Origin of the sequence: Zoogloea ramigera (genome assembly GCF_006539865.1) — a bacterium.
Taxonomy (GTDB): domain Bacteria; phylum Pseudomonadota; class Gammaproteobacteria; order Burkholderiales; family Rhodocyclaceae; genus Zoogloea; species Zoogloea ramigera.
On the sequence record NZ_BJNV01000006.1, the window covers coordinates 56,861 to 172,203 of the forward strand.

Annotated in this window: 90 protein-coding genes and 1 pseudogene; 56 read left to right on the forward strand and 35 right to left on the reverse strand. The window is 68.3% G+C overall.

Annotated elements, in window-relative coordinates:
* Positions 1-28: 28 nt before the first annotated feature.
* The 4 genes from crcB (at position 29) to ZRA01_RS02185 (ending at position 5,903) form a co-directional block, all read left to right on the forward strand.
* Positions 29-433, forward strand: coding sequence for a fluoride efflux transporter CrcB (crcB, locus tag ZRA01_RS02170; RefSeq protein ID WP_141349113.1), 405 nt, complete (start codon positions 29-31; stop codon positions 431-433).
* 19 nt (positions 434-452) lie between these two features.
* Positions 453-4,547 carry an ATP-dependent RNA helicase HrpA gene (gene hrpA, locus ZRA01_RS02175; protein ID WP_141349114.1) on the forward strand — a complete coding sequence of 1,365 codons (4,095 nt, stop codon included), beginning with the start codon at positions 453-455 and terminating at the stop codon, positions 4,545-4,547.
* 141 nt (positions 4,548-4,688) lie between these two features.
* Positions 4,689-5,297: a hemerythrin domain-containing protein gene (locus tag ZRA01_RS02180; RefSeq protein WP_141349115.1), complete on the forward strand. Its 609-nt coding sequence runs from the start codon at positions 4,689-4,691 to the stop codon at positions 5,295-5,297.
* A gap of 192 nt (positions 5,298-5,489) precedes the next feature.
* The gene (locus ZRA01_RS02185) at positions 5,490-5,903 is read left to right on the forward strand and encodes a DUF4870 family protein (protein WP_141349116.1); all 414 of its coding nucleotides are present in this window, start codon (positions 5,490-5,492) and stop codon (positions 5,901-5,903) included.
* Positions 5,904-6,250: 347 nt separating this feature from the next.
* Here ZRA01_RS02185 and ZRA01_RS02190 read toward each other — a convergent pair whose 3' ends face one another.
* Positions 6,251-8,119, reverse strand: coding sequence for a hybrid sensor histidine kinase/response regulator (locus ZRA01_RS02190; RefSeq protein WP_141349117.1), 1,869 nt, complete (start codon positions 8,117-8,119; stop codon positions 6,251-6,253).
* A gap of 397 nt (positions 8,120-8,516) precedes the next feature.
* Here ZRA01_RS02190 and ZRA01_RS02195 point away from each other — a divergent pair, with 397 nt between their 5' ends.
* Positions 8,517-9,353, forward strand: coding sequence for a tetratricopeptide repeat protein (locus ZRA01_RS02195; RefSeq protein WP_141349118.1), 837 nt, complete (start codon positions 8,517-8,519; stop codon positions 9,351-9,353).
* Between the two features lie 224 nt (positions 9,354-9,577).
* Here the strand turns inward: ZRA01_RS02195 and fusA are convergent, their stop codons facing one another.
* Both fusA and ZRA01_RS02205 read right to left on the reverse strand, forming a co-directional pair.
* Positions 9,578-11,629, reverse strand: coding sequence for an elongation factor G (gene fusA / locus ZRA01_RS02200; RefSeq protein ID WP_141349119.1), 2,052 nt, complete (start codon positions 11,627-11,629; stop codon positions 9,578-9,580).
* 102 nt (positions 11,630-11,731) lie between these two features.
* Complete coding sequence (locus ZRA01_RS02205) at positions 11,732-13,471, reverse strand: SulP family inorganic anion transporter (protein ID WP_141349120.1); 1,740 nt, start codon at positions 13,469-13,471, stop codon at positions 11,732-11,734.
* A 298-nt stretch (positions 13,472-13,769) separates the two neighbouring features.
* Between ZRA01_RS02205 and ZRA01_RS02210 the strand changes: the two genes are divergently transcribed.
* From ZRA01_RS02210 to ZRA01_RS02225, 4 genes are all read left to right on the forward strand, one after another.
* Positions 13,770-13,982, forward strand: coding sequence for a hypothetical protein (locus ZRA01_RS02210; protein ID WP_141349121.1), 213 nt, complete (start codon positions 13,770-13,772; stop codon positions 13,980-13,982).
* A gap of 24 nt (positions 13,983-14,006) precedes the next feature.
* Positions 14,007-15,200, forward strand: a complete 1,194-nt coding sequence (locus ZRA01_RS02215; RefSeq protein WP_141349122.1) for a PAS domain-containing protein — start codon at positions 14,007-14,009, stop codon at positions 15,198-15,200.
* A gap of 15 nt (positions 15,201-15,215) precedes the next feature.
* Positions 15,216-18,443, forward strand: coding sequence for a PAS domain S-box protein (locus ZRA01_RS02220; protein WP_141349123.1), 3,228 nt, complete (start codon positions 15,216-15,218; stop codon positions 18,441-18,443).
* A gap of 68 nt (positions 18,444-18,511) precedes the next feature.
* Complete coding sequence (locus ZRA01_RS02225; RefSeq protein ID WP_141349124.1) at positions 18,512-19,756, forward strand: MFS transporter; 1,245 nt, start codon at positions 18,512-18,514, stop codon at positions 19,754-19,756.
* Positions 19,757-19,841: 85 nt separating this feature from the next.
* On the opposite strand, the gene ZRA01_RS02230 is transcribed toward ZRA01_RS02225, so the two are convergent.
* The 6 genes from ZRA01_RS02230 to ZRA01_RS02255 are packed head-to-tail and all read right to left on the reverse strand — an operon-like array spanning position 19,842 to position 29,425.
* Positions 19,842-21,170, reverse strand: a complete 1,329-nt coding sequence (locus ZRA01_RS02230; RefSeq protein WP_141349125.1) for a ferredoxin reductase family protein — start codon at positions 21,168-21,170, stop codon at positions 19,842-19,844.
* Positions 21,171-21,194: 24 nt separating this feature from the next.
* Positions 21,195-23,048, reverse strand: a complete 1,854-nt coding sequence (locus ZRA01_RS02235) for a PHA/PHB synthase family protein (protein WP_141349126.1) — start codon at positions 23,046-23,048, stop codon at positions 21,195-21,197.
* Between the two features lie 20 nt (positions 23,049-23,068).
* Positions 23,069-24,208, reverse strand: coding sequence for an ABC transporter permease (locus ZRA01_RS02240; RefSeq protein WP_141349127.1), 1,140 nt, complete (start codon positions 24,206-24,208; stop codon positions 23,069-23,071).
* An 11-nt stretch (positions 24,209-24,219) separates the two neighbouring features.
* Positions 24,220-26,940 (reverse strand): ribosome-associated ATPase/putative transporter RbbA, encoded by a 2,721-nt coding sequence (rbbA, locus tag ZRA01_RS02245; RefSeq protein ID WP_141349128.1) that lies wholly within the window; start codon positions 26,938-26,940, stop codon positions 24,220-24,222.
* Entirely contained in the window at positions 26,937-28,007 is a 1,071-nt protein-coding gene (locus ZRA01_RS02250; RefSeq protein WP_141349129.1) for an HlyD family secretion protein, read from the reverse strand. Before ZRA01_RS02250 ends, rbbA begins: the two co-directional genes overlap by 4 nt.
* Before the next feature lie 17 nt (positions 28,008-28,024).
* Positions 28,025-29,425, reverse strand: coding sequence for an efflux transporter outer membrane subunit (locus ZRA01_RS02255; protein WP_170182877.1), 1,401 nt, complete (start codon positions 29,423-29,425; stop codon positions 28,025-28,027).
* Between the two features lie 233 nt (positions 29,426-29,658).
* Between ZRA01_RS02255 and ZRA01_RS02260 the strand changes: the two genes are divergently transcribed.
* Positions 29,659-30,318: a TetR/AcrR family transcriptional regulator gene (locus ZRA01_RS02260; protein ID WP_141349131.1), complete on the forward strand. Its 660-nt coding sequence runs from the start codon at positions 29,659-29,661 to the stop codon at positions 30,316-30,318.
* Here ZRA01_RS02260 and ZRA01_RS02265 read toward each other — a convergent pair.
* Positions 30,294-31,430 carry a GNAT family N-acetyltransferase gene (locus tag ZRA01_RS02265; protein ID WP_218028636.1) on the reverse strand — a complete coding sequence of 379 codons (1,137 nt, stop codon included), beginning with the start codon at positions 31,428-31,430 and terminating at the stop codon, positions 30,294-30,296. The genes ZRA01_RS02260 and ZRA01_RS02265 overlap by 25 nt on opposite strands.
* A 65-nt stretch (positions 31,431-31,495) precedes the next feature.
* On the opposite strand from ZRA01_RS02265, the gene ZRA01_RS02270 reads away from it, so the two are divergent.
* The 22 genes and pseudogenes from ZRA01_RS02270 to ZRA01_RS02370 all read left to right on the forward strand — a co-directional run bounded on the left by ZRA01_RS02270 (position 31,496) and on the right by ZRA01_RS02370 (position 60,604).
* The gene (locus tag ZRA01_RS02270; RefSeq protein WP_141349133.1) at positions 31,496-33,115 is read left to right on the forward strand and encodes an NAD+ synthase; all 1,620 of its coding nucleotides are present in this window, start codon (positions 31,496-31,498) and stop codon (positions 33,113-33,115) included.
* Positions 33,116-33,198: 83 nt separating this feature from the next.
* Positions 33,199-33,537 carry a P-II family nitrogen regulator gene (locus ZRA01_RS02275; RefSeq protein WP_141349134.1) on the forward strand — a complete coding sequence of 113 codons (339 nt, stop codon included), beginning with the start codon at positions 33,199-33,201 and terminating at the stop codon, positions 33,535-33,537.
* A gap of 101 nt (positions 33,538-33,638) precedes the next feature.
* Complete coding sequence (gene gltX / locus ZRA01_RS02280; RefSeq protein WP_141349135.1) at positions 33,639-35,033, forward strand: glutamate--tRNA ligase; 1,395 nt, start codon at positions 33,639-33,641, stop codon at positions 35,031-35,033.
* A 124-nt stretch (positions 35,034-35,157) separates the two neighbouring features.
* Positions 35,158-36,236: pseudogene (locus tag ZRA01_RS02285) on the forward strand (IS3 family transposase); the annotation flags it as partial.
* Positions 36,237-36,415: 179 nt separating this feature from the next.
* A complete protein-coding gene (locus ZRA01_RS02290) occupies positions 36,416-37,927 on the forward strand; it encodes an aryl-sulfate sulfotransferase (protein ID WP_141349136.1) in 1,512 nt (503 codons plus the stop codon).
* A gap of 455 nt (positions 37,928-38,382) precedes the next feature.
* Positions 38,383-39,201: an ABC transporter permease gene (locus tag ZRA01_RS02295; protein WP_141349137.1), complete on the forward strand. Its 819-nt coding sequence runs from the start codon at positions 38,383-38,385 to the stop codon at positions 39,199-39,201.
* Positions 39,191-40,588, forward strand: a complete 1,398-nt coding sequence (locus ZRA01_RS02300; RefSeq protein ID WP_141349138.1) for an ABC transporter ATP-binding protein — start codon at positions 39,191-39,193, stop codon at positions 40,586-40,588. Before ZRA01_RS02295 ends, ZRA01_RS02300 begins: the two co-directional genes overlap by 11 nt.
* 9 nt (positions 40,589-40,597) lie before the next feature.
* Positions 40,598-41,245 (forward strand): acetyltransferase, encoded by a 648-nt coding sequence (locus ZRA01_RS02305; RefSeq protein ID WP_141349139.1) that lies wholly within the window; start codon positions 40,598-40,600, stop codon positions 41,243-41,245.
* A 12-nt stretch (positions 41,246-41,257) separates the two neighbouring features.
* Entirely contained in the window at positions 41,258-42,406 is a 1,149-nt protein-coding gene (locus ZRA01_RS02310; protein WP_218028637.1) for a DegT/DnrJ/EryC1/StrS family aminotransferase, read from the forward strand.
* A 17-nt stretch (positions 42,407-42,423) separates the two neighbouring features.
* A complete protein-coding gene (locus ZRA01_RS02315; protein ID WP_170182878.1) occupies positions 42,424-44,103 on the forward strand; it encodes a glycosyltransferase in 1,680 nt (559 codons plus the stop codon).
* Positions 44,103-45,638 (forward strand): glycosyltransferase family 2 protein, encoded by a 1,536-nt coding sequence (locus tag ZRA01_RS02320; protein WP_141349141.1) that lies wholly within the window; start codon positions 44,103-44,105, stop codon positions 45,636-45,638. The genes ZRA01_RS02315 and ZRA01_RS02320 overlap by 1 nt, the downstream gene beginning before the upstream one ends.
* Before the next feature lie 121 nt (positions 45,639-45,759).
* On the forward strand, positions 45,760-47,346 hold the full coding sequence (locus ZRA01_RS02325) for a glycosyltransferase family 4 protein (protein WP_170182879.1): 1,587 nt from the start codon (positions 45,760-45,762) through the stop codon (positions 47,344-47,346).
* Positions 47,347-47,466: 120 nt separating this feature from the next.
* Positions 47,467-50,811 (forward strand): glycosyltransferase, encoded by a 3,345-nt coding sequence (locus ZRA01_RS02330; protein WP_141349143.1) that lies wholly within the window; start codon positions 47,467-47,469, stop codon positions 50,809-50,811.
* Between the two features lie 327 nt (positions 50,812-51,138).
* A complete protein-coding gene (locus tag ZRA01_RS21225; protein WP_281279823.1) occupies positions 51,139-51,261 on the forward strand; it encodes a hypothetical protein in 123 nt (40 codons plus the stop codon).
* A 37-nt stretch (positions 51,262-51,298) separates the two neighbouring features.
* Positions 51,299-53,983 (forward strand): aminopeptidase N, encoded by a 2,685-nt coding sequence (gene pepN, locus ZRA01_RS02335; RefSeq protein ID WP_141349144.1) that lies wholly within the window; start codon positions 51,299-51,301, stop codon positions 53,981-53,983.
* 129 nt (positions 53,984-54,112) lie between these two features.
* The gene (locus ZRA01_RS02340) at positions 54,113-54,760 is read left to right on the forward strand and encodes a DedA family protein (RefSeq protein ID WP_141349145.1); all 648 of its coding nucleotides are present in this window, start codon (positions 54,113-54,115) and stop codon (positions 54,758-54,760) included.
* 10 nt (positions 54,761-54,770) lie between these two features.
* Positions 54,771-55,412, forward strand: a complete 642-nt coding sequence (gene purN, locus ZRA01_RS02345) for a phosphoribosylglycinamide formyltransferase (protein WP_141349146.1) — start codon at positions 54,771-54,773, stop codon at positions 55,410-55,412.
* 12 nt (positions 55,413-55,424) lie between these two features.
* Positions 55,425-56,531, forward strand: a complete 1,107-nt coding sequence (locus tag ZRA01_RS02350) for a DUF3108 domain-containing protein (RefSeq protein ID WP_141349147.1) — start codon at positions 55,425-55,427, stop codon at positions 56,529-56,531.
* A gap of 171 nt (positions 56,532-56,702) precedes the next feature.
* Positions 56,703-57,962, forward strand: coding sequence for an RsmB/NOP family class I SAM-dependent RNA methyltransferase (locus ZRA01_RS02355; RefSeq protein ID WP_141349148.1), 1,260 nt, complete (start codon positions 56,703-56,705; stop codon positions 57,960-57,962).
* Positions 57,962-58,615, forward strand: coding sequence for a phospholipase D family nuclease (locus ZRA01_RS02360; RefSeq protein WP_141349149.1), 654 nt, complete (start codon positions 57,962-57,964; stop codon positions 58,613-58,615). Before ZRA01_RS02355 ends, ZRA01_RS02360 begins: the two co-directional genes overlap by 1 nt.
* Complete coding sequence (locus tag ZRA01_RS02365; protein ID WP_141349150.1) at positions 58,581-59,861, forward strand: mechanosensitive ion channel family protein; 1,281 nt, start codon at positions 58,581-58,583, stop codon at positions 59,859-59,861. Before ZRA01_RS02360 ends, ZRA01_RS02365 begins: the two co-directional genes overlap by 35 nt.
* 113 nt (positions 59,862-59,974) lie before the next feature.
* Positions 59,975-60,604: a pseudouridine synthase gene (locus tag ZRA01_RS02370; RefSeq protein WP_141349151.1), complete on the forward strand. Its 630-nt coding sequence runs from the start codon at positions 59,975-59,977 to the stop codon at positions 60,602-60,604.
* Between the two features lie 259 nt (positions 60,605-60,863).
* Here ZRA01_RS02370 and ZRA01_RS02375 read toward each other — a convergent pair whose 3' ends face one another.
* The gene (locus ZRA01_RS02375) at positions 60,864-61,679 is read right to left on the reverse strand and encodes a DNA-binding transcriptional regulator (RefSeq protein ID WP_141349152.1); all 816 of its coding nucleotides are present in this window, start codon (positions 61,677-61,679) and stop codon (positions 60,864-60,866) included.
* 242 nt (positions 61,680-61,921) lie between these two features.
* Here ZRA01_RS02375 and ZRA01_RS02380 point away from each other — a divergent pair, with 242 nt between their 5' ends.
* The 9 genes from ZRA01_RS02380 to ZRA01_RS02420 all read left to right on the forward strand — a co-directional run bounded on the left by ZRA01_RS02380 (position 61,922) and on the right by ZRA01_RS02420 (position 71,786).
* Positions 61,922-63,562, forward strand: a complete 1,641-nt coding sequence (locus ZRA01_RS02380) for a bifunctional 3-(3-hydroxy-phenyl)propionate/3-hydroxycinnamic acid hydroxylase (protein ID WP_141349153.1) — start codon at positions 61,922-61,924, stop codon at positions 63,560-63,562.
* A complete protein-coding gene (locus ZRA01_RS02385; protein ID WP_141349154.1) occupies positions 63,559-64,512 on the forward strand; it encodes a 3-carboxyethylcatechol 2,3-dioxygenase in 954 nt (317 codons plus the stop codon). The genes ZRA01_RS02380 and ZRA01_RS02385 overlap by 4 nt, the downstream gene beginning before the upstream one ends.
* 37 nt (positions 64,513-64,549) lie before the next feature.
* Positions 64,550-65,683, forward strand: a complete 1,134-nt coding sequence (locus ZRA01_RS02390) for an ABC transporter substrate-binding protein (protein WP_141349155.1) — start codon at positions 64,550-64,552, stop codon at positions 65,681-65,683.
* 102 nt (positions 65,684-65,785) lie between these two features.
* Entirely contained in the window at positions 65,786-66,814 is a 1,029-nt protein-coding gene (locus ZRA01_RS02395) for a branched-chain amino acid ABC transporter permease (protein ID WP_141349156.1), read from the forward strand.
* On the forward strand, positions 66,811-68,646 hold the full coding sequence (locus ZRA01_RS02400) for a branched-chain amino acid ABC transporter ATP-binding protein/permease (RefSeq protein WP_141349157.1): 1,836 nt from the start codon (positions 66,811-66,813) through the stop codon (positions 68,644-68,646). The genes ZRA01_RS02395 and ZRA01_RS02400 overlap by 4 nt, the downstream gene beginning before the upstream one ends.
* Before the next feature lie 150 nt (positions 68,647-68,796).
* Complete coding sequence (locus ZRA01_RS02405) at positions 68,797-69,549, forward strand: ABC transporter ATP-binding protein (RefSeq protein WP_141349158.1); 753 nt, start codon at positions 68,797-68,799, stop codon at positions 69,547-69,549.
* A 20-nt stretch (positions 69,550-69,569) separates the two neighbouring features.
* The gene (locus ZRA01_RS02410) at positions 69,570-70,148 is read left to right on the forward strand and encodes a hemerythrin domain-containing protein (RefSeq protein WP_141349159.1); all 579 of its coding nucleotides are present in this window, start codon (positions 69,570-69,572) and stop codon (positions 70,146-70,148) included.
* Positions 70,149-70,195: 47 nt separating this feature from the next.
* Positions 70,196-71,065: an alpha/beta fold hydrolase gene (locus tag ZRA01_RS02415; protein WP_141349160.1), complete on the forward strand. Its 870-nt coding sequence runs from the start codon at positions 70,196-70,198 to the stop codon at positions 71,063-71,065.
* A 256-nt stretch (positions 71,066-71,321) separates the two neighbouring features.
* Positions 71,322-71,786 (forward strand): DUF192 domain-containing protein, encoded by a 465-nt coding sequence (locus ZRA01_RS02420; protein WP_218028638.1) that lies wholly within the window; start codon positions 71,322-71,324, stop codon positions 71,784-71,786.
* Positions 71,787-71,846: 60 nt separating this feature from the next.
* On the opposite strand, the gene ZRA01_RS02425 is transcribed toward ZRA01_RS02420, so the two are convergent.
* The 17 genes from ZRA01_RS02425 to ZRA01_RS02505 all read right to left on the reverse strand — a co-directional run bounded on the left by ZRA01_RS02425 (position 71,847) and on the right by ZRA01_RS02505 (position 87,219).
* On the reverse strand, positions 71,847-72,245 hold the full coding sequence (locus tag ZRA01_RS02425) for a RidA family protein (RefSeq protein ID WP_141349162.1): 399 nt from the start codon (positions 72,243-72,245) through the stop codon (positions 71,847-71,849).
* Between the two features lie 137 nt (positions 72,246-72,382).
* A complete protein-coding gene (gene tal / locus ZRA01_RS02430; protein ID WP_141349163.1) occupies positions 72,383-73,459 on the reverse strand; it encodes a transaldolase in 1,077 nt (358 codons plus the stop codon).
* 79 nt (positions 73,460-73,538) lie between these two features.
* A complete protein-coding gene (gene gspN, locus ZRA01_RS02435) occupies positions 73,539-74,291 on the reverse strand; it encodes a type II secretion system protein N (protein WP_141349164.1) in 753 nt (250 codons plus the stop codon).
* Positions 74,292-74,303: 12 nt separating this feature from the next.
* Positions 74,304-74,819: a type II secretion system protein M gene (locus tag ZRA01_RS02440; RefSeq protein ID WP_141349165.1), complete on the reverse strand. Its 516-nt coding sequence runs from the start codon at positions 74,817-74,819 to the stop codon at positions 74,304-74,306.
* Complete coding sequence (gene gspL / locus ZRA01_RS02445) at positions 74,816-76,036, reverse strand: type II secretion system protein GspL (RefSeq protein WP_141349166.1); 1,221 nt, start codon at positions 76,034-76,036, stop codon at positions 74,816-74,818. Before gspL ends, ZRA01_RS02440 begins: the two co-directional genes overlap by 4 nt.
* Positions 76,033-76,992 (reverse strand): type II secretion system minor pseudopilin GspK, encoded by a 960-nt coding sequence (gene gspK / locus ZRA01_RS02450; RefSeq protein WP_141349167.1) that lies wholly within the window; start codon positions 76,990-76,992, stop codon positions 76,033-76,035. The genes gspL and gspK overlap by 4 nt, the downstream gene beginning before the upstream one ends.
* Complete coding sequence (gspJ, locus tag ZRA01_RS02455; protein WP_141349168.1) at positions 76,992-77,582, reverse strand: type II secretion system minor pseudopilin GspJ; 591 nt, start codon at positions 77,580-77,582, stop codon at positions 76,992-76,994. Before gspJ ends, gspK begins: the two co-directional genes overlap by 1 nt.
* The gene (gene gspI, locus ZRA01_RS02460; RefSeq protein WP_141349169.1) at positions 77,579-77,956 is read right to left on the reverse strand and encodes a type II secretion system minor pseudopilin GspI; all 378 of its coding nucleotides are present in this window, start codon (positions 77,954-77,956) and stop codon (positions 77,579-77,581) included. The genes gspJ and gspI overlap by 4 nt, the downstream gene beginning before the upstream one ends.
* Positions 77,953-78,564, reverse strand: coding sequence for a prepilin-type N-terminal cleavage/methylation domain-containing protein (locus ZRA01_RS02465; protein ID WP_281279825.1), 612 nt, complete (start codon positions 78,562-78,564; stop codon positions 77,953-77,955). Before ZRA01_RS02465 ends, gspI begins: the two co-directional genes overlap by 4 nt.
* Complete coding sequence (gene gspG, locus ZRA01_RS02470; protein WP_141349171.1) at positions 78,561-78,992, reverse strand: type II secretion system major pseudopilin GspG; 432 nt, start codon at positions 78,990-78,992, stop codon at positions 78,561-78,563. The genes ZRA01_RS02465 and gspG overlap by 4 nt, the downstream gene beginning before the upstream one ends.
* Before the next feature lie 82 nt (positions 78,993-79,074).
* Positions 79,075-80,280 (reverse strand): type II secretion system inner membrane protein GspF, encoded by a 1,206-nt coding sequence (gspF, locus tag ZRA01_RS02475; protein ID WP_141349172.1) that lies wholly within the window; start codon positions 80,278-80,280, stop codon positions 79,075-79,077.
* Between the two features lie 4 nt (positions 80,281-80,284).
* The gene (gene gspE / locus ZRA01_RS02480; protein ID WP_141349173.1) at positions 80,285-81,751 is read right to left on the reverse strand and encodes a type II secretion system ATPase GspE; all 1,467 of its coding nucleotides are present in this window, start codon (positions 81,749-81,751) and stop codon (positions 80,285-80,287) included.
* Positions 81,748-83,940 carry a type II secretion system secretin GspD gene (gene gspD, locus ZRA01_RS02485; protein WP_141349174.1) on the reverse strand — a complete coding sequence of 731 codons (2,193 nt, stop codon included), beginning with the start codon at positions 83,938-83,940 and terminating at the stop codon, positions 81,748-81,750. The genes gspE and gspD overlap by 4 nt, the downstream gene beginning before the upstream one ends.
* Positions 83,937-84,596 (reverse strand): type II secretion system protein N, encoded by a 660-nt coding sequence (locus tag ZRA01_RS02490; RefSeq protein WP_141349175.1) that lies wholly within the window; start codon positions 84,594-84,596, stop codon positions 83,937-83,939. The genes gspD and ZRA01_RS02490 overlap by 4 nt, the downstream gene beginning before the upstream one ends.
* A 207-nt stretch (positions 84,597-84,803) precedes the next feature.
* A complete protein-coding gene (locus ZRA01_RS02495) occupies positions 84,804-85,538 on the reverse strand; it encodes a tRNA pseudouridine(65) synthase TruC (RefSeq protein ID WP_141349176.1) in 735 nt (244 codons plus the stop codon).
* 47 nt (positions 85,539-85,585) lie between these two features.
* Positions 85,586-86,296 (reverse strand): class I SAM-dependent methyltransferase, encoded by a 711-nt coding sequence (locus ZRA01_RS02500; RefSeq protein WP_141349177.1) that lies wholly within the window; start codon positions 86,294-86,296, stop codon positions 85,586-85,588.
* 59 nt (positions 86,297-86,355) lie between these two features.
* A complete protein-coding gene (locus ZRA01_RS02505; protein WP_141349178.1) occupies positions 86,356-87,219 on the reverse strand; it encodes an AAC(3) family N-acetyltransferase in 864 nt (287 codons plus the stop codon).
* Positions 87,220-87,479: 260 nt separating this feature from the next.
* Between ZRA01_RS02505 and ZRA01_RS02510 the strand changes: the two genes are divergently transcribed.
* The 4 genes from ZRA01_RS02510 to ZRA01_RS02525 all read left to right on the forward strand — a co-directional run bounded on the left by ZRA01_RS02510 (position 87,480) and on the right by ZRA01_RS02525 (position 91,556).
* Positions 87,480-89,567, forward strand: a complete 2,088-nt coding sequence (locus ZRA01_RS02510; RefSeq protein WP_141349179.1) for a transporter-like protein — start codon at positions 87,480-87,482, stop codon at positions 89,565-89,567.
* 155 nt (positions 89,568-89,722) lie between these two features.
* The gene (locus ZRA01_RS02515; protein WP_141349180.1) at positions 89,723-90,343 is read left to right on the forward strand and encodes a methyl-accepting chemotaxis protein; all 621 of its coding nucleotides are present in this window, start codon (positions 89,723-89,725) and stop codon (positions 90,341-90,343) included.
* 5 nt (positions 90,344-90,348) lie between these two features.
* On the forward strand, positions 90,349-91,089 hold the full coding sequence (locus tag ZRA01_RS02520; RefSeq protein ID WP_141349181.1) for an oxygen-binding di-iron domain-containing protein: 741 nt from the start codon (positions 90,349-90,351) through the stop codon (positions 91,087-91,089).
* An 80-nt stretch (positions 91,090-91,169) separates the two neighbouring features.
* On the forward strand, positions 91,170-91,556 hold the full coding sequence (locus tag ZRA01_RS02525) for a SirB2 family protein (RefSeq protein WP_141349182.1): 387 nt from the start codon (positions 91,170-91,172) through the stop codon (positions 91,554-91,556).
* 28 nt (positions 91,557-91,584) lie between these two features.
* Here ZRA01_RS02525 and fnr read toward each other — a convergent pair whose 3' ends face one another.
* Positions 91,585-92,319, reverse strand: a complete 735-nt coding sequence (gene fnr, locus ZRA01_RS02530; protein ID WP_141349183.1) for a fumarate/nitrate reduction transcriptional regulator Fnr — start codon at positions 92,317-92,319, stop codon at positions 91,585-91,587.
* Positions 92,320-92,449: 130 nt separating this feature from the next.
* Between fnr and hemN the strand changes: the two genes are divergently transcribed.
* The 5 genes from hemN (at position 92,450) to ppa (ending at position 98,212) form a co-directional block, all read left to right on the forward strand.
* Entirely contained in the window at positions 92,450-93,844 is a 1,395-nt protein-coding gene (gene hemN, locus ZRA01_RS02535; protein WP_141349184.1) for an oxygen-independent coproporphyrinogen III oxidase, read from the forward strand.
* A gap of 352 nt (positions 93,845-94,196) precedes the next feature.
* A complete protein-coding gene (locus ZRA01_RS02540) occupies positions 94,197-94,919 on the forward strand; it encodes a sulfite exporter TauE/SafE family protein (protein WP_141349185.1) in 723 nt (240 codons plus the stop codon).
* 19 nt (positions 94,920-94,938) lie between these two features.
* Complete coding sequence (locus tag ZRA01_RS02545; protein ID WP_246093257.1) at positions 94,939-97,344, forward strand: heavy metal translocating P-type ATPase; 2,406 nt, start codon at positions 94,939-94,941, stop codon at positions 97,342-97,344.
* Positions 97,345-97,355: 11 nt separating this feature from the next.
* Entirely contained in the window at positions 97,356-97,562 is a 207-nt protein-coding gene (locus tag ZRA01_RS02550) for a heavy-metal-associated domain-containing protein (RefSeq protein ID WP_141349186.1), read from the forward strand.
* A gap of 122 nt (positions 97,563-97,684) precedes the next feature.
* Positions 97,685-98,212 carry an inorganic diphosphatase gene (gene ppa, locus ZRA01_RS02555; protein WP_141349187.1) on the forward strand — a complete coding sequence of 176 codons (528 nt, stop codon included), beginning with the start codon at positions 97,685-97,687 and terminating at the stop codon, positions 98,210-98,212.
* Between the two features lie 67 nt (positions 98,213-98,279).
* Here ppa and ZRA01_RS02560 read toward each other — a convergent pair whose 3' ends face one another.
* The 4 genes from ZRA01_RS02560 to ZRA01_RS02575 all read right to left on the reverse strand — a co-directional run bounded on the left by ZRA01_RS02560 (position 98,280) and on the right by ZRA01_RS02575 (position 104,800).
* Entirely contained in the window at positions 98,280-99,464 is a 1,185-nt protein-coding gene (locus ZRA01_RS02560; protein ID WP_170182882.1) for an MBL fold metallo-hydrolase, read from the reverse strand.
* Entirely contained in the window at positions 99,464-102,376 is a 2,913-nt protein-coding gene (locus tag ZRA01_RS02565) for a hypothetical protein (RefSeq protein WP_141349189.1), read from the reverse strand. The genes ZRA01_RS02560 and ZRA01_RS02565 overlap by 1 nt, the downstream gene beginning before the upstream one ends.
* A 497-nt stretch (positions 102,377-102,873) precedes the next feature.
* Positions 102,874-103,521, reverse strand: coding sequence for a response regulator (locus ZRA01_RS02570; RefSeq protein WP_141349190.1), 648 nt, complete (start codon positions 103,519-103,521; stop codon positions 102,874-102,876).
* A 13-nt stretch (positions 103,522-103,534) separates the two neighbouring features.
* Entirely contained in the window at positions 103,535-104,800 is a 1,266-nt protein-coding gene (locus ZRA01_RS02575) for a sensor histidine kinase (RefSeq protein ID WP_170182883.1), read from the reverse strand.
* Positions 104,801-104,995: 195 nt separating this feature from the next.
* On the opposite strand from ZRA01_RS02575, the gene ZRA01_RS02580 reads away from it, so the two are divergent.
* The 3 genes from ZRA01_RS02580 (at position 104,996) to ZRA01_RS02590 (ending at position 108,059) form a co-directional block, all read left to right on the forward strand.
* Positions 104,996-106,864 (forward strand): methanol/ethanol family PQQ-dependent dehydrogenase, encoded by a 1,869-nt coding sequence (locus ZRA01_RS02580; protein WP_174851581.1) that lies wholly within the window; start codon positions 104,996-104,998, stop codon positions 106,862-106,864.
* 126 nt (positions 106,865-106,990) lie between these two features.
* Positions 106,991-107,584 (forward strand): pentapeptide repeat-containing protein, encoded by a 594-nt coding sequence (locus ZRA01_RS02585; protein ID WP_141349192.1) that lies wholly within the window; start codon positions 106,991-106,993, stop codon positions 107,582-107,584.
* Between the two features lie 7 nt (positions 107,585-107,591).
* Complete coding sequence (locus tag ZRA01_RS02590) at positions 107,592-108,059, forward strand: c-type cytochrome (RefSeq protein ID WP_141349193.1); 468 nt, start codon at positions 107,592-107,594, stop codon at positions 108,057-108,059.
* Positions 108,060-108,074: 15 nt separating this feature from the next.
* On the opposite strand, the gene ZRA01_RS02595 is transcribed toward ZRA01_RS02590, so the two are convergent.
* The gene (locus ZRA01_RS02595) at positions 108,075-109,307 is read right to left on the reverse strand and encodes a BaiN/RdsA family NAD(P)/FAD-dependent oxidoreductase (RefSeq protein WP_141349194.1); all 1,233 of its coding nucleotides are present in this window, start codon (positions 109,305-109,307) and stop codon (positions 108,075-108,077) included.
* Between the two features lie 378 nt (positions 109,308-109,685).
* On the opposite strand from ZRA01_RS02595, the gene ZRA01_RS02600 reads away from it, so the two are divergent.
* From ZRA01_RS02600 to ZRA01_RS02610, 3 genes are all read left to right on the forward strand, one after another.
* Complete coding sequence (locus tag ZRA01_RS02600) at positions 109,686-113,372, forward strand: DUF748 domain-containing protein (RefSeq protein ID WP_170182884.1); 3,687 nt, start codon at positions 109,686-109,688, stop codon at positions 113,370-113,372.
* A gap of 14 nt (positions 113,373-113,386) precedes the next feature.
* Entirely contained in the window at positions 113,387-113,680 is a 294-nt protein-coding gene (locus tag ZRA01_RS02605) for a 4a-hydroxytetrahydrobiopterin dehydratase (protein WP_218028639.1), read from the forward strand.
* A 161-nt stretch (positions 113,681-113,841) separates the two neighbouring features.
* Complete coding sequence (locus tag ZRA01_RS02610; protein ID WP_218028640.1) at positions 113,842-114,789, forward strand: tetratricopeptide repeat protein; 948 nt, start codon at positions 113,842-113,844, stop codon at positions 114,787-114,789.
* A gap of 89 nt (positions 114,790-114,878) precedes the next feature.
* Here ZRA01_RS02610 and smpB read toward each other — a convergent pair whose 3' ends face one another.
* A complete protein-coding gene (gene smpB / locus ZRA01_RS02615; protein ID WP_141349197.1) occupies positions 114,879-115,325 on the reverse strand; it encodes an SsrA-binding protein SmpB in 447 nt (148 codons plus the stop codon).
* Positions 115,326-115,343 lie beyond the last annotated feature (18 nt).

Genomic DNA, 115,343 nt, shown 5'->3' on the forward strand with positions numbered 1-115,343 from the left:
GGCCGGCGGGCGGGGTAAAATCCGCGCCATGTCGGATCACGCCCACCACTTTCCTGTACTCGCCCTCGTCGCCATTGGCGTCGGCGCGGCCCTGGGCGCCTGGCTGCGCTGGTGGCTGGGCCTGCGTCTCAACCCCCTGCTGGCGCACCTGCCCCTCGGCACCCTGGCGGCCAACCTCGTGGGCGGCTATCTGATCGGGGTGGCGGTGGCCTTCTTCGCCTTCCGCCCCGGGCTGCCGCCCGAGCTGCGGCTGTTCATCGTCACGGGCTTTCTCGGTGGGCTGACGACCTTCTCGTCCTTCTCGGCCGAGGTCGTGCAACTCATCGACACCGCCCGCTACGCCTGGGCGGCCGGGGCCGCGGCCCTGCACGTGCTGGGCTCCCTCACGATGACGGCCCTCGGCATGTGGTCCGTGCACGTCCTTCGCAACTGAATCACTACGGCATCTCCGAATGGCTTCCCCGCAACACCGTCAAACCCCGCGAGACCCGCAAGACCCCTATTCGCTGCTCGAACACTGCCTGTCGGCCGACCGCCCGCGCCTGCGCCGTGACCTGCGCCGGCTGCCGAAGCGGCCGCGCAGCCTCGACGAGCTGCCGGAAACCCTGCGTCTGGCGATTGCCGACTCGGCCGCGAAGCTGATCGCCCGCCGCGAAGCCCTGCCCAAGCCCGACTTCCCGCCCGAGCTGCCCGTTAACCAGCGCAAGGGCGAGATCGCCGCGGCGATCCGCGACCACCAGGTGGTGATCGTCTGCGGTGAGACCGGCTCGGGCAAGACCACCCAGCTGCCCAAGATCTGCCTCGAGCTTGGCCGCGGCGTGGCCGGCCTGATCGGCCACACCCAGCCCCGCCGGATCGCCGCCCGCGCCACCGCCAGCCGCATCGCCCACGAGCTGAAGAGCGAGCTCGGCGCCACCGTCGGCTACAAGATCCGCTTCACCGACCGCATCGGCCCGCAGAGCTACATCAAGCTGATGACCGACGGCATCCTGCTCGCCGAAACCCAGGGCGACCCGCTGCTGTCGGCCTACGACACCCTGATCATCGACGAGGCCCACGAGCGCAGTCTCAACATCGACTTCCTGCTCGGCTACCTGCGCCAGCTGCTCGCCAAGCGGCCCGATCTCAAGCTGATCGTCACCTCGGCCACCCTCGACGCCGAGCGCTTCGCGCGCCACTTCGGCAGCGCCGACAAGCCCGCGCCGGTGATCGAAGTCTCCGGCCGGCTGTTCCCCATCGAGATGCGCTACCGCCCCGTCGAGCGCGACGAGCCCAAGCCGGCCCGCCCCGGCGAGCCCACGCCGCGCCCCGACAGCCGCGGGCCCGACCGCGACCTCTACGACGCCCTGGTCGACGCCGTCGACGAAGCCCAGCGCAGCGGCCCCGGCGATGTGCTGGTGTTCTTGCCCGGCGAGCGTGAGATCCGCGAGGCCGCCGAGGCCCTGCGCAAGGCCCACCACGCCGCCGGCACCGAGGTGCTGCCGCTCTTCGCTCGCCAGTCGGCCCAGGACCAGGCGCGGGTGTTTGCGCCCTCCAAGGGTCGCCGGGTGGTGCTGGCCACCAACGTGGCTGAAACCTCGCTCACCGTGCCGGGCATCCGCTATGTGGTGGATACCGGCCTCGCCCGGGTAAAGCGCTACAGCCACCGCAACAAGGTCGAGCAGCTGCAGATCGAAAAGATCGCCCAGTCGGCGGCCCGCCAGCGCGCCGGCCGCTGCGGCCGGGTGGCCGACGGCATCTGCTTCCGCCTCTACGACGAGGACGACTTCAACAAGCGCCCGGCCCACACCGACCCGGAGATCCTGCGCTCGTCGCTGGCCGGCGTCATCCTGCGCATGAAGTCGCTCAAGCTCGGCGAGGTGGCCGACTTCCCCTTCATCGACGCGCCCTTGCCGCGCATGGTGGCCGACGGCTACCAGCTGCTGGCCGAGCTTGGCGCCGTCGAAGAGGCCGAGGGCGGGGCGGTGATGAACCTCACCCCCATCGGCCGCGAGCTGGCCAAACTGCCCCTCGACCCCAAGATCGGCCGCATGATCCTCGCCGCCCGCGACCGGGGCAGCCTGGCCGAGGTGATGGTGATCGCCGCCGCGCTGTCCACGCAGGACCCGCGCGAGCGCCCGCCCGAGCGCCAGGCCGCCGCCGACCAGGCCCACGCGCGCTTTCGCGGCCCCGAGCACGAGCAGAAATCCGAGTTTTTGTGGTTCTGGAACCTCTGGAAAGCCTGGGAGGAAGTCCAGCGCCACGAAACATCCAGCAAGCAGAAGGCCTGGTGCAAGGCCAACTTCATGTCGTGGCTGCGCCTGCGCGAGTGGCGCGACGTGTTCACCCAGCTCCACACCCTGTGCGCCGAGCACGGCTGGAAGGAGAGCGACAAGCCGGCCAGCTTCGAGGCCATCCACAAGGCGCTGCTGGCCGGCCTGCTCGGCCACGTGGGCTGCAAGATCGAGGACGCCACGGGGCCGGCGGCGGGCAGCTACCTGGGTGCCCGCGGCATCAAGTTCTGGCCTCACCCGGGCTCCGCCCTCGCCAAAAAAGCCGGCAAGTGGATCATGGTGGCCGAGCTGGTGGACACCTCGCGCCTGTTCGGCCGCTGCCTCGCCCGCATCGAGCCCGAGTGGCTGGAGGAGGTGGGCGGCCACCTGCTCAAGCGGCAGGTCTCCGAGCCCCACTGGTCGAAGGCCAGCGGCGCGGTGCGCGCCTGGGAGCGCGGCACGCTGTACGGCCTCACCGTGTATCCCCGCCGCGGGGTGAGCTACCGCGAGGTCGACCCGGCCTTGTGCCGTGAGCTGTTCATCCGCGAGGGCCTGGTGCAGGGCGAGATCGCCGAGGGCCCGGCCCGCGGCATGGCCTTCCTGGCCCACAACCGGCGCCTGGTGGCCGAGATCGAGCGGCTCGAACACAAGTCGCGCCGCCCCGACGTGCTGGTGGACGAAGAGCTGATCCACGCCTTCTACGACGCCAAGCTGCCGCCCGACGTGCTCGACATCGCCAGCTTCGATGCCTGGCGCAAGGGCGCCGAGAAGCAGTCGCCCAAGCTGCTGCAGCTCAGTCGCGACCAGCTGATGCGCCACGACGCCGAGGGCATCACCACCGACCGCTTCCCGGCAAACCTGGAAGTGCTCGGCCAGAAGCTCAGGCTCACTTATCTGCACGCTCCCGGCGAGGCCGACGACGGGGTGACGCTCACCGTGCCGCTGGCGATGCTCAACCAGATCCCCGCCAACCGCTGCGAGTGGCTGGTGCCGGGCCTGCTCGAAGAAAAGGTCCATGCGCTCTTGCGCACCGTGCCGCAGAAGCACCGTCACCGCCTGCAGCCGATGGTCGACAGCGCCGCCGACTTCATGGCTCGTTTTGATGCCGGCGAGTTCGACCAGGACGAGCCGCTAATCAAGATGCTCCAGCGCTTCGTCGAGGAGCGGGTGTCGCTCAAGCTGCCGATGGAGAGCTTCCGCGCCGAGAACCTCAACCCGCACTGTTTCATGAACTTCCGGGTGCAGGACGAGCACGGCCGTATCGTCGGCCAGTCGCGCAACCTGGCCGAGCTGCGCACCAAGTACCGCGACCAGGTGGCGGCGCGCTTCCAGTCGGCCCGCATCGTGCCGGCCGACGCCCCGGCGCCGAAGAAGGGCACCCCCGAGGCGAAGAAGGCGGAGCAGCCCAAGGCGCCCGGCACGTCCAACGCCGCCGAGCCCCGGCTCGCCGGCTTCACCGGCTGGAGCTTCGGCCCGCTGCCGGAGCTGCTCGAGGTGAAGGTTGCCGGCCGCGAGATCGTCGGCTTCCCGGCCCTGCATGACGACGGCAGCAGCGTCTCGCTGCGCCCCTTCGACACGCCTGAAGAGGCGGCCAAAGTCCATCGCGGCGGCCTGGCGCGTCTCTTCGCGCTGGAGCTCTCGGCCCAGGTGAAGGCCATCGAGAAGCTGCCGGGCATCCGCGAACTGGCGCTGCAGTTCATCAGCTACGGCAACGAGGCCGAGCTGAAGGCCCAGCTGGTCACTGCGACGCTGGAGCGCTGCTGCCTGCTCGAACCGCTGCCCGTTGACGCCGACAGTTTTGCCAAGCGCTGCCAGGAGGCCAAGCCGCGGATCACCCTGGTGGCCCAGGAGCTGATGCGCCTCACTGGCCAGCTGATCGCCGAGCACGCCACCCTCGTCAAGCGTGTCGCCGGCCTCAAGACCTTCCCCGAGGTGGTCGCCGACATCAACGCCCAGGTGGCCCGGCTGATGCCGAAGAACTTCCTGGTGGCGCTGCCCTACGAGCGCATCGCCCAGATCCCGCGCTACCTCAAGGCGGCCACCGTGCGCATCGACAAGCTGCGCACCAACCCCGCCCGCGACGGCGAGCTGATGGCCGACTGGAAGCGCCTCGCCCAGCCCTTCGAGCGCGAGTGGCTCGCCAAGGCCAAGGCCGGCGTCACCGATCCGCAGCTCGAGGAGTTCCGCTGGCTGCTCGAGGAGCTGCGCGTCGGCTTGTTCGCCCAGGAACTCAAGACGCCGATGCCGGTGTCGGTGAAGCGCCTGCAGAAGATCTGGGACAGCCGCCCGCGCTAAGCCCGTCGGCCCGGCTGCACGCCCCGATCCGGGGGCGCCCGCTGCGTTGATGGGCGTCAATTTAATGGCCAACCAAGGTGCATACGATGTCGTCCCTGGAGGTCGGCATCTGCTCCTCCCAATCACCCGGGAGGGAGCGCCATGTCATTCCTAGATCGCCTGTTCGGGCGACGCGAGCCCGAGGCCGCGTCGCCCCCCAAAAAGTCGGCTCCGCCCTCGAAGTCGGCCCAGCCCGCCAGGCCGGCGCAGCGCCAAAAGCCGGCCCAGCTGCCCAAGCCGGCGCCAGCTGCCGCCCCGGAGCGGCCGGCGATGGCGCCGGGCACCCGCATCGCCCACCACTTCGAGCTGATCGCCCAGCTCGAACAGGATCACCGCGACCTCCTGCGCATCTACTCCGGGCTGCGCCGGGCCAGCGACGCAGGCAGGATGCAGGAAGCCGGCGAGCAGCTGGAGACCTTCCGCCACGCCCTGCAGGGCCACCTGCTCAAGGAGAACGTGAAGCTCTACGTCTATCTCGAGCACACGCTGGCGGCGGATGCCACCAGCCATGAGCTGATGCACGGCTTCCGCCACGAGATGGACCGCATCGGCAAGGCGGTGATGGTTTTCCTCGACCGCTACCGGGACCTGGCCGGCCATCCGGAATGGAAGGACGACTTCGCCCGGGAGCTCGACGGTATCGGCAAGGTGCTGGTGGAGCGGATGCGCAACGAGGAGAGCAATCTCTACCCCCTCTACGGCCCGCCCTGAGCGTCCCCAGGCCTCGCCCAGCCCGCCGCCCGTGGGGGGCACGGAGGCTCGGGGCGGCCCTGCGGGCCTTGAGCGCAGCAGGTGGGCCGCGGAACACCCCGGCGGTGTGATTTCCCCGGGTGCTCCGCAGCGCTGGTGAATTGCCCGGCCCGGGGCGATACTGGGGGACGCAATCTTGAGCCGGGAACCCCCATGAGCGATCTTCAAGAACTTCCCCGGGTGCAGCCGGTGGACCCTTCCCTGGTCCGCTGGACTCACGTGATCTATGGCCTGCACGCCGTCGCGGTGCTGGTCGGCGTCGCCTCGGCGGCGGCCACGGTGGCGGGCGGCTTCGTGTTCGGTCTGCCCTCGCTGGCGGCGGTAGTGCTCAATTACCTGAAGCGCGGCGAGGTGGCCGGCACGTGGCTGGAGAGCCACTTCCGCTGGCAGATCCGCACGTTCTGGTTCACGCTGCTGTGGCTGGTGCTGTCCTTCCTGGTGATGCTCACCATCATCGGCATCCCGATCGCGGCCTGGGTGATGATCCCGGTGCTCGGGCTGTGGGTCGGCTACCGGGTGCTGCGGGGCTGGCTGGCGCTCTCCGGGGAGCGGCAAGTCGGCGTCTGACGGCCCCCCGCTGCGGGGCTGTGGCTTATCCCCGTCCGGGGTGATCAAGCTTGTGGATAAGCTGTGAGGGGTGTTGCGAGTGGGCTGATCTGCAAGGATTTTTTGGGTTTGCTCAATTTTTGTGCAGATGCCGCCAGTGGCTGCAGTGGCGGAGGTTTGTGCGTGTGCGGCCTCGGCACAGGGGCCGTGGGGCTTCCGTGCCCCAGCTGTCGACAAAGTCGGTGCGGGGTTTATCCCCGCCCGGCGTGGTCAAGCCTGTGGATAAGCTGTGAGGGGTGTTGCGAGCCGGCTGATCTGCAAGGGTTTTTTAGGTTTGCTCAATTTTTGTGCAGGTACCGCCGGCGGCCTCAGTTGCACAGGGCCTGCAGGGCTTCCACGTCCCAGCGGTCGGCGAGGGCGAGTACCTTTCGGGCGAAGGCGTCATGCTCGGGGGTTTGGGCCGCCAGCGCTTCGGCCCACTCGACGAGGTCGGTGAGGGCGCCCAGCTCGATGAGGGCGCGCATCCGGGCCAGGGTTGCGGCGTCCGGGCGGGGGGCCGGCGCGGCTGGCGGCTCGGCGGGGGCGGGCGCCAGCAGGCCGGCCAGGGCCGCCCGGAGTCTGGCCGGGGTCACGGGTTTGTGCAGGCGGGCGTCGAAGGCGCTGTCGGTACCCCCGGCGTCCGGCGCCTGGGCGCTCAGCAGCACCACCGGCACGCCGGGCCAGCGCGCCCTGACCGCGGCGCACACCGCGTGGCCGTCGGCGCCGGGCATCATCAGGTCGGTCAGCACGAGGCAGGGGGCGGCGGCATCGGCCGCGCCGATACGCTCGATGAAGGCCTGGCCGTCTTCGGCGCAGGCCACCACGAAGCCGGCGTTTTCAAGGATGTCGACCAGCTGGCCACGGGTCTCCGCCGCGTCTTCCACCACCCACAGGCGCCGCCCGCCGCCGAAGGGCGCCGGCAGCGCTTCTTCGTGCGGCTGGCGGGCCTCGATGTCGCCCTCGCTGCCGAGCTTGAGCGGAATGGCGAGCCGGATCCGGGTGCCGACGCCCAGGGCGCTGTCGAGCTGCAGGCTGCCGCCCAGCCGCTTGATCCACAGGTCGACGATGGGCAGGCCGAGCCCGGTGCCTTCGATGCGGCGGCTGTCGCCACAGCGGAAGAAGGGCTCGAACACCCGCGGCAGGTCGTCGGCGGAGATCCCGCAGCCGGTGTCGCGCACCTCGATCTGCAGCATCACGCCGCCGGCCGGGGCGCCATCGGTGCTGTGGCCGACGGTCAGCTCGATGCTGCCCTGGCGGGTGACCTTGGCGGCGTTCTCGATGAGGTTGCCGACGATCTGCTGCACGCGCCGGGCATCCATCCAGACCACGCCGGGCAGCCCGTCGCGCCGCTGCAGCACGAAGCGGTTGTGGTTGCGCCTGGCCAGCATGGTGGCCTCATGGGCGAGACGCTCGATGAACTCGGGGAGGCGTTGGGGGCGGGCGTCGATCTCGTCCCGCAGCGAGCCGCTGGCATATTCGACGAGGTCGTTGATGAGGGTGAGCATGTGGTCGGCGCTGTGCCGGATGATCTGTCCATGCTGCCCGGCCGTACCGCCGCAGCCCTGCAGCAGTTGGGCGTAGCCGATGATGGAGGTGAGCGGCGCCCGCAGGTCGTGGCTGGCGCGGGCCAGGAAATCGGTTTTGGCCCGGTCGGCGGCGTTGGCGCGCAGCACGGCGTCGCGCAGGTGCTGCTTGCTCTGGCGGAGGGCGGCGATGGTCTGGCGGTGCCGGGCGGTTTCGTGGATCAGCGAGAGGTTGCTCTCGATGATCCGGCGGGCCAGCCCGAGCTGCTTGTCGATGGCTTCCGAGTAGTGGTTTTCGGCTCGGTCGAGGATGCACAGGGTGCCGAAGGGCACGCCGTCCGGCCACAGCAGTGGGTAGCCCAGGTAGGAGATCATGCCCAGGCGGAGGTCCGGGTTGTGGTCCCAGTTCGGGTCGGTGAGCGCATTGGCGACGTGCAGCCGGTCGCGGGTGGCGATCACGTGTTCGCAGTAGAGGCCGGTGCACAGGTTTTCCCGCTCGCCGGGGTGGTAGGGCGAGTCGCTGCCGTCGGAGACCAGCACCTCGATCTGGCTCGGGTGCACCCGCATGATGAGCGCGGCGGGCACCCCGCAGTCGACGCTCACGAGGCTCATCAGCTCCTGCCACTGGGCAAGCAGGAAATCGGGTACTTCGGGGTAGGCGGCAGGTGGGGACATTGCTTGTGGGGAGGAGGGCGCGGGGCCTGAATTTAGCAGATCGCCCCCGGGGGCGAGGGTTCAAGTCCGACTTGAACCCCCAGGGCTCCGACTTGAACTTTCAAAGCGCTGACTTGAACCATTGCAGCTTCGACTTGAACTTTCGGCGCCCGGACTTGAACGATTTCAAGTTTGACTTGAACCATCGAAGCCAGCACTTGAACTGTTTCAAGTCAGACTTGAACTCTCAGAGCCTAGACTTGAAGTATTGCTGCCTGGACTTGAACCGCTTCAAGTCCGACTTGAACCCGCCCGCCTCGAGGCCTTGAAGAGGTGTCAGGAACGCGCCGCGGCGGCGTTGTCCGATCGGCTCGCTTGCCGGGATAATCGCGACTTCATCACCCGCTGCGAGCCTCCGATGCCCCACGCTTACGACATCACCGAAGCCGATTTCGACACCGCCGTGCTGGCCCGCTCCCGTGAGGTGCCGGTGCTGGTGGATTTCTGGGCCCCCTGGTGCGGGCCGTGCCGCAGCCTCAAGCCCCTGCTCGAGAAGCTCGCCGGCGAGTATGGCGGGCGCTTCGAGCTGGCCAAGCTCAACTCGGACGAGGCGCCGTCGGTGTCGGCCCGCTACGCGGTGCGCAGCATCCCGGCGGTCAAGCTGTTCGTCGATGGCGAGGTGGTGGATGAGTTCACCGGCGCGCTGCCGGAGGGCCAGTTGCGGGCCTTCCTGGACGCCCGCCTGCCCGACGAGGCCGAAAAATTGCGCCGGCAGGCGGCCACCCTGGCCGACCCGCTGGCCCGGGCCGAGCTGCTCAACCAGGCGGCGGATCTCTCCGGCGGTCGGCCGGAGATCGTGCTCGACCTCGTCGCCGCGCTCCTCGACGCGGGCCTCGCCGACTACGCCGCGGCCGGCCTGGATTCCATCGAGCCCCGGGAACGGGATGAGGCTTGGCTGAAATTGAAGGCCCGGCTGGATCTCGCCCGCGGCCCGGGCGACGTGGACGAAGCCGCGCTGGACGCCCGCATCACCGCCGACCCGAAGGACTTCGAGGCCCGCTTTGCACTGGCCACGCTGCACGCCCAACGCCAAGCCTGGAGCGCCGCCTTCGCCCAGCTGCTGGAGATCGTGCTGCGCGACAAGGCCGACGCCCGCAAGCAGGCGCGGGACAAGCTGGTGGAGTGGTTCCCGCTATGCCCCGACCCGAAGGCGGTGATGAACGCCCGGCGGGAACTGTCGATGTATTTGAATTAGGGAGTGGGTAATGGGTAATGGGTAATGGGTAATGGGAAGTGGGAAGTGGGAAGTGGGGGGGCGGGGATCGACGGGCCTTGCTTTTTCTGCACCCGGGTTCTGGCCCGGTGAGGAAAGGGCAGGGGGGCTGCCCAGCCCGTCTCCCGTCTTAATGCCCGGCCGGTAGTGGGGAGTGTCCGCGGGATCAAACCCCCACTTCCTACTCCCCATTTCCCACTATCCAATCACTGTTCGCCGCCGCGCTTGCCCACGTGTTCCTTGGCCAGGCGTTGCTGGACCTCGAAGGGCGCGGGTTCGTAGTGGCTGAAGGCGATGCTGCAGCTGCCGTCGCCGCCGCTGATGGACTTGAGGCGGGACTCGAAGCCGTCCATCTCGGCCATCGGCACCTGGCTGGTGATCTCGGTCCAGCCGGGTTGCGGGCTGTCGGTGCCGGTGACGCGGCCGCGGCGGCCGGAGAGTTCGGCGCTGATGCCGCCGAAGTGCTCGTCGGCGACCCGCACCGAGAGGGTGATCAGCGGCTCCAGCACGATCGGCTTGGCGGCCTGGGCGGCCTCCTGCACCGCGTGGCGGGCAGCGGTGACGAAGGAGATCTCGTTGGAGTCGACCGCGTGGTGCTTGCCGTCGAAGACCACCACCCGCACATCCTGCAGCGGGAAGCCCGCCAGCACGCCCTCTTCGAGCGCCTGCATGACGCCCTTCTCGACCGCCGGCATGTAGTTGCCGGGGATCGTGCCACCCTTCACCTCGTCGGCAAACTGCACGCCGGCGCCGCGCTCGAGGGCCTCGACCCGCAGCGCCACTTCACCAAACTGACCGGCGCCGCCGCTCTGCTTTTTATGGCGATAGCGGGACTCAGCGGTGCCGGCGATGGTCTCGCGGTAGGGGATGGCCGGCGGGCGGGTGCCGAGGCTGAGGTTCCAGCGGCTCTTTAGGATTTCCAGCACCGACTTGAGGTGCACCTCGCCGAGGCCGCGGATGACGGTTTCCTTGGCCTGCATGTCGCGCTCGACGCTGAGGCAGGGGTCTTCGTCGAGGAGGCGGTGGAGGGCCTCCGAGAGGCGCTGCTCGTCGCCGTGCTTTTCGGGCAAGAGCGCGAGGCCGAACACGGCCTGCGGGTAGCGCGGCCGGGCCACGTGGAAGTGGTCTTCGTCGTGGGAATCATGGAGCACCGCGTCGCGGTGGATTTCGTCGATGCGCGCTACCGCGCAGATGTCGCCGGGGATGCCGACGTCGATCTCGGTCTGATTTTTACCCTGCACGCGCAGCAGGTGGCCGACCTTGAAGGGCTTGCGGGCGTCGCCGATGAAGAGCTGGGTGTTGGGCGTGACGGTACCCTGGTGGATGCGGAACAGGCCCAGCTTGCCGCGGAAGGGGTCGTTGCTGACCTGGAAGACGTGGGCGATGACGTGCTGGTCGGCGTCGGTGGTGGCGCTGACCGCCTGGGCGGCCGGGCCCTCGCCCTTCAGGAACTGGGGCGGGTTGCCTTCGGTGGGGTCGGGCAGCAGGCGGCCCATGATGTCGAGCAGCTCGGTGATGCCGGCGCCCGTGCGGGCCGAGGTGAAGCACACCGGGATCAGGTGGCCTTCGCGCAGGGATTGCTCGAAGGGGTCGTGGAGCTGCTCGGGCTGCAGCGATTCGCCCTGCTCGAGGTAGAGGGCCATCAGGTCTTCGTCCACCTCGACCACCTGGTCGACGATCTGGTCGTGGGCTTCGCGCACGCTGGAGAAGGCCGGCACGGCGTCGTAGTCGGGCGTGAAGAAGCAGTCGATGACCCGCTCGCCGCCGGCGGTGGGCAGGTTGATCGGCAGGCATTCCTTGCCGAAGGCGGCGCGAAGGCGCTCCAGCAGCGCGGCGAAGTCGACGCCCGGCGCGTCGATGCGGTTGACGACGATCATCCGGCATTTCTCGGCGGCGGCGTCCATTGCCTTGCGGGTGACGGTCTCGACGCCGGCGGCGGCATTGACCACCACCACCGCGGTTTCGACCGCCGGCAGCGTGGCCAGCGCGCGGCCGAGGAAGTCGGGCATGCCCGGGGTGTCGAGCACGTTTACCCAATGGCCGGCCCATTCGAGGTGGGCGAGGCTGGGGTTGAGGGAGTGGCCGGAGGTTTTTTCCTGGGGGTCGTAATCGCTGACGGTGTCGCCCTTCTCGACCGAGCCGGCGGCGTCGATGGCGCCGGCGGCAAGCAGCAGGCGCTCGAGGAGCGTGGTCTTGCCGCTGCCGGACTGGCCGAGGAGGGTTAGGTTACGGATGTCGCGGACCGAGGTCGGTGTCATGCTTGCTCCCTTGCAGTAGTTATTCTGAAAGCTGAAAGCCTGAAACAGAAGTATCTGCCTCGAAAACCGCCGGAACAACGATCCAGGTCAACAAAGACGCGCCTACCACTCCAGCCCGCGGCGGACCGGAGGCGGTGGCGGCGCGGCGCCTAGCAGGGGCAGCAGGTGGGGCAGGGCGTCGTCCTCGTGGCGGTAGGCGGCGTGGGGGCCGAGCTCGGCCCACAGGCCGGTGCGCTCGAGCACGTCGATGACCTGCTTCTTGAGCCCGCAGCAGGCCAGCCGCCGCCCGCCCGCTGCCAGCTGGCGGCGCAGCCGGCGCAGGGTGTCGATGCCGCTGGCGTCGATATCGTTGATGCCCGCCGACGAGATCAGCAGCACCTTGAGCTGAGGGTGGTCGCGCTCGACGGCCAGCACCGCGTCCTCGAAGGTGGCGGCGTTCACAAAATGCAGCGGGCCGTCGAAGCGCAGGATGGCGAGGCCCGGGTGGGCCGCCGGCAGGCCGAAGCGGCGGGCGTCGCGCCAGGTGCCGTCCGGGTGGCGGCCCAGCACCGCGACCCGGGGCCTCATGCTGCGGTAGATGAGCAGCGCGAGGGACAGCAGCAGGCCCGACAGGATGCCGATCTCGATGTGCGGCGCGAAGGCCAGGGTGGCGACGAAGCTCACGGTGCCGGCCAGGCCGTCGTCCCGGCTGCTGCGCCAGGCCTCGCGCAGCGGCGCGATGCTGAGCAGCTTCGCCACGGTGACCAGGATCACCGCGGCCAGCAGCGGGCGCGGGATGTGGGCGATCAGCCCGGGGATCGCCAGCAGCGCGGCGAGCACCATCAGCGCGCCGATCACCGAGGCCAGGCCAGTGCGCGCGCCGGCACCCAGCAGGAAGGCCGAGCGCCCGAAGGAGCCGCTCACCGGGTAGGCCTGGCACACCGCGGCGGTGAGCTTGGCGAGGCCCTGGCCGATGAGCTCCTGGTTGCCGTCCCAGCGCTTGCCGGTGCGGGCCGCGGCGATCTTGCAGCTCGACATCGCCTCGAGAAAGCTCACCAGCGCCAGCACGAAGGCGGCCGGCAGCAGGTCGGTGATCTGGCGCCAGTCGGTGGCCGGCAGCGCGAGGGCGATGACCTGCTCCGGCAGCGCACCGACCACCTTGCCGCCGGATGCCTCGAAGCCGCCGAACCAGGCCGCCGTGCCGAGCCCGGCGATGACCAGCAGCATGCCCGGCCAGCGGGGCGCAAGGCGGTTGAGGAGCATCAGCAGCACGATGGCCGCCGTGCCGAGGGCGAGGGACGGCAGATGGGTGCCCGGCAGGCTGCCGGCGAGGTGGGCCAGGCCTTCGGCAAAGGGCAGCTGGCCGGCGCCGTTGATGCCCAGCAGGGCCGGCAGCTGGGCCAGGCAGATCAGCACCGAGCAGGCGTTGATGAAGCCGTGGAGCACCGGGTGCGACAGCAGATCGGCAAAGTGGGCCAGCCGCAGTACGCCAAACGCCAGCTGGAGCAGGCCGGAGAGCAGCGCCAGCTGCACCGCCAGCACCAGCCAGGTGTCGGAGCCGGGCAGGGCCAGGGGCGCCAGCGCGGCGGCGGTGAGCAGGCTGGTGAGGGCCACCGGCCCGGTGTTGAGCTGGGGCGACGAGCCGAACAGGGCCGCCACGATGCTCGGCAGCAGCGAGGCGTACAGGCCCACGTAGGCCGGCAGCCCGGCCAGCTGGGCGTAGGCGAGGGCCTGGGGGATCGCCACCAGCGCCACCGTCACGCCGGCCAGCAGGTCGGTGCGCAGGGTGGCGGCGTCGAGCTGGCGGCGCCAGGCAAGAAAGGGCAGCAGACGGCGCAGCAGGCGTTGGGTGGCGAGGGGCATGGCAGGGGCGCGTGGTCGGCGGTGGGCGGCCGGGCCGGCCGGCGCGCATCCGCCGGCTCGGGCAAGGGCCGAAGTTTAGCCCGCCACGCGCCGGCGGGCACCTGGGCCGGGCAGGAGGGGGTTAAAGATGTGGCGGTGGCGGTCGATAAGTGTCGTGCGTCGTTTGCCACCCGATCCGGAACGTTCCATTGTTTATCCTTCGGTTTCCTCTGTCCCTGTCCTTGCCTGTATCGTGGGGAGGTGAGGTCGTGACGCGGCAGTCCGCGGTGATGGCGACGGCAGAGGGAGGAGTGGGGCTGTGAGTTCTCGGGTGACCGGGGTGGTGCTGATCTATGCGCTGTTTGCCGCCGGGTGGATTCTTTTTTCCGACAGCCTGGTCGCCCTGCTGCTGACCGACCCCGAGTATGTGCTGATCGCCAGCACCCTGAAGGGCTGGGCCTTCGTGGGGGTGACCTCGCTGCTGCTGTGGGGCCTGCTGCGCCGGTTTCCCGGCCACACGGCCCAGGCGTAGGTCGAGGCCGGCAGCCTGCGCACGGTGTTGCCGCCGTTTGCCTTTCTGGCGCTGGGGGTGGTGGCGCTGGGCGCGGCCGGTGTGGTGATGACCGTCCACGAACACAGCGCGCTGGAGGGCCGCCGCCTCGAGGCCGTCGCCGATCTGAAGGTCGGGCAGATCACCCGCTGGCTCGACGAAAGGCGGGCCGACGCGCTGGCCGCCGTAGCCCAGGCCAATATCCTCCTCCCCCGCGAGACGGAGCTGCGCAGCCAGGATCTGGCGGCCCAAGCCAAGGTGACGGCGTTTCTCGAGGGGGTCCGCAGGCCCTACCGCTACCAGCGGGTGGCCTTGCTGGATATGGATGGACGGGTGGTGCTGAGCAGCGACGGCGACTTCGAGCCCGCTGCGCCGCTACGGGATGCCGTCCGCCTTTCCCTGCGCGAGGGCCGGCCGATCGAGACCCCCTTTTATCGCGCCGGCGACCAGAAGGACGCGGTGACCAGCCTGGATTTCGTGGCCCCCTTGCGCAGCGAGGCCGGTACCGCGCCGATGGCGATCGTCCTGCAGGCCGACCCGGAGAGCGAGCTGTTCAAGTATGTGCAGGACTGGCCGGCGCCGAGCCGGACCGCCGAGACCCTACTGCTCCGCCGTGACGGTGCCGACCTGCAGTCCATCACGCCGCTGCGCCACGGCACGGGCGCCGCCCTGGGCGACCGGATCGCCCTCAGCCGGACTGACATGCTGGGGGTGATCGTCGCCGAGAACCCCGCCCGCCGTGGCGTGGCCATCACCGCCAGAGATTACCGCGGCGAAGCGGTGCTGGGGGTGGGCCGTGATGTGCCGGGCTCCGAGTGGCTGCTGGTGGTCAAGGTGGACGAGGCCGAGCTTTACGACGAATCCCGCTCCCAGGTGCTGTGGATCAGCGCGGCGGCGGCTTTTGCGCTGTTTTCGACCGTCGGCGTCGGGGTGTGGTTGTCCCAGCGGCGGGCCCTGCTGCTGAGCCTGCAGCGGGAAGAGGCCCAGGGCCGGCAGCTGCGCGAGCTGCAACTGCTCGACGCGATCGCCGAAGGCTCCAGAGACCTCATGTACGCCAAGGGCCTGGATGGGCGCTACACCTTCCTGAACCGGGCCTATAGCCAGCTCCACGGCCTGGCCAGCGCAGACATGCTGGGCCAGACCGACGAGGCCCTGTTCCCGCCGGCCCAGGCGGAGCGGGCCCGCCAGGCGGAGCGGTAGGCCGTCGCGGCAGGGGTGGAGTCCACCCGCGAGGAGGTGCTCGACACGCCCGGCGGCGCGCGGGTGATGCTCACCACCCGGGGGCCGCTGTTCGGGATCGACGGGCGCCCGGCCGGGGTGTTCGGCATTGCCCGCGACATCACCGCCCTGCGTCAGGATCAGGAAGCCCTGCGGGCGCGGGAGGAGATCTACAGCGCCATCGTCAACCAGGCGGTCGATGGCATGGTGCTGCTCGACCTGCAGACGCTGCGCTTCACCGAATTCAACGATGCGGCCTGCGCGGGCCTGGGCTATTCCCGCGACGAGTTCGCCCGGCTGACCCTGCGCGACATCAAGCCCCCGGACCTCATCGACGAGACCGAGGCGCGGATCGAGGCGCTGAGGCGGGGCGAGCAGCTGCCGCCCTTCGCGAGCCGCCACCGCTGCGCCGACGGCAGCGTGCGCGATGTGGAGCTGAGCTACCGGGCGCTGGATATCCGCGGCCGTCGCTACCTTGCCGGGGTGTGGCGCGACACCACCGCCACGCGCGCCACCGACGAGCAGTTGCGCAAGCTCTCCCAGGCCCTCGCGCAGAGCCGCGTCAGCGTGATCATCACCAACACCGACGGCATCGTCGAGTACGTGAACCAGGCCTTTGCCGACAGTTCGGGTTATTCCATCGCCGAGTCGCTGGGGCAGCGGGCGGGCTTCCTCCGCTCCGGCCAGACCCCGCGGGAAACCTACGTCTCCCTGTGGTCTGCCCTGCGTGCCGGGCAGGCGTGGGAGGGCGAGTTCTACAACCTGCGCCGGGATGGCCGCGTGGTGGTGGAGTTTGCGCGGATCTCGCCGGTCATCCAGGCCGACGGGCGCACCACCCATTACCTGAGCGTCCAGGAGGACATCACCGAGCGCAAGCGCGCCGAGGCCGAGCTGGCTCGCTACCGGGACCAGCTCGAGGAGCGGGTGGCCGAGCGCACCCGCCAGCTCGAGGCCGCCAACCGGGTGCTCTCCGAACGCTCGGTCGAGCTGGAGGCGGCCCGCGAGGCCTCCGACATGGCCAACCGCGCCAAGAGCGTCTTCCTGGCCAACATGAGCCACGAGATCCGCACGCCGATGAACGCGATCATCGGGCTCACCCACCTGCTGCGCCGCAGCGTCTCCGGCGACGAGGCCCAGGGGCGCCTGGTCAAGGTGGGTGACGCGGCGGAGCACCTGCTCACCATCATCAACGACATCCTCGACATCTCGAAGATCGAGGCCGGCCGCCTCACCCTCGACGAGACCGATTTCCGCCTCGAGGACGTGGTGCGCAAGGCCTGCGCGCTGATCGCCGACAAGGCTGGCCAGAAGGGGCTGGAGGTCGTCGTCGACGTCGCCGACGTGCCGGACATGCTCCAGGGCGACCCGACCCGCCTGAGCCAGATGCTGCTCAACTACCTGGGCAACGCGGTCAAGTTCACCGAAAAGGGGATGGTGCTGCTCCGTGCCCGCATCGACGCCGAGGATGAGACCACCTTGCAGCTGCGTTTCGAGATCGTCGACACCGGCATCGGCATCGAGCCCGAGGCCCTGGCGCGCCTCTTCAGGCCCTTCGAGCAGGCCGACGCCTCCACCACCCGGCGCTTCGGCGGCACCGGGCTGGGCCTCGCCATCACCGCCCACCTTGCGCGCCTGATGGGCGGCGAGGCCGGCGCCGACAGCATCCTGGGCCAGGGCAGCCGCTTCTGGTTCACGGTGCGCCTGGCCCGGAACACCGCGGCGGCCCGCGCGGCCTACCTGCTGCCGTCGCTGCGGGTGCTGGTGGTCGACGACCTGGGGGCCTCGCGGGATGCGCTCGGCGCCATGCTCCGCGCCCTCGGGGCGAGGGTGGCGCTGTGCGCGTCCCAGGCTGAGGCGCTGGCCCTGCTGAAGGCCGCCGACGCCGGCAGCGAGCCCTTCGAGCTGGTGCTCCTCGATGCGGGCATCAGCGGCCTCGACGATGCCCTCGTCGACTGCCAGGCAGTCCTGCATGGTCTGACCCACGTACCCCGCTGTATCCTGCTACCCGTCGGCGACGACTCCCGGGCCCGGGAGAGGGCGCGGGCGAGAGGGGTTGCGGGCGTGCTGCCCAAGCCGGTGACCCTGTCCAGCCTGCACGGCAGCATCCTGTCGGTGCTCCGCCGGGGAGCCGGGCCCGACACCACGCCGGTGGCCCGGCTACCCGACGACGAAGCCACGCTGGTCCGCATCCACCACGGGGAGCGCGTGCTCCTCGTCGAGGACAGCCCGATCAACCGGGAGGTGGCGGTGTCCCTGCTCGAGAGCGCCGGCCTGCGGGTCGACCTCGCCGGCAACGGGGCGGAGGCCGTCGAAAAAGCCTGCGCCACCGATTACGACCTGATCCTGATGGACATGCAGATGCCCGTGATGGACGGCCTCGAAGCGACACAGGCGATCCGGCGGAGTGGCCGGACGCAGGTGCCCATCGTCGCCATGACCGCCAACGCGTTTGGCGAAGACCGACAACGTTGTCTGGATGCAGGAATGAACGATCACCTTCCCAAACCGGTCGATCCGGCCATGCTCTACTCCAAGCTCCTGCAGTGGTTGCCCGAGGGCCAGGCGGTGGCGGACGCCCCCGCTGCACCCGCCGCCGGCACGGACATCCGCAGCCTGCTCGACCAGGTGCCGGGCCTCGACGCGGCCTACGGGCTCAAGAACCTCCGCGGCCGTGTCCCCAACTACCTGCGCCTCCTGCGCAAGTATGCCGACGGCCACGCCGACGACGGCGGGCGGATCCGGGCCGGGCTGGCGGCCGGCAACATGGACGAGGTCCGCCGGCTCGCCCATTCCCTCAAGGGCGTCGCCGGGATGATTGGCGCCACCGGTGTTCAGGGCCTGGCTGCCGAACTCGAGGCGGCCATCCGCGAGGCGCTCGACGCCGCCACCATCGAGGCACGCCTGGCCGCCGTCGAGGAGGCCCAGGCCGCCACGGTGGCCGCCATCTACCGCCTGCCCGACGCCGACGCCGTGGCCGCCGCCCAGGACGCCGCAGCGAGCGCCGCCGCGCCGGACGAAGCCGCCCAGGCCGCGGCGGCAGAAGAAACCCTGCGGCGTATCGAGGCCTTGCTCGGTGAAGGCAATGTGCTGGTGATGAAGCAGGCCCGGGAGGCCGCGCCGCTCATCCGCAGCGCCCTCGGCGACGCCGCCGCGGGCTTCGAGCAGGCCCTCGCCGCCTACGACTTTCCGGCGGCCCTGGCCTGTCTGCGTAGCCGTAAGCCCTGATTGACTTGGCGTCGCCCCTGCGGGATGCTGCTCGGCCCTGAAAGCCCGACAGCATTCCGCGGTACGCCATGACCTCCCACCCGACCCCATCCGCCTCCGCCTCGCCCGCCGCCTCGTTCTGGCTGCTGGTGCTCGCCGCCGCCAGCGTGTTGATGGTGACGATGGGCGTGCGGATGACCCTCGGGCTCTACGTGGCACCCATCAACCAGGCCACCGGCCTCGGCATCGCCGGCATCAGCTTCGCGCTGGCCGTCTCCCAGATCATGTGGGGCGTGTCGCAGCCGCTTTTCGGCGCGGTGGCCGACCGCTATGGGCCGGGAGGCTCGCTGTTTGCCGGTGCCGCGATGATGGCCGTCGGCCTGGCGCTCACGCCCTTTGTCGACAGCCGGCTGGGGCTCACCCTGTGCCTCGGCGTGCTGGTGGCCGCGGGCGCCGGCGCCGGCAGCTTCTCGGTGCTGCTGGGGGCCGTCGCGGCGCGCCTGCCGGCCGACCGGCGGGCCTTTGCGTCGGGCTTCATCAACGCCGGCGGCTCCTTCGGGCAGTTCGTCTTCGCGCCGCTGTCGCAATGGCTGATCGCTGGTTTCGGTTGGGTCACGGCGCTGTTCGGCCTGGCGGCGGTCACGCTGCTGACGATTCCGCTGGCCTGGCCGCTGCGCCACAAGGCCGAGCACCCGGAAGGTGGCGCGGCGGTGAGCGGCGGCATGGGGGAGCAACTCCGCGTTGCTTTTGGCGATCGCAGCTACTGGTGCCTGCACGCGGGCTTCCTCACCTGCGGCTTTCACATCGCCTTTCTGGCCACCCACCTGCCCGGTGCGGTGGACCTGTGCGGCCTGCCGGGCAGCGTGTCGGCCAACTCCCTGGCGCTGATCGGGCTGGCCAACATCGTCGGCGGCCTCGCCGCGGGCTGGGCCTGCCAGCGCTACCGCATGAAGTGGCTGCTGTTCGGGATGTACGCCTCGCGGGCGGTGATGGTGGGGCTCTACCTGGTGGCGCCCAAGACCGACCTGACCTTCTACCTGTTTGCCTTCGGCCTCGGCCTCACCTGGCTGGCCACGGTGCCGCCCACGGCGGGCCTGGTGGGCAAGCTGTTCGGGCTGCGCTACCTGGGCACCCTGTTCGGGCTCACGCTGCTGTCCCACCAGATCGGGGCGTTTTTTGGCGCCTGGCTGGGCGGCCTGGCGCTGGTCGAGTTCGGCAACTACGACAGCATGTGGATCGCCGACATCGTGCTGGCCAGCCTGGCCGCATTGATCAACGTGCCGATCCGCGAGGCCTCGCCGGCTGCCACGGCCACCGCCTGCGCGGCGCGCTGATCGCCCCCAGGGCCGGGCTCGGCCCAGCCAGGAGATTCAAGGAAACTTGGGGCGGCCCTGCGTTTCCTTGAGACAGGCACCGGCCTCAGCGCATGTCGAAGAGCTCCTGGTGGAAGTCTGCCGCCGGGAGGCCCTGGTCGGTGAACGCCTCCCGCAGCGCGCTGCCGAAGGCCGCCGGGCCGCAGAACCAGAAGTCCGCCGTCTTCCAGTCGGGCACCGCCGCGGCGATGCGCCGGGCGTCCAGCCGCCCGTCCCGCTGGCTGACCAGCACGTGCAGCGTCACGCCGGCGTCTTCGGCGCGCTGGCGCACCTTGTTGATGAACACCGCATCCGGCGCGCTGGTGGTGTAAAAAAGGTCTATCCGCTTGCCGTCGGGTGCCAAGGCCAGGGCCTGCATGCGGGCGATGAAGGGGGTGATGCCGATGCCGCCGGCCACCCAGATCTGGCGGTTCTTGTCACCCGCAAAGCCGAAGCGTCCGTAGGGGCCTTCCACCGTGACCGGCTGGCCCACCTGCAGCGTGCCCGGCAACTGCCCGGTGTAGTCGCCGAGGCCCTTGATCAGGAAGAACATCCGCCCGTCGCCCTGCCAGGCCGACGAAATGGTGAAGGGGTGGGCACCCTCGTGGCGGTCGAAGGTGACGAAGGCGAACTGGCCGGCGTCGTGGCCGGGCCAGTGGCCCTGCAGCTTGACTGCTACCTTCAGCACCCGGTTGTCCGGGTGGTGGACGAGCTCCTCTATTGTCCCCAGGGCCCGGCGCTGCGCGCCCACCTTGCGCAGTAGCGACACCACCGCGGCGACGCTGCCGCCCGCCATCAGCAGCGCCATCACCGGCCCGACGGGCTGGCTCCAGTAGCCGAAGTTCATCAGCACCACCGAGTGGAACACCAGCAGCAGGTACACCACCGCCATCAGCCGGTGGGTCTGGAAGAAATGCTGGTACGGAAAGCGCTTGATCAGCGCGATGGCGATGAGGACGACCGCCGCGTAGAAGGCCCACTCGCCGATGCTCTCGGCCAGGTCGCGCTGCTCGCGGAGGAAACGGAAGATCTCCACCGTCTCCTCGGCCCGCGGGCCGCGCTTGGGCTTCTCGAGCCAGCCCCAGCCCACCGCCCATTTGGGCAGCTTGGCCCAGGCCCAGTGGACGATGGTGATCACCAGGCCGGTGATGCCCAGCCACTTGTGCAGCCGGTAGGTCTTGTCGAGGCCGCCCAGCCAGGGCTCGACGCGCACCGGGCGCAGGGCCAGCATCATGCCGACGCTCATCACGCCGATGCCGAGGATGCCGGTGTATTGCATCATCGTCTTGCGCAGCGTGAAGAAGGGCCAGTAGGTGCTGAGGATGGGCTCGGCCTGCAGCCACAAAAGGGTGATGCCGGCGATGAGGGCCGCCCAGGCGAGTCGGATGTTGCGCATGTTTTTCAGTTTGCCGCGGCGAGGTTATTTTTCGAGCACATAGGTGCCGGGTGCATCGCCCAGCGCCGGGTGGCTGGCGGTGCCCATGGGTGGCGGTGCCACCGGGGCGTCCGAGTGGGCCGCCAGCCAGGCCGACCAGTCCGGCCACCAGGAGCCCTCGTGGCGGGGGGCGAGGGCCAGCCATTCGTCCGGCGCGATGTAGTTCTCGCCGGCCGGCCGGTCGAGGACCTGGAAGTGGCGCCGGGGCTGGCCGGGCGGGGTGACGATGCCGGCGTTGTGCCCACCGCTGGTGAGCACGAAGCGCAACTCTACACTGGTGAGGTAGTGCAGCTTGTGCACCGAACGCCACGGCGCCACGTGGTCGGTGACGGTGCCGACGCAGTAGCTCGGGGTGTCCAGATCAGACAGCGACACCGGCCGGCCGCCCACCAGGTAGCGGCCCTCCGAGAGCGCGTCGTTGAGGAAGAGCTGGCGCAGGTACTGGCTGTGCATGCGGGCCGGCAGGCGCGTGGTGTCGGCGTTCCAGGCCATCAGGTCGTTCATCGGGGCGCGCTCGCCCATCAAGTATTCGCCCACCATCCGCGACCACAGCAGGTCGTAGGAGCGCAGCAGCTGGAAGGCGCCGGCCATCTGCCCGGCGCTGAGGTAGCCGGTCTCGGCCATCTGGGCTTCGAGCAGGCTGACCTCGCCCTCGTCGATGAAGAGGGCCAGCTCGCCGGGCTCGGTGAAGTCGGTCTGGGCGCAGAAGAGGGTCATCGAGGCGAGGCGATCGTCACCGTCCCGGGCCATCGCGGCGTTGGCGATGGCCAGCAAGGTGCCGCCCAGGCAGTAGCCGGCGGCATGCACCTGGCGGCCCGGCACGATGGCATTGATGGCGTCGAGGGCGGCAAATAAGCCGAGCTGCAGGTAGTCGTCCATGCCCATCCCGGCCTCGTCGCTGCCCGGGTTCTTCCAGGAGATGCAGAACACCGTGAAGCCCTGGCCCACCAGGTAGCGCACCAGCGAGTTGTGGGGAGACAGGTCGAGGATGTAGTACTTCATGATCCACGCCGGGACGATCAGCACCGGCTCGGGGCGCACCTCGCCGGTGGTGGGGGCGTACTGGATCAGCTCCATCAGGCGGGTGCGCAGCACCACCCTGCCCGGCGTCACTGCCACGTCGCGGCCGACGGCGAAGGCTTCGGCGCCGGCCGGCGGCTGGCCGGTGAGGAGGCGGGCCGCGTCGTCGGTGAGGTTGCCCAGGCCGTTCAGCAGGTTGAGGCCGGCGGCGCTTGCGGTGCGCTGCAGCACCACCGGGTTGGTGGCCAGGTAGTTGCCCGGCGAGAAGACGTCGAGCAGCTGGCGGGCGGCGAAGGAGACCACGTGTTCGTGGTGGGGCGAGACGCCGGCGATGCCGGTGGTGGCGGCCTGCCACCACTCCTCGGCGAGCAGGAAGGACTGGTGCATCACGTTGAAGGGCCAGCCCTGCCAGGCGGGGTCGGCGAAGCGTTTGTCCTGGGCCGGCGGCGCGATGCAGCGCAGGGCCGGGAAGCCGGGGCTCGCGAAGGCGACGCTGCCGGCGTATTCGGTGATGCGGCGCAGGTGTTCCTGCGCCAGGCTGACGAGCTCGAGGCGCTTGCCCGGCGAGCCGGCCAGGTGGGCGGCCCAGTCGACGGTGGCGAGGAGCAGCGCCACTGGCGAGATCGACATCGTGGCGCGGGCCACCGCGGCGTGGAAGCGCATATCCAGCGGGTTGCGGCAGGGCGCCGCCGGCGCTGGCGGAGGCGGGTTGGGCAGTGCTGCGGGGGGCTTCGCGGCCGCTTGGGCGGCGGGGCGGGAGGGCTTGGGCTGCGTGGCTTTTGGGTTGGCCTTGCGGCGGGGCGGACGGGGGGTGTTCATGGTTGATCCTTTGCTGGGGGTCAGGCCTGCATCGCGCTGATCGTCTTGCGCAGGCGCTGATGGGCGAGGGCGAAGAAGGCGCCCCCGATTGCCGCGACGATCAGGAACTGGGGCCACACCACCGCGACGCCGGCGTCCCGGAACAGCACCGCCTGGGCCAGGCTGACGTAATGGGTGGTGGGGGTGAAGGACATCAGCACGCGCACCAGCTCGGGCATGCTCTCCCGCGGGGTGAGGGCGCCGGACAGGATCTGCAGCGGCAGCAGCACCAGGATCGACATCAGCCCGAACTGGGGCATGTTGCGGGCGAGGGTGCCCATGAAGATGCCGATCGAGGCCGCAGCGAACAGATAGAGCAGGGTGGCGACGCCGAACAGCAGCACCGAGCCGGGCACGTCGACGGCCAGGAAGCCTTCGACCACCACCTTCAGCGACAGGCTCGAGGCCACCAGCACCACCACCGCCATCGACCACAGCTTGGAGAGCATGATCTCGAGGGGCGTCACCGGCATCACCAGCAGGTGCTCGATGGTGCCGTGCTCCCGCTCGCGGATCAGCGCGGCGCCGGTGAGCAAAATGCCGAGCTGGGTGACGTTGTTGATCACCGCCGTCACCGCGGCAAACCACGCGGCGCTGAGGTTGGGGTTGAACAGGCTGCGCGGCACCAGCTCGACCGGCAGCGGTGCGGGCGCGCGGTAGCGCTGGGCGAAGTCACGGATTTCGTCATTGACGATGCTCTGGATGTAGCCGGTGCCGGTCTGGGCCTGGCTCTGGCGGGTGGCGTCCACGTTCAGCTGGATCGCCGGGCTGCGGCCGGCCAGCACGTCGCGCTGGAAGTTGGGCGGGATGTCGAGCACGAAGGTGTAGCGCCCGGCGTCCATGCCCTGGTCCATCTCGGCGAGGCTGATCCGGGCCGGCGGGATGAACTGGGGGGGCTGCAGCGCGGCGATGATGCGCTCGGAGAGCTGGGAGCGGTCCTCGTCCACCACCGCCACGGCGGCGCGGTGCAGGCTCTCGGGCTTGGAGTGGGCGTCGGCATACACTGCCACGCTGAACATGAAGACGGTCAGGAACAGCATCGTCATGTCGCCGAGCAGGCTGTGGAACTCCTTGAGGCCCAGGTGCCAGGTGTTGTGGAGGAGGTTTTCGCGGGCTGCCATGGCGGTCTCCGTCAGCGGCCCTGCTTGCGCAGAAGCAGCATCGACAGCAGCGTGAGCACCGGCACCGCGATCAGCAGCGGCACGAAGGCGCCGCCCAGGTCGGCAAAGTCGAGGGCCTTGTCGAAGGTGCCGCGGCTGATGGTGAGGAAGTGGGTGGTCGGGTAGGCGGCGCCCACCCACGCGCCGCCGCCTTCAAGGGATGACACCGGGTCGAGCATGCCCGAGAACTGGATCGCCGGCAGCAGGGTGCCGATGGAGGTGCCGGCCATCGCGGCGATCTGGCTGTCTGTGACCGTCGACATCAATAGCCCCAGCCCGGTGGTGGCGGTGACATACACCAGCGCCCCGGCGCACAGCGTGAGCAGGCTGCCCTTGAAAGGCACCTGGAACAGAAAGATCGCCAGCAGGAAGAGCAGCGCAAAGTTGAACAGCGACAGCCCGATGTAGGGCAGCTGCTTGCCGAGCAGGAACTCCAGCTTGGTGACCGGCGTGGTGTAAACATTGAGGATGGAGCCGAGCTCTTTCTCGCGCACCACGCCGAGGGCGGTGAGCATGGCCGGGATGAAGACCAGCAGCATCGGGATCACCGCCGGCACCATCGCCACCAGGCTCAGCATTTCGGGGTTGTAGCGGTAGCGCACCTCGATGGTGGCGAGGCCGGCGGGGTGGCTGCCGGTGGCCTGGGCGACCCCCTCGGTGAGCGTGCGGGTGTGCAGGCCGATCACGTAGCCGCGGGCGACTTCGGCGCGCATCGGCATCGCGCCGTCGAGCCACAGGCCGATCTCGGGGCGGGCGCCGCGGGCCAGGTCGCGGCCGAAGCCGGGCGGGATCTCGATCGCCATCGCGAGCTTGCCCGCGCGCATGCGGGCGTCGAGATCGGCGTGGCTTTGCAGCGGCGGCTGCTCGGAAAAATAGCGGGAGCCGGCGATCTCGAGGGTGTAGGCCTCGCTGGCGATGCTCTTGTCCAGGTCGAGCACCGCGTAGCTGAGGTTTTCCACGTCCATCCGGATGCCGTAGCCCATCACCAGCATCAGCAGCACCGTGCCGAGCAGGGCGAGGGTGAGGCGGAAGGGGTCGCGGCGCAGCTCGGTGGCCTCGCGGGCGCTGAAGCTGAGGAGCCGGGCCAGGCTGAAGCGGGCCGGGCGGGTGGGCGTGGCCGGCGTGGGGGCTTCGGGCTGGGGCGGGGGGTCGGCGGCGGCTTCGCTGCCGCTGGCTTCGCTCAGGCAGGCGATGAAGGCGTCTTCGAGGCTGGTCGCGCCGCGGGCCGCCACCAGCGCGGCGGGGGCGTCGCTGGCCAGGATGCGGCCGGCGTGCATCAGCGAGATGCGGTCGCAGCGCTGGGCCTCGTTCATGAAGTGGGTGGTGATGAAGATCGTCACGCCGTCCTGGCGCGAGAGCTGGATGATGAGCTCCCAGAAGCGGTCGCGGGCCACCGGGTCGACGCCCGAGGTGGGTTCGTCGAGGATCAGCACATCCGGCCGGTGGAGCACCGCCACGGCCAACTGCAGGCGCTGGCGGATGCCCAGGGGCAGCGCGTCGGGCAGGGCGTCCAGTACCGGGCCGAGGTCGAAGCGCTCGGCCAGCGCGGCGATGCGGGCGTCGCCCTCGGTCTGGTCGAGCCGGAACAGGCGGGCGTGGAGTTGCAGGTTGCGGCGCACCGAGAGCTCGCCGTACAGCGAGAAGCTCTGGGACATGTAGCCGACCCGCCGGCGGGTGTCGATGTTGGTGGCGTCGAGCACCTCGCCGAGCAGCCGGGCCTCGCCGCGGGTGGGCGGCAAGAGGCCGGTGAGCATCTTCATGGTGGTGGATTTGCCGCAGCCGTTGGAGCCGAGGAAGCCGAAGATCTCGCCGCGACGCACTTCGAGGTTCACATCGTCCACCGCGATGAAGTCGCCGAAGCGCATCTGCAGGCCGCGGGCCGAGATCACCACCTCGCCGGCCGTCAGCGGCGGGATCGTCAGCTTGCTGTGGCCGTCCCGCCGCTCGGGCGGCAGCAGCGCGAGGAAGGCATCTTCGAGGCTGCTGGCGCCGGTGCGGCTGCGCAGCTCGGCCGGCGTGCCCGTGGCCAGCACCCGGCCGCTGTCGACGGCCACCAGCCAGTCGTACTGCTCGGCCTCCTCCATGTAGGCGGTGGCGACCAGCACGCTCATGCCCGGGCGCTTGGCGCGGATGCGGGCGATGAGCTCCCAGAACTGGCGGCGGGACAATGGATCGACGCCGGTGGTGGGCTCGTCGAGGATCAAGAGGTCGGGGTCGTGGATGAGCGCGCAGCACAGGCCGAGCTTCTGCTTCATGCCGCCGGAGAGCTTGTGCGCTGGGCGGTCGGCGAACGCGGCCATGCCGGTGGCGGCCAGCAGCTCGGCGATGCGCCGCGCCCGCTCGGCGCGGCCCTGGCCGAACAGGCGGCCGAAGAAGTCGATGTTCTCGAACACCGACAGGGTGGGGTAGAGGTTCTTGCCGAGGCCCTGGGGCATGTAGGCGATGCGCGGGCAGACGGCCTCCCGGTGGCGCGCCGCAGCCATGTCGCCGCCGAGCACCTCGACCCGCCCCTGCTGGATCTGCCGCGCCCCGGCGATGAGGCCGAGCCATGTCGATTTGCCCACCCCGTCGGGGCCGATGAAGCCCACCATGCGGCCGGCCGGGATCTCCAGATCGACCCCGTCGGCGGCCTGCACCGTGCCGTAGCGGTGGGTGAGGCCGGCGAGCCGGACGACGGGCGCCTCGCCATTCATGGCAGCCGGACCTGCAGTTCATCCGGCCAGGGGCGCGCGGCGTCGAGGCGCAGATGGGCCATGCCGGGCAGGCCGGTCTTGACCTGCTCGGGGTATTTTTGCAGCAGCTCGGGGGCGATGCGCGCCTTCACGCGGAAGACCATCTTCTGGCGTTCGTTGCGGGTTTCGACGGTTTTCGGGGTGAACTGGGCGACGCTCGCCACGTACGACACCTGAGCCGGGATCACGAACTGGCGGGCGGCGTCGAGCACGATGCGCACCTCGCTGCCCAGCGCCACGCGGCCGGCAGCCATCTCGGGCAGGAAGAAGCTCATGTACACGTCGGAGATGTCCACCAGGCTCACCACCTTGCCGCCGCTGCCCACCACCTCGCCGGGCTGCACCACGCGGTACTGCACGCGGCCGCCGCGGGGGGCGCGCAGCACGCCGTCCTCGAGCTCGGTGGCGAGGCGCTCGACCACCGCCACGGCGGCGTCGATGCCGGCCTGGGCCTGGGCGACCTGGGCCTCGGCGGCGCCGATGGCGGCCTTCGCGGCGGCGATCTGGGCCTGGGCGACGCTCACGCTGGCGCCGGCGTTGCGGGCGCGGGCGGCGTCCTCGTCGGCCTGCTGGGCCGAGGTGGCGCGGTCGGCCAGCAGGGCCCGGGAGCGGGCCTCGGTCTTGCGGGCCACGTCGAGCTCGCTCTTGCGCTGCACCAGCAGGGCTTCGGCCATCGCCGCGTCGGCCTTGCGCTGGGCGACCATTGCCAGCGCCGTCTGCTTTGCGCTCTTCGCGTTGGCCACCTGGGCGCGGGCCTGGGCCAGCTGGGCGTCGATGGCGCGGGTGTCCATGCGGGCAATCACCTGGCCGGCCTTCACGAAGTCGCCTTCGTTCACCAGGATCTCGGCGACCCGGCCGGCGAGCTTGGCGGCCACGTCCACCTCGACGGCCTCGATGCGGCCGTTGCCCGTCACGAAGCTGCCATCGTCGGCGGTCGGGCGGAGCTTCTGCCAGGCCAGGAGCGCTGCGATCAGGGCGGCGGCCAGCAGCGCGCTGCGGACGAGCCAGGTTCGGGTGTCGGGTTTCATCGTGCTTCCTTCGGGCTTCAGCGCGGCGCGCCGCCGCCCAGGGCCTTGTAGAGGTTGACGGTGCTGGCCATGTGGGCGCGGCGCAGCTGGACCAGGGCCTGCTCGGCGGTGAACAGCGCTCGCTGGGCGTCGAGCACGTCGAGATAGCTGCTCACACCGCGCTCGAAGCGCAGGGTGGCCAGCCGGGCCCGGTCGGATTCGGTGGCCACCAGGGCCTGCTGCTCGCGCACCTGTGCGGCCAGCCAGTGGCGGGCAGCGAGGGCGTCGGCCACCTCCCGGAAGGCGGCCTGGATGCTGGCCTCGTAGTCGGCCACCGCCACCAGCCGGCGGGCCTCGGCGAGGCTCAGGTTGGCGCGGTTGCGGCCGCCGTCGAAGAGGGGCAGGCGCAGCGCGGGGGTGAAGCTCCACGTGCTGGCGCCGCCGCGGAAGAGGCCGTCGAGCTCGGCGCTGGAGCTGCCGCCGAAGCCGGTGAGCGTGATGTTGGGCAGGAAGGCGGCACGGGCCGCGCGGATGCTGGCCTGGCTGGCGGTTAGGCGCTTCTCGGCGGCGCGGAGGTCGGGCCGGCGGGTGAGGAGCTCGGCGGGCAGGCCGGGCGGCAGCGGGCCCTCCAGGCCCTGCTCGGCCAGCGGTGCCGGCGGCGCTTCGGGGGTCGGCGCGTGGCCGGTGAGCTGGGCCAGCAGGGCGTCGTTCTGGGCGCGCTGGCGTTCGAGGGCGGCCAGCTCGCCGCGGGTGTTGAGGAGCAGGGACTCGACCTGGCGCAGCTCGAGGTCGGAGCTGCTGCCCACCTCGGCCCGCCGGCGCATGATGCGGAAGGATTCCTCGCGGGTCGCCAGGGCCATCCGGGCCAGCACGATGCGCTCGTCGAGCTCTCGCGCCAGCAGGTAGGCGTTGGCGAGCTGGGCGACGAGGCCGAGCTCGAAGGCCTGGCGGGCTTCGTCGGTGGCGAGGAACTGGTTGAGGGCCGCATCGTTGAGGCTCTTCACGCGGCCCCAGAAGTCGATTTCATAGGTGACCAGGTTGGCGCCGGCCCGGTAGTTGCCGCCGATCTTGTCGCGGCCGGTGACCGACAGGTCGGCCGGCGTGCGGCTGCGGGTGCCGGCGGCGCCTAGGTCGATGGCCGGGCGGCCGGCGGCCTCCTGGATGTCGTAGGTGGCGCGGGCTTCGGCCACCCGGGCAACGGCCACGCGCAGGTCGCGGTTGTGGGCCAGGGCGCTGGTGATGAGGGCACGCAGGTGAGGGTCGGCGAAGAGGGCGTCCCAGCTGGCGGGGCGCTGGGCGGCAGCTTCAGGGGCGAGGGCGTAGGTTTGCGGGAGCTCGCCTTGGGGCGGGGCGCCCGGGCCGGCGCACGCAGCCAGCCCCGCTGCGACGCAGGCGAGAAGCGTTGCGCTGAAACGGGGGGTGCTTGAAACAGGCTTCACGATGACTCCCTGCCGGGTGCCCGGCGAGCGTTGCTACCTTAGGCGTATTCCAACACTTGTTGGAAACTCCGGCAAGGGCGCGGGAGCGCTTCGTGCCGGTGTCGTGCAGGAGGATTGATCGGGGTCAATATTTTCACCAACGTTCGTTGGATTATTGACGGGTGAGGCGGTGCGATGTTCTGGCCTCGCCCGCGCTTTCATCCACTTGTCTTCATTTTTGAAGGGGCCCCGCCATGCCTGCCAACGATGCGTCCCGCAGCCCCGGCCGCCCCCGGGGTGGCGATTCGGCCTGTCGCGGGCGCTTGCTGGAGGCGGCGATGGAGGCCTTTGCGCGCAGCGGCTACGACGGCGCCAGCCTGCGGGCGATTGCGCTGGCGGCCGACTGCGACGTCTCGATGGTGGCCCACTATTTCGGCTCGAAGGCCGAGCTGTGGCGGGCGATGGTCGATGAGCTGGCCCAGCGCCACCAGGCCGACCGCGCCGAGATCGCCCGCAGCCTCGCCGAGCCGGGCGTGGCGCTGGAGGCGCGGGTGCGCCGCGGGGCGGGCCTGCTGTTCGACCGCATCGCCCGCCAGGCGCCGCTGGCCCGCCTGCTGATGCGCGAGGCGGCCGAGACCGGCGAGCGGGCCACCTATGTGCTCACGCAGCTGATGCAGCCCAATCTGGAGCTCTACCGGCCCCTGTGGGAGGAGGCGATGGACGCCGGCATCCTGGGCCGGAGCGATGTCGTGGTGGCCCACACGGCGCTGGTCGGGGCGATCGCCTTGGTGATCTCGATGCGGGTGTCGATCGCCCGCCTGAGCGGCCGTGAGATGGAGGTGGCCACGCTGCGGGATGAGTTTCTGGACGTGCTGCTGCGGCACGGGCCTCAGGGCGCCTCGCCGGCGCGGTAGGGCAGCCGCTCGGAGAGCTCGTCCAGGTAGTCCTCGACGCCTCCACGCTCGCGGGCCAGGAAGTCGGCTACCGCGTCGGCAAAGCGCGGGTCGGCGATCCAGTGGGCCGAGGTGGTGCGCACCGGCTCGAGGCCGCGGGACAGCTTGTGTTCGCCCTGGGCGCCGCCTTCGAAGCGACTGATGCCTTCGGCGATGGCGTAGGCGATGGCCTGGTAATAGCAGGCTTCGAAGTGCAGGCAGGGGATGTATTCGACGGCGCCCCAGTAGCGGCCGTAGAGGGCGTCGGCGCCCTGCAGGAAGAAGCTCGCCGCCACCGGCTGGCCGGCGCGCTCGGCGATCATCAGCACGCAGGCGTCGCCGGCCTGGCTGGCGTGGTCGGCGAAGAAGGCGCGGCTGAGGTAGGGCGTGGAGCGGTGCTCGGCGTAGGTGCGGGCGTAGCAGGCGTGGAAGAAGGCCCAGTCGTCGGCCTGGATCTGCGCGCCGCGCAGGATGCGGAAGGCGATGCCGGCCTCGGCCACCTTGCGCCGCTCCTGGCGGATCTTCTTGCGCTTGGCGTGGGTGAGGTGGGCGAGGAAGTCGTCGAAGCTGGCATAGCCTGCGTTGTGCCAGTGGAACTGCACGCCGTGGCGGAGTTCCAGCCCGGCAGCCTGCAGCCAGCCGGCTTCCTCGTCGGTGGGGAAGAGCAGGTGGAAGGACGAGGCGCCGGAGCCCTGCACCATCTCCAGCACCCGGGCGAGCAGTAGCTGGCGGCTGGCCTCGTCGCGGCCGAGGATGCGCTGGCCGGGCACCGGCGTGAAGGGCAGGGCGGCCAGCCACTTGGGGTAGTAATCCAGTCCGTGGCGCTGGTAGGCGTCGGCCCAGGCCCAGTCGAACACGTACTCGCCGTAGGAGTGGGCCTTGAGGTAGAGCGGCATCGCCGCGACGAGGGTGTCGCCTTCCCACAGCGCGGCGTGGCGGGGCGTCCAGCCCGTGCGCGGGGCGACGCAGCCGGAGGCCTCGAGGCCGGCCAGGAGGGCGTGGGCGAGGGGGGCCTGGCCGGCGAGGGCGTCCCACTGGGGCGCGGGGATCTCGGCGAGGGCGGCGTGGAGGCGTAAAGTGGGCATGGCGGCCATCCTACACCGGGCCGGCAGCACGCCGGGGCGCGGTGCGCGGCGGCTTCGCGGTATAGTGTCGCCCCATGAAAACCCCTCTTTCCGTTGCGGTCGCCCAGCTCGATTGTGTCGTGGGCGACATCTCCGGCAATGCGCGCCGGATCCTCGATGCGGTAGCCCGGGCCAAGGCCGCGGGTGCCGATGTGCTGCTCACCCCCGAACTCGCCCTGTGCGGCTACCCGCCTGAAGACCTGCTGCTGCGGCCGGCCTTTCTGGATGCCTGCGCCGAGGAGCTTGAGGCGCTGGCGGCGCATGTGCACGGCATCACGGTGATCGTCGGCTACCCGGCCGAGCGGGCCGGCGAGCGCTTCAACGCCGCCGCGGTGATCCAGGACGGCCGCGTGGCGCGCACCTACTTCAAGCACCGCCTGCCCAACTACGAGGTCTTCGACGAGGAGCGTTACTTCGAGTCCGGCCATGAGGCCTGCGTGTTCGAACTCAAGGGCGTGCGGGTGGGTGTCAACATCTGCGCCGACGTGTGGGAATCGGGTGCCGCCGACGTGGCCCGCGGGGCCGGTGCCGAGCTGCTGCTGGTGCTCAACGCCTCGCCCTTCCACATGTACAAGCAGGGCCTGCGCTACGAGGTGCTGCGCGAGCGCATCGCCGACACCGGCCTGCCGGTGGTGTATTGCAACCTGGTGGGCGGTCAGGACGAGCTGGTCTTCGACGGCGGCTCGTTCGCCCTCGACCGGGACGGCACGCTGGCCTGGCAGGGTGTGTCGTTTGCCGAGGAACTCGCGGTGCTGCGCTTTGCCGACGGCGCCTGGCTCGACCGTGGCGTGCCGGCGGCGCGCCCGGTTGAGGCGGATGTCTACGACGCGCTGGTGCTGGGCGTGCGCGACTATCTCGGCAAGAACGGCTTCCCCGGCGCGCTGATCGGCCTGTCGGGGGGCGTCGATTCAGCCCTCACGTTGGCCATCGCCGTCGACGCGCTGGGCGCCGACAAGGTCCGCGCGGTGATGATGCCCTCGCCCTACACCGCCCAGATGAGCCTGGACGATTCCCGCGAGATGGTGCGCCGCATCGGCGTGCGCTACGACGAGATCGCCATCGAGCCTGCCATGCACACCTTCGCCGACATGCTGGCGCCCCAGTTTGCCGGCCTGCCCGAGGACACCACCGAAGAGAACCTGCAGTCGCGCATCCGCGGCATGCTGCTGATGGCGCTGTCCAACAAGACCGGCGCGATCGTGCTCACCACCGGCAACAAGAGCGAGATGGCCACCGGCTACGCCACGCTTTACGGCGACATGGCGGGCGGTTTTGCGGTGATCAAGGACATCTACAAGACCTTTGTGTACCGTCTGTGCGCGTGGCGCAACGCCCAGCCGGGCGGCCCGGTGATCCCCGACAACATCCTCACCCGCCCGCCCTCGGCCGAGCTCAAGCCCGACCAGTGCGACCAGGATTCCCTGCCGCCCTACGAGGTGCTCGACGCCATCATCGCCGCCTACATGGAAGAAGACCTGTCGCCCCGCGAGATCGTCGCCCGCGGCTACCCCGAGGCCGACGTGCGGCGCGCGGTGGCGATGTTGCGGCGCAACGAATACAAGCGCCGCCAGGCGCCGCCGGGCGTGCGCGTCACCCAGCGCGGCTTTGGCAAGGACTGGCGCTACCCGATCACCTCGCGCTACCGCGACGCCTGAACGCACGAAACCACCACGAGGCCGCTTGGAAGCGGCCCGCCAACAGCAGCCCGACCGCCTGACCATTCCAAGGAGAACATCCGATGAAAAAAATCGAAGCCGTGATCAAGCCCTTCAAGCTCGACGAAGTGCGTGAAGCCCTCTCTGAGGTCGGCATCACCGGCCTGACGGTGACCGAAGTGAAGGGCTTCGGCCGCCAGAAGGGCCACACCGAGCTCTATCGCGGCGCCGAATACGTGGTGGATTTCCTGCCCAAGGTGAAGATCGAGGTGGTCGTCGCCACCGACGTGGTCGACCAGGCCGTCGAAGCCATCATCAAGGCCGCCCGCACCGGCAAGATCGGCGACGGCAAGATCTTTGTCATGCCGGTCGAGCAGGTTGTGCGCATCCGCACCGGCGAGACCAACGAATCGGCGATCTGAGCCTCGGCCCGCCTTGAAGAAAGCCCGCCCCCGCGGGCTTTTTGTTTTTGTGGGGTGGCTTCGCGTAAAATGTGATGTTTTACGCATTTTCGGATTCACCCATGGCCTCCACCGTCCGCACCCGCTTCGCCCCCAGCCCCACCGGTTACCTGCACATCGGAGGCGCGCGCACCGCGCTGTTCTCGTGGGCCTACGCGCGGCGCCACGGCGGCCAGTTCATCCTGCGCATCGAAGACACCGACGTGGCCCGCTCCACGCCCGAGGCCGTGCAGGCCATCCTCGACGGCATGAGCTGGCTCGACCTCAACTGGGACGAAGGCCCGTTCTACCAGATGCAGCGCATGGACCGCTACAAGGCGGTGATCCAGGAAATGCTCGCCGCCGGCAGCGCCTACCACTGCTACATGCCGCCCGAAGAGCTCGACGCCCTGCGCGAAGCCCAGCGCGCCCGTGGTGAAAAGCCCCGCTACGACGGCCGCTGGCGCCCCGAGCCGGGCAAGCAGCTGCCCGAGCCGCCGGCTGGCATTGCACCTGTGATCCGCTTCAGGAACCCCACGGATGGCGTGGTGGCCTGGGACGACTTGGTCAAGGGCCGCATCGAGATCGCCAATGCCGAGATGGACGACCTCATCATCGCCCGCGCCGACGGCACGCCCACCTACAACTTCTGCGTGTGCGTGGACGACTGGGACATGGGCATCACCCAGGTCATCCGCGGCGACGACCACGTAAATAACACCCCGCGCCAGATCAACATCCTGAAGGCCCTCGGCGCCGTGGTGCCGCAGTATGCCCACCTGTCGATGATCCTCGGCGACGACGGCCAGAAGCTCTCCAAGCGCCACGGCGCGGTGAGCGTCACCCAGTACGACGACGACGGCTACCTGCCCGAGGCCGTCATCAACTATCTGGCCCGCCTCGGCTGGAGCCACGGCGACGACGAGATTTTCAGCCGCGCGCAGTTGGTGGAGTGGTTCGACCTCGACCACATCACCCCGTCGGCGGCCCAGTTCAACACCGAAAAGCTCAACTGGCTTAACGCCCATTACATCAAGCAGAGTGACAATGCGGCCCTGGCGGCCGATGTCTCCCGCCGACTCGCGAAGCGCGGCGTCGACCCCGAAACCGGCCCGTCGCTCGAGGCGATCATCGGGCTCTACAAGGATCGTGTCGCCACGCTTAACGAACTCGCCGATGCCGCCGAGGCCTTCTACATCGACCTGCACCCGGCGCCGGAGCTGGTCGCGCAGCACCTGACGGACGCGGCGCGTGCGGCACTGGCCACCTTGCGCGGCAAGCTCGAAGTGGTGGCGTGGGAGAAGGCCGCGATCTCTGCCGCGATCAAGGAGACCTGCGCGGAGCACGGCATGAAGATGCCGCAGGTGGCGATCCCGCTGCGAGTGCTGCTGCTGGGGCAGACGCAGACGCCGGCGATTGATGGGGTGGTGGAGGTGATGGGGCGGGGTCCGGCAGGGGAGAGGATGGGGAGGGGGTGAAGTTTGCGTAAACCGAAAAATTGCAGTGGGTCGGTTTTATTGGACTTTAATGTCTGAGCTGCCCCCCGAATTTCGTCTTCCAACGTAGTCGTCGTACGATCGACAGCACGAGAGGAAGAACGACATGAAACGCATCCCGAAGCAGGAATACACGGCCGAGTTCAAGGAGCAGGCCGTCAAGCGCGCCGACGAGGTTGGCAGCATCGCCCGTGTCGCCGAGGAACTGGGGCTGGTCGAGCAGACACTGCGCAACTGGGTGAAAGCGGCGAAGGCGGGCAAGCTCAATCCGGCCGGTGCCAGGCAGATCACTGCCGAGCAGATGGAGTTGTCCCGGTTGCGCGCCCAGGTGGCCCGGCTCGAGATGGAGCTGGAAATCACAAAAAAAGCGGCGGCATATTTCGCGAAGGAGCTGCTGTGAAATATGCCTGGATCGACACGCAGCGCAGCGCCTTCCCGTTGCCCGTCCTGTGCGACGCCCTGTCGGTGAGCCAGAGCGGTTTTCGGGCCTGGCAAGCGGGCGGTACCCAGGAGCGCAAGCGACTCACCGACGGGCAGGCCCTGGTGCTGATCCGCACGATCCACCAGGAGGTCCGGCAGGCCTACGGCGCCCGGCGCATTCATGCCGAGTTGCGTGGGCGTGGCTACCGGATCGGCTTGCCACGCATCGAGCGTCTGATGCGCGAGAACGGCATCCGGGCGCGGCACAAGCGGCGTTACAAGGCAACGACGGACTCCCGGCACAGCCTGCCGGTGGCGCCGAATGTGCTCGATCGCCACTTCGCGCCCGAGGCCCCGAATCGCGTGTGGACGGGCGACATCACCTACATCGCCACCGCCGAGGGCTGGCTGTATCTGGCGGTCGTGATTGATCTGTTCAACCGCGAGGTGATCGGCTGGTCGATCAAGTCGCGGATGACGACCGATCTGGTGCTCGATGCGCTGTTGATGGCCTGGTTCCGCCGTCGGCCAGAACCGGGGGTGCTGTTCCACTCCGACCGCGGCAGCCAGTACGCCAGTCATGCCTACCAGGCCCGTCTGGCCACCTACGGCATGCGCGGATCGATGTCGCGCAAGGGCAACTGCTGGGACAACGCCCCGACCGAGAGCTTCTTCAACAGCCTCAAGAACGAGCGAGTGCATGGCGTGCGTTACGCGACGCGCGACGAGGCGGCGAGCGACCTGTTCCAGTACATCGCCGTGTTCGAGGTGCCCTAAAGATTTACGGCACAGTGCTCGTCCTGTGTTCCAATCTGGCTGCCTGACTTTCTCGCGGTCTTAGCAGTTTAACGACGCTGTTAGTGAGGTGCTCGCCGCGTAAGGCCGCAAGATCAGTGGCCGGCAGGCATCGTTTCTGAATCCGTTAGTCTGGAGCAAAAGAATAAATGAGAACGCTTATCGTCTGGGGTGTGAGGTGGCTGCTCCTAGTATTCTTTGCGGTTCAACTTGTGGCGTGCGGTGGTGGAGGGGCTTCGCAAGGGGAGAAGAGCGACATTCGGGTGGCAGGGAGTTCTGCCGGCGTCACCCCTTTTATCAGCTTCCTCCAGTTGCAGGGCGTGAGCGTGGATCAACTCGCATCGATCCGCTTCGAGATCTCGCCGAAGCCCGGTTCGATCTCCAAGCCGGTCAATGTTAACTATCCTCTGATTGAACTCGTGAGGCGTGGTTATCGGGCATCCGCCGATAGTCTTGTGGTCCCGGTCTTCGGGCTTTATGCGGGCTACGAAAACCAGGTATCGCTCACGCTCAGCTTCAACGATCACTCCACGCAGGCGTTGAGCGCTTCCTTGGTGACGGCCGATTACACCGACACCGCGGGAAACCACGATCATCCCGTGATTCGCAAGAAGCGGATGGCCACCGACGGTGCGCTTGGTTTCGACTATTTCTTCATAAGGTCGGGTACCACCACCCCGGTCATTATCGATACTGACGGGGAAATACGCTGGATCGGGGTCGGCTCGACCAATTCACTGAGTTCGACGTTCAGCGGAAACGCCTTTATCGTCGGCGATCCCGCGTCCACCAAGCTGACGCGTTTCGAGCTTGACGGAACCGTTGCCACGACCAGCATCGCTTCCGCCACCGGCACTGCGTTCCATCACAATATCGACCCGGGCAAACAAGGCCTACTGGTTACGCTGGATGGCGTCATCGATGGTGTTAAAGCCATCGAAAGCAGCATTACCGAAATAACGCCTGAAGGTGTCGTCATCAAGGAGTGGGATCTGGCCGAATTGATGGCGCGGCACATGCGCAACCACGGCGACGATCCGAGCGCTTTCGTCCGACCCGGGGTGGATTGGTTTCATATCAATGCGGCTACCTACGACCCCCGCGACGACAGCATAATCGCCTCGAGTCGCGAGAATTTCGTCATCAAGTTCGATTACGCCTCCGGCGATGTGATCTGGATTCTCGGTGATACGACGAAATATTGGTACTCGTTCCCGTCCCTGCGCGCGAAAGCCTTGCAGCTTGAAAGCGGGGGGCTCGCTCCGATTGGCCAGCACGCCGTATCGATCACCTCCGATGGACTGTTGCTGCTTTTTAACAATGGTTTCAAGAGCAACAACCAGCCGGCCGGAGCGCCGAGTGGTCAGGATCTGGCATACAGTGCCGTTTCAGCTTATATGATCACGCCGGCCACGATGAGTGCTCGGGAGGTCTGGCGCTTCGACTACGATCAGACCATCTATTCCAAGATCTGCTCAAGCGCTTACGAGGCTCCGGGCAAGACCTTTCTGGTGGATTATGCGGTGGCCGACAACATGACCAAAAGCCGTCTGGTTGGTCTTGACAGTTCTAGGAAAGTCGTATTCGACTTCGAGTATCTCGCGTTTCCCTGCAGCAACTGGAATGCCGCACCGATCGCGCTGGATCGCCTCAGCTATTGATCTGGCTGTTCCCTAGCTTGCGCTCGTCGGTTGTTTCGCAGTTCCTCCCGCGTGGCTTGCCGGAAATGCGTAAAATATGAGGCCTTATGCGTTTCCGGCTCATCCCCACCGCGTCTCGTGTCGCTTCTCCCATCTGAAGCCGACCGTCGTACCCGCCCCGGGGCTTACCCGCATGTGATGCGGCGTTGCGAGGGTTCTTGTCTCGCGAGGCCGGGACGGTAGGCGGGCGGGGCGCGTCCATGGATCGTGTTTTTTGGGGCTCTGTTTCAGGTGACGTTCCTGATGGCATGGTCTTCAAACCTGAAGGGATCAAGGTGATGGCGTTATGGATACGTCGGGTACGTCTCCTTACTTAAATTTCCGATCGACGTCTTGTTAAAAGATAAATTTATACAGCAAGTGGTTGGGTTCAGCGCTTCCGGGCTGAGCCTTTTTAATTTAGGAGTGTAGGGTTTATGCACAATGCTTCTGTGATGCCGATGGAGATGGTGCGCAGTCTGCTGCGTAACCGTGCCCTGGCTGGAGCGCTAATTCGTCGTGAAGTGGCTGGGCGTTATCAGGGATCAATGATCGGGAGGGTGTGGGCTTTCTTCAACCCGGTATTCATGCTTGCAATTTACACCTTCGTATTCAGCGTCGTATTCAAGGCGCGCTGGAACGTCGGAAGCGACTCCAAGACCGAGTTTGCATTGGTCTTGTTCGCGGGCTTGATGGTTTTCAATTTGTTCGCCGAGTGCGTGGTGCGTGCGCCGTCGATAGTTGTCACCAACCCGAATTATGTTAAACGGGTGGTCTTCCCCCTGGAGATTCTGTCGTACGTGACGCTGGGCGCAGCGCTTTTCCATTGGGCCATGAGCTTTTTGGTCTGGTTGGCTTTCTATGTGATCTTCTTCGGCATCCCCCCACTCACGTCGTTGCTGCTGCCATTTGTGATGCTGCCACTCCTAATGCTCGCACTCGGCGTTTCTTGGTTCTTGTCTTCGCTGGGAGCCTACCTGCGGGACATGATCCAGATCACCAGTCTTGCAACATCGACCCTGATGTTCATCTCTCCTGTCTTCTTTCCTGTTTCTGCATTGCCTGAAGAATACAGGCCGGTGCTTTATTTGAACCCGCTTACGCACTCCATCGAGCAGGTTCGTGACGTACTTTTCTGGGGAAAAATTCCGAATCTGGAGTCGCTTGTTATGTCTTACCTGATTGGATGTGTTGTTGCCTGGTTGGGGTTCGCTTGGTTCCAGAAGACGCGGGAGGGGTTTGCTGATGTCGTCTGATGCGTTGGCAATTAAGGTTGAAGGTCTTTCCAAGTGTTATCAGATCTACGAGAACCCTCAGGATCGTCTCAAGGAAGCGGTGTGTGGGCCGTTGCGCCGTGTTCTCGGTCTGCCCGAACACAAGTACCACAGGGATTTCTGGGCGCTTCGTGATGTTTCCTTTGACGTTCGGAAAGGAGAAACGGTCGGGATCATCGGCCATAACGGATCTGGAAAGTCGACCCTTCTTCAGATGATCGCGGGCACCCTCGCTCAGACCACGGGTCGCGTCGAGGTCCATGGCAGAGTGGCCGCGTTGCTCGAGTTGGGTTCGGGCTTCAATCCGGAGTTTACGGGTCGGGAAAACGTGAAGATGTACGGTCAGCTTCTCGGAATGACTCCCGACGAAGTCGATGCGCGCTACGATGAAATCGTCGAGTTTTCGGAGATCAAGGACTTCATCGATCAGCCTTTGAAGACGTATTCTTCCGGCATGGGAATGCGGTTGGCGTTCTCCGTCGTGGCTCACGTGGATCCGGAGATCCTGATCGTTGACGAGGCGCTGTCGGTCGGTGACGTTTTCTTTCAGGCGAAGTGCATGGCCTTGCTGCGAAAGCGGATGGATTCGGGGATGACCCTGCTCTTCGTCAGTCACGATTCGGGTTCCGTCAAGTCGCTTTGTAGCCGCGCGGTACTGCTCGATCATGGCAACATGCTGGAAGTCGGTGAATCCGATGCGGTCGTCGAGCGTTACTACTCGACATTCGTGGGGCGTCGCCAGCGCGTCGTGGGCCGTTCTGACCCGACAGCGTCGAGTGTGGACGATGCGTTCAAGTCGATCGTCAGTTCATCTGAAAAGGCGGCCCTTCCGGTCGTGCCTGCCGCCGGAGACGTTTCCGCGCTGCGCGAATATGACAGCGCCGAATTCCTGGAGTGCGCGAAGTTTCAGCGCATTCAAAACGGCAAGGCTGAATTCGTTAATGTCTTGCTTCTAGACGCCGAGGGGAACCGGATTCGCGAGGTGGATTTCGAGGAACGGATCACCCTCAGAATGATCCTGCTGGCCCATGAGGATATTCCGGTTTTGGCCTACGGATATCATTTGCGCGATCGCAATGGATTCGATCTCGCCTATTCCGACTCCGGAATCGAGGATCAGCATCTCTACGACGTGAAGGCCGGTCACGTCTATGTGGTCGATTGGATCATGCCGCTCGCCTTCAAAGAGGGGGATTACACCATCTCCGCGGTTACGGCCGTTCCACTTGACTTGACCGTTGGCTCGGTCGAGACCTGCGACCATGTGCCGATTGCGTTGCAATTCCGCATGAATCGAGGTCGTCTGCCGCTATACGGCGCCATGCGCCTTGATGCCGCGCTGCAGGTTCGTAATTGTAGTGAGGCCTGATTTCTCGGCATGAAGAAGCTCGTCATTTTCGGCGCGGGAGGATTCGGGCGCGAAGTACTTCAACTCGTACGGGACGTCAACCGCGAGGCTCCGGCGTGGGAGTGCGCAGGTTTCCTGGTCGATGGCGCACCACAAGCTGAGACTTTGGTGCAAGGGCTTCCCGTCCTGGGAGGGGTCGATTGGCTGCGGTGCAACCCGGACGTCGAGGTCGTGGTTGCGGTGGGAGAGCCCGCTGCTCGCAAGAAAATCGTCGAACGACTTGTTTCGCTAGGGGCTGTATTTGCCACGCTGATTCATCCCAGGGCATGGCTAGGCGAATACGTATCCGTCGGCAGGGGCTGCGTCATTTGTGCGGGGGCCCTGATCACGACGGATATAAGGCTGGGCGAACATGTTCACGTCAATATCGGGACCACGATCGGTCACGATTCGCTTTTGAGTGATTTTGTGACCGTCAGTCCCGGTGTGAATGTGTCGGGCAAGGTTCGTCTGGGTGACGGGGTTTTTCTTGGGAGCGGGGCCGTGCTGTTGCCCGGGGTTTCGGTCGGTGAGGGGGCTGTCATCGGGGCTAATTCTGTTGTCCTGGCTGATCTGCCTCCCGGCTGTACCGCTGTCGGTGTGCCGGCCAAGGTCGTGAAGTCAGGTATTGCCTCTTAAGGAGAATGCGAATTGGTAATTTCCGCTAGTCCGGCGCCCTTTGCCGAGCCCGTTTTTGTGACGCGGCCGATCGTGCCTCCGATGGAGGAGTTTGTCAGGGAGCTTGAATCCGTCTGGCGTTCCGGCTGGTTTGCCAACGGTGGTGCGCAACATCGCACGCTGGAAGATGCGCTCCGCAACACTCTTGGTGCCCGTCATCTGTCCTTGTTCAATAATGGGACGATTGCCTTGACGGTTGCTTGCAGGGCGCTGAGGCTTTCTGGCGAAGTGATTACCACGCCCTTCACATTTCCTGCAACCCCGCATGTCCTGTCGTGGAACAATATAACTCCCGTATTTGCCGACATTGATCCGGTCACGATGACCATCGACCCGACCCGTATCGGGGAGTTGGTGACTGAGCGCACTACGGGGATCCTCGGTGTCCATGTTTACGGAATGGCGTGCGATGTCGACGGTATTCAGAAAATAGCCGAAGAGTATGGTCTTCGGGTTCTTTACGATGGTGCGCACAGTTTTGGCACGGAGGTCGACGGCCGGCCGGTGGCTCAATTCGGCGACGCCACGATGTTCAGTTTTCATGCCACAAAGCTGTTCCATTCTGCCGAGGGTGGAGCATTGGCCGTTTTGGATCCACTCCTGAAGAACAGGATCGATCTGTTGAAGAACTTCGGAATCAAGAATGAGAACGAAGTGGTCATGCCGGGCATCAATGGCAAGATGAATGAAATTCAAGCCGCATTGGGTTTGGTCGTGCTTCGGCACGTCGATGCCGAGCGGGAGGCGCGGGGGCGGTTGGCGAAGGTGTACGACGAGCGCCTCGGGAGCCTCGAAGGGGTTTCGGTGTTCTCGTTGCCCGGTCATGTTCGCAGCAGCATGCAGTATTACGTGATCCGGGTTGACGAAAAGGTTGCGCCCGTCGGGAGAGACCGGTTGTACGAGAAGCTGCGTGAATTCAATGTCTTTTCCCGAAGATATTTCCATCCGCTTTGCAGCAGTCTGAACTGTTACCGCTCACACCCCAGCGCCAGCCCCCAAAATCTGCCGGTCGCCAACCGGATTGCCGGAGAGGTGTTGGCGCTCCCGTTCTTTGGCGCCTTGGGTGTCGAAGGCGCCAACAGGGTGAGTGACATGATTCATCATATTTTTCAAAACTCCTAAAAGGTAGTATTCCTGCTTTGGAAAATCCCTTTTTCTCGATCATAACGACGTCGTTCAATTATGAGCGCTTTGTCGGACAGACGATCGAATCGGTATTGAATCAAACCTTCCAGGACTGGGAGCTGATTCTGGTCGACGACTGCTCTGGCGACGACTCGTGGTCGATCATCAGTCGGTATGGCGACCCCCGGATCCGCGCGTTTCGCTTTGAAAAGAACAGAGGTGCGTGCAGCGCTTACAATTATGGCCTTGCGCGAGCGCGTGGCCGTTTTGTGGCGAGCCTTGATTCGGACGACCTTTTTTCGCCGGAAAAGCTGGCTCGGCAACATGCGTTTCTGACCGCGCACCCTGATGTCGATATTTGTGGCACTTGGCTCCTGGAGATCGACCCTGACGGTAACAGGGTGGGTAAGGACGCATTGATCTATGAGCCTTGGTTCAATATCCACGTTGATCTGAACGATCCTGCATCTTGGATCTGGAAGAATCGATTGTGCCACTCCAGTTCTGTCGTCAGGAGAGCGCTCCACGACCAGGTTGGGCCGTTTCGCGAGGATTTGATTTACACTCCGGATTGGCAGTTCTGGCTACGGGCTTTGGTGACGGGCGCGCGTTTCGCCGTCATCGAAGAACCGCTCACTCTGTATCGAAATCACGGCAGCAATATCACGCATAAACGGCCGATGGGTACTGTGGAGGAGTATGCGCGGACGTGCGCCGCAATCTTTCATCCCCATCTTTTCGGGATTGGCAGGCTTGACCTCATCCAGAAGAACTTATATGAGTTTCTGAGAAGTCGCCCTTTTAATGATGCGGCCGAGCCCGTTCAGCGGGATATCGTCAGGACGATCGTCGGCTTTGGATCCGACCAGGTGGCTGCACGTGAGTCGCAAGAGCTGGTTGTCGCACTGTTGCTCGATGTCGCAAGAGAACGTTTAAAGGAAGGGGCGATTGCCGAGTCGGAACGCCAGCGGAACACGACGATCTCGAGAGGGTTCGAAGAGCAGATTGCCACAATGCGGCTCGAGATCGAAGGCTGCGAGCAGAATAGGATTGCCGCAGAGAGGTCTTGCAACGAGTGGATGCAACGCCTGGCGGACGCGAACGCGAGGCTTGAGGAAACCGTCTCGGCGCGTGATTGCGGGTTTCTGGATCGCGAAAATCGTATCTCTGTGCTGCAGAACGCGTTGGTGGACCGTGCCGAGATGCTTTGTCAGTGGGTTGAGCGTAGCAGCCTGAGTGAGCAGGAACTAACTCATGAGCGGCAGCGTGCAGCTGCGATGCTGCGCGCCCACGAAGATGCGCAGCGGTCTTTTGAGGAGGCGCTGCAGCGCGCCGGAGACCGCGAAGCAGCCGTTCATGAAGCGCATCGCGCTTCACTCCGGGAGCTGGATGCCGTAAATGAGCGCTTTCGCGCCGCTTCGTGCCGGATCGAGGTGCTGCTGGAGGACCAGCGAGCGCTGACGACGCAAAGCGCCGAGCGCATGGCTACGGTAGAAAAATTGGAAGGGGAGCTGCAGTCGCTGCGGAATAGGGTGGCGGAGCTGGAAGAGAATAGGGTGGATCTTCTGAAGCACCTCGAAGAACTGGCCATTCCGGCCCGCAGATATTTCAAGTTGAGAGGTTTGTTTCCTGAGCCCTTGCGTCGTATTGGCCGCAAGGGATTGCAGGTAGTCAGACAGATGAAGGGGAAGTGATGAGTGTTGTGCCCGAATCCAGGCCTGTGGTGACGGCTCAGTGGTTGCTGGAGAATCTTGTCGTTTGCATGTTGTTCTTCAACAAGTTGGAGCAGACGATAGAGAGCTCGAGCAGCTTCTTGGCTGCCGGCGTTCGCGTCAATCTGCTGAACAATGGTTCCGAGCCGGCGGCGCTGGAAGCATTGAAGGCCCATTTTTCGGACAACCCCCGCGTGACGATACTGGATGCCGGCAGTAATCGTGGGGTCTCCGGGGGGCGTAACCTGCAGATTACGGGGACGACGGCGCCCTGGTTGTTGTTCGTCGACAACGATATCACCGTCGAGACCGAAAACTGGGTTGATTCCCTCGTTGAGGCGCTGAATCGCTCTCCCCTTGCCGACATCTTCGTACCGCGACTTTTCAACAAGCACGAGGATGCTTGGGGCTGGCTGTCCGATTTCGTGGTGGATGGATATGGCAATTGCGCCTTCATCCGCACGGATGCTCCCTTTGCGAATGCCTTTCCCGGTGGGGCTTCGGTCGTTTCGAGAAGGGTGTTCGAGCGCGTTGGCTTGTACGACGAGGATCTTTTCGTAGGTTTCGAGGATTTCGAACTGGCAATCCGCGCCTGGAAGAAAGGGCGTCCGCTGCTTGTGCGCGCGGTCGAGGATGTTGTCTTGATCCACGATCATCGGGTTTCGCTGGTGGCTGCAGACAAATCGGCTGCGCTGGTGAGATATAACTTCGGCCATATCCGAAAGTCCCATACGGTCATAAAGGAAAAGCACGGCGTTCTGCTCGACCCTAATTTTGCCGACTGGCTGAAGGAGCAGGTGCATCAGCTGACCGGGGAGAGGACGCACGATGTGGAGGAAACCGCGCAGTCCGACGGTAATCACGCTTTGCACGGATTCACCGTGGCGCCTCATTTCTGCGGGGATGGCCTGGTCCGAGTGATTGTGGATGGCCGAGGGGCTGATCTCTGGATGCGCCTGCGGGCGATTCGAATCGCCTGCGATAGTGCTCGGGAGGCTCAGCTCAAGGTGCTGGTTTCGTTGGTGGATGCCCCCGTCGACATGGCTCGGGAGGCTCTACGGCTGGGGCTGGCGGACCACGCCTGTTCATTCGAAGAATGGCGTTCGACGGAGGCTCGGGCCTCGGTGGAGGGCGCGGACATGTATCTTTGCGTGGGCCCGGCGCTGCTGACTTCCGGATTCATTGTGAAGGCTTTTCAGCACAACAGGTTTGATGTCCGGGTTGCCGGCTCGATTCTCCATCCGGAGCGGGTGATCCGCGCGTCGTCAAATGGTCTTGGGGAGCAACTCGTCCGGAGCGATGTTTTCGATCCTTCTGCACTTGAGTCGTCCCTCAGGTGTTTCCCCGCCTTTGCCATGCCGAGTTCGATCTGGGGCGATTTTGTGCGCTCTGATTTGCTCTCGTGGGTGCCGGGCCACACCGAGGCAATGACGTGCTGGATCGATCGTTCGTGCCGTGATGGTGTCATTCATCGGGGCGTGCCGGGCTCCGCTGCAATAATTAAAATTTGCGAGTGATTTTCAGATGGCCAGAATGACGAATTGGCTTTACCGGACTGTGGTCAGGGTCTATATGCGCTTTGAGAGTAGGACTGTCAGTGCCTGGCACCCCGACTACCAAAGAGCGTTTTTTCGATCGATGTACGGAATCAAGCGCAGGATCTTTCCGAGACATGGTGAAGCGGCGCTTCTTGGGCGCTTGGAGAGGCAGGATGCCTTGACGGCTTCGCCCGTCGAGATCGCGGAGGCGCCATGCATTCCGCCGACAGTCGATACGCCGGCGGTAGAGGCGTGCATTGCCGTCGAGGCGGCCGTTCTGGAAGTGCCGGAGCCGGCGTCACCCGTTGAAATCGAAGCCCCCGCCGAGATTGCAGCACCTGCGGAGGTGGTCGTACCTGCGCAGGTCGAGGCTCCTGCTGAGATCCCGACGCCCGAGTCAGTTCGCTGCACTGAGGAGACTGAGTTCGCAACGTGGTTGTGGCTTGAACAGGAGAACATGAAGCTGGTTGCTCGGCATCTCGGGCTCGCGGCTTTTGACTGGAATGGTTTGCCGTTGCGGCGCGCAGGGGATTCGTCCCAAGACATCGTGCCCGCCGTGCGGGATTTGCTCGTGCGCCTCAAGGAAGAGGGCGTCGAGTGCGTGATGATTCTGCCGTGGCTCAAGCACGGCGGAGCAGACAAGGCCGCCATTGCCTATCTCAGGACACTCGGGGCACGGATGCCGGGCCGAGTGCTGGCGATCACGACCGAGGCTGCGGATTCACCCTGGCTGTCGAGACTCCCTGCCGGTGTGAGCGTATTGGAGTGGGCGCGCGTCTGCGATTGGCCGTATGCGGCGGTGGCTGCTGACAATCTTTCGTGGTTGCTGTCGCGCCTGCGTCCGCGCGTGATTCATGTCATGAATTCGTGGCTCGGCTGGGAGTTGCTTCTGCGTGATGGGATGAGGCTCAGGGCGGTCAGCCGGATTTTCGTTTCCCTGTTCTGGTACGGGCCGTCGGATCATGGCAACTTGCGCGGTTATGCTCCGGAGTATCTTCCGAAGGTCATCGGGAATGTCGATGGGGTAATCACCGATAACAAGGTTTTCCCCATCGTATTGAATCGTGATTACGGCTTCCCGCTGGACATCTTCCACTGCGTCTGGCATCCGACCGACCATATTGCGGATCGGCCCTTGCCGGTGCGCCAGCATGTGCTGACATTCTTGTGGGCGAGTCGTTTTGCACCGGAGAAGCGTCTGGATATTCTTGCCGCCATTGCATCGAGCAGGCCAAAATATCGGTTTGTCGTTTTTGGCGCGCTCGACGGCGAAATGCCGATGCTGGCCGATTCGCTCCAGATACTTGCCGGCTTGCCGAATGTGACGATGGGGGGAGCATTCGATGGTTTCGAGTCCTTGCCGATCGACGAATGCGACGCTTTCCTCTACACGTCGTCCTCGGACGGCATGCCGAATGTGGTGATCGAAGCCCTCGCCCATGGATTGCCGCTCGTTGCGCCGCTGGTGGGAGGGGTCGGAGATTTGCTCGATGCGGATACCGGCTGGGTGGTGTCGCAGTTCGATTCCGTATCCAGTTACCTCGCTGCGATCGACGACTTGGCCGCCCATGAAGCGCTGCGCCCCGTTCGTGCGGCCAATGCGCTTGCGCGCCTTCGAGAACGCCATGAATCGAGCGCGTTCGAGAAAGCCCTGCTGGCTGTGCCGGGGTACGTCTCCGGTCAATGAGTCGGAGAGACCCGAGGTGTGATTTCGGCGTGGAGGCCAGTGGTGGCTCGGGCTGGCGCCAGCGATATTTGATCGAGGTGGAGATGTCATGTTCAGTGTTCGCAACCCGGGGAGGGTTTCATGAAGGGTAATCGAACGAGAGCGATCGCCAGAGCTATCTATCATCGCTTGCCTCTTTCTCAGAGCGTCAAATGGCGGCTCAGGGCGCGTCTGAGTCCGCTGATCGTCGCCCTGACGCGGTCGCCCACGATCGGGACGGTCAGCCGGGGAATCGCTGACTCGATCGTTGGCGGAACGCCCGACGCCGTGGTTCGCGATTTCGAGTGCGAAGCGGCGCTCTCGGCCATTCTCCGACTTATCGGCGAGCATGCCGCGCGTTGCGGCCCGGCGGATCACTGGCTTGCTTTGCCGTTCCTCTCGTCGGGCGGCGCAGAGCGGGTTGCATTGAACATATGTCGCGCATTGCGGGAAGTTCGGCCGACCCACGCGTGCGTGCTTTTCCTGACGGATCGGAAAGTCGTCAATCCAGGCATGGCAATTCCTGAAGGGACGCTGGTCGTCGCTTTCGATGATTATCTGGGTGAGGGGGCCAGCTACGCTCGCAAACAGTCGTTATTGCGGGATTTGTTGCTCGCGGTGCAGCCGCAGTGCTTTCACAACATAAACAGCGAGGTCGCCTGGCACCTGATTTTGGCGGAGGGGGAACGGCTGAAAAAGCGTGTGCCTCTTTTTGCTAGCATATTTGCATTCCAGTTCGCGCCCGACAAGGTCACCAAGATCGGCTATGCCGCGTATTTCCTCAAGCAGGGCCTGCCCCATCTCACCGGTCTGCTTTCCGATAATCGTCGTTTCATCGACGATGCGGCCCTGGAGTACGGGTTGAATGATGAGGAAAGATCCAAACTGCGCGTGCTTTATCAACCATGCCGGTTGGAGGCTGCGCCGCCTGCCCAAGGCGTGCCCTTTAACAAGGCGGATCGGCGTCTTCAGGTAATCTGGGCAGGCCGCCTCGACGAGGAGAAGCGCGTCGATCTGTTCATCGAGATCGTACGCCGTTGCACTTTTGCCGACTTCAAGGTTTTTGGGCAGGTGGTGCTGGGTGATGGCGCCAAGCTCCCGTCGTTGCCGAATCTGAGTTACGAAGGCGCATTTTCGTCGCCGCTGGACTGGATCGAGCGGCACAGCTTCGACGCATTTTTATTTACTTCGAAATGGGAGGGGCTCCCCAATATCCTGATCGAGGCAGGGTGGCTCGGTATTCCGATTATCGCGCCGACAGTGGGCGGTGTCGGCGAGCTTGTTGCGACGACGACGGGCTTTCCGCTGCCGGAGGATCCGACGGTTGACGACTACGAGCGCGCATTGCGTCTGATCGAAGGAAATCCGCAAGACGCCATGGCGCGCGCGGCCCGAATGCGCCTCCTCGTATCGGAGCGTCACTCCTGGCCGGCCTTCGCCGCCGCCGTGGCCGAGGTGCCGGGTTACGTTGGTCCGGCCGAACCGGCGCCTCCGCGAGATCGTTCCAACCCGCAGGCTGTCGCAGTCTCGGTTGTCGTACCCTGTTTCAATCAGGGGCGGTACCTGCGTGAATCCGTCGGTTCGGTCTGCGCGGCCACTCGGGCATCCGTCGAGGTGATCGTCGTAGACGACGGAAGCAGCGATCCCCGGACCGAGCGGTATCTCAAGGAACTGGAACAGGCATTTCCGGCCATCGTCCGGATCGTTCGGCAGGCGAACAAGGGGCTTTCTGGCGCCCGCAATGCGGGGCTGGAACTCGCTCGAGGCGAGTTTATCCAGTTTCTCGACGCGGACGATCTTCTCGCGCCCGGCAAGATCGACGCGCAGCTCGCCCAGTTCGCGGCAAATCCGAAGATCGACGTCTCCGTCTGCAATTTCCTGCTGTGCGACGAGTCCGTGTCCGAATTCAGCAAACCCGAAGAGGCCATCGCCCGTTTCGACCTGGAGCTCGCGGACTTCCTGTACCGCTGGGAGCGGGGGTTTGCGGTGCCGATCCACTGCGGGCTATTCAGAAGGGCCGCGCTGCCGGCCGCGGGCTTCGATGTCCATGCGCGTGCGAAGGAGGACTGGATTTTCTGGACCGGCCTTGCCATGGCTGAGGTTCGGTTTGGCTACGTCCACGGCCATTGGGCGATTTATCGTCAGCACGCGAGCAGTATGCGCAGGTCGTACATGGGGATGGGGCGTGCCTGGTTACAGGCGGGCCTGAAGATTGAAGCGGCGCTGGGGGGGCGCGAACCTCTGTTCTTCGAATCCGTCGTCGCGTGGTTCGAGCAATGCTATCGGAGCAGCCCCGCCTATCGCCAGGAGATTGCGGAACTGCACTCCGCGGGCGGCAGCAGCGTGCGCGAGGTAGCGGCGAAGGATGTGTCGGTTGGTGACGACGTCGCCGAGACCGTGCGCTCGATCGTCGACGTCTTACGTTCGTCACCGGTGGGCCGTGGGGCCCAGAAGCCCTTGCTGAGCGTCGTCGTCCCGGTCTATCGTCACTACGAATACCTGTCTGCCTGCCTTCGATCGCTTGCCGATCAGGGCGATGTGTCGTTCGAGATCGTCTGTGTGGATGATTGTTCGCCCGATCCCCGCGTGACGGCCTTGATGGCCGGACTGACGGGACAACTCCCCGGACTGAAGGTCATGGTTCTGCCGTCCAATCAGGGGATCAGTCTTGCCCAGAACCTGGCGGTCGAAGCGGCGCGTGGCGATTTCGTCGCCTTCCTCGACTGTGACGATGAACTGGAACCGGGGGCGCTGTCTGTCATCGGCGGGAAGATTGTCGCTCACCCCGAGGTGGATTATTTCTTTTCGGATCGTCGAGATGTGAACGAGTCGGGCGTTCAGGTTCGTGTCGCCAGCTACGGGGGCTACGGGTCGATCAGTTTCCGCTCGCAGGCCTGCATCAAGGACGATTTGCTCGACGGCATGGTGGCGTCGCACTTGAAGGTCATCCGCCGCGATGTCTATCTGGCGGTGGGCGGCTGCGATCCGCTTTTCTCGGGCGTGCAGGACTGGGATCTCGCGTTGCGTCTTGCGGAGCGGAGCACACTGCATTACGTTGATCAGGTGCTGTACCGGCATCGCGTGCACCTGAATTCGGTGACCAGGGGCGATCTCGTCGCGCAATTCAGGAAGACCAACTGCCTGCGCCGGCGTTTCGGCGAGCGATGGCTGATGCCGCGAGGCGTGCAGCCAGACGCGCCGCAAGCGTTCGTCGTGTTGGACGCCAAGCGTCTTCCGTTGCCACTCGAGACCCTCAAACAGTCCTGGCGGGAAGGGAAGCGCTGTGCCGTTGACCTGACCGGGCCCATCAACATCAGCACCGTGAACTTCGTGCGGGAGTTCAACTCGTATTTCGAAAGCGTCGTGTGGGATGATCCTGCGGTTCCCGCTGCATTGGTAGGTTATGTCTGGGATCCCAACATTCTCGTGCGTGACAAGGCAATCTGATTCGTCTGTCTCTTAGCCCATCGCTTACGTCCGTCAGAGTGAGACAGGCTCTATTTTGCCGATCCTCAACTGCCTCCTATGTGCCGGTGGATAACAATTGCTTGATCTGCGTAAGCACTCGGCAAACCTCTCTTGACCGAGCACTTCGTAAGCGTCCAACCGTGCCATCTTCTCAGCCCCGCCTGAGCCGATGACGGTAACCGTCCGCCCATCCCACCTTGACGTGAGTTTGCCCGTATGAATCGCCCCGGATCGCCATCGTGTCCATGAGCTTCATCGTGGACACTATTGCTAACGAAGATGAGGTGAGGAAGGTGGGATGGGCGGATGGTTACCGCGGTGCTGGCATCGCTGTTGACCCGCGGGCTGACCCTCTGGCTGGCGGTTCTGATCGGTCTCGGTTCCACCGCATCGCTGGCGCTTGCCGCCCCGACCGCGAATGAGGGCTAAAATCGCGGCTTGCCGATGATCTGACCAGGAAAACAATATGCCCCCCGGCACCCCCATCCTCCGCTCTGCCTACCAGCCCCTCGCCTACACCGTTGCCACGGTCGACCTCGACTTCCACCTCGACCCCAAGGCCACGCAGGTCACCAGCCGCCTGCAGTGCGTGCGCAACGAGGATGCCCCCGCCGGCCCGATCGTGCTGTTCGGCGACACGCTGGAACTCGTCTCCCTCACCATCGACGGCGCTGCGCCGGCCGACGGCCAGCTGCGCCACACCGATTCCGGCCTCGAGATCGACGTCTCGGCCGACTCGGTGGCTCTCGAGATCGTCACCCGCATCGACCCCTCCGCCAATCTCACGCTGTCCGGCCTGTACCAGTCCCGCGGCGGCTTCTTCACCCAGTGCGAGGCCGAGGGTTTCCGGCGCATCACTTATTTCCCGGATCGCCCGGACGTGATGGCGCGCTTCACCGTGCGCCTCGAGGCCGACGCCGCCACCTGCCCGGTGCTGCTCTCCAACGGCAACCTGCTCGAAACCGGCGCGCTGCCGAACGGCCGTCACTTTGCCCGCTGGGAAGACCCCTTCCTCAAGCCGTCCTACCTGTTCGCGCTGGTGGCAGCGGATTTGAAGGCGCTGGAGCGCAAGGTCGACACGATGTCGGGCCGCGAGGTGCTGCTGCAGGTGTGGGTCGAGGCGCGCGATCTCGACCGCGTTTCCCACGCCATGGATTCGCTGGTGCATTCCCTCCGCTGGGACGAGGAGGTCTTCGGCCTCGAGCTGGATCTCGACCGCTTCATGATCGTCGCCGTGTCGGATTTCAACATGGGCGCGATGGAGAACAAGGGCCTCAACATCTTCAACACCAAGTACGTGCTGGCCAACCCCGACACCGGCACCGACCTGGATTTTGAAAATGTCGAGAGCGTCGTCGCCCACGAATACTTCCACAACTGGACGGGCAACCGGGTCACCTGCCGCGACTGGTTCCAGCTGACCTTGAAGGAAGGCCTCACGGTCTTCCGCGACCAGCAGTTCACCGCCGACATGATGGCGCGGGCTTCCGATTCGCCGGCTGCGGCGGCCTCGGCCCGGGCGGTCACGCGCATCGCCAATGTGCGCGGCCTGCGCGCCGGGCAGTTCCCCGAAGACGCTGGCCCGATGGCCCACCCGATCCGCCCTGACAGCTACCAGGAGATCAACAACTTCTACACCGCCACGGTGTACCAGAAGGGCGCCGAAGTCATCCGCATGCTCCTCACGCTGCTCGGGCGCGAGGGCTTCCGCAACGGCATGGATCTGTACTTTTCCTACCACGACGGCCAGGCCGTCACCTGCGACGACTTCGTCGGCTGCATGGCCGAGGCCAACGGCGTCGATCTTGACCTCTTCATGCGCTGGTACAGCCAGGCCGGCACGCCGCACCTGAAGGCCGAAGGCGCCTGGGACGCCGCCGCCGGCAGCTACACCCTCACGCTCTCGCAGCACACCCCGCCCACCGCCGGCCAGCCCGACAAGCTGCCGCTGCACATCCCGGTGGCGGTCGGCCTGATCGGGCCGGATGGCGCCGACCTGCCGCTGGTGCTGGCGGGCGAGGCCGGCCCCGGCGACACCACCCGCGTGCTCGAACTCAAGGAAGCCTCCCGCAGCTGGACCTTCACCGGCCTCTCCGCCGAGCCGGTGCCCTCGCTGCTGCGCGGCTTCTCGGCGCCGGTGATCCTCGACATCGCCGAAAGCGACGAGCGCCTGGCCTTCCGCATGGCCTTCGATGCCGACCCCTTCAACCGCTGGGATGCCGGCCAGCGCTACATGGAGCGCGTCATCCTGGCGCTCGCGGCCGATGCCGCCGCCGGCCGGCCGCTGGAAGTGCCGCAGGCCTTCGGCCACGCCTTCCGGGCCCTGCTCATCGACGACAGCCTCGATGCGGCCTTCGTCGCCGAGGCCCTCGCGCTGCCCTCCGAGGCCTATCTCCTCGACCGCCTGCAGCCGGCCGACCCGGCGCCGCTGCGCGCCGCGCTGATCCACCTCACCCGCGCATTGGGCCTCGCGATGAAGGCCGACTTCCTGTCGCGCTACCTCGACCTCGAGGTGGACGGCGAGTACCGCTACCACCCGCTCGACGCCGGCAAGCGCGCGCTGCGCAACCAGTGCCTGCGCTACCTCACCGCCGCCGGCAGCGCCACCGCCATCGACCTCGCCACCAAGCAGTTCGAGCACGCCGGCAACATGACCGAGCGCTACGGCGCCCTGGCGGCCCTGGTGCAGAGCGACGCCCCGGCGCGCGTCGGCGCGCTGGAGGCCTTCCACCAACGCTACATGGGCGACGCCCTGGTGCTCGACAAGTGGTTCCAGCTTCAGGCCGGCGCCTGGCGCTGGTCGGACGCCGCGCCCGACACCCTGGCGCAGGTGCAGGCGCTGATGGCCAACCCGGCCTTCAGCCTGTCCAACCCCAACAAGGTGTATGCGCTGCTGGGTGGCTACTTCAAGGCCAACCCCGCCGAGTTCCACCGGGCCGACGGTGCCGGCTACGCTTTCTGGGCCGAGCAGGTGATTGCCCTTGACCGCAACAACCCCCAGGTGGCGTCCCGGATGGCCCGGGCGCTGGAGGGCTGGCGCAAGTTCACGCCCGAGATCCAGGCGCGCATCCGCCCGGCCCTCGAGAAGGTAGCCGCCACCGAAGGCATCTCGCCCGACGTGGCCGAGATCGTCGGCAAGGCGCTGAGCTGATTCACGCCAGGCGCGGCCGGCCCGGGCCGCTACGACGTGTGAATGAGGCGGGCGCCGTGTCGCCCGCCGCGCGCGCCCGCGCCCGCTGTCCGGTATCATCGCGTATCTGCATTTTTTTGCGCTGCGGCAATGGAACTCCTCACCACCTTCATCGACATCATCCTGCACCTCGACGTGCATCTGGCGGCCCTCACGGCCCAGTATGGCACCTGGATCTATGCCATCCTGTTCCTCATCATCTTCTGTGAGACCGGGCTGGTGGTGTTCCCCTTCCTGCCGGGCGACTCCCTGCTCTTCGTGGCCGGGGCGCTGGCGGCCACCGGCGGCATGGACATCTGGGTGCTGTGCGGCGTGCTGCTCACCGCGGCGGTGCTGGGCGACAACGTCAACTACTGGATCGGTCATCACATCGGGCCCAAGGTTTTCCGCTGGGAAAACTCCCGCTTCTTCAACCGCTCGGCCTTCGACAAGACCCATTCGTATTTCGAATCCCACGGTGGCAAGACCATCATCATTGCCCGCTTCCTGCCGCTGCTGCGCACCTTCGCGCCCTTCGTGGCCGGCGTCGCGCGCATGACCTACAGCCGCTTCGTGGGGCTGGATTTCCTGGGCGGCTTCATCTGGATTTTCTCGCTCACCTGGCTGGGTTACGGTTTCGGCAACATGCCGCTGGTCAAGAAGAACCTCACCGTCGTGATCCTGGCCATCATCGCCATCTCGCTGCTGCCGGTCTTCATCGGCTGGCTCAAGAGCCGGCGGGCGCCGGTGGCGAGTTGAGGAGCTCAGCATGAAAAAACTCGTCATCCTCATCTCCGGCCGCGGCAGCAACATGGAGGCCATCATCCGGGCGCAGATCCCCGGCGCCGAAGTCTCCGCCGTCATCGCCAACCGCCCCGACGCCGAGGGCCTCGCCTTTGCCGTCGACCAAGGCATCGTCACCCAGGTGGTTGACCACAAGGCCTACCCCAGCCGCGAGGCCTTCGACGCGGCCCTGGCCGATGCCATCGACGCCCACCGCCCCGACCTGGTGGTGCTGGCCGGCTTCATGCGCGTGCTCACCGACGCCTTCGTCACCCGCTACGCCGGCCGCCTCCTCAACATCCACCCCAGCCTGCTGCCGTCCTTCCCGGGCCTCCACACCCACCGCAAGGCCCTCGAGGCCGGCGTGCGGGTGCATGGGGCTACCGTCCATTTCGTCACGCCGACCCTCGACTGCGGCCCGGTGGTGATCCAGGCCGCGGTGCCCGTGCTGCCCGGCGACGACGAGGCCGCCCTGGCCCGCCGCGTGCTGGAGCAGGAGCACCGCATCTACCCCCAGGCCGTGCGCTGGTTCGTCGATGGGCGCCTGACCCTCACCGATGGCCGCGTGCTCGTGCAGGGCGAGCGGGCGCAGCCCGGCGGCTGGACGGTTCCGCCCGTCGAGGCCTGATCCCCCACGCCGATGGCCGGCACCCGCAAGCGTGACCTCAGCCTCCTCGTCGCCATCGCGATCTCGGCGGCGGTGCATCTGGCCGTGCTGCTCGGGCCGGCCTGGCGCCTGCCCGCCGACGACGCCAGCGTGCTGCCGCCCCTCAGCGCACGCCTGACGCCGCTGCCGCCCCCCACCGTGGTCCAGCCCGACGAGAAGCGCGTCGTGCTCGGCGACGCGCCGCCGCCCAAACCGCGTCCCAAGCCGCGCCGTCCGGTCCGCCCGGCGGAGCCCGCAGCCGCCAGCGCGTCGGTGGCCCAGATCGCCCCTGAGGCCCAGCCCGGCAGCGGCGACGAGAAAGCCGGTGACGCCGCGCCGTCCCCCGACGACACCACCGCCACGGCCGAAGCCCAGCCGGCCGACGGAAAAGGGGAGGGTGGCGCTGGCGCCAAGGCCGGCAAATCCACGGGCCCGACCCTCAGCGAGATGTGGGCCGCCTCCGGCAGGGTGCAGTACGACGTGATCCGCGGCGAGCGCAACTTCATCATCGGCCGCACCACCCACGCCTGGACCCACGACGATGAACGCTACTCGATGGAAACCGTGATCGAAACCGCCGGCCTGGTCGGCCTGGTCAAGCCCTTCCGGATGATCCAGCGCAGCGAGGGCCGCCTCGGCCCGCGGGGCCTGCAGCCCGACAAATTCACCGTCGAGCGCGACGGCCAGCTCAAGGAGCGGGCCGACTTCGACTGGTCGTCGGCCAAGGTCGTGCTGATCGCCGGCGAACGGCGGCGGGAGTTCTCGATCGCCGAGGGAGACCAGGACGTGCTCTCATTGATGCACCATCTGGCCCTCCAGCCCGAAGGCCCGTTGCGCGCCGAGCTGCTGGTCGTCACCGGCAAGAGCGCAGTGCGCTCGGTGATCGAGAACCTCGGCCTTGAAGAGCTCGAGGTGCCCGCCGGCAAGGTTTCGGCCTACCATCTGGGCAGCATCGGCCACCGGGGCGAACTGAAGATCGACATCTGGCTCGCCCGCGACTACGCCAACCTGCCCGTGCGCCTCAAGATCACCGACAAGAACGGCGACGTGCTCGACCAGGTGGCCACCGGCGTCGACCTCGGCGCCCGCAAGGCCGAATGAATGGGCGCTGTTTTTCCCCCTGTAGGGGCGAGCTTGCTCGCCCGCCGAGCTTAAGCAAGGGTCTTCCGCTGTCCAGGCCGCGCTGTGCGAGCAAGCTCGCACCTACAAATTGCCTCACAACCCGTTTCCTTACCGAGGGCATGACTTGCCCCGAATGAAAGCCCCAGCTCCATGACCATTACCCCCGCCCAGATCCAGTCCGCCAGCCAGGCCCTCCGCTCGGTGCTGCGCTTCGACTACCCCGCCGACTCGGTGCTGTCCCACTTCTTCCGCGATTTCCGCGAGCTCGGCGCCCGCGACCGGGCCTTCGTGGCCGAGGCCGTGTACGGCGTGCTGCGCCGCAAGCGCACCCTCGAGCGCCTGTGCGGCGAGCGCTCGTCCACCCGCCACCTGGTGCTGGCCTGGCTGGCCCGGGTCGAAGGCACCACCCTGCGCCAGCTCGGCGAGGGCTTCCACGGCCGCGACACCGACTTCTTCACCGAGATCAAGGGCCGCGAGCTGGGCGAGGTCGGCCTCGCCGAAGCCGCCGACCTGCCCGACTGGCTGGCCGAGCGCCTGTCCGCCTTCATGGGCCCCGAAGAGGTGCTGCGCCTGGCCCAGAGCCTCAACCGCCCGGCGCCCCTCGACCTGCGCGCCAACCCCCTCAAGCTCGACCGCGACGCCCTCGTCGACAAGCTCAAGGCCGACGGCGTCGGCTGCGCGCCGGGGCGCTTCTCGCCGCTGGCGGTGCGCCTCGAGGGCAAGCCGGCGCTGCAGAAGCACCCGCTCTTCCTCGACGGCAGTTTCGAGGTGCAGGACGAAGGCAGCCAGCTGCTGGGCTTCCTGCTCCAGCCCAAGCGCGGCGAGATGGTTGTTGACTTCTGCGCCGGCGCCGGCGGCAAAACATTGCTGCTCGGTGCGCTGATGCGCAACACCGGGCGCCTGTATGCCTTCGACGTGTCCGAGAAGCGGCTCGGCAAGCTCAAGCCGCGGGTCGCCCGCTCGGGGCTTTCCAACATTCATCCGGTGGTCATCGCCAGCGAGAACGACCCCCGCGTCAAGCGCCTGGCCGGCAAGATCGACCGGGTGCTGGTGGACGCGCCGTGCAGCGGCCTCGGCACCCTGCGCCGCAACCCCGACCTCAAGTGGCGCCAGAGCCCCGAGGCGCTGGCCGAGCTCACCACCAAGCAGGCGGCGATCCTGGCCAGCGCGGCGCGCCTCGTGAAGCCGGGCGGCCGCCTGGTGTACGCCACCTGCAGCCTGCTGCCCGAGGAGAACGAAGCCATCGTCGCCGCCTTCCTGGCCGCGAACGAGGCCTTCGTGCCGGTGAGCGCCGAAGAGGTGCTGGCCAAGCAGGGCATCACCATCGCCTGCGGCGAGCAGCTCCATCTCACCCCCGCCGGCCACGACACCGACGGCTTCTTCGCCGCGGTGCTGGAGCGCAAGGCCTGATGCCGGCATTGGTCTTCCGGCTGGCGGCCGCGGGGCTGCTGGCCGGGCTGGCTGCGGCCGCCGCGGCGGCGCCGGAGGCCGGGCCGGGCCAGGCGCCCACGGTGCAGCTGCCGGCCCGGGGCAGCGTGGAGGTCGCCTTCTCGCCCTGGAACGACCCCGAGGCGGCGCTCATCGCAGCCATCGCCGAGGCCCGGGAGAGCATCCTGGTGCAGGCCTATGTGTTCACCAGCAAGCCCATCGCCCGCGCGCTGGTTGCCGCCCACAAGCGTGGCGTGCGCGTCGAGGTGCTGCTCGATGCCGAGATGAATCGCCCGTCGTCGCTCAGCGTGCTGCCCCAGCTGCTGGAGGCCGGCATCCCGGTGGCGGTGGAGACCCGCTACAACATCGCCCACAACAAGGTGATCATCCTCGACCCGGCTTCGGCCAGTCACGGCGCGGTGGTCACCGGCTCCTACAACTTCACCCGCTCGGCGCGGGTCGCCAACGCAGAGAACCTCCTCATCCTGCGTGGCAACCCGGCCCTGGTGCGGGTGTTCACCGACAACTGGCAGCGTCACCGGGCCGAGGCGCAGGGCCTGCGCAGCCTCGATGAGCTGCCGCCACGCAGAGGAAAGACGGATGGAAGAGAATCGGATCGCAGAACTCCTGATTGAACTGTGGCGTGACGTGCAGCAGCCGGCGATCATCTGGCAGGTCGGCGTGCTGGCGCTGTGCCTGTTCGTCGCCTGGCTGATCACCCGCCAGGTGAAGGCGGTGCTGCGCCGCCGCCGAGCAGCCGACCCGACCGTCGCCGATGCCAGCGAGGAGGGGCTGCGCCGGGTGGTCTTCCCGCTCACCGCGCTGGGGCTGGTGGTGCTGGCCCGGGCGGTGCTTGCCAACTGGCACCACACCAACCTGCTCAAGCTGGCGGTGCCGCTGCTGCTGGCGATGGCGGTGATCCGCCTCACCGTGCACGCCTTGAAGCGCAGCTTCCCGCAGGCCGGCTGGCTGGCGTCCTTCGAGCGGGCCTTTGCCTTTGGCGCCTGGGGCGTGGTGGCGCTGCACCTCAGCGGTGTGCTGCCCACCGTGATCGACGGGCTGGAGCAGGTCGCCTTCTCGATCGGCAAGGCCAAGGTCAATCTGTGGATGCTGCTGCAGGGGGCGCTGACGGTGTTCGTCACCGTGCTCGTGGCCCTGTGGGTGGCCGGCGTCATCGAGAGCCGCCTGATGCGCACCGAGGGCCTCGACGGCAACCTCAAGCTGGTGTTCACGCGCCTGTCGCGTGGCCTGCTGGTGGTGCTGGCGGTGGCCATCGGCCTGCCGCTGGTGGGCATCGACCTCACCGCGCTGTCGGTGTTCGGCGGGGCGCTGGGCGTTGGCCTCGGCTTCGGCATGCAGAAGATCGCGGCCAACTACGTGTCGGGCTTCATCCTGCTCCTCGACCGCTCGATCCGCATGGGCAACCTGATCTCGGTGGGCAACGAGCGCGGCATCGTCAGCCAGATCACCACCCGCTATACGGTGCTGAAGGGCATGACCGGCATCGAGTCCATCGTGCCCAACGAGACCCTGGTCGGCTCCATCGTGCAGAACGAAACCTTCACCGATCCCAAGGTGCGCGTTTCGGTGCCGATCCAGGTGAGCTACGCGACGGATCTGGAGAAGGCGATGGCGATCATGGTCGAGGCCGCCCAGGCCCAGCCCCGGGTGATGAGCGACCCGGCCCCGGGCGCCTTCCTCGAGGCCTTCGCCGACAGCGGCATCAACCTGCAGCTCGGCTTCTGGATCCGCGACCCGGCCGAAGGCACCCTCGGCATCCGCTCGGCGATCAACATGCAGATCTGGCGCCGCTTCAAGGAGGAGGGCATCGGGATACCCTTCCCGCAGCGGGAGGTGCGGGTGTTGGGTAATGGGGAGTAGGTAATGGGTAATGGGTAGTGGGGGGGCGGGCTGAACGCGTGTGCGCTGGCGGTTCCCCCTTTACCCCTTCAGTCCGCGCCCCCACTCCCCACTTCCCACTCCCCACGCTCCCCATGCTGATCCTCCTCAACAAGCCCTTCAACGTGCTCTGCCAGTTCACCGGCGAGTCCGGCCAGCGCACCCTGGCCGAGTGCCTGCCGGTGCCCGGCGTGTATGCGGCGGGGCGGCTTGATGCCGACAGCGAGGGGCTGCTCGTCCTCACCGACGACGGCATGCTCCAGAAGCGCATCGCCGACCCGCGTCACAAGCTGCCCAAGACCTACCTCGCGCAGGTCGAGGGCGTGCCCGACGAGGCGGCCCTGGCGCGCCTGCGGAGCGGTGTCGACCTGGGCGACTTCGTCACCCGGCCCTGTGCCGCGCGCCTCGTTGCCGAGCCGGCCTGGCTGTGGCCGCGCAACCCGCCGATCCGCGAACGCAAGGCCATCCCGACCAGCTGGGTCGAGCTCGTGCTGCGGGAGGGCAAGAACCGCCAGGTGCGCCGGATGACCGCCAAGGTCGGCTTTCCGACCCTGCGCCTGATCCGCGTGCAGGTGGGCGACTGGACGCTGGGCGGCCTCGCTCCCGGCGAATGGCGTGAGCAGGCCGGCCCGCTGCCACCCGCACTAAGGGCGCCGGCCGAGCCCGTCCGCCCGGGCCCTCAGCCGTCGGCCCCCAGGACTTTCGCCAGACGCCCGCGCAGGTAGCGGCCGTTCCAGATCGCAGCTTGGCAGGCCCGCGACAGTTGCCCAACCGGCACAGTAGCCGTGCGACGTGCGGGTGCGATGAAGGGGCAACTTCAGTCGCCCGCGGACTCCGATCAAAGGCATGCCTTTGATCAACGCGCAGAGGGCGACTGAAGTCGCCCCTACAAGTCGCCCCCTGCAGCAGACCTCGGGTCGTACAAACAATCACCGCTCGACGTGGCTCCGGCGCCAAAGCCCGCCTCCTCATTCACGTCCGCCCTCAAGCCACCGTGAGCGTCTCTGGCCTACCCGACAGCTGATCCTCGATCCGCTTCGCCGCCCGCTGCAGGGCCGGCAGGAAGCGGCGTTCGGCTTCCTTGAGGGTCAGCAGCTTGTTGAGATAGACGATGTTCACCGCCGCCACCGGCAGCCCGCCCGGCCGGATCGGCACCGCGATGGCGCCCACCTTGCGCTGGGACGTCCATTCTCCGTCGTTGCTGCCGTAGCCGAGCTCCCGGGTGCGCGACACGATGCCGGCGACGAAGCGCGCGTCGGCGGCCAGGCTGGCCTCGGCGCTGTCGCCGGCCCGTAGCACGTGGAGGATCTGTTCCCGCTGCTCGTCGGGGCAGTGGGCAAAATAGGCCCGCCCGGCGGCCGTGAGCAGCATCGGGATGGTCTGGCCGACCATCGCCCGGTGGAAGGACAACGGGCTGAAGCGGTGGGTCGATTCGCGGATGATCAGCGCCGCGCCCTGGGGCGTGGTCAGGTCGGAGGGCCACACCACCGTCTGCAGCAGCTCGCTGAGGGCCGGTGCGGCGATCGACGAGACCCAGTCCTCGTCGCGAAAACCTTCGGCCAGGGAGCGCACGTTGAGGGCCAGGCAGTAGCGGTCGTCGGACGCGCTGCGGCGCACGTAGCCCTCGGCGATCAGGGTTTCGAGCAGGCGGCGCACCGTGGTGCGGTGCAGGCCGGTGACCTCGGCCAGCTGGGCGAGGGTCGAGCGGCCGCCTTCCTGGCTGTTGAGCGCCTTCAGCAGGTCGAGCCCGCGGGTCAGGCCGCGGACCAGGGCGTAATCGGCGCCACCGTCTTTGCGCATGTTTTAAAACCTTAATAAAAACAAAATTGTGCAACAGGTGGACGTTTTGTTTTGATTTTTTGCAGCGGCGCCCGCTGGCCATAGAATCAATTCCGTAAATGCATCCATTAGCAAAGCAAGCAAATCGGATGCATCGGCCAGACCTTTAGCCCGCCCCGGCGGGCTCGACCCAGAACAACACCGATCCGCGCGGCGGAGGCCCTCTTTCAGCCTGCCGCAGCCCACCCGGGAGGAGACCACCCATGAGCGCTGCTCAAGATTTCGATGCCGACGTGATCGTCGTCGGCGCCGGCCCCGTCGGCCTGACCATCAGCAACACCCTCGGCCAGTATGGCGTCAAGGTGCTGCTGCTTGAAAAGGGCGAGGAGCTGATCGACTACCCCCGCGCCGTCGGCATGGACGACGAGTGCCTGCGCAGCATCCAGGGCATCGGCCTGGCCGGCACGGTGCAGCAGCACCTCACGCCTTACCACTGGATGCGCTTCGTCACCGCCAGCGGGCGCTGCTTCGCGTCCATCGAGCCGCGCACCGACGACTTCGGCTGGTCGCGCCGCAACGCCTTCAACCAGCCGGCCGTCGACCGGGAGCTGATGGACGGCCTCAAGCGCTTCGCCAACGTCGAGGTGTGGATGGGCGCCGAGCTCGAGAAGTTCGACCAGGACGCCACCGGCGTCAGCCTCACCGTGCAGCACAAGGGCAAGGTCAACGCGCTGCGCTGCAAGTACCTGGTGGCCAGCGACGGCGGCCGCAGCTTCATCCGCACGACGCTCGGCATCGGCTTCGGCGGCTTCACCGACACCTCCAAGTGGCTGGTGGTGGACATCCGCAACGACCCGCTCGGCGTGCCCAACATCTACATGCACAGCGACCCGCAGCGGCCCTACGTGTCGGTGGCGCTGCCCGACGGCGTGCGCCGCTTCGAGTTCATGATCTTCGAGGACGAGACCGAGGAGCAGGTGACCACCCCCGAGCGGATGGCCGAGCTGCTGGCCAAGGTGCTGCCGGCCCACGTGGACATCAGCCGCCTCGACTTCATCCGCAAGCGTGTTTACACCCACAACGCCCGCATCGCCGAGCGCTGGAAGATCGGCCGCATCATGCTGGCCGGCGACGCCGCGCACATCATGCCCGTGTGGCAGGGTCAGGGCTACAACACCGGCATGCGCGACGCCACCAACCTGGCCTGGAAGCTGGCCTACGTGATCAACGGCAAAGGCAGCGACGCGCTCCTCGAAACCTACCAGTCGGAGCGCCCGCTGCACGCCAAGGCGATGATCGACCTGTCGGTCACCGCCGGGCGCATCTTCTCGCCGCGCAACGCCTTCCTGGCCGGCCTGCGCGACGTGACGACCTGGGTGCTCAACTACATCCCGCCGGTCAAGCGCTACTTCATGGAGATGCGCTTCAAGCCGATGCCCTTCTACGAGAACGGCCTGGTGGTGCATGAAAAAGTGCGCCGCAAGAACTCGCCGGTGGGCCGCATGTTCATCCAGCCCAAGGTGCGCAACCGCGCCGGCGAAGTGAAGCTGCTCGACGACGCGCTCGGCCAGGGCTTCGCGCTGCTGGCCTGGGGCGCCGACCCCAACTACTGGCTCAACCCCAAGAGCCGCGCCATCCTGCAGGCGCTGGGTGCCAAGATCGTGACCCTCAAGCCGGTGGTGCAGATCGACCGCAGCGTCGACATGAGCGACGCCACCGACGTGCTCGGCGACGAGCAGATGCGCCTCAAGGAGTGGTTCGGCCAGCACCCGGGCTCGATCGTGCTGCTGCGCCCCGACCGCTTCGTGGCGGGCATCTCGTACCCGATCGAGGTGAACGAACTGATCGCCGCCGTCGCCGACAAGATGGGGCTGGCGCTGGATGCCGGAGGCAAGGCCAAATGACGAAGGCGCTGCTCACCTGCCTCTCCCACACCCCGCTGAAGGGCTACGTGGACCCGCTGCCGGCGGTGGTCGATGAAGTTGGCCAGGTCGTCGCCCAGCTGCGCGCCGAGATCGAGGCCTTCGACCCGGAGCTGGTCTTCCTGTTTGCGCCGGACCACTACAACGGCTTCTTCCTGGATGCGATGCCCCAGCTGTGCATCGGCACCGCCGCCGATTCGGTGGGCGACTACCGCACCTCGGCGGGCCCGCTGGCCGTGCCGCGGGAGCTCGCCGAGGCCTGCGCCGCCGACGTGGTGGCCCGCGACATCGACCTCGCCGTGTCCTACCGCATGCAGGTGGACCACGGCTTCGCCCAGCCGCTCGAAGAGCTCACCGGCAGCCTCACCCGCTACCCGGTGATCCCGCTCTTCATCAACAGCGTCGCGCCGCCGGTGGTGAGCTTCCGGCGCGCCCGCCAGTTTGGTGAGGCGGTGGGCGAGTTTGCCCGCCAGCAGGGCAAGCGCGTGCTTTTCATCGGCTCCGGCGGCCTGTCCCACAACCCGCCGGTGCCGCAGATGGCCACCGCCACCCCCGAGGTGGCCGAGCGCCTGATCGCCGGCCGCAACCCCACGGCCGAGGCCCGCGCCGCCCGCCAGCAGCGCACCATCGACGCGGCCACCGGGTTTGCCGGCGGCAACAGCCCGCTGCACCCCCTCAACCCCAACTGGGACGAAGCCTTCATGGCCAACCTGGCCTGCCAGGACTGGGCCGCCCTCGACGGCTACGGCAACGACGCCATCACCGAAGCGGCCGGCGCCTCGGCCCATGAAGTAAAAACCTGGGTCGCCGCCAACGCCGCCATGAACGCCGCCACCGGCGGCCACTACACGGCCCGGCCCCGCTATTACCGGGCGATCCCCGAATGGATCGCCGGCTTTGCCGCGCTCACCGGCACCTCGGCCAGCGCATGAACCCGCAGCACCGCACCCCCAATCAGAGGAGACAACAATGAAACTGAAGAACCTGTTCGTGATCACCGCCGCCGCCCTGGCCGCTGCTCCCGCCGTGGCCGACATCAACGTCGGCGTGGTGGCCTCCCTCACCGGCCCGGCCGCCGCTCTGGGCGCCGAGACGCGCAAGGCCGTGTCCCTGTTCCCGACCACCGTTGGCGGCGAGAAGGTTAACTTCATCCTGCTCGACGACACCACCGACCCTACCGCGGCCGTCAAGAACGCCCGCAAGCTGATCAGCGAGGACAAGGTCGACGCCATCCTCGGCCCCAACCTCATCAGCACCGCGGTGGCGATGGCCGACGTGGCAAACGGCGAGAAGGTGCCGATGATCTCCGTCGCGCCCCTCGACGTCTCCGGCGACAAGCGCGGCTTCGTGTTCCGCAGCGAACCCTCCGCCGACCTGATGGTGCAGCGCGTGGTGGCCGACATGCTCGCCAACGGCGTCAAGACCGTCGGCTTCATCGGCTTCTCGGATTCGTGGGGCGAGGTGCTGCACAAGGCCCTCACCAAGGCCGCCGAGGGCAAGATCACCATCGTCGCCTCCGAGCGCTACGGCCGCGCCGACCCCAGCGTCCAGGCCCAGGCCCTCAAGGTGATCAGCGCCAAGCCCGACGCCGTCTTCGTGGGCGCCTCCGGCACGCCCGCCGCGATGCCCCAGATCACGCTGCGCGAGCGCGGCTTCAAGGGCCGCATCTACCAGTCCCACGGCGTCACCAGCAAGGAGTTCCTGCGGGTCGGTGGCAAGAACGTCGAAGGCGCGCTGATCCCGGTCGGCCCGGTGCTGGTGGCCGAGCAGCTGCCCGACAGCCACCCGACCAAGAAAAACGCAGTGGCCTTCGTGCAGACCCTTGAGGCCAAGTACGGCCCCGATTCCCGCTCCACCTTCGCCGGTGCCACCTGGGACGCCTGGCTGCTGCTGCAGAACGCCATCGCCGGCGCCCAGAAGGCCAAGGTCAAGGCCGGCACGCCGGAGTACCGCGCGGCGCTGCGTGACGGCATCGAGAAGACCAGCAAGCTGGTGGGCACCAACGGTGTTTACAGCATGGCGGCCGGCGACCACGCGGGCTACGACGCCAGCGCGATCGTGATGATCAAGGTCGAGAACAACCACTGGAAGCTGGTCAAGTAAGCGCCGCCGGGCCGGGCGCTGCCTGGCCCGGGCCTTTCGAAGCCTTGTCGTTTCCACCCGCCGGCCCCCACCCGGGGCGGCGGGTTTCCACGGGAGTCCGCGATGGATGCCGAAATCATTGCAATGCTCGGCCAGGACGGCGTCACCAACGGGGCGATCTATGCGCTCCTGGCGCTGGCGCTGGTGCTGGTGTTTGCCGTCACCCGGGTCATCTTCATCCCCCAGGGTGAGTTTCTCGCCTGGGGGGCCCTCACCATGGCGGCCCTCGAAAGCGGCCATTTCCCCGCCACGGTGTGGCTGCTGGTCGGCTGCGGCGTGCTGACGCTCGCCGTCGACGGCTTCTCGGCCACCGGCCGGCGCAGCATCGGCCGCTCCCTCCTGTGGAACCTGGCCTACCCGCTGGCGCTGGCGGGGCTGCTGTGGGGCCTGTCGCTCGCCGAGTTGCCCACCGCCGCGCGGGTGCTGATCGCCTTGGCGATCGTCGTGCCGATGGGGCCGATGCTCTACCGGGTGGCCTTCCAGCCGGTGGCCGAGGCGCCGGTGCTGGTGCTGCTGATCATCTCGGTGGCGGTGCACCTGGCGATGGTCGGCCTGGGGCTGCTCATCTTCGGGCCCGAAGGTTCGCGCACCCAGCCTTTCAGCGAGGCCCAGTTCGAGCTCGGTTCGCTGATGATTGGCGGGCACACGCTGGTGGTGCTGGCGGCTTCGGTGGTGCTGATCGTCGCGCTCTACCTGTTCTTCGACCGCACGCTGTACGGCAAGGCCCTGCGCGCCACCGCCATCAACCGCAACGGCGCGCGCCTGATGGGCATCTCGCCGGCGCTGGCCGGGCGGCTGACCTTCTTTCTGGCGGCGGTCATCGGCGTGCTGTCGGGCCTGCTGGTGGCGCCGATCACCACCATCTACTACGACAGCGGCTTCCTGATCGGCCTCAAGGGCTTCGTCGCGGCCATCATCGGCGGGCTGGCCAGCTATCCGCTGGCGGCGGGCGGCGCGATCCTGGTCGGCCTGCTCGAATCCTTCTCGTCCTTCTGGGCGAGCGCCTTCAAGGACGTCATCGTGTTCACGCTGATCATCCCGGTGCTGATGTGGCGCTCCCTCACTTCCCACCACGTGGAGGAAGAAGAATGAACGCAAATACCCAAACCCGGGCCGCGCCCGGCGCGCCGTCGCGGCTCAGCCCCAAGCTGGTGCTTGGCGTGTTTCTGGTGCTGCTGGCGGCGGCGCCGCTGGTGCTGCCGGAGTTTTACGTAACGCTGCTCAACTACGTGGGGCTGTCGGCGCTGGTGGCCCTCGGGCTGGTGCTGCTGACCGGCGTCGGCGGGCTCACCAGCTTCGGGCAGGCGGCCTTCGTCGGGCTCGGCGGCTACACCACGGCGTGGCTCACCACCGCCCAGGATCTGCCGGGCTGGCTGGCCTTCATCGGCAGCTCGCCGTGGTTCACCCTGGTCGCCGGCCTGGTGATCACCGCCACGGTGGCGGTGATCCTCGGCTCGGTGACGCTCAAGCTGTCGGGCCACTTTTTGCCCCTGGGCACCATGGCCTGGGGTATCAGCCTGTATTTCCTGTTCGGCAACATGGAGTTCCTGGGCGGCCACGGCGGCCTGTCCGGCATCCCGCCGGTGAGCCTGTTCGGTTACGAGCTGGTGAACAACGGGCAGTTCTACTACCTCGTCTGGTGCTTCGTGCTGGCGGCGCTGTTCACCACCCGCAACCTGCTCGACTCCCGCGAGGGGCGGGCGATCCGCGCCCTCAAGGGCGGCATGGTGATGGCCGAGTCGATGGGTGTGGATACCTCCCGGGCGCGCATGGTGATCTTCGTGATCGCCGCGCTCCACGCCTGCGCGGCGGGCTGGCTGTATGCGCACCTGCAGCGCTTCGTTAACCCCACGCCCTTCGGGCTGCACATCGGCATCGAGTACCTCTTCATGGCGGTGGTCGGCGGCGCCGGGCAGGTGTGGGGCGCGCTGGTGGGGGCGGGCGTCATCACGGTGCTCAAGCAGTGGCTGCAGGACATCCTGCCCAAGGTGTTCGGCAGCGCCGGCAACTTCGAGGTGATCATCTTCGGCGTGATGATGGTGATCGTGCTGCAGCGCGCCCGCGACGGCCTGTGGCCGCTCATCGCCGGCCTGGTGCCGGTGCGCGAGGCGCAAAAGACCATCGACCCCGCCGCCACGCCGCTGGTCAAGAAGCCGCAGCCGCCGATGGGCGAGACCATCCTCGAGGCGAAGGACGTGACCCGCAAGTTTGGTGGCCTCGTCGCCAACAACAACATGAGCCTGTCGGTTAAGGCGGGCGAGATCCTGGCGCTCATCGGCCCCAACGGCGCCGGCAAGAGCACCATGTTCAACCAGCTGTCGGGCGTCGACACGCCGACCTCAGGCGACGTGCTGTTCCGCGGAAAGTCGGTGGCCGGCCACAGCTCGCGGGAGATCGCCGGGCTGGGCATGAGCCGCACCTTCCAGCATGTGCGCCTGCTGCCCAAGATGACGGTGCTCGAGAACGTCGCCATCGGCGCCCACCGCCGCGGCAGCAAGGGCGTGCTGCCCGCCGCCTGGCGCCTCGACCGCGATGAAGAAGCACGCCTGCTGCGCGAGGCGGCCGTGCAGGTGGAGCGCGTCGGCCTGAAGGACTTCATGTTCGCCGAGGCCGGCAGCCTGGCCCTGGGCCAGCAGCGCATCCTCGAGATCGCCCGCGCTCTGTGCTCCGACCCCTGCCTGCTGCTGCTCGACGAGCCAGCCGCCGGCCTGCGCCTCAAGGAAAAACAGGCCCTCGCCGAGCTGCTGCGCCGCCTCAAGTCGGAGGGCATGGCGGTGCTGATCGTCGAGCACGATATGGACTTCGTGATGAGCCTGGTCGACCGGGTCGTCGTGATGGAGTTCGGCGAGAAGATCGCCGAGGGCCTGCCGGCCGAGATCCAGAGCAACCCGGCGGTGCTCGAAGCCTACCTGGGAGGTGTGTGAAATGGCCCCCACGCTCACTAATTTCGTGGAGGGGCGGCTTTGCGTGGCCGCCCCGTTCGGCAGGCACGGCGCCATGCGCCGTGAAACCCCTGCCTCACCCCTCCAAGGGGGCGCAGGTCTCCCTTGGGGCGGCCCGGCGGGAGACCTGTGATGAGCAACAACAATGTACTCGAAGTCAAGAACCTCTCGGTGGCCTACGGCAAGGTCGAGGCGGTGAGCGGCGTGAGCCTTGCCGTTGGCGAGGGCAAGATCGTCACCGTGATCGGCCCCAACGGTGCCGGCAAGACGACCACCCTGTCGGCGATCATGGGCCTGCTGCCGTCCCGCGGCGAGGTGGCCTTCGACGGCAGCATCGAGCAGGTGCCGGAGGTCGAGCGGATGGTCGTGCGCGGCATGAACCTGGTGCCCGAGAAGCGCGAACTGTTCGGCTCGATGAGCATCGAGGACAACCTGCTGCTCGGCGCCTTCCAGCGCCACCGCAGCGGCAAGCGCGACCACCTGGAGACGATGGAAGAGGTGTACACCCTCTTCCCGCGCCTCAAGGAGCGCCGCCTGCAGCAGGCCGGCACCATGTCGGGCGGCGAGCGCCAGATGCTGGCGGTGGGCCGCGCGCTGATGGCCCGGCCCAAGCTGCTGATGCTCGACGAGCCCAGCCTGGGCCTCGCGCCGCTGATCGTGCGCGAAATCTTCCGCATCATCGCCGAACTCCGCCGCCGTGGCGTGTCGATCCTGCTGGTCGAGCAGAACGCCCGCGCTGCGCTGCAGGTGGCCGACTACGCCTACGTGCTTGAAAACGGCGGCATCAAGATGCACGGCGAGGCCAGCACCCTGCGCGACGACCCCCGCGTGATCGAGAGCTATCTCGGCCTGGGCAGCAAGCACCAGGAACTGCTGTCCACCTGAAAGACCACGGGAGAACCCACATGGAAGCACTGCGCATCATCTCCGACGAGCACCAGGCGCTGGCCTCGATCCTGCACGCCATCCGCTTCATGCTGAAGGAAGTCGGCGCCGGCCGGCTGGCGCCGGACCTCAAGCTGTTCCAGGCGATGGTCCATTATCTCGACGCCTACGCCGAGCAGCGCCACCACCCGCGCGAAGACCCGCTCTTCATCCGCCTCGCCGAGCGCAGCCCGGAAGCCGCCGACGCGCTGGCGCGCCTCGCCGAGCAGCACGCCGCGGCCCCGGCGCGGATCGCCGTGCTGCAGCAGGCGCTGGAAGCCTACATCGCCGATCCGGCCCGTTTCGAGGCCTTTGCGCAGGCCTTCGACGACTACGCCGAGTTCTACCGCGGGCACATCATGCTCGAGGAGAGTGCGGTGCTGCCGCGCCTGCGCACCCACCTCGACGCCGCCGACTGGGCCGCCGCCGAGGCCGAGTTCCAGGCCGACATGGCCTCCCGCGATCTGGCCGCGCACGAGGATTTCGCCGGCCTGTTCTCGAAGCTCGTGGCCTGTGCGCCGGCCCCCATCGGCTTCGGCCCGCGCCCCTTCACCGACTGAAGCGTCGGCTGACCCGAAACACACCTCCGGACAAAGGAAACCACGCCATGACGACTCAAGCGCCCGCCATCACCGAAGCCGCCACCAGCCGCTTCGTGCGCATCCACGAGGGCGACCTCGACCTGCAACTGCACTACAACGACTGCGGCGAAGGCGCCGAGACCGTGGTGATGCTCCACGGCTCCGGCCCCGGCGCCAGCGGCTGGGCCAACTTCAACCGCAACATCGAGCCGCTGGTGGCCGCCGGCTACCGGGTGATCCTGATGGACTGCCCGGGCTGGAGCAAGAGCGACCCGATCGTGTGCACCGGCTCCCGCTCCGAGCTCAACGCCCGTGCGCTCAAGGGCCTGCTCGACGCCCTCGGGCTCGACAAGGTGCACATCGTCGGCAACTCGATGGGCGGCCACAGCGCAGTCGCGTTTGCGCTGTTCAACCCCGGCCGCGTCGGCAAGCTGGTGCTGATGGGCGGCGGCACCGGCGGCCCGAGCCAGTTCGTGCCGATGCCCACCGAGGGCATCAAGCTGCTCCAGGCCCTCTACCGCAACCCCACCATCGACAACCTCAAAAAGATGATGGCGGTGTTCGTGTTCGACACCAGCAGCCTCACCGACGCCCTCTACCAGGCCCGCCTCGACAACATGATGTCGCGCAAGGACCACCTGGAAAACTTCGTCAAGAGCCTGGCCGCCAACCCGAAGCAGTTCCCCGACTACGGCCCGCGCCTGGGCGAGATCGCCGCCCCGACCCTGGTGATCTGGGGCCGCGACGACCGCTTCGTGCCGATGGACGTGGGCCTGCGCCTGATCTGGGGCATGCCCAACGCCGAGCTGCACATCTTCAACCGCTGCGGCCACTGGGCCCAGTGGGAACACGCCGACAAGTTCAACCGGATGGTGGTGGATTTCCTGGCCCACTGAGTGCCCCCAGGGCCGGGCTCCGCCTCCCCCGCAGGTGACAAGACAAGGAAGCCTGGGGTGGCCCTGCGTTTCCTTGAGAGCATTCCAAGGCCATGCCGGCCTCGGCGTAGGCGGAGAAACATTGCATGTTTCTCAAGAGCGGCGCGCCCGCGCTGGCCCAATGGGGCGTCAGCCCGCCTCGCAGCCCCGCCGCGCGATGCCGCCGGCGGGGTTTTTCATGCTAAGTTCGTGCATTGCCCCTTGCCGTCCCCGTGCCATGAAGCCACTTCGTCCGATCTCCCAAACCCTGTTTGCCATGCTCGTCGGCGTGGCGAGCGTGGGCGTCGCGCAGGCCCAGTCGTCGATGCCGCTCACCGAGCTCAGCGCCGGCATGTATCGAATCGAGGCCGAGGTGGCGGCCACCCCCGACCACCGCATGGTCGGGCTGATGAAGCGCCGCAGCATGCCGGCCAACCACGGCATGTTGTTCATCTTCACCGAGCCCCAGCGCCACTGCATGTGGATGAAGAACACCCTGCTGCCGCTGTCGGTGGCCTTTCTCGATGAGCAGGGGCGCATCCTCAACATCGAGGACATGAAGCCGCAGACCGAGGACAACCACTGCGCCGCCAAGCCGGCAACTTTTGCGTTGGAGATGAACGAGGGCTGGTTCCGCCAGAAGGGCATTGCACCCGGCGTCCGCATCGGTGGCGTGGAGGCCCTGGGGGGCAGGGCGCGATAACTGCTTTGTGCGCCGGCGCGTCATGCCGCGCCGGTGATGGAGCCGGAAAAGTTTAAGGCCTCAGGCGGCCGCGGTCGCCTCGATCTCCACCCGCAGCCCCTCGAAGGCGAGCCGCTGCACGCCCAGCAGCGAGACGGCGGGCGGCTTCTCGGCATCGAAATAGCCCGAACGGATCTCGCGGATGCGGGTGCAGTCCTCGGGCTTCAGGTCGGTCACATAGATGTTCACGCTCACCAGGTTCTGCATCGTGCAGCCCTGGGCTTCCAGTGCGATCTTGAGGTTGTCGAGGGTGCCGACCAGCTGGGCTTCCAGGTCGCCGGGGTGGCGCACCTTGCCGTCGACGCCGCAGTCGACTTGCCCCGAGACGAAGATCAGCCGCTGATGGCCGCTGATCGAGAAGGTCTGGCTGAAGGCTTTGCCGGTGAAGAGCTGGGGCGGGTTGATCGCATTGCGTTCCATGGGTGTCTCCTTGGGGGTTATGGGATGTTGTCCCCCGAGTATGCCGGCCCCAGCCGCTTCTGGCCACTCTCGTGCCTGCCCGGTGAACGAAAAACGGCGCGATCCGAATCGCACCGCTGTGCCGGGGCCGGTAGGGCTCAGGCCGTGAGCTCGAGCAGCTTGCCGAAGGCGGTGGCGAACTGGGCCAGGCCGTCCTGCTGCAGGCGCTCACCCAGAACGTCGAGGTCGAGGCCGAGGGCGGCCAGCGCGGCGATGTGGGCGGCGGCGGCATCGGCACCCTGGGCGACGGTGTTGCCGCTCACCTGGCCGTGGTCGATGAAGGCGGCGAGGGTGGCGTCGGGCAGGGTGTTCACGGTTTCCGGCCCGATCAGCGGTTCCACGTACATCAGGTCGGGGTAGGCCGCGTTCTTGGTGCCGGTGCTGGCCCACAGCATGCTTTGCGGGCGGCCACCCTTGGCGGCCAGCGCGGCGAAGCCTGCGCCGTGGAAGCGCGCGAGGTAGCGCTGGTAGGCCTGGCGGGCCAGGGCCACGCCGGCCTTGCCGCGCAGGGCGAGGGCCTCGGGCGTGCCGATCTCGTCGAGCTGCTTGTCGATCAGGCTGTCCCAGCGCGACAGGAAGACGCTGGCCACCGAGCGCACGCGGGTGACGTCGCCGCCGGCTGCGGCGAGTTTTTCGAGGCCGCGCTGGTAGGCGCCGGCCACCGCCTCGACGTGGGCAAGCGAAAACATCAGCGTGACGTTGATGCTCACGCCTTCGCCGGTGAGGGTTTCGATGGCGCCCACGCCGGCCGCCGTGGCGGGGATCTTCACCAGCAGGTTGTCGCGGGCCACCGCGGCACGCAGGCGGCGGGCCGCGGCGACGGTGCCGGCCTCGTCGTCGGCCAGCGCCGGGGAGACTTCCAGGCTCACGTAGCCGGCGTCGCCCTGGCTGGCCTCGAAGACCGGGCGGATGACGTCGCAGGCGCGCTGCACGTCCTCGATCACCAGGCCTTCGTAGCGCGCCTCGGCGCCGAGGGAGGCGTCCATGGCTGCCAGCGCCGGGCGGTAGTCCTGCCCCTCGGCGATGGCCTTGTGGAAGATCGCCGGGTTGGTGGTGACCCCGGCGACGCCCAGCTCGATGAAGCGGGCGAGTTCGCCGGAGCTGATGAGGGCGCGGGACAGGTTGTCGAGCCAGATTTGCTGGCCGGCGGCACGGGCGGCTTGGATCGGATTCATGGGGTCGGGCCTTGCAGTGGAGTGGGTTCGGGTGAGCCTGCAATTCTGGCCGAATATGCAGGCTGAAGAAAGTGACGGATTACCGCGGCGGCCAGTGGATCTCGAAATGGCCGGGCTGATTGCCGGGCCGCGCGGCGCCACCGGCGATGGCGGGCAGGCGGCGCAGCAGCTCCGGGTCGCCCGAGAGCTGGCCGTCGAAGCGCGGTTGCTGGCCGTAAGGCGCCTCACCCTGGCCGCTGGCCATGATGGGGCCGGCGAGGGTCGCGAGCGTGAAGCGCAGGCTGCCGGCCTCGGCGCCGACCTGCAATTGGTAGTCGCCGAAGCTGCGCCCCGGAAACAGCGCGCTGCCGGCGCCGCGCCACAGCAGGCTGGCCTCGCCGCTGCAGCGGCCGTCGGCGGGGCACTGCCAGCGGGGCGCGGTGAGGCTCAGGTCGCCATGCCAGCCGGCCCGGGCGGCCGGGTGAGGGATCGCTGACAGCGCCGCGCCGGCAGGGGCGTGCAGGCTGAGGTCGCTGACGGACAGGCCGCCGGGGCCGAGCTCGACGTGGGCGAGGGGGCTGCCGCTGCTGGAAAAGTCCCAGCCGATGGCGAGGCGCGCCAGCGCCCCGGCGTCGAAGCGCCAGGCCAGCGGCAGCCAGGGCGTGAGGCTGCGCCCGCCGGCGTCGCGGCTGGCGAGAGTGCCGCGCCCCTGCCACAGGCTGCCTTCGGCCTGCTGGAGGATGAGGCCGCCACCGCTGAAATGGCCGAGCAGGCCGCCGAGCAGCGCGGCCGGGGCCTTGATGGCGAGAAAGCCGAGGGCGAGGGCGAGGAGGGCAAGGAGCTTGCGGGTCATCTTGCGCGGGGCTCAGCCGTCGTTCTTCACCAGCACTGCGTCGATGCTGGCGCCGCCGCTCTGGCCCTGGATCTCGAGGCGCTGCACCCGCAGGCCCTGGTCACGCTGAAGCGCGGCGAGCCAGTCGACGAAGGCGTCGAGGCTGGCCTGGCCCTTGATCTGCAGGCCGTCGCCGCTGGCCTGCAGCGCGAGGCCGAGGCCGCGGCTCTTGGCGGAGGCCTGGGCGGCCTCGAGCAGCGCCGGCCCGGCGGCCCGCTGGGGGGCGGTCTGGCCCCGCAGGCGGGTGAGTTCGGTGGCGGCCTCCTGCACCAGCTCAAGCTGGGCTTCGGCGCGGGGCAGGCTGCGGGCCAGGCGCCCGCGTTCGCTGCGGCTCCAGTCGAGCAGGCTCACGACGAGGCCGACCAGCACGACGACGCCAGCGGCGAGCACCAGCCGCCGCTCCCGTGGGCTGATGCCCTGCCAGGCCAGGCCGAGGCGGGCGATGGGGCCCGGGGCGGGGCTGGCGGTGGGCTTGGCGAGGGTGGTCATTGCAGGGTCTCCCGGCGGAGCAGCAGGTGGGTGGTGGCGCCGTCGCGGCGCAGGTCGGCCAGCAGGCCGCGGGCCGCCAGCAGGCCGACGACGGCCTCGGCGCGGGCCGCGGCGGGGCCGTTCAGCGTGAGGTCGAGCCGGCCGTCCTCGAAGCGCAGGGCGGCCACCCCGCCGGCGGCGTCGGTGCCGAGGGCTTCGGCGGCCTGGGCCAGCAGGGCGAGGGCGTCGTCGTCGCGGAGCAGGCCGTGGCGGGCACGCTCCAGGTTGAGTTGCTGGCGCATCTGGGCCGCCGGGGCGACCACCGGGCTGTTGGGGAAGCTGCTGCGGTAGACGCGCTCGATGCGCGCCTCGATGCCGCCCTGCTGGTGCTTGAGCCACAGCACTTCACCCACCCCGACCACTAACCACAGGGCCAGCGCCGCGCCGCCGACCCAGGCCGCCGGCGCCAGCCGGGCGAGCCAGCCGCCGCCCTGCTCGCGAAAGGCGAACTCGCCGTGGAGCAGGTTGGCGGCCTTGCCGGCGGCGCCCTGCCACCATAGGTAGGGCGCCGCCGGGCGGACGTCGAGGGCGGTTTCGGCCTGCAGCGCGCTGAGGTCGGGGCTTGGGCAGCCGGGGGCGAGGTGCAGCACGACGTGGCTGGGCGCGGTGTTGGCGGCGCGGGCGGTGGCGGCCTGGGCGGCCAGCAGCGGGGCGAGGATGTCGGCGTCGAGCGCGATGCCGGCCTCGGCGCTGCCGCGCAGGATCGCGCCACCGGCCGACAGGCTGAGCTGCCAGGCCTCGCCGCCGGCCGGGGCGGTCTGCACTTCGGCCAGCACCCGGCGCGGCGGGCGGCCGATGGCGGCGAACTGGGCGGTGACCTGGCGCAGGCGTTCGCGGGCGACGACCAGCACGCCGGTGAGCTCGCGCTCGCCGTCGCCGGCCGGGCGGCGGTGGCTGACGGTGAGGTGCTGGGTGTCCGGGTCTTTGAGCAGGCGGTCTTCGAGGGCGTAGGCGAGCAGGCGCGGCAGGTCGCTGCGCTTGGCGCGGGGCAGCGGCACTTCGAGCCACAGGCACTGCGGGCCGGTGAGGACGACCTCGCACTCGGCGGCGGCGGGCCAGTGGCGGGGCTCGGAGTGGCCCTCGGCGGTGGGCTGCCCGTCGGGGCCGAGGAGCACCCACGGGCAGTCGGGCCGGGTGGGCCATTGTTCGTCGATGGCGAGGAGGAGGCGATGGCTCATAGCAGTTTCTGCCAAACGATGGTGGGCCAGTTCTGGCTGCGGTCGAGGAGTACTTCCATGCGCACCATGGCCACGCCGAAGCGGGCCCGGCCGGTGACGAGGAAGTGGCGGCTGGTGGTGGCCAGGCGCGAGATGTCGGGGTTGGCGTCGGGGCTGCGCGACTTGAGGCGGGCCTCGAAGTCGGCCACGTCCTTGAACCAGGCGCGGCCGCGCTCGGCCACCAGCACCCGGGCGGTGTCGAGGCCGAGGCCGGGGGCCGCGGCGACCAGCACCTCGGCCGGGGCGGTGTTGACGTTGATCCGGCTGCCGGCGGGCAGGGCCGCGACGAAGGGGGTGAGGCGGGCGACGAGCGCCGGGCTGAAGCCGCGGATCTGGGCCAGCTCGGCGACCGCCGCGAGGGGGCTGTTGGCGGCCCGGCGGGGCGGCGTCTGGGCGCCGTACCAGCTGGATTCGGCGCCGCCGGGCAGGCGCGGCTCGTCGTCGGCGTCGAGCCAGTCGAGGAGCGCGGCGGTGAGGCTGATGGCCTCGGCGTCGCCGACGCCGACGCTGGCCAAGAGGCGCTGGAATTGCTCGATCTCGAGGGCGTCGGGCCCATCCAGCTGGACCAGGTTGTTGAGGTTCACGCGGCCCGAGAGTTCGCGGATCTCGCCGGCCAGCTCGCCTTCTTCGACCGGGGTCGGAGGCACCTGCACGGCCCAGGCTTCGCCCAGGTGGTCGACGGTGCTGCCGCGGGCGTCCTCGGCCAGCACGTTGCGGGCCCAGTCGACGGCGCCGCGGGCGAGCTGGCGGGCCTGGGCCTGGTCGTGGCGGCCGGTGACCTGGTCCATGGCCACGCCCAGGTCGCCCACCGCGGCGGCGGCGAGGCCGGCGACAAGGGCCACCGTGAGGAGGGCGAGGATCACCGCGGCGCCGCGCTGGCGGGGCCTGGTTGGGGAGGTTCGGGCGGCGCGGTGCATCAGCGGAGGGCGATGAAGCGAGTGAGGGTGCCGTGGTCGGGCAGCTCTAGCTCGAGGATCACCGCGTCGGGCAGGGTGCCGCGGCGATCGCCGGGCGGCCAGGCGTCGACCCGGTTGCCGCCGGTGAGAAAGCGCCAGCGTACGTTGCGCACGTTGCCGAGGAGCGGCTCGACAGTGGGCTCGCCGAAGGCGTCGCGGCCGCTCCAGCGCAGCCAGTCGAGGCGCCCGTCGACCAGGCGGTAGCCGACCCGGCGCACGCCGCGGGCCTCGTCGAGGCGCAACAGCTGCAGCTCGGCCCCGCCACTGGCGGCACGGGTGAGGAGCAGCGGCGGGCTGGCCTGGGCGCTGGTGGTGGGGCTGGAGGACGTGGCGGGGGCGACCAGCTGGAGCAGGTCGGTGTCGATGCGCTGCATGGCGCGGCCGATGCTGCGCCAGCGCTCGAAGCCTTCTTCGAGGCGCGTACGGCTGGTGCTGACTTCGGCCAGGGCGCGGTAGGAGAGCACCCCGAGCACCGCGAAGATGGCCAGCGCCACCATCAGCTCGATGAGGGTCAGGCCGCGCTGGCGGTGGGCCGGTTGCGGGGCGCTCATTGCAGCGGTCGGGCCACGTAGCCGGACAGGCGGGAAATCGCGTGTTCGCCGGAGTCGGGCCCGAACACGCTCACATCGACCCGCCGGAACAGCGGGTTGGGGGTGGGCTTGACCTCCTCGCGCCAGCGGTAGCTGCGGCCGGCCTGCTCGGCGCTGCCTTCGCTCACGCCGGGCGAGGGCCAGGCGGCGGTGGCGCGCAGTTCGGACAGGCGGTTCTCGGCGACCCAGTCGCCGAGCATGCGTTCGCGCAGCTCGGCGGCGGACTGGGCGGTGACACCCAGGGCGCGGAAGGCGGCGGTCAGGGCGATGGCCAGGATGGCCAGCGCGACCAGGGTCTCGAGGAGGGTGAAGCCGCGCTGGCGACGGGTGTTCATGGGGCGCCCTGGCCGGGCAGGCTGAGGATGACCTCGCCGCTGGCCTTGCCGGTGAAGCGGGCATTGCCGCCGGGGGTGGCGACGCGCAGCTCGTATTCGGGGGCCTGGGTGCCGAACTGCAGGCGCGGGGCGGCGCTGGCTTCGGCCTGGCCGTCGAGGCGCAGGCCGGCCCAGGCGAGGCCGGCGGGCAGGGTGCGTTCGGTGAATACCGGCGGGTCGATGAGGGGGCGCCAGTTGTCGTCGGCGTCGAGGGCGGCGAAGCGGTAGCCGTCGGGCAGTAGCTCGATGGCGATCGGCCGGCCGCGCACGCTGGCCCGGTCGGCGCTGGCTTCGAGCACCAGGCGCAGGCGCTTGAGGGCCTGGTCGGCGTCGCGGCCGCGCAGGCTGTCGATGCCGAGGCTGATGCCGGTGGCCATCACGCCCATGATGACCAGCACCACCATGACCTCGATGAGGGTGAAACCCCGCTGGGCATGGGCGCGCTCGGCCAGATCTCCCCGTCCCCCCTTGGCAGGGGGGAACCCCGCTGCCCGCGCCGCACCACTTCCTCCCTCCCCTGATAAGGGGAGGGCCGGGGAGGGGTTCAGGAGGGGCGGGGAGGCGCTCACAGATTCCAGGAGCCGACGTCCGCGTCGAAGCCTTCGCCGCCGCTGATGCCGTCGGCGCCGAAGCTCATCACGTCCACCTCGCCCTTGAGGCCGGGCATGATGTACTGGTAGGGCTTGCCCCAGGGGTCGAGGGGCAGCTTGTCGAGGTAGGACTTCCAGTTGTCGGGCACCGGCGCGGCGGCCGGCTTGGTGACCAGGGCCTGGAGGCCCTGCTCGGCGCTGGGGTAGCGGCGGTTGTCGAGCTTGTAGAGCTTGAGGGCCTGCATGATGGCCGAAATGTCCTGCTTGGCGGCGACCACGCGGGCCTCGTCGGGGCGGCTCATGACCTTGGGCACCACGAGGGCGGCGAGCATGCCGAGGATGACGATGACGACCATGACTTCGATGAGGGTGAAGCCGCGGGCGAGGCGGGAGGAGGTGCGTTGCATGGCGGTTCCTTGTCGTACTGGGTAGGTCGGGCTTCCGCCCGACGCGGCAGGTTGAGCTGAGGCGTGTGGCGGGGCGCGCAGATTATTTCATCAGGGTGTTGATTTCGATGATCGGCTGCATCACCGCCATCACGATGAGCAGCACGAAGCCGCCCATCGCCAGCAGCAGCACCGGCTCGAGGAGGGCGGTGAGGGTGGCGGTGCGGTTTTCGAGCTCGGCCTGCTGGAGGCGGGCGGCGCGGTCGAGGAGCTCGTCGACGCGGCCGGTAGCCTCGCCGTTGGCGATCATGTGGATCAGCAGCGGTGGAAACTGGCGGCTGGCGCCCAGCGCGCGCGATAGCGGCTGGCCTTCGCGGACGCGTTCGGCGGCGGTGGCGACGGCGTCGGCCAGGGGCAGCCGGCTGATGACCTGGCGGCCGGCATCCAGCGCGGAAAGCAGCGGCACGCCGCTGCCGGCGAGGATGGAGAGGGTGCTGGCAAAACGGGTGGCATCAAGGGTGCGCAGATGGCGGCCGAGCAGCGGCAGGCGCAGCAGCCAGGCGTCCCAGCGGCGCTTGAGGGTGCTGTCGCGCAGCGCCGCGCGGCCGGCGAACACCGCGCCGACGACGGCCAGCACCATCAGCCAGCCCCATTCGCGCAGCAGCGCGCTCACCACGATGAGCACCCGGGTGAGCAGCGGCAGGGCCTGCTTGCCCTGCTGGAACACCGACACCACCTGGGGCACCACGTAGGTCATCAGGCCGACGATGACCATCAGCGCGACGCTGGCGACGATGGCCGGGTAGAGCAGGGCCTGGAGCGTTTTGGTGCGCAGGGCGTGGCTGCGGTCGAGGTAGTCGGCCAGCTGGTTCATGACCCGGGCCAGCTCGCCGGACTTTTCGCCCGCCGCCACCGAGGCGCGGTACAGCGTGGAGAAGGCCTGGGGGTAGCGGTCGAGGGCCGCGCGCAGGCTGTAGCCGGCCAGGATCTCGGAGCGCACGCCGGCCAGCAGCTGGCGCAGGCCTTCGGTCTCGGCCTGCTCGATGAGGGCCGCGAGGGCCTGCTCGACGGTGAGGCCGGAGGCGAGCAGGGTGGCCCACTGGCGGGTGAGCAGGGTGAGGTCGGCGTCCCGCAGCTTGCGGCGGGCGGCCTTGTTGCCGCCGCCGTCCTGGGCCACCGAGGCGACTTCGAGGGGGAACAGCCCGCGCTCCCGCAGCAGGCCGCGGGCGGCCTTGCCGGTGTCGGCTTCGATGACGCCGGCGGTCTCCTTGCCGGCCGGGTCGACGGCGCGATAGCGGAAGGCGGTCATGGCGTCAGTCGCGCGTCACGCGGAGCAGCTCTTCGGCCGAGGTGGCGCCCTCGGCGAGAAGGCGCAGGCCGTCGTCGCGCAGGCTGTGGGCGCCGTGGGCGCGGGCATGGGCGCGCAGTTTGGCCTCGTCGGCGCCGGTGTGGATGAGGCGCTCGATGGCGTCGTCGGTGGTGATGAGCTCGTAGATGCCGGTGCGGCCGGCGTAGCCGGTGCGGCCGCAGGCGGGGCAGCCGGGGGCGCGCCACAGGTGGGCGGGCGTGGCGGGGCCGAGGAGCGCGCGGTCGGCGTCGGTGGCGGGCTCGGACGTGCGGCAGGCCGGGCACAGCCGACGCACCAGGCGCTGGGCGAGCACGCCGCGCAGCGTGGAGGCGAGCAGGAAGGGCTCGACGCCCATGTCGATCAGCCGGGTGACCGCCGAGGCGGCGTCGTTGGTGTGCAGGGTGGCCAGCACCAGGTGGCCGGTGAGGCTGGCCTGGACAGCGATCTGGGCGGTCTCGAGGTCGCGGATCTCGCCGATCATGATGACGTCCGGGTCTTGGCGGAGGATGGCCCGCAGGGCCCGGGCGAAGCTGAGCTCGATCTTGCTGTTGACCTGAATCTGGCCGACGCCGGGGAGGTCGTATTCGACCGGGTCTTCGACGGTGACGATGTTGCGGCTCTTGGCGTCCATGCCCTGCAGCGCGGCGTAGAGCGTGGTGCTCTTGCCCGAGCCGGTGGGGCCGGTGACGAGGAGGATGCCGTGGGGCTGGTCGAGCAGGCGGGCAAACGGCGCCACGGTGGCGGCGGCCATGCCCAGGCTGTCGAGGCTGCGCTGGCCGCTGCCCTTGTCGAGCAGGCGCAGCACGATGCGCTCGCCGTGGGTGGTGGGCAGCGTGGACACGCGCACGTCCACCTGCCGGCCGGCCAGGCGCAGGGCGATGCGGCCATCCTGCGGCAGGCGCTTCTCGGCGATGTCGAGGCTGGCCATGATCTTGATCCGCGAGGCCATCGCGGCGTGCAGGGCGCGGTGGGGCTGGGCGACGTCAACCAGCACGCCGTCGCGGCGGAAGCGCACCACCGAGTGGCGTTCGTAGGGCTCGATGTGGATGTCGCTGGCGGCCTGGCGCACGGCCTGGGTGAGCAGCGCGTTGATCATGCGGATGATCGGCGCGTCGTCCTGGGTTTCGAGCAGGTCTTCGACGGCCGGCAGCTCGGTCATGAGCTGGGTGAGGTCGACCTCCTGGCCCACGTCGGCGACGACCTCGGCGGCGTTGCCGTCGGTGCCGGAATAGGCCTCGGAGAGGCGCGCCTCGAAGGTGGCGCGGGAGACGTTCTCGATTTGCAGGGGCAGGCCCAGGCTGCGGCGCACCTCGGCCAGGGCTTCGAGGCTGGCGCCTTCGCGGAGCAGCAGCTGGGCGTGGTCGGCCCCTTGCCCGGCGACCAGGATGCCGTGGGCCTTGGCGAAGGCGTAGGGCAGGGCGGGGGCGCTCATGGGGCGACGGCGGCGGCCGGCGGGAGCAGGGGCGCGGTGGTCGGCACGTTGTAGGGCACGGCCGGCGGTGGGCTGCCGGGAGGCGGCAGCAGCGGGGCGCCGGGCTCCCGGCGCATCAGGCGGTCGGGGCTGTCGAGGTCGCGCTGCTGGCCGATGATGTAGTTGTAGCGGTCGGCGGAGAGGCCGGCGATGCTGCTGGCGTCGCGCAGGATGACCGGGCGCAGGAAGACGATCAGGTTGGTCTTGCCGCGCTTGCGGCTGTCGTAGCGGAAGAACTGGCCGAGGTAGGGGATGTCGCCGAGCACGGGCACCTTCTCTTGCCCGCCGCTGTAGGTGTCTTCGACCAGGCCGCCGAGGGCGATCACCGCACCGTCGTCCACCAGCACGGTGGATTCGATGCTGCGCTTGGTGGTGGACGGGCCGGTGGTGGCGGTGGCGGTGCCTTCGATGACGGCCGAGGCTTCCTGGTAGATCTGCAGGCGCACGGTGCCGCCCTCCGAGATCTGCGGCTTGACCTTGAGGGTCAGGCCGACGTCCTTGCGCTCGATGGTGGTGAAGGGGTTTACGGTGGTGGTGGTGCCGGTGTTGGCGTAGGAGCCGGTGGGGAAGGGCACGTTGCGGCCGACGACGATCTTGGCCTCCTCGTTGTCGAGGGTGACCAGGTTGGGCGTGGACAGGATGTTGGCCTTGGTGTCGGACTCGAGGAAGCGCGCCAGCATGTTGAGGTTGGCGATCTCGCGGCCGCCCACGCTCACGGTGCCGCTGCCGAGCACGAGGTTGAGGCCGTTGCCGGGGAGCACCGTGGAGCTGCTGCTGGCGAGGCCGGCGGCGAGGTTGAGGATGTTGTTGCCGCTGGAGCCGAAGCTGGTGCCGCCATAGGCGGTGGTGCTGCCCACCTTGCCGGCCTGCCACTGGATGCCGATCTCGGCGGCTTTTTCGGTGCTGACTTCGGTGATCAGGGCTTCCACATAAACCTGGGCGCGGCGCTTGTCGAGCTGGTCGATGACCTTGCGCAGGTTGTTGTAGATGGCCTCGGGGGCGGTGATGATCAGCGAGTTGGTCATCGGGTCGGCCTGGACGATGCCGTTGCCGGTGGCGCTGGTGTTGCCCGAGGTGTTGCTGAAGGAGGGCGTGTTGCCCATGCCGCCAGTGGTGCTGCTGCCGGTGTTGGTGCCGGTTTGCGTGGGCGCGAAGCTGCTGCCGGAGGTGCTGCCCTGGCCCGGGCTCTGGCCGAGGTTGCCGGCTTCGCCGCTGATCACCGCGCGGAGGGTCTGGGCCACCTTCACGGCTTCGGCGTTCTTCAGGTACACCACGTGGATATTGCCGGCGGCGCCGGGCTTGTCGAGGTTGGCGACCAGCTGGCGCACCGCGTTGAGCTTGGAGGGGTTCTCGGAGCGCACCAGCAGGCTGTTGGTGCGCGGGTCGCCGATCACCGAGATGCGCTGGCTGGCGTCGCCGCCGACGGCACCACCGGCAACCACCGCGGCGCCCATGCCGCCGTCGGAGAGCAGGCGGGTGACGGTTTGCGCGAGGTCGAGGGCCGAGGCGTGCTGCAGCGGGATCACCCGCATGTCGCCCTGGGGCACGTCGATGGATTCGACGATCTGGGCGATGCGGCCGATGTTCTCGGCGTAGTCGGTGACCACCAGCGAGTTGTTGCCCGGGTAGGCCGTTACGGTGTTGTTGGGCGACACCAGCGGGCGGATCACCGGCACCAGCTGGCTGGCCGATTCGTGCTTGAGGTTGAAGACCTGGGTGGTGAGGCGGTCGCCGCCGCCGGCGCCCTTGCCCTTGCCCACCGGCACCGCGTGGAGCTTCGCGTCGGCCTCGGGCACGATCTTGGTGACGCCGTCCCCTTCGACCGCCGCGTAGCCCTGCAGGCGCAGCGCCGAGAGCAGGATCGAGTAGGTGAGATGGCGGGCCACCGGGCGGGCGGTGACGATGTTGAGGGTGCCCTTGACCCGCGGGTCGATGATGAAGTTGCGCCCGGAGATCTTGGAGATCGCCTGGATCACCGCGCCGATCTCGGCGTTAACGAAGTTCAGCGAGATGTTCTCGCCGCTGGCGCTGCTGCCGGTCTCGGCGGCCTGGGCCGGGAGGCTGGGCAGCAGGCTGGTGGACAGCGTGAGGGCGACGCTGGCGGCGAGGGCGCGGCGGGCAAAGCCCGGGCGGCGGCGGGTGGGTGTCATGGGCTGGGCGTGGGCGGCGAGGCCGGAATGCGGATCGGGAAGCCGGGAGCGAGGTTGCGCTGGGCGGCGTCGGGGCGGGGGTCGGAGGCTTCGCCGCCGAACTCCTGGGAGGCGGGGATGCCCGGCGGCGGGCTGGCGGGCGTAGGCGGTGTGCCGGGGGTGCTGACGGCGGTTGTGCCACCGGTGGCGCGCGGGGCCAGGGCGATGGATTGCGTGGCGCCGCCGCTGGTGATCAGCACGGATTCGGCGCGCACCTCGGCGAGGGTGGTGCCGGGCTGGATGGGTTGGCCTTCGACGAAGCCCTGCTGGGGGCCGCCGTCGATGCTGAGGATGGCCCAGCCCGGCCGGCCGTCGGCGCCGGTCACGACGGCGTGGGCGACGAAGCGGCTGGGTGCGGCGGGGGCGCCGCCGGGCTGGCCGGCATCACCGCTGCGGCCCATGAGGTGACGGCCGGCGATGGCCTGGGCCGCCGCCTGGGGGTCGGCCTGGGCGGCAAACGGCAGCGCGGGCGCGCGGGGGGCAGTGAAGCGCCAGAACAGGTCGGCCGCCACCCAGGCCGTGACAGCCAGCGCCAGGCTCCAGGCAAGGAGCGGCCCGAGGCGTGCGGCACGCTGCCAGGGCAGACGGGAGGGGTCAAGACGTTCGGGAAGCTTCATCGGGTAGGCGACGCAAAAGGCCGACTATGTTAACCGGCCAGTGTTACGGGTGAAAGTGTCGAATGGTGAGGGGGGATGGGTAGTAGGGATTGGGTAGTAGGGAGTGGGGCTGGGGTGCGCTGGCGACTGGCCGGGTGTGCCGTTTTGTCGCGGGTGGAAGCCTGGAGGCGCGTTCCGCCAGTGTGGTCACCCATTCCCCACTTCCCACTACCCATTACCCATTTCCCGCTCCTTCCATCCGAGCGCTGCGAGGACTGCGGCGAATTCGCCGTCGGGCGGGGCGCATAGATCTAGGATGCGGCCGTCGACGGGGTGGCGGAGCTGCATCCGCACGCAGGCCAGCAGCATCCGGTGGCAGCCGAAGAGCTGCTGGAAGAGGCGGTTGTGGCGGCCCTTGCCGAAGGTGGCGTCGCCGATGATGGGGTGGGCGATGTGCTTGAGGTGGCGCCGGAGCTGGTGGCGCCGGCCGGTGTGGGGGGTGAGCTCGACGAGGGCGTAGCGGCTGGTGGGGTAGCGGTCGACCTGGTGCGGCAGCTCGCAGGTGGCGAGGCGGCGGAAGTCGGTGACGGCGGGCTGGGCTTCGTCGGTGCTGCGCTCGCCGACCCACTCGGCGTCATCGCGGCGGCGGGAGAGGGCGTGGTCGATGCGGCCGGCCTCGGGCGGGTGGCCGCGCACCACGGCGAGGTAGGTCTTGATGACCTCCTGGCGTTCGAATTGCCCGCCCAGCGCGCGGGCGGTGTCCTTGTCGAGGGCGAACACCAGCACCCCCGAGGTGCCGCGGTCGAGGCGGTGGGCCGGGTAAACGTGGCGGCCGAGCTGGTCGCGCAGCAGCTGCACGGCGAAGCGCGTCTCGTGGCGGTCGAGTTCGCTGCGATGGACGAGCAGGCCGGAGGGCTTGTGGATCGCGACGACGCGCTCGTCCTGGTAAATGATGGGAAGCATGGGGCCGCATGGTAACCCGCCGGCGCCCCCGCTCGGCGGGGTGGGGCCTACTTGTAGGCGACAATGCCACCATAACGGGCTTCAAGGAACACCGGGACGACGTGGCCGAAACCCAGCGCCCGCAGCTGCCGGAGGTGCTCCTCGAAGCTGGCCTCCTGGTCGTTCTCGGCGGCCTTGAGCTTGCGGTCGGTCTCGATGATCTGCTCGAGCGGCGTGATGTGGCGCGTCTTGCGCTCGATCTCGCGGCAGGTGAGGAACTCGATGAGGTCCCGGTCTTCCGGGTGGTTCGGCAGGAAGTTGTCGAACAGGATGAAGGCGCCGCCGGGCTCGAGGTGCGCATGGATGCTGGCGAACAGCTGCCATTTGCCGGTGTCGGTGAGGTGGTGGATGGCGTAGCCCGAGAACACCACGTCGAGGGCCGGGAGCGCCGACCAGTCGAGGGCGTCGAAGAGCGTGTGCTGGAAGCTCGCCTGGCGCGCCTCTTTTTGCACCCGCTGCCGGGCCAGCTCGAGCATGTCGGCCGAGCCATCTACAAGGTGGCCGCGAAAGTCGGGCTTGTGCTCGAAGAACACTTCGCTGAAGAAGCCGGTTCCGCAGCCCAGGTCGAGAAACGCGCCGTGGGTGAGGGGCTGGCGGTGCAGGAGATCCTGCAGGTAGCTGCGCTGATGCCGGCGGTCGCCCATCGTGACGGCGGCGAACTGGTCGTAGCGCGACGCCCGCTCCCTGCCGTAGGCCTCGGTGGATTGGTTGTTTTCCATTGCAGCTTCCTTCTGTGCTTCCTGGGGGGATGGCGGAGCGTGGCCCAGCGCCGCGCCGGTCAGGCGTGATGTGCCGCCGGGTGGGGGCTTGCCGGTGGGTCGTAGAAAGGCTGGCCACTGTCGATGAGCTCCTTCACGCCCTGCAGCATGGCCCCGGCGCGTATCCACACCAGCTGGGTGTTGCCCAGCCTGGCCCGCCGCAGGGCGCCGTTCTGCTCGTGCCTGGCGACGATCCGGTCGAGGCGCCGGTGGCGGTTGGCCAGGGCCGAGGGCACGCGGATGCTCTGCACGCTCTCGGTGCCGGCGTAGTCGATGACCTTGCCGCTGTGCAGCTCCGGCTCGTAGAGCGGGACCGGCAGCCGGTCGGCGAACTGGTCCTCGACGTACATGTGGAAGGTGAAGGTGGAGAAGGGCGCATCGAAACCGAGGACGATCGCGTCACGTTCGAGAATCCGGGCGAAGGGCGAGCCGGCGCCGAAGGGGCGGTCGGTTTTTTCGTGGCCCTCCACGAAGCGCTCGGCGTCCCGGCCCCAGGCCAGCAGCGGGTGGGTGGCGCTGAGGCTGCGGCGGACGCCCTCGGAGCGGCGGAAGACCTCGGAAACCAGGCCCATCATCGACGGGCTGCGGCGGACGTTCATGGGCTTCCCGCTGGCCAGCCACTGGGCCGAGCTCATGTTCTGGTAGGGCAGGGAGGTCATCACCAGCAGGCCCGACTCGCCGACCGCGGCCTTGAGGGCCTTGACCAGATCGGCCGGCTTGCCGCGAAACCCGTTGTGCGGCAGCCACGACGAATGCACGACCAGCGTCGAACCTTCGGTCACCCCGATCTGCCGAAGCTGCCGGATGAGCTTGTCGGGCCCGTAAGCCCAGAGCGTTCGGGCCAGCCAGCCCTTCACGGTGCTCTTGAATGCGGCCTGATTCATCAAGCAAGTACCCCTGAATGGCAGACGGCGGCGATGCCTGCGCTTGCCTCTTGCACGCTTCGTGGTTGTTTCGACCCGCTTTCATCTATTGGGTAGATGATTCTTCGGTTAAATGTAGTTTTCAGTTTGTCATGTCCCCAGATTTTTTTGCTCGCCGTGTGCGGTATTTGGCATAAAAAACCGGATTGGCCCGCTACGTGCTCGCTTGCGCAGGTGTGCCAGGGACTGCACGGGTAACGGGTTTTGTGCATACTTCATGCATGCGAAATAGACCCATCCTCTCCCCCCGCGACGTGCTCGCCTCGATCCATGCCGCGCTCCCGCCCCAGCGGCGGGGGCAGCGCGAGCTTCCGAAGCTGGCCCGTCACCTGTGCAATCTCACCGCCAGCGCCGATCTGCCCGACCGGCTCGACGCCTGGCTGGCCCTCAACCGCTGGCTCGCCGGCGGCGCGCTGTGGAGCGACGTTTACATCGACGCGGCGGACGTCCACGGCTCGGCCACCCAGCGCTTCGCGGTGCTGATGGACGTGCTGGCGGCCACTCCGGCCCTCGCCGAAGAGCTGCGCGACGCGCTCTGCGCCATCCTCGACGAAACCGACGGCGCCAACCTGTTCGGCGAGGTCGGGATCCCTAGCGACCGGGGTTTCCTGTCGGAGTTCGGCGACCGGGTGACGGCCAAGCTGATCCCCGCGCCCCGGGACGACCACGACCTGTCCCACCTGATGGGGCGGAGCTTCCGGCGCGACCGCGACCTCACCCTGATGCGCGGCCTGCAGCCGTCCACCTTCCAGCGCCTGCTGGAAATCCTCTTCCCGGCTGGCGCCCCCGAGATGAGCGCCGCCCTGTGCCGCGGCCTGGCGGACGGCTTCCGGCTGCTGCTGGCCCGTGTCCAGGGGCAGGGCCTGTCGCTCAAGCTGCGCACCCGCAGCGAGCCGCGGCCGGTGGCCCAGTCGCCGTTCAAGCGCCTCGCCGACAGCGGCGAGAACCTGCTGTGCGCCTGGGAGCAGGGGCGCGTCTCCGGCCCCCTGCTCGAAGCCTGGCAGGCCGACCTCGCCGCCTGCCGGGACGAAATGCAGGTGATCTCCCACCGCCTGGAGTCCGAGGGCATCAGCGTGGACATCGTGTATGGGCTCGACGTGCTCGACCGTTGCCTGGCGCGGATGGAGGCCATCGCCGCGGTGATGGCGGCCGAGCCCCGGGCGCCGGGCCCCTTGCTGGCGCTGCTGCGCCAGCTGGCCGAGGCGGCCCACGAGAGCAACGGCCTTGGCCACCTGGTGCGCAGCAACCTGCAGCGCCTGCAGCGGCGCATCGTCGACCGGGCCGGCAAGACCGGCGAGCACTACATCGCCGAGACCCCCGCCGATTACCGCCACATCTGGGCCGCGGCGGCCGGGGGCGGCGTGCTCACGGTGGGCACCGCGGCGATGAAGATGGCGATCGCCGGGCTGGGCCTGGCGCTGTTCATCGAGGGCTTCTTCTCGGGGCTCAACTACGCGTTCAGTTTTCTGCTTTTGCAGGCCTTCGGGCTGATCCTCGCCACCAAGCAGCCGGCAATGACGGCCGCCGCCTTCGCGGCGATCATCCGCGACCGGCGCGGGGGCGAGCGCCTCGAGGTGATCGTCGATTACGCGGCCTGCATCTGCCGCTCGCAGCTCGCGGCGACCATCGCCAACGTGGTGGTGGTGGCCGTCGGCGCCTATGCCTTCGACGCCCTGTGGCGGGTCATGACCGGCCACTCCTTCCTCAGCAAGGCCGAGGCGGGCTATGTTTTCCACTCCCTCAGCCCGGTGGATAGCGGCACGGTGTTCTACGCGGCGCTGACCGGCGTGATCCTCTACCTCGCGGCCCTGGTGGGCGGCTGGGTGGACAACTGGGCGGTCTATCACCGGCTGCCCCAGGCCATTGCGGAGCATCGGCTGGGCAACCGCTTCGGCCGGCTGCGCATGATCCGGCTGGCCGGCGTGGTGTCGCGCAACATGTCGGGCTGGGCGACCAACATCTCGCTGGGCCTGATGCTGGGAATGACGCCGGTGCTCGGCAGGTTCTTCGGGCTGCCGCTGGACGTGCGCCACGTGACGCTCAACTCGGGCATCCTCAGCCTCGCCACCTCGTCGCTGGAGGTCTCGTGGGTGGGCAGCGGGCTGCTCGGGCTGGCGGTGGCCGGGGTGGGGGTGATGTTCGTCCTCAACCTGGGGGTGAGCTTCGCGCTGTCTCTGCTCACCGCGGTCCGCGCCTACGATCTGCCCCGCTCCGACCTGCGCGAGCTGCGCCGCCGCCTTTGGCACCGGCTCGTCAGCCGGCCGGGGGATTTCCTGCTGCCGCCCCGCGCGGCGCCCCGGGCCGGCTGAGGTCGGGGGCCGGGATGCCCGGGCAGGCCTCAAGCCCGGCCGGCCGCCGCCGTTAATCCCACCCAGCGGCCGGCCTGTCCGCTCCTTTCGGGGGGCGGATGCCACGGCAGCGCATCCGACCCCCCAATGCGGCAAGCAGCCGCCGTGAGCCCGGCATGAACGCGCCTGAAAAACTGAAAAAGCCCCCCCGCAGCGCCAGCGAGCTGACCTGCATCGTGAGGGTCAACGAAGAGATCAAGTCGATCGTCGCGACGGCCTTCAGGATCAACCTGATGGCCCTCAACGCGATCTTCCTGGCCAAGCGGGCCGGCAACGCGGCACTGGGCTTCGGCGTGCTCTCCAACGAGCTGCGCCGCTTCGCCCAGGACCTCACCCACCACATGGCGTCCCTGCGGGACATGACCTCGGGTTCGGTGGGCAGCGTCACCGGTGTCGTCCAGCAGCAGCGCAACTCGGCCATCCTGCTGCAGGCGATCCGCCTCAGCGGCGACGGGGTGCCCGGCGTGCGGGAGGCCAGGAAGCGCGGCGCCCAGCGCCTGGCCGAGCAGCACGGCCGCCTGCGCGCCCTCGACCTGCGCCTGCGCGCGGCGGTCGAGGAGACCCAGCAGCTGGTCGAGCTCGGCGGCGTGCTGGCCCGCTCGGCCAAGATCGAGGCCGCCTACGGTGGCGGCTTCAGCCCGGCGCTGATGCAGGTCTCCACGGATTTCGCAGAGGTGATCGCCCAGATCAAGCGATCCCTCGAAGTGCTCGGCAAGGAACGCCTCGTAAAGGACTGAAACCCATGAAGCAGGCCCACTGTATCTACCAGAACGACGACCACCGCTGGCTGGCGATCGCCCGCGATGCAAGCAAACCCGGCTACCTGATCGACACCAACGAGTACCTGGTGATGGACGGCGAGCAGGCCCTGCTGTGCGACCCGGGCGGCATCGAGATCTTCCCCGCGGTGTTCTCGGCCCTGTCGGCCGAGTGCGACCCGACCAAGCTGGCGGGCATCTTCGCCTCCCACCAGGATCCGGACATCATCTCGTCGCTGGCTCTGTGGCTGGAGTTCAAGCCCGACCTGAAGTGCTACACCAGCTGGCTGTGGCAGTCCTTCCTGCCCCACTTTGGCGGCAGCGAATCCACCTTCGTGCCCATCCCCGACCCGGGCATGACGATCCGCCTGGGCAGCCTCGAGCTGCAGGCCATTCCGGCGCACTACCTGCATTCGTCGGGCAACCACCACCTTTACGATCCGAAGGCCAAGATCCTGTTCTCGGGCGACGTCGGCGCGGCCCTGCTGCCCCCCGACCAGGGCGGCCTGTACGTCGAGGATTTCTCCCGCCACATCCGCCACGCCGAGGGCTTCCACAAGCGCTGGATGGGCTCCGACCGGGCCAAGCGCGATTGGTGCGAACGGGTGTCGAGGCTGGAGATCGACATGATGGTGCCCCAGCACGGCGCCATTTATCAGGGGCCCGACGTGCAGCGCTTCATCAACTGGTTCGCGGCGCTGGAAGTCGGCGTGCTGCGCGGCTAAAGTAGCGGCCCTGCGCGTGCGGGGCCTGCGATCTGCCGGGCTTGCCGCGCGCACCGCAAATTGCGTTCGCGAGGCGACCCATGTACCTGGCTCTCAAGCATTTCCACATCACCTGCGTCGTGCTGAGCGGCGTGGGCTTTGCGCTGCGCGGCGGCTGGGCGCTGGCCGGCTCGCCGCTGGCCCGCGCGCGCCTTACGCGCGTGCTGCCCCATGTGGTGGATTCGTGTCTGCTGCTGTCGGCCATCGGGCTGGCCTGGATGGCGGGCCAGTACCCTTTCGTGCATGGCTGGCTGACCGCCAAAATAGTAGGCCTGCTCGCCTACATCGGGCTGGGCATGCTGGCCCTCAAGCCGGGGCGCCCGCTGGCGCTGCGCGGCGGCGCGTTTGTTGCCGCGCTGGCCACCTTCTCGTGGATCGTGTCGGTGGCGCTCAGCAAGAACCCCCTGGGCTGGCTGGCCGGGCTTTAGCACAAGGCCGGCGCCGGCCGCCCGGCGCTCACACCGCGTGGTGGTTGAGGAGGCGCTTGAGGCCCGGGGTGTCGAGGATGCGGATGTGTTTCTGCTGCACGGCCACCAGGCCTTCCTCCTGGAAGCGGGAGAAGGCGCGGGACACCGTCTCGAGCTTCAGCCCAAGGTAGGAGCCGATCTCGTCGCGGGTCATGCGCAGGTGGAACTCGGATGGCGAGAAGCCCCGCGCGGTGAAGCGCTGGGACATGTTGAGCAGGAAGGCCGCCAGCCGCTCTTCGGCGCGCATCGAGCCGAGCAGCATCATCACGCCGTGGTCGCGCACGATCTCGCGGCTCATGATCTTGTGGAACTGGTGCTGCAGGCTCTCCACCTGGCGTGACAGCTCTTCGAGCCGGCCGAAGGGGATCACGCAGACCTCGCTGTCTTCCAGCGCGATCGCGTTGCACGAGTGGTGCTCGGTGCTGATGCCGTCGAGGCCCAGCACCTCGCCGGTCATCTGAAAGCCGGTGACCTGGTCGCGGCCGTCCTCGAGGATCACGTCGGTCTTGAAGGAGCCGGCGCGGATCGCGTAGATCGCCTCGAAGGTGTCGCCCGAGCGGTACAGGTGCTGCTGCCGCTTGATCTTGCGGCGGCTGCCGACCAGCTCGTCGAGCTGGTCGACCTCGTTGGGGTCGAGGCCGAAGGGCAGGCACAGCTCCCGCAGGTTGCACTGGGAGCAGGCTGTCTTGATTTCCAGGGTGGTGACCGGGATTACCGATTTCATCTGCACGGGCGATTACCTGAACTGAGGCCTGAATTAGGGGGTTTGGACAAGCTTTGGAGCCCTTTGATCCACGTCAATACGATTTTCGGATGATTCTGCGATTGTCTCTCGCATTCCAGAGAAGTCCGCCATGAACACGATTCAAACAGATCTCATCTTCGACCCCGAGCTCATTCGCAAATTCGACGTGAATGGCCCGCGGTACACCTCATACCCCACGGCGGATCGCTTCGTCGAGGCCTTCAACTCGACTGCCCTGTGCGACTGGCTGGGCAAGCGCTCGATTGGCGGGGTGGGCAAACCGCTCTCATTATACTTCCACATCCCGTTCTGCAATACGATCTGCTACTACTGCGCCTGCAACAAGATCATCACCAAGGACCACGGCCGCTCGGCAAAGTACCTGGCTTACCTCGAGAAAGAGGTGGATCTGCAGGTGGCCTGCCTCGACGGCCCGCGGGAAGTCCTGCAGCTGCACCTGGGTGGCGGCACGCCCACCTTCCTGTCCCACGACGAGCTGCGCCAGCTGATGGGCATCGTCCGCAAACACTTCACCCTGGTCCCCGACGGCGAATACTCCATCGAGGTCGACCCGCGCAAGGTTGACGAGCCCACCGTCGCGCTGCTCGCCGAGCTTGGCTTCAACCGCATGAGCGTGGGCATCCAGGACTTCAACCCCGACGTCCAGAAGGCCGTCAACCGCGTCCAGAGCGAGGACGAGACCCGCCTCGTGATCGACGCCGCCCGGGCCCACGGCTTCAAGTCGGTCAGCGTCGACCTGATCTACGGTCTGCCCAAGCAGAACGTCATCAGCTTCAACCGCACCCTCGAGCAGATCCTGTCGCTGTCGCCCGACCGGCTGTCGATCTACAACTATGCCCACCTGCCCAGCCTGTTCAAGCCCCAGCGCCGCATTGTCGATGCCCAGCTGCCCTCCGGCGAGACCAAGCTGCAGATCCTCCAGCTGGCCATCCGCCGGCTCACCGAGGCGGGCTATGTGTACATCGGCATGGACCATTTCGCCAAGCCCACCGACGAGCTCACCACGGCCCAACGCCAGGGGCGGCTGCACCGCAACTTCCAGGGTTACTCCACCTACGCCGAGTGCGACCTGATGGCCTTCGGCGTGTCGGCCATCGGCAAGGTCGGCCCGACCTACGCGCAAAACGTCAAAACCCTCGACGAGTACTACGACATCCTTGATACCGGCCGCCTGCCGGTGCTGCGGGGCATCGAGCTCACCGCCGACGACCTGCTGCGGCGGGCCATCATCCAGGCCCTGATGTGCCACTTCGAGCTGTCCATCGAGTCCATCGAAATCGCCCACCTCATCGACTTCAAGCAGTATTTTGCGGCCGAGCTGGCCGACCTGCGTGAGATGGAAAAGGGCGGCCTGCTGACCATCGACGAGCAGTGGATCTCGGTGAAGCCTGCTGGCCGCATGCTGGTGCGGGCGATCGCGATGAGCTTCGACAAATACCTGCGGGCCGACCGCGAGCGTACCCGCTACTCCAAGGTGATCTGACGGCCCGGCTGGCTGCCCGTGCCGGGGCCGGCTAGAATGCAGCTCGAGCGGTCTTCCACGCGCCCCGCGTTTTCCGCGGGGCGTTTTGTTTTGTTGTGTCAGCGTTGGTGGTGGAGTCGTCCGGGGCACGCGCCCGGCCCACATCGTGGGCACCAGTCTGGTGCGATGTAGCGGCGATGTAAGGGCGACTTCAGTCGCCCGCGGAGATTGAATAGGGGATCTACCCTGGTTTTAGCGCCTGAGGGAGACTGAAGTCGCCCCTACAAGTCGCACTCGCAGAGTTCATCGCCAGTCTCTGATGCGTTGCCATCGCCAACCGTGACAGCGCCTTTGTTTTTCCAGGTCCCAAGCCATGCCTGAAACCGGCTATTTTGCAGTCTTCCTCATCGGCCTTCTCGGCGGCGTCCATTGCGTCGGGATGTGTGGCGGCATCGTCAGCGCGCTCACGGTGCAGGTGCGCCTGCCGGGCCAGACCAGCCCGGCCCGCCGGGAGTGGCCGCTGCACCTGGCCTACAACCTCGGGCGTATCGGCAGCTACACCGCGGCCGGGGCTGCGATGGGAGCCATCGGCACCGTCGGCATGCTCTTCAACGACGTCCTGCCGGTGCAGCTTGCCCTGTATGTGGCGGCCAACCTGATGCTGGTGGCGCTGGGCCTGTATCTCACCGGCTTTACCCGCGCCCTGGCGGGTGTCGAGCGCCTCGGCCAGCGCCTGTGGGCCCGCGTCCAGCCGCTCACCCGGCGCTTCCTGCCGGCGCGCAGCGTGGCCCAGGCCTTTCCCCTTGGCGTGCTGTGGGGCTTCCTGCCCTGCGGGTTGGTGTACAGCGTGCTGGCCACGGCTCTTGTCACCGGCTCGGCCGAGCGCGGCGCCGCGCTGATGCTGGCCTTCGGGCTCGGCACGCTGCCCAATCTGCTGCTGGCCGGCATGTTGCTCACGCGTCTGCGCGACGTGGTGCGCAACCAGGCGGTGCGGATGGGGGCCGGCCTGGTGGTGCTGGCCTTCGGCGTGTTTGGCCTGGTCACCACGCCGTCCCTCGGCAGCGCGCTGTGGAACGGCGTGGTGTGCCACTTCTGATGCGCGGGCGAGCAGGCTGATGGCCACTGAACCCGGGCGCCGCTACGATCTGCCGGTATCCGGCATGAGCTGCGCGGCCTGCGCCGTGCGCCTCGAGAAGGTCCTCAACCGCCTGCCCGGCGTGGCGGCCCAGGTCAATTTCGCCACCGGCAAGGCGCGGCTCACCGCTGCGCCCGACGCGGCGGATGCCGACGCGGTGCTGGCGGCGATCCGCAAGGCCGGTTTCGACGTGGCGCCCCAGGTGCTCGAGCTCGGCATTGCCGGCATGAGCTGCGCGGCCTGCGCGGCGCGCATCGAGAAGGTCGTGGGCCGGCTGCCCGGCGCCGAGGGCAGCGTCAACTTTGCCGCCGAGACGGCGCGGGTGCGCTACACGCCGGGGCTCACCGACCCGGCCACCATCGTCGCGGCGATCGCCAAGGCCGGCTTCACCGCAACGCCCATCGCCGGCCGCGACCGCGAGGCCGAGCGGGCCCGCAAGGACGCCGAGTTCCGCGCCGAGCTGCGCCTGTTCTGGATCTCGGCGGCGCTCAGCCTGCCTTTCCTGGCCCAGATGGTGGGCATGCTGGGGGCCGGCTTCGAGGCGGCCGATCATCACGTCGAATGGCTGCCGCGCTGGCTGCAGTGCCTGCTGGCGACGCCGGTGCAGTTCTGGATCGGGCGGCGCTTCTACAAGGGGGCGTGGTCGTCGCTGCTCGGCGGCGGCGCCAACATGGATGTGCTGGTGGCCCTGGGCACCAGCGTGGCGTATTTCTTCAGCTTGTTCGTGGTGCTCGCCGGGCGCCACGACCTGCACGTTTATTTCGAGGCCTCGGCCAGCATCATCACCCTGGTGCTGCTCGGCAAGCTGCTCGAGGCGCGGGCGCGGGCGCGCACTTCGGCGGCTATCGAGGCGCTGCTGCGCCTGCAGCCGCCGACGGCGTGGATAGAGCGCGACGGCCAGCTCGTCGAGCTGCCGGTGGCCCAGGTGGTGGCCGGCATGACCTTCGTGCTGCGCCCGGGCGACGCGGTGCCGGTGGACGGCGAGGTGCTGTCCGGCACCTCGTCGGCCGACGAGGCGATGCTCACCGGCGAGAGCGTGGCGGTGGCCAAGGCGCCGGGCGACAAGGTGTTTGCGGCCACGGTCAATGGTGACGGCGTGCTGCGCTGCCGGGCCAGCGGGGTGGGGGCCGACACGCTGCTCGCGGGCATCGTGCGCCTCGTCGAGCAGGCCCAGGGCGGCAAGCCCGACGTGCAGCGCCTCGCCGACCGCATCGCGGCGATCTTCGTGCCGACGGTGGTGGCCATTGCGGTGGCCACCTTCGGGCTGTGGTGGTGGCTGGGCGGCGAGCTGGCGCCGGCGCTGGTCAATGGCGTGGCGGTGCTGGTGATCGCCTGCCCCTGCGCGCTGGGCCTCGCCACGCCGACGGCGGTGATGGTGGGCACCGGCCAGGGCGCGCGGGCCGGCATCCTGGTGAAGAACGCCGAGGCCCTGGAGCTGGCCGAGAAGATCAAGGTGCTGGTGGTGGACAAGACCGGCACCCTCACCGAGGGGCGGCCGTCCCTCATCGACCTGCGCTGTGCCGAAGGCGTCACGCGGGCTGAGTTGCTGGTGCTCGCCGCCAGCCTCGAGCAGAGCAGCCACCACCCGCTGGCGCGGGCGGTGGTGGAGGCGGCGCGCGCGGAAGGCCTCGCCCCGCAGGCGGCCGAGGCGGTGCAGGCGGTGGGCGGCAAGGGCGTGACGGGGCGTGTCGAGGGGCGCGCGGTGCAGCTCGGCTCGCCGGATTTCATCGAAGGGCTGGGCGTGGCGGTGCCGCCGGCCTTGCTCGAACCGCTCGTCAGCGCGGCGCTGACGCCGGTGGCGGTGGCCGCCGACGGCCGCCTGCTGGGTGTGATGGGCCTGGCCGACCCGCTCCGGGCCAGCTCGAAGGCGGCGGTGGCGCGCCTGCAGGCGATGGGCCTGCGGGTGGTGATGCTCACCGGCGACCACCCGGCCGCCGCGGCGCGGATCGCAGCCGAGGCCGGCATCGCCGAGTTTCGCGCCCAGGTGCTGCCCGGCGACAAGGCCGCCGCGGTCGAGGCGCTGCGCGCCGAGGGCCGGGTGGGGATGGTCGGCGACGGCATCAACGACGCGCCGGCCCTGGCGGCGGCGGATGTGTCGTTCGCTATCGGCGCCGGTTCGGATGTGGCCATCGAGGCCGCCGACCTGACCCTGGTGCGGAGCGACCTCAACAGCGTCGCCGACGCGATCGCCCTGTCCCGGGCCACGCTGGGCAAGATCCGCCAGAACCTGTTCTTTGCCTTCATCTACAACATCATCGGCATCCCGGCGGCGGCGCTGGGCCTCTTGAACCCGGTGATCGCCGGTGCTGCGATGGCGATGAGCTCGGTCTCGGTCGTCAGTAATTCGCTGCTGCTGCGCCGCTGGCGTCCCCACAAACCCGACTGAAAGGAAACGCGATGGAAGAAGTGACGATCAAGGTGGGCGGCATGAGCTGCCAGGGCTGCGTGAAGAACGTGACCGGCGCCCTCGCGGCCACCGCCGGGGTGGCCGGCGTGGCGGTGTCGCTGGAGGCCGGTGAGGCCAGGGTGAGCTACGACCCGGCCACGGTGTCGGCCAACGCGCTTCGCGCCGTCATCGAGGAGGTCGGCTTCGACGCGGCCTGAACCCACCCTGGGCGCCGGCCATCGCTTGTGTTTATCGATTGCCGAGCGGTGTTTATCCCGGATTCGCGTTGCTCACTTATAATCGCACCCGGCATTCATTCAATAACATGGGAGGTAGAACTATGGGTTTCGATCAGGTCAAGGCTGGCAAGGACGTTCCGAACGACATCAACGTGATCATCGAGATCTCCGCCCAGGGCGATCCGATCAAGTTCGAGGTGGACAAGGATAGCGGCGCCGTCTTCGTCGACCGCTTCATGGGCACCTCCATGCGCTACCCGATCAACTACGGCTACGTGCCCCACACCATCGCCGGCGACGGCGACCCGGTGGACGTGCTGGTGGTCACCCCCTTCCCGCTGATGCCGGGTGTGGTGATCCGCTGCCGTCCGGTGGGCGTGCTGAAGATGGAAGATGACGGCGGCGTTGATGCCAAGGTTGTCGCGGTGCCCGTCTCCAAGCTGACCCCGCTGTACGACAAGGTCCAGACCACCGACGACCTGCCCGAGCTGCTGATGAAGCAGACCGTGCATTTCTTCGAGCACTACAAGGACCTCGAGCCGGGCAAGTGGGTCAAGATCCTGGGCTGGGGCACCGTCGAAGAAGCCAAGCAGGAAATCCTGAACGGCCTGGCCGCTGCCGCCAAGTAAGCGTCAGCATCCGGTATCGTCACAAGGGCCCGCGTTTGCGGGCCTTTGTCTTTGCTGCGCGGTCTCCCTAGAGCTCGAGGCGCACGCCCTCGCCGGGCTGGGCCGGGAAGCGTGTGGCGTAGTTCTGGAAGCCCTGTTCCACGACGTCCGCCTTGCCGTCGCGCCACGGGGCGGTGGTGGCCGCGTCGTAGTTGAAGAGGAACTCGGGGCGCCGGGGCGTGTGGCGCAGGATGCGCAGCAGCGCCTGGTTGTCCGGGTGCTTGTGGGTGGAGCCGTCGGTGGAGATCAGGTAGCGGCTGCAGTCGATCTTGCCCAGCACGGCGGCGTCGAGGTTATTGGCGCTGCCGTGGTGGGCCAGCTTGAAGGCGTCCAGCGGCAGCCGCGCCTCGCCCAGCCCGCGCGCCTGGCGCAGGCGTTCGAGGGCCCGGGCGAGATCCGGCGCGTAGCCGTCACCGGCCAGCAGGATGCTGCGGCCCGCGTGCTCGGCCAGCAGCATGATGCTCGAGCCGTTGGCGGCCGAGGTGTCGCCGGACACGGCATCCTGCCAGCTGGGCGGCCAGACATCGCCGCGCCCGAGCAGGTCGGCGGGGCCGCCGGCGTTGGTGGCGGGCGCCTCGTCGCTGCCGCCGAGTACGTCGAGCCAGCTCTGGCACAACTTGTAGAGGCGCGGAAAGGTGGGGCCGAGAACCGTGAGCCGGAGCCCGCCGCCCAGCGTGACGACCGGCAGCGCGGCCTGTTCGCTCACCATGACCGCCCGGCCCTGCCAGAGGGGGTGAGCGTTCCAGGGCAGTTTGCGGGCCGCGAGCAGGCCGGACAGCGCGTCGCCCTGGCGGGGGCCGAGCAGGTCGGCGGGGGTCGGCAGCGCCGCGGGGGCTCCGGCGTCGGCGCCCCCCAGCAGGTCACCGGGCAGGCCGCCGCCACCCTGCGCCGGGCTGCTCGCCGCCGGCAGGCCCATCAGCTGGGGCCGTCCGTTGAACCATATGTCGTGGATCATCAGCGTGGGGTGGGCGGCCTTGAGGAGCTCGATGATCCCCACGATGTGGTCGTTGTCGATGTGGGTGACGACCAGGAGTTCGATCTCCAGCGTCTCCGCGCCCCGCTCGTGGCGCAGGCCTTCGAGCCGGTTCCACAGCACCGCGGCGGTCTCGCCGAGGCCACCGTCGATGACGACGAGCCGGCTCGCCCCCGGGGGGCCGTATTCGAGCAGCAGACAATCACCGCAGCGCGCCGGCAGCATTTCGAGTCGGAACATCATTGACCTCCGAGCAGCCAGTCGCCATCGCCGAAGCCGACGATGGAGAGGATGCCGAGATGGCCTTCGCGCAGGAGCTGGCGCCGTATCAGGGGCAGCAGTTCGCCAAAGGCGGTGGGGTTGGGGCTGGCGAGCCGGAGGGCGAGGAGCGTGGCGATGCTGCGGGCGATCGGCACGGCGTCGCCGCCGCGGATGGGGGCGATCGGCGCGAGGACGATGCTCACGCCGGCGTCTCGGAAGCGTTCGGGGTAGGGCTGGAAGTCTTCGCTGACGCCCGCCGCCGAGCAGCCCAGCAGGAGCAGCAGTTGCGGCTGCCCGTCGGCGCCGCTGATGTCCCGGATGATCTCCTGCCGGCCGAGGCGTTGCAGATCGCCGATCTCGAGGATAGGGGCGTTCCGGTAGATGTCGGTGTGGGCGAGCAGCACGAGCAGCTCCGGCTTGCTCGCGGCGTGTTGCCGCCAGGTCTTCCAGTCGGGCGCATCCAGCACCGTGGTCGCCAGCGTGCCGAGATCGGCGAGCAGCGAGGCGCGCTCGGCGGCCTGCTCGGCAGCGGTCGGCTTGTAGGCGAAGCTGCGCGCGCTTGCGCCGAACAGGAGCCGGTCGACGTGGCGGTAGGCTTGCTTGCTTGGCACGCTGGCGGCCTGGTCGGCGATGGGCGGGCTCTGGGTGCCGCAGCGCTCGATCATCCGGCTGAAGCCCCAGAAGCGGAGCGGGCAGACTGTGCTCTTGTCGTCCCGCTGCGGGCAGGGCGCGCAGGCGTTGCTCCCCGCGCCGGGGTGGCAGCAGCTGCCGTGTTCGAGGGCCGCGAGCAGGTTGGGGCAGGGGGCCGCGTCGGTGCTGGGCGGGGGGCCGTCGTAAACGTATTCGAGCGGCAGGAACTTGTTGGTGGTCGGGACGAGCTGGATGCGCTCCCAGTCGTCGATGCCGTCGCCGCACTTCTGGCGCAGGTGCTGTGCCAGCAGGGAGCCGTTGGCGGCCAGGGCGTAGAGGGTGTCGCCGAAGGCGGCCTGGTCGAGGAGGCCCTGGGAGAAGTCCCACAGGATGGCGGCGTCCTTGAGCGCCTTGGTGATGAGGGTGATCGGCTCTTCGAGGCTGTCGAGGTCGACGGGCGTTGTTGCGTCGTCGCGCTGGATCGACAGGTGGAGATGCCCGCCGAGGTCGCTCACCTGGATCGCCACGTCGTAGGCCTGGCGGTCGTCGAGGTCGTCGTCCCGGGGGTGGATCAGGCCTTCCGTCCGGAGGGGCAGGGCGCCGCCGGCGGTGGCGTTGGAGGCCACGTCGATGGACAGGCGTGAGCTCTGCAGCACCCGGTTGTTGTGGATGATCGAGAGGCGCCCCTCGCAGCGCTCGACGCCGGGCTGGGGAAAGATCCCGAAGCATGCGGCGGTGCTGTCGCCGACCGGTGGCAGGGTGATGGGCATCGACACCAGCGCGATCTGGGCGGGGCCGTCGTCGGGTGGGGCGGTGGCGGCGCGGCCCGACGACCAGGCGGCGAACTCCGCCAGTTGCGCGCCGTCGAGTGCGGTGGATGAGGCGGTGAGGTCAGTCCGGCGCTGAGGGTAGGGCGCGAGGCTCACGCCGCTCATCTCGAGCTGGACGGTGAGCGCGACGTCGCCGTGGTCGAAGCTCAGCCGGCTTTCCGGGAAGGGCGCGTCGTCACGGGGAAGGAGCGAGGGCCCGATGCCCGCCGCGAGCAGGTTCCAGCGCCCCGGCGCGAGGGCCTGCGCCGGGGCGCCGGTGCCCTGGCCGGCCCACAGCCGGGCCTGGATCCAGCGGGGTTCGCGGGCGGCGGCGTTGTCGTCGCGCTGCTGGGCGAGGTCTTCCGCTGCGCGCACGCCGTCATGGGTCTCCGACATGAAGCCCCGGGCGCGGAAGGCGCGGGCCATCCCGGCCTCCCCGGCGCCCGCGAAGTGCCGCGCCGACCGCGCCTGGAGGGCTTCTTCGAGACGGTCCTGCTGGCTGGCGATGGCCAGGATGCGGCAGCCGTCGAGGGCGTCGGTGCTGCCGAGCACGAACGGGGGCCGCTGGCCTCGGGAGAGGCTGGCCTGGCTGAGCGCCGCGTGGATCGGCAGGTCGTGGGAGGCCTGGTAGATGAGGCTGACGAACCAGTCGTTCAGCTGGGCGGGCTCCTGGATGCCGCGCTGGATGGCGAGGCCCGCGGCGTGGAGCAGGTCGAGCAGCGGGCGCCTGTCGGGGCGCGGAGGGCCGGCCCGGGTGCCCGCAAGGCACACCACGAAGCCGGCCCGCACCCGGCAGCGGGGCCGGCTGCGCAGCGTGTCGAGGCCGCGCGGGGTGACGATCAGGAGGTCGCAGTGGTCGTGGGCCGCGCCGCCCACTTCATGGCAGCGGGCGAGCCGCAGGGCCCAGTCCGGCTTGCCCTGCGGGTCCTGCAGGGTGGCGAGGAGGGGCTCGTCGTCGCCCTCCGGCAGCACCCCGACCCGTAACGGCCAATGCCACGCCACCCGGGGGCGGGGCGGGAAGGGCAGCGCCTCGATGAGGGCCGTGAGGCCGACGTCCGGATGCCGCAGCCACGCGTACAGCGCGTCGTCATCGACGAGATCGGGCCGCCCGAGGTGGCGCATGGCCAGGCGGGGCTGCCGCCGTGGGGCGTCGGCGCAGCGGGCGGCATGGCAGCGCCAGCCGGCGGCCAGCGCTGCGGCGGCGGTGTGCCGGGTCGCCTGCCAGTCGGCGAGGCTTGTGTGAGGGCCGACGTTCTGCGCGGCGCGCCAGACCGGAGTGCGCTCGCCGTCCTCGAACTCGGCGGCCAGGGCGGCGGCGATTGCGTGGGAGTCAAGGCTCGCCGGGTGCTGTTCGGTGCCGCGGGATTCGAGCACGCCGAGGGCGGCCAGCGCGCAGGCGTAGTCGCCGTCGGAGAGGTCCGAGCCCCAGTTGCCGATGATGTTCTTCTGCATGAGCGTGCTTTCAACCTGGAAACGGCAGTTGGACGTGCCATATGGTGCGCCTGGGCGGGGGGCTTGCGCGAGGCGACAAAGCCAGGCGCTGGCGTGCCAGCGGGCGTGTAGCGCTCTCGCCTTCCGGGTGAGCGTTGGCGAAGGCACAAAAATTCTGACAGGCTCTGCTCATGCGGTGCTTGAACTTGCGGAAAGCGGCTAAGGGCTGTTTCCAGGTTCAATGCGTTGCGGAGCGTGAGCCTTCCGGCCGCGGCAAGGGTGGCCGCCGGCCCACCTCCGCGCACGCGTGAGTGCTCACCGAGGCCTGGCGGGCGCGGGCCGTGCCCCTCCCGATTTCAATACTGGCTCATGGGTGGGAATAGTCAAAGACAATGACGGTGGCGGCTGGGCCGTTGCCCCGAGGCGCACCGGTGACGCACCTGCCGGGCCATTCGCCAGCCCGGATCGTCTGCCGGGGCCTTGCCGCTGGCTGTGGCGTCTCGGAACGTCGGTGGAGTTCAGGCGCCCAGCGGGTTGCGCATGTCCACCAGGCCGTGGTGGGCGGCCAGGTGGAGCAGCTTGAAGTCACTGTCGGCGTCCAGCTTCTGGCGGATCAGGGACAGGTAGTTGAAGATCGTCTTGGTGCTGAGGTGCATTGCACCGGCGATGTCGGCCGCGGTGCTGCCGTGGGCGAGCATGCGCAGCACCTCGAATTCGCGGGGGGTGAGGTCGTGCAGCGGGGTGGCGCCGCCCGTGGCCTGGTCGGCGAGCAGGTCGGCCACGTCGGCCGAGAAGGCCCGCCGGCCGGCGGCGACGCGGCGCAGGGCGTCGATCACGTCGTCGGGCTCGCTGAACTTGGTGAGGTAGCCGTGGGCGCCGCTCTTGAGGGCCTGGCGCACGTGGCCGGCGCTGTCGTACATCGATAGCACCAGCACCCGCAGGCCGGGCTTGCGGGCGAGCATCCCGCGGATCGCCTCGAGGCCGCTGCTGCCCTTGAGGTTGAGGTCCACCAGCGCGACGTCGGGCTGGGTGCGCTGCACCAGGGCATTGGCCTCGTCGGCGCTGGCGGCTTCGCCGACCACCTCCAGGTCGGCCTCGGCCGACAGCAGGCGGCGGTAGCCGGTGCGCACCACGGCGTGGTCGTCGATCAATACGATGCGGATCATCCCTTGCTCCTTGTCATGCGGTAGCGCTTGCGCCCGCGCAGGGCACCCAGGCCGTCACGCACAGGCCGCGGCCGGTGCCCCCCGAGAGGGCCAGCTGCCCGCCGGCCATGTCCATCCGTTCGGCCATGCCGAGCAGGCCGCCGCGGCGCTCCGGCCCGCCGTGGAGCCCGCGGCCATCGTCGGCGATGCAGGCCTCGAGGCGCTGGCCGAGCACCGCGAGGCTCACCCGGCAAGATTCGGCGCCGCTGTGGCGGACAACGTTGGTCAGGGCTTCCTGGATCACCCGGTAGAGGGCCAGCGCCTTCGGTTCGTCCACCGGCAGCGGCGCCGGCGGCAGGTCCAGTGCAAATTCGATGCCGGTCTCGCGGCTGCGCCAGCCGTCGACGAGATCCTGCAATGCCTCGGCCAGCCCGGCAGCTTCCAGCCCGTGGGGGCGCAGCGTGGCGAGGATGCCGCGCAGCTGTTCGCCGCAGCTGCGGATGTCGCGGCGCAGGTCGGCGGCGCATTCGGCCACGCCGCCCGCGTCGAGCCGGCCGGCGTTGCGCTCGAGGTAGGCGGCGGTGACGTTGAGGGCGGTGAGGGTCTGGCCCATGTCGTCGTGGAGCTCGCGGGCGAGGGTGCTGCGCTCGGCCTCCTGCACCGCGATCAGCTGGCGGGCGAGGGCGCGCTGGGCGGCGCGAGCCTCCTGCAGCTCGGCGGCGAGGCGCTCGATGGCACCGGCGACCCGCGAGAACTCGCGCAGCGCGAAGGGGGGCAGGGCCGGGTCGGCCTCGCCGCGGGCCAGGCGCTCAAGGCCGGCCTCGAGCCCGCGCACCGGTGCCAGCGCGCGGTCGGCTGCAAACCACGCGACGAGCAGGCTTGCTCCAGAAAAGAGCAGCAGGGTGATCAATAGTCGAACGGTGTCCCCCAGCCGCTCGTCAATCTCGGAGCCGGGCTTGGGGGCGATGACGAGGTTGCGCTCGCCGATGCGGAGCTGCCGCTCGCCGCCGACCTCCGGAACCAGCCCCAGCCAGCTCAGCCACGAGGGTGGCGGGGTAGTCACCGCCGCTTGCCCCGCCGGGCGGATGCTCAGGTGGCGCAGGGCGCCGTCGGCCAGCGGCGCGGCCGCGTCGGGGGCGGCTGTGCCGGCGGCCAGCAGCACCTCCACCAGGCGCGCTGAGGCCGCCACCTCGGATTCGATGTCGCTGCGCAGGGAGTGCAGCTGCACGAGCATGGCGACAGCCAGCAGGCCGCCCAGCAGCAGGCCGAGCCGGGTGAGCAGGCGGCGGCGCAGGTCCATCGGTGTCCCCTTGGCGTGATGAATGCGGGGGTAGATGCAGGTTTTGTTCCTGCTTCCGCCGAGCCCGGGAATTTTTCCCGGAAAGCGGGGGAAGGGCTCCCGGGACAGCTGCTGCGCGGCCTTCATAAACTTGCCTCAGGCCTTTGGGGTTCGACCGGCCCGCCAGAAAAAACGCTATCCAGGAGACAAGGACACATGAAGAAGATGACTTTCCCCCGCCCGGCCCTGCTCGCCGCGCTGGTGGCCGCCACCTGCTGCAGCTCGGCCTACGCCGGCAAGACGGTGAGCTGGGAAGACCTGCTCAACGACGACAAGACGCCCCAGGACGTGCTCTCCTACGGCCTCGGCCTGAAGGCCCAGCGCCACAGTACGCTGGCCAAGGTGAACACCCGCAACGTGGCCAACCTGGTGCCGGCCTGGAGCTTCTCGTTTGGCGGTGAAAAACAGCGCGGCCAGGAGGGGCAGGCGCTGGTGCACGACGGGGTGATCTACGCCACCAGCTCGTACTCGCGCATCTTTGCCATCGACGCCCGCAGCGGCAAGCGCCTGTGGGAATACGAGGCGCGCCTGCCCGACGACATCCGCCCGTGCTGCGACGTGGTCAACCGCGGCCCGGCGATCTACGGTGACAAGATCTTCTTCGGCACCCTCGACGCCAGCATCGTGGCCCTCAACAAGGACACCGGCAAGGTGGTGTGGAAGAAGAAGTTCGGCGACCACAAGATCGGCTACACCATGACCGGCGCCCCCTTCGTGGTGAAGGATCAGCAGAGCGGCAAGGTGCTGCTGGTGCATGGCTCGTCGGGCGACGAGTTCGGGGTGGTCGGCTGGCTGTTCGCCCGCGACCCGGACACCGGCGAGGAGGTCTGGGCCCGCCCGCTGGTGGAAGGCCACATGGGCCGCCTGAACGGCAAGGACAGCACCCCCACCGGCGACCCCGCCGCCCCCTCGTGGCCCCGCGACAAGGACGGCCAGCTGGTCGAGGCCTGGCACCACGGCGGCGGCGCCCCCTGGCAGACCGCCAGCTACGACGTGGATCGCAACATGGTGGTGATCGGCGCCGGCAACCCCGCGCCCTGGAACACCTGGCACCGCACCAAGGAAGGCGACGACCCGCGCAACTGGGACAGCCTGTTCACCTCCGGCCAGGCCTACGTGGATGCCGCCACCGGCGAGCTCAAGGGCTTCTACCAGCACACCCCCAACGACGCCTGGGACTTCTCGGGCAACAACTCGGTGGTGCTCTTCGAATATAAAGACCCAAAAACCGGCAAGCTGGTGAAGGCCTCGGCCCACGCCGACCGCAACGGTTTCTTCTTCGTGACCGACCGCGAGAAGCTTGCCACCGGCGCCGGCTACCCCAACAAGCCGACCTCGCTGATCGGCGCGTGGCCCTTCGTGGAGGGCATCACCTGGGCCAAGGGCTTCGACGTGAAGACCGGCAAGCCGATCGAGGTGGAGGGCCAGCGCCCGCCGCAGCCAAAGCCCGGCGCCGAGAAGGGCGAGTCGGTCTTCGTCTCGCCGCCCTTCCTGGGCGGCACCAACTGGATGCCGATGAGCTACAGCCCGCAGACCGAGCTGTTCTACATCCCGGCCAACCACTGGGCGATGGACTACTGGACCGAGAAGCTCACCTACAAGGCCGGCTCCGCCTACCTGGGGCAGGGCTTCCGCATCAAGCGCCTGTTCGACGACCACGTGGGCACCCTGCGGGCGATGGACCCGAAGACCGGCAAGATCGCCTGGGAACACAAGGAGAAGTTTCCCCTGTGGGCCGGCACCCTCACCACCGCCGGCGGGCTGGTGTTCACCGGCACCTCCGACGGCTACGTGAAGGCCTTCGACGCGAAGAACGGCAAGGAGCTGTGGAAGTTCCAGACCGGCTCAGGCGTGGTCTCGGTGCCGATCACCTGGGAGATGGACGGCGAGCAGTACGTGGGCATCCAGTCGGGCTACGGCGGCGCGGTGCCCCTGTGGGGCGGCGACATGGCCGACCTGACCAAGCAGGTCACCCAGGGCGCCTCGATGTGGGTCTTCAAGCTGCCCAGGGTGGCCAAGAACTGAGCGTTGCGATCTCCTTCCGCCGGGGGCGACCTTCCCCCGTTCCCGGCGGCCACTCGCGGGGCCGGTTGCATGGATTCCGGCCCCGCTTCCTTTTTGACGTGTGCCCAACGCCGAGGTTTGCCGACGATGCGCAAAATCGCCAAGTCCGCCACGCCCGCCATCCTCGCCCTGCTCTTGCAGGCGCTGCCGGCCCTAGCCGACGAGGCCGCCGATGCCACCGAGCCGCCGGTCATCAATGGCTGCGGCCTGTGGCCCCACACCCAGTGCCGCGGCGCCGACCTGCGTCACGCCAACCTGGCCGGCAGGAACCTGGCCGGGGCGGATTTCTCCGGCGCCCGGCTGGCCCGCGCCGACTTGCGCGGCGCCAACCTGGCCGGCGCCAATTTCGATGGGGCCGACCTCACCGCGGCCCGCCTCAACAAGGCCGCGGCCCCCACCGCCACCTTCCGCGGCGCCCGGCTGGTGGGCGCCGATCTCGAGTTCGCCCGGCTGTTCCGGGCCGACTTCAGTCAGGCCGACCTCCGCGGCGCCAACCTCGAAGCGGCCAAGCTCAACTACGCCTGGTTCCGCGGCGCGCGGCTGGTCGATGCCAACCTTCAGGAGGCCAAGATGTTCTCGGTCAATCTGCGCGACGCCGATCTCACCGGCGCTTACCGCCGCTTCGCTGTGTTCCAGGAAGCGGACTTTGAGGGCTGCACCGGCTGCCCGACCGACTGGTGAGGCCGACATGCGCCATTTACTGCTTGGTTCCTTGTTCCTCGCGCTGACTGCGCAGCCCCTGGCCGCCCAGGAGGTCGCCGTCGCCCCCGACGTGCAGGCCGGCAGCCTGCCGCCCCTCGGCGCCGTCTGGCTGGCCGCCAACCCCTACCGCCATCAGCCGGCCGCCGCCGAGGCCGTCGCCATCGGCCGCGACGCCTACAACCAGGCCTGCGCCCGCTGCCACGGCGTCGACGCCAGCACCAACGCCGCCCCGGCGCCCGACCTGCGCAAGCTCGATCGCGGCTGCCGGCGCATCGCCGATCCGGCATTGAAGGCCCGCTGCCAGGCCGACAACGATGCCTATTTCGCGCGCACCGTGCGCCAGGGCAAGGTGATCCTCGGCGTCACCCACATGCCGCCCTGGCAGGGCGTGCTCTCCCAGGAGCTGGCCTGGGCGATCCAGGTCTTCATCGAAAGCCGCGCTGCCGGCCGCTGATGCCACCGGGCCGGCTCATGCCGCCAGCCCGGCGGCGTGGCCCGAGGCCCAGGCCCACTGGAAGTTGTAGCCGCCCAGGTGGCCGGTGACGTCCATCACCTCGCCGATGAAGAAGAGCCCGGGCACCTCGCGGGCTTCCATGGTTTTCGACGACAGGGCGCGGGTGTCCACGCCGCCCAGCGTGACCTCGGCCTTGGCGTAGCCGAGGGTGCCGTCGGGGCTGATCCGCCAGCCGGCGAGGGCGGTGGCGATGGCGTCGAGCTCCTTGCCGTTGAACTGATTGGTGGGGCGGTTCCAGTTGCGCGCGTCGCACCAGGCGTGGGCGAAGCGGCGGGGCAGGCGCTCGGCCAGCAGGTTGCCCAGCAGGGCCTTGCTGCGGGCGTGTTCGGCCAGCCACTGGCGCACGTCCTGGGCCGGGAAAAGGTTGATGGTGATCTGGCTGCTGCCGTCGTCGCCGCCGTAATCCCGCGCCTGCCAGTAGGACGACACCTGCAGGATCACCGGCCCCGACAGCCCGCGGTGGGTGAACAGCAGGTTCTCGCGGAAGTGCCCGGCGCCGCATTCGGCGATCGCATCGAATGCCATCCCGGCGAGCTCCTTGTAGATCGCCAGCTCCTCGGGCGGCAGGGTGAGCGGCACCAGCGCCGGCTTGGGGGCGACCACCGCCAGGCCGAACTGCTCGGCGATCTTGTAGCCCAGCGGCGAGGCACCGATCTTGGGGATCGCCAGCCCGCCGGTGGCCACCACCAGGCTCTGGCAGCTGAACTGGCCGTGGCTGGTGGCGAGCACGAAGCGGGCCGCGTCGCCGTCGCTTCGCTCGATGCCTTCGAGCTTGCAGGGCATCGCCCAGCTCACGTGGCCGTCGCCGCATTCGGCGCGCAGCATGTCGATGATGTCCTGGGCCGAGTCGTCGCAGAACAGCTGGCCATGCTCCCGCTCGTGCCAGGCGATGCCGTGGCGCCTCACCAGCTCGATGAAATGCCCCGGCGTGTAGCGGCTGAGGGCCGAGCGGCAGAATTGCGGGTTGCGCGACAGGTAGTTGGCGATGCCCACGTCCAGGTTGGTGAAGTTGCAGCGGCCGCCGCCGGAGATGCGGATCTTCTCGGCGAGCTTGGTGGCGTGGTCGATGATCAGCACGCTGCGCCCGCGCTGGCCAGCCCGGGCCGCGCACATCATGCCGGCGGCGCCGCCTCCGATCACGATCACGTCGAAGTGGCGGCTGGCGGCGGAGTGGGGCAGGGCGCTCATGGGGCGGTGTAAAAATAAGTCAAAGCGGCCGCGGAGGATAGTCCGTGGCTTGCTTTACGGCAAACCCTGCGCAGAACACCATTCTCAGCCCCGCGCCGGGCTGCTAGGCTTCAGCCATGGCTGATGCCCGTCTGCAGGCGAAGCATCGGGGGTGTGGAGGTATTTGTTTGGGGCGACTTCACAGTCGCCCTCCGCCGGTCAAACCGGGGCAGACCCCTTGTCTGGCCTCCGCGGGCGACTAAAGTCGCCCCTGCGGGTCGCACCCTTGGTGCCTTGACGGCTCGCATCCAGAGGGGCCTGGCGACGCATTGCCGCCCAGGGCGACGGAGCCATCGGCACTTGAGGCGCCCACGGCGCCCAGCACAAAGGACACGCAAGATGAAGCAGACAACCCAGCCCGGTGCCAGCCCGGGCAAGCCCACCGGCAGCCGCTGGCTGCGCCGCGCCCTGTGGGGCGTCGGGGCGGTGGCGCTGGTGGGGGTGGCGGGCTTTCTCGTCGCGCCGCCGCTGGTTAAATCCGTGGCCGAGACCAAGCTCTCCGAGCTGCTCCATCGCCCGGTGAGCATCGAGGGCCTGTCGATCAACCCCTACGCCCTGTCGGCCGAGGTGCGCGGCCTGCGGGTGCTGGAGCGCGAGGGCGGGGCGACGGCGCTGAGCTTTGCCTCGCTGTACGCCAACGTCGAACTGGAGTCGCTCTTCCGCGGCGGGGCGGTGGTGCAGGAGGTCAAGCTCGTCGAGCCGATGGTGAGTGTGCAGCGCCTCGAGGGCCAGCGCTACAACTGGTCGGACGTGATCGACGAGATGCTCGCCAAGCCGGACGACGGCGCGAAGAGCCACTTCGCGGTGCATAACATCCGCATCGAGAAGGGCCGCATCGAGTTCGACGACCGCCCGGCGGGGCTGAAGCACGTGGTGGCCGACCTGGAGCTGGGCGTGCCCTTCGTCTCCAACCTGCCGTCCCAGGTCGAGACCTTCGTCGAGCCGCTGCTGGCGATGAAGGTGAACGACACGCCCTTCGAGATCCGCGGCAAGGCCAAGCCCTTCGCGGCGGACCGGGAGTCGGTGGTCGACCTCAAGTTTGAAGGCTTCGACCTGACCCGCTACCTGGCCTACCTGCCGGTGGAGAAAACCTTCCGCCTGCCCAGCGCGCGCCTGTCGTCCAGCCTGGAGGCCAGCTTCGAGCAGCCCCCGGGCGGCACGCCGGCGCTCAACATCAAGGGCGGCGTGAGCCTGGAGGCGGTCGAAGTCCAGCACGCCGACGGCGCGCCGGCGATCAAGCTGCCGTCGCTGAAGGTGGCCATCGACCGGCTGGCGCCCCTCAGCAAAGAGGTGGCGATCGCCAGCGTGACGCTGGACAAACCCGAAGTCACCGTGAGCCGCGACCGGGAGGGGCGCATCAGCCTGCTGTTGCTGATCCCCAAGCCCGCCGCTGCGCCTGTACCGGAAGCCCCCGCGCCAGCCGCCGGCCAGCCCGCCGAAAAGGCCGCCCCGCTGGCCGTGAAGCTCGGCGAGTTCAAGATAAGTGGCGGGCGGATCGATGTCACCGACCACCTCGCCGCTGGGCCCTTCCACAAGACGATCCAGGATTTCGACGTCTCGCTGCGCAAGCTCGAGTTGCCGGCCGCTGCGCCGGCCGAGCTGGACTTCGGTTTCAGCACCGATGCTGGCGAAAAGCTCGCCCACCAGGGCCGCCTGGGCCTCGCGCCCCTCAAGGCGGCGGGCCAGCTCGAACTCAGCGGCCTCGACCTGCCGGCCCACAAGCTCTACCTGGCCGCCGCGATGAAGGAGGCCGAGCTGCTGTCCGGCAAGGTGGATGGGCGGCTCGCCTACGATTTCGCGCAGGACGCCGCCGGCCCTGCGGTGAAGCTGAAGGCCGAGCGCCTGGCGCTGAAGGATCTCGGGCTGCGCCTGAGGGGCGAGAAGACCGAGCTCGTCAGGGTAGGGCTGCTCGAGCTGCGCGATACCGCGGTGGACACCGCGGCCCGCAAGCTCGCCATCGGCGAGGTGAACGGCAAGGCGACGCGGGTGGTGCTGATCCGCGCCGCCGACGGCCTGTTCAACGCCCAGCGCCTGGCCGGCGCGGCGGAGGGCAAGCCGGCCTCCAAACCGGCCAGCAAGACCGCCGCCAGGCCCGAAGCCAGCGGCCCGCCCTGGCTGGTGGAGGTGAAGCACGTGGCCCTCGACGACTGGGGCCTGCGGGTGGAAGACCGTACCCTCGCGCCGGCCATCGTTTTCAACGCCGAGCCGCTCACGCTGCGGGTCGATGGCCTGTCGACGGCCAAGGGCAGCAAGGCGAAGCTCAACCTGCAGGCCGGCATCAACAAGCGCGGCCAGTTCGGCGTTAAGGGCACGCTGGGCCTGGCGCCGCTGGCGGGCAACCTCGATCTCGACCTCAAGGCCGTCGACATCACGATGCTGCAGCCTTACGTGACCGAGAAGGTGAAGATCGCCATCACCCGCGGCAAGCTCACGTCCCGCGGCCGGCTGGCCTTCGAGTTGCCGGCCGGCGCCGGCCCCAGGGGCAGCTTCAAGGGCAACGTGACCCTGGGCGATTTCGCGTCGGTGGACAAGCTCAACGCCACCGACCTGCTCAAGTGGAAGTCGCTTTATTTTGGCGGGGTGGATGTGCGGCTGGCGCCGCTGGCGGTGAGCATCGACGACATTGCGCTGACCGACTTCTACACCCGCCTGATCCTCGACGCCCAGGGCGGCCTCAACCTCCGCGAGATCACCGCCCAGCGCGCCAACGAGGCCAAGGCCGCGGCGGGTGCCGCCAAGGCCAACGGCACGGCGCCCGACGCGCTGGCACAGAAAGCCACCACCGACGGCAAGGCTGCGGCCACCGTGAAGGCGCCCGCCGAGCCGCCACCGCCGGTGCGCATCAAGCGCATCACGCTGCAGGGCGGCAACATCGCCTACAGCGACCGCTTCATCAAGCCCAACTACGACGCCAACCTTACCGGCATGGGCGGCCGGCTCACCGGCCTGTCGTCCGACCCCAACACCATCGCCGAGCTCGACCTGCGCGGCAAGGTGGACAACTCGGCGCCCCTCGAGATCGTCGGCAGGCTCAACCCCTTCCGGCAGGACCGGGCGCTGGACATCCGCGCCTCGGTGAAGGATTTCGAGCTCTCCAGCGTGTCCACCTACGCCGCCAAGTACGTGGGCTACGGCATCGACAAGGGCAAGCTGTCGGCCCAGCTGGGCTACAAGATCGAGGACCGCAAGCTCTCCGCCACCAACCAGGTCTTCCTCGACCAGCTGACCTTCGGCGACAAGGTGGACAGCCCCAGCGCCCTCAAGCTGCCGGTGCTGCTGGCGGTGTCGCTGCTCAAGAACAGCCGCGGCGAGATCGACCTCGACCTGCCCGTCGGCGGCTCGCTGGACGACCCGCAGTTCAGCGTCGGCGGCATCGTGGTGAAGGTGATCGTCAACCTCATCACCAAGGCCATCACCTCACCCTTTGCGCTGCTGGGCTCGATCTTCGGCGGTAACGCCGAGGAGCTCGCGTGGCTGGATTTCGAGCCCGGCTTTGCACGCCTCGGGCCGGCCGCCGACGACAAGCTCAAGTCGATTGCCAAGGTGATGGCCGACAAGCCGGGCCTCAAGCTCGAGATCGCCGGCCGCGTCGATCCGGCCACCGACCGGGACGGGTTGCTGCGGGCCACGCTGCTCGGCAAGGTCGAGGCCCTGAAGGTGAAGGACATGGCGAAGAAGGGCGAATCCCTCGCCGACGACGGCCGTGTGACGGTGTCGCCGGGCGAATATCCGGCCCTGCTGACGCGCGTGTACAAGGACGAGAAGTTTCCGAAGCCGCGCAACATGGTCGGCCTCACCAAGGATCTGCCGGTGGCCGAAATGGAAAAGCTGATCCTCGCCAACACCAAGGTCAGCGACGAGGACGTGCGCCTGCTCGGCCAGCAGCGCGCCCAGGCGGTCAAGGCCTGGCTGCTCGACAAGGGGCAGGTGCCGGCCGAGCGGGTGTTCGTGCTGTCCACCCACGAAGGTGACGACGGCAAGCAGCCGAAGGCCAAGGTCAGCCGGGTCGATTTCTCGTTGCGTTGAGGCGGAGGATGACGATGGATGCCACAAGACTGGACGAACTCCAGCGGGCCGAGGCCCTGGCTGGGCTGCCCGGCTGGGCGCCGGTGCCGGGGCGGGATGCGATCGGCAAGGTCTTCCGCTTCGCCGATTTCAACGCCGCCTTCGGCTGGATGAGCCGGGTCGCGCTGATGGCAGAGCGGCTGGACCATCACCCGGAGTGGCGCAATGTTTACAACCGGGTCGAGGTGGTGCTCACCACCCACGACGCGGGGGGTGTCACCGGGCGCGACATCGTGCTGGCTCGTTTCATGGATGCCGCGGCGGGCTGAGCGGCCTGAGCTGCTTTACGCCGCACTGCGCCATGCGCACGTCGGGCGACGGTGCTAAGCTTTGCCGAACCGGCCCTGGCTGCCGGCAACAGACCCGCCACTGCGTCCGGTTTCGCCGGAACGACAAAAATCGGCGGGCTGCCCGAGGGAGAATACAGCTGATGCATCTGACCTTTGACTGGCATGGGGCCTTGCGCCGCGCGCGCCACGGGGTGAAGGAGTCCGCCGACGCGTCCGTCGTGCCGCGGCTCGCCTGGAAGCGCTTTCCCTATGGCGACCGGGTTTATCGCTATGGCGGCACCGCCTTGCTCACCAACTGGTGCCGTCTTCACCGGGCGGATCGGGAGCCCTACCCGACCGTCGATAACCTCCTCGAGCTGCTGCGGGCCAACCCCGCCCTCGAGCCCCATGCCGATGACCCACGGGCGCTCGTCCCGATGGTCGAGGAGGCGTGGCGGAGTTTTCATGCCGGCGATTTCGCCGATGCCGTGGAGCGCGGGCTGCTGGCCGGGCCGGTGGGTTTCGTGGTGGCCACGCGGGCGGCCACCGTCTATGCCGCGCACCTTGAGGAAGACCCGGTACGGCGGCTGTCGATCCTGCGCGAGGCGGTGGAGTCGGCGGCGGCGCTGCTCCGGCTGGCGCCGAACTGGGCCAACGCCTGGTACGCCCATGGCGCCGCGCTGGTGCGCTACAGCCAGCATCTGTCGGTGGTGAAGGCGCTCTCCCAGGGGCTCGGCAGCAAGGTGCGCGACAGCCTGCACCGGGCGCTGCAGCTCGAGCCCGGGCACGCGGGGGCCCACGTGGTGCTGGGGGTCTATAACGCCGAAGTGATCGACAAGGTCGGCGGCGTGGTGGGGGCACTGACCTACGGCGTGCGCAAGGAGGCGGTCGTCGACCACTTCGAGGCGGCGCGGGCCCTGCATCCCCAGTCATCGGTGGTCCTGGCCGAACATGCCCGCGCGGCGCTGATGGTTCTGGGCGGCGCCCAGTCGGGCCACGCCCATGCCCTGTGCGCCGAGGCGGCGGCCAGCCAGCCGGTGGACGCCCTGGAGCGCCTGCATATGGAGTGGGCGCTGGGCGAGCTCGAGGCGGGCCCCGAGTATCCCTGAGCGCCCAGGGCCGGGCTTCGCCCCGCCCGCCGTGGGGTTTCAAAGGAAACTTGGGGCGGCCCTGCGTTTCCTTGAGAAGCGCCGGGGCTTCAGCCCTTGGCGCGGATCAGCCGGGCTTTCTCCCGATCCCAGTCGCGTTCCTTTTCGGTTTCGCGCTTGTCGAACTGCTTCTTGCCCTTGGCGAGGCCCACGCTGATCTTCACGCGGCCCTTGCTGTAATGGAGGTCGAGGGGAACCAGCGCGTAGCCGGCCCGCTCGACCTTGCCGATCAGCTTGGCGATCTCCTCGGCGTGCAGCAGCAGCTTGCGGGTGCGGGTCGGGTCGGGGGTGATGTGGGTCGAGGCGGACTCCAGCGGGGTGATGTGCATGCCGACGATGAAGATCTCGGCGCCGCGGATCACCACGTAGCTTTCCTTGATGTTGGCGCGCCCGGCCCGGATGGCCTTGACCTCCCATCCCTGCAGCACCAGGCCGGCTTCGTATTTGTCCTCGATGAAATAATCGTGGAAGGCCTTGCGGTTGTCGATGATGCTCATTGGCGTAGGCTCGTAGGG

Bases quoted from the DNA above. Each gene is read 5' to 3' on its own strand.
- crcB (WP_141349113.1), top strand. From the start codon at position 29: ATGTCGGATCACGCCCACCACTTTCCTGTACTCGCCCTCGTCGCCATT.
- hrpA (WP_141349114.1), top strand. From the start codon at position 453: ATGGCTTCCCCGCAACACCGTCAAACCCCGCGAGACCCGCAAGACCCC.
- ZRA01_RS02180 (WP_141349115.1), top strand. From the start codon at position 4,689: ATGTCATTCCTAGATCGCCTGTTCGGGCGACGCGAGCCCGAGGCCGCG.
- ZRA01_RS02185 (WP_141349116.1), top strand. From the start codon at position 5,490: ATGAGCGATCTTCAAGAACTTCCCCGGGTGCAGCCGGTGGACCCTTCC.
- ZRA01_RS02190 (WP_141349117.1), bottom strand. From the start codon at position 8,119: ATGTCCCCACCTGCCGCCTACCCCGAAGTACCCGATTTCCTGCTTGCC.
- ZRA01_RS02195 (WP_141349118.1), top strand. From the start codon at position 8,517: ATGCCCCACGCTTACGACATCACCGAAGCCGATTTCGACACCGCCGTG.
- fusA (WP_141349119.1), bottom strand. From the start codon at position 11,629: ATGACACCGACCTCGGTCCGCGACATCCGTAACCTAACCCTCCTCGGC.
- ZRA01_RS02205 (WP_141349120.1), bottom strand. From the start codon at position 13,471: ATGCCCCTCGCCACCCAACGCCTGCTGCGCCGTCTGCTGCCCTTTCTT.
- ZRA01_RS02225 (WP_141349124.1), top strand. From the start codon at position 18,512: ATGACCTCCCACCCGACCCCATCCGCCTCCGCCTCGCCCGCCGCCTCG.
- ZRA01_RS02230 (WP_141349125.1), bottom strand. From the start codon at position 21,170: ATGCGCAACATCCGACTCGCCTGGGCGGCCCTCATCGCCGGCATCACC.
- ZRA01_RS02235 (WP_141349126.1), bottom strand. From the start codon at position 23,048: ATGAACACCCCCCGTCCGCCCCGCCGCAAGGCCAACCCAAAAGCCACG.
- ZRA01_RS02240 (WP_141349127.1), bottom strand. From the start codon at position 24,208: ATGGCAGCCCGCGAAAACCTCCTCCACAACACCTGGCACCTGGGCCTC.
- rbbA (WP_141349128.1), bottom strand. From the start codon at position 26,940: ATGAATGGCGAGGCGCCCGTCGTCCGGCTCGCCGGCCTCACCCACCGC.
- ZRA01_RS02250 (WP_141349129.1), bottom strand. From the start codon at position 28,007: ATGAAACCCGACACCCGAACCTGGCTCGTCCGCAGCGCGCTGCTGGCC.
- ZRA01_RS02260 (WP_141349131.1), top strand. From the start codon at position 29,659: ATGCCTGCCAACGATGCGTCCCGCAGCCCCGGCCGCCCCCGGGGTGGC.
- ZRA01_RS02265 (WP_218028636.1), bottom strand. From the start codon at position 31,430: ATGGCCGCCATGCCCACTTTACGCCTCCACGCCGCCCTCGCCGAGATC.
- ZRA01_RS02270 (WP_141349133.1), top strand. From the start codon at position 31,496: ATGAAAACCCCTCTTTCCGTTGCGGTCGCCCAGCTCGATTGTGTCGTG.
- ZRA01_RS02275 (WP_141349134.1), top strand. From the start codon at position 33,199: ATGAAAAAAATCGAAGCCGTGATCAAGCCCTTCAAGCTCGACGAAGTG.
- gltX (WP_141349135.1), top strand. From the start codon at position 33,639: ATGGCCTCCACCGTCCGCACCCGCTTCGCCCCCAGCCCCACCGGTTAC.
- ZRA01_RS02290 (WP_141349136.1), top strand. From the start codon at position 36,416: ATGAGAACGCTTATCGTCTGGGGTGTGAGGTGGCTGCTCCTAGTATTC.
- ZRA01_RS02295 (WP_141349137.1), top strand. From the start codon at position 38,383: ATGCACAATGCTTCTGTGATGCCGATGGAGATGGTGCGCAGTCTGCTG.
- ZRA01_RS02300 (WP_141349138.1), top strand. From the start codon at position 39,191: ATGTCGTCTGATGCGTTGGCAATTAAGGTTGAAGGTCTTTCCAAGTGT.
- ZRA01_RS02305 (WP_141349139.1), top strand. From the start codon at position 40,598: ATGAAGAAGCTCGTCATTTTCGGCGCGGGAGGATTCGGGCGCGAAGTA.
- ZRA01_RS02320 (WP_141349141.1), top strand. From the start codon at position 44,103: ATGAGTGTTGTGCCCGAATCCAGGCCTGTGGTGACGGCTCAGTGGTTG.
- ZRA01_RS02325 (WP_170182879.1), top strand. From the start codon at position 45,760: ATGTACGGAATCAAGCGCAGGATCTTTCCGAGACATGGTGAAGCGGCG.
- ZRA01_RS02330 (WP_141349143.1), top strand. From the start codon at position 47,467: ATGAAGGGTAATCGAACGAGAGCGATCGCCAGAGCTATCTATCATCGC.
- ZRA01_RS21225 (WP_281279823.1), top strand. From the start codon at position 51,139: ATGGTTACCGCGGTGCTGGCATCGCTGTTGACCCGCGGGCTGACCCTC.
- pepN (WP_141349144.1), top strand. From the start codon at position 51,299: ATGCCCCCCGGCACCCCCATCCTCCGCTCTGCCTACCAGCCCCTCGCC.
- ZRA01_RS02340 (WP_141349145.1), top strand. From the start codon at position 54,113: ATGGAACTCCTCACCACCTTCATCGACATCATCCTGCACCTCGACGTG.
- purN (WP_141349146.1), top strand. From the start codon at position 54,771: ATGAAAAAACTCGTCATCCTCATCTCCGGCCGCGGCAGCAACATGGAG.
- ZRA01_RS02350 (WP_141349147.1), top strand. From the start codon at position 55,425: ATGGCCGGCACCCGCAAGCGTGACCTCAGCCTCCTCGTCGCCATCGCG.
- ZRA01_RS02355 (WP_141349148.1), top strand. From the start codon at position 56,703: ATGACCATTACCCCCGCCCAGATCCAGTCCGCCAGCCAGGCCCTCCGC.
- ZRA01_RS02360 (WP_141349149.1), top strand. From the start codon at position 57,962: ATGCCGGCATTGGTCTTCCGGCTGGCGGCCGCGGGGCTGCTGGCCGGG.
- ZRA01_RS02365 (WP_141349150.1), top strand. From the start codon at position 58,581: ATGGAAGAGAATCGGATCGCAGAACTCCTGATTGAACTGTGGCGTGAC.
- ZRA01_RS02370 (WP_141349151.1), top strand. From the start codon at position 59,975: ATGCTGATCCTCCTCAACAAGCCCTTCAACGTGCTCTGCCAGTTCACC.
- ZRA01_RS02375 (WP_141349152.1), bottom strand. From the start codon at position 61,679: ATGCGCAAAGACGGTGGCGCCGATTACGCCCTGGTCCGCGGCCTGACC.
- ZRA01_RS02380 (WP_141349153.1), top strand. From the start codon at position 61,922: ATGAGCGCTGCTCAAGATTTCGATGCCGACGTGATCGTCGTCGGCGCC.
- ZRA01_RS02385 (WP_141349154.1), top strand. From the start codon at position 63,559: ATGACGAAGGCGCTGCTCACCTGCCTCTCCCACACCCCGCTGAAGGGC.
- ZRA01_RS02390 (WP_141349155.1), top strand. From the start codon at position 64,550: ATGAAACTGAAGAACCTGTTCGTGATCACCGCCGCCGCCCTGGCCGCT.
- ZRA01_RS02395 (WP_141349156.1), top strand. From the start codon at position 65,786: ATGGATGCCGAAATCATTGCAATGCTCGGCCAGGACGGCGTCACCAAC.
- ZRA01_RS02400 (WP_141349157.1), top strand. From the start codon at position 66,811: ATGAACGCAAATACCCAAACCCGGGCCGCGCCCGGCGCGCCGTCGCGG.
- ZRA01_RS02405 (WP_141349158.1), top strand. From the start codon at position 68,797: ATGAGCAACAACAATGTACTCGAAGTCAAGAACCTCTCGGTGGCCTAC.
- ZRA01_RS02410 (WP_141349159.1), top strand. From the start codon at position 69,570: ATGGAAGCACTGCGCATCATCTCCGACGAGCACCAGGCGCTGGCCTCG.
- ZRA01_RS02415 (WP_141349160.1), top strand. From the start codon at position 70,196: ATGACGACTCAAGCGCCCGCCATCACCGAAGCCGCCACCAGCCGCTTC.
- ZRA01_RS02420 (WP_218028638.1), top strand. From the start codon at position 71,322: ATGAAGCCACTTCGTCCGATCTCCCAAACCCTGTTTGCCATGCTCGTC.
- ZRA01_RS02425 (WP_141349162.1), bottom strand. From the start codon at position 72,245: ATGGAACGCAATGCGATCAACCCGCCCCAGCTCTTCACCGGCAAAGCC.
- tal (WP_141349163.1), bottom strand. From the start codon at position 73,459: ATGAATCCGATCCAAGCCGCCCGTGCCGCCGGCCAGCAAATCTGGCTC.
- gspN (WP_141349164.1), bottom strand. From the start codon at position 74,291: ATGACCCGCAAGCTCCTTGCCCTCCTCGCCCTCGCCCTCGGCTTTCTC.
- ZRA01_RS02440 (WP_141349165.1), bottom strand. From the start codon at position 74,819: ATGACCACCCTCGCCAAGCCCACCGCCAGCCCCGCCCCGGGCCCCATC.
- gspL (WP_141349166.1), bottom strand. From the start codon at position 76,036: ATGAGCCATCGCCTCCTCCTCGCCATCGACGAACAATGGCCCACCCGG.
- gspK (WP_141349167.1), bottom strand. From the start codon at position 76,992: ATGCACCGCGCCGCCCGAACCTCCCCAACCAGGCCCCGCCAGCGCGGC.
- gspJ (WP_141349168.1), bottom strand. From the start codon at position 77,582: ATGAGCGCCCCGCAACCGGCCCACCGCCAGCGCGGCCTGACCCTCATC.
- gspI (WP_141349169.1), bottom strand. From the start codon at position 77,956: ATGAACACCCGTCGCCAGCGCGGCTTCACCCTCCTCGAGACCCTGGTC.
- gspG (WP_141349171.1), bottom strand. From the start codon at position 78,992: ATGCAACGCACCTCCTCCCGCCTCGCCCGCGGCTTCACCCTCATCGAA.
- gspF (WP_141349172.1), bottom strand. From the start codon at position 80,280: ATGACCGCCTTCCGCTATCGCGCCGTCGACCCGGCCGGCAAGGAGACC.
- gspE (WP_141349173.1), bottom strand. From the start codon at position 81,751: ATGAGCGCCCCCGCCCTGCCCTACGCCTTCGCCAAGGCCCACGGCATC.
- gspD (WP_141349174.1), bottom strand. From the start codon at position 83,940: ATGACACCCACCCGCCGCCGCCCGGGCTTTGCCCGCCGCGCCCTCGCC.
- ZRA01_RS02490 (WP_141349175.1), bottom strand. From the start codon at position 84,596: ATGAAGCTTCCCGAACGTCTTGACCCCTCCCGTCTGCCCTGGCAGCGT.
- ZRA01_RS02495 (WP_141349176.1), bottom strand. From the start codon at position 85,538: ATGCTTCCCATCATTTACCAGGACGAGCGCGTCGTCGCGATCCACAAG.
- ZRA01_RS02500 (WP_141349177.1), bottom strand. From the start codon at position 86,296: ATGGAAAACAACCAATCCACCGAGGCCTACGGCAGGGAGCGGGCGTCG.
- ZRA01_RS02505 (WP_141349178.1), bottom strand. From the start codon at position 87,219: ATGAATCAGGCCGCATTCAAGAGCACCGTGAAGGGCTGGCTGGCCCGA.
- ZRA01_RS02510 (WP_141349179.1), top strand. From the start codon at position 87,480: ATGCGAAATAGACCCATCCTCTCCCCCCGCGACGTGCTCGCCTCGATC.
- ZRA01_RS02515 (WP_141349180.1), top strand. From the start codon at position 89,723: ATGAACGCGCCTGAAAAACTGAAAAAGCCCCCCCGCAGCGCCAGCGAG.
- ZRA01_RS02520 (WP_141349181.1), top strand. From the start codon at position 90,349: ATGAAGCAGGCCCACTGTATCTACCAGAACGACGACCACCGCTGGCTG.
- ZRA01_RS02525 (WP_141349182.1), top strand. From the start codon at position 91,170: ATGTACCTGGCTCTCAAGCATTTCCACATCACCTGCGTCGTGCTGAGC.
- fnr (WP_141349183.1), bottom strand. From the start codon at position 92,319: ATGAAATCGGTAATCCCGGTCACCACCCTGGAAATCAAGACAGCCTGC.
- hemN (WP_141349184.1), top strand. From the start codon at position 92,450: ATGAACACGATTCAAACAGATCTCATCTTCGACCCCGAGCTCATTCGC.
- ZRA01_RS02540 (WP_141349185.1), top strand. From the start codon at position 94,197: ATGCCTGAAACCGGCTATTTTGCAGTCTTCCTCATCGGCCTTCTCGGC.
- ZRA01_RS02545 (WP_246093257.1), top strand. From the start codon at position 94,939: ATGGCCACTGAACCCGGGCGCCGCTACGATCTGCCGGTATCCGGCATG.
- ZRA01_RS02550 (WP_141349186.1), top strand. From the start codon at position 97,356: ATGGAAGAAGTGACGATCAAGGTGGGCGGCATGAGCTGCCAGGGCTGC.
- ppa (WP_141349187.1), top strand. From the start codon at position 97,685: ATGGGTTTCGATCAGGTCAAGGCTGGCAAGGACGTTCCGAACGACATC.
- ZRA01_RS02560 (WP_170182882.1), bottom strand. From the start codon at position 99,464: ATGTTCCGACTCGAAATGCTGCCGGCGCGCTGCGGTGATTGTCTGCTG.
- ZRA01_RS02565 (WP_141349189.1), bottom strand. From the start codon at position 102,376: ATGCAGAAGAACATCATCGGCAACTGGGGCTCGGACCTCTCCGACGGC.
- ZRA01_RS02570 (WP_141349190.1), bottom strand. From the start codon at position 103,521: ATGATCCGCATCGTATTGATCGACGACCACGCCGTGGTGCGCACCGGC.
- ZRA01_RS02575 (WP_170182883.1), bottom strand. From the start codon at position 104,800: ATGGACCTGCGCCGCCGCCTGCTCACCCGGCTCGGCCTGCTGCTGGGC.
- ZRA01_RS02580 (WP_174851581.1), top strand. From the start codon at position 104,996: ATGAAGAAGATGACTTTCCCCCGCCCGGCCCTGCTCGCCGCGCTGGTG.
- ZRA01_RS02585 (WP_141349192.1), top strand. From the start codon at position 106,991: ATGCGCAAAATCGCCAAGTCCGCCACGCCCGCCATCCTCGCCCTGCTC.
- ZRA01_RS02590 (WP_141349193.1), top strand. From the start codon at position 107,592: ATGCGCCATTTACTGCTTGGTTCCTTGTTCCTCGCGCTGACTGCGCAG.
- ZRA01_RS02595 (WP_141349194.1), bottom strand. From the start codon at position 109,307: ATGAGCGCCCTGCCCCACTCCGCCGCCAGCCGCCACTTCGACGTGATC.
- ZRA01_RS02600 (WP_170182884.1), top strand. From the start codon at position 109,686: ATGAAGCAGACAACCCAGCCCGGTGCCAGCCCGGGCAAGCCCACCGGC.
- ZRA01_RS02605 (WP_218028639.1), top strand. From the start codon at position 113,387: ATGGATGCCACAAGACTGGACGAACTCCAGCGGGCCGAGGCCCTGGCT.
- ZRA01_RS02610 (WP_218028640.1), top strand. From the start codon at position 113,842: ATGCATCTGACCTTTGACTGGCATGGGGCCTTGCGCCGCGCGCGCCAC.
- smpB (WP_141349197.1), bottom strand. From the start codon at position 115,325: ATGAGCATCATCGACAACCGCAAGGCCTTCCACGATTATTTCATCGAG.